Raw genomic sequence first — 113,794 nt, 5'->3', positions numbered from 1 at the left:
ATTATAAGACGCCACATCAAAAATATAATGAGTTAAAAAAAGCGGCTTAAAATCTCTCCAGAAATACTTGACCATTACAAATCAACATCAGCTTGTTCATTATCTGTATCTTCAATGTCCCTATCTTTAACAAATGTGCTTTCAATTGTTTGGCCAAACACATCTTGTGGGTGAACTCTGCCAGCCACTTAATTATGATTTTCTAAATTTGAAATTATATCTTTAAGAAATCTGAATTAGTTCTAATTAACTTATCGTACTAGTAAAATCACATATAAATACCTACGGCTGGTATGGCTGCTCGAACCAATGTATTTAATTTGTTTAGCATAAGAACTAATAAATCTTTAACAAATTTGTATGTAATATCAACGACTTTAACACTAGGTTTACCGACGAAATTTAAAATATGACCCAATAACCCTTTAGCATCAGCAGCATACTCGGTCGTCATTTTGGATATTTCAACAATACCTCTCGCAAGTGCATCATATAATGTTAATGTACCACCCACAGCAGCTTGCGCTAAAATACTCGATAACTTTCCACTTTCACGTAATAAAGTGAGTAAAGCATCGCCAATTTTATCCGACCAATGAGCATTAAAACAAGCTAAGTGCCGTTTTCGATAGTTTAACCTCACAACGGCTAAATTTTGGATTGAGCCTAATTGCATTTGTGAATAGTCAGAATACCTAGTTGCTGTATTTATATAGCCTGGAGCATCTCCATCCATCATATGAGATGCTCCAGTCAAAGAAACACAAGTGCTCAATCGATATTCTTTTCCTGCATGAACAAACGGCCATACAGGGACCATCGGAACAGGGTCACTTCGATGAACTGCGCGATAAATACCATGTAAACTAGTTTCTGTTTGCAGAGCATAAGCATTGAATCCAACTCTAGGAGAGCCAAAAGTATATAACTTAACTGGAATTTTATAATTCGAACGTATCCAAACAGCTGCAAGATTTGCTATTGCACCACCCAAACTATGGCCAACACAATGAACAGGCCTATTTCCTAATTGATCTAGAAGAATAGCAAGTTGAGATTTAATTGACTCAAAAGTCTTGTTGAAACCTGCATGAACCGTTTTATTGTTACTACTACAAGTCACACCACAATGTAAGTCAGTTATAGCATCAGCCATCGATGCCGTACCTCTAAAAATGATTACCGCTTCATTTTTAAAATTCCCCTCAGAACGGCCTATCCAAAAAAAACCAAAGCCAGAAGTATGATTAAGTAAATGTTCTGCAATAGTTCCCGATACCCCATGGAGAGTAGATTTCTGAGCATTAAACATGAACTGTTTTCTCAACATAGCTGGAACTTGAATCTTTGCTATATTGTCTTTACTTATATTTTTACTTTTATATGCAAAACTCGCTAAATTAACCGCTAATTGTGGTGTTAATGTGTTCATATCATTCCTTTGATTATTCTTGTACATGTCAATTTAAAAATTAAAAAAGTCTTCATCGTCATCGTTTAATTCATAGACATCAAAATCAGTTTGCCAACGACAAATACTAGTTCCATCAAACTCTAAATTACGATTACGTTTGTTCGGAAAAGTAAAATCAACCTCCTTAGAGGTTAAGTCAGCATTCAATGTTGCTAATTTTTCTTTTACTTCGGGGGACTCTTCGATACCTATAACACTAGAACGCCAAAGGAGGTACGATTGACCATCATGAAACAGTTCAATTTGCTGTTCAGTAAAATTATGAACAAACATGTCTCCCGGTTTTTTTGAACTTAAATTAACTTCGGGCATAGAGAATTCTCCATTTTCGTCTGTTCGAGTTTCATCATTTTCAACAAACTTATGGATATAATTTAGTTGCCGTGTAATTTTAGCGCCAACAACAGGTTTTCCGTTTAACAAAACCTGCCCTTTTACTTCTGAGCACATGTGTACGTCGTATGTTTTTAGTAGTCCAAACATGTTGAGCAAATCTCCCTATTAAAAATACTCTCGATAATTAAACATCTACCGAAGATACTTCATCTTAACCCGTTAAAATATTTACCTTCAATCAAAAAGCGTGGCAGAGAGTCACTTTCAACCAAGACTTGATTACCTCGGTCATGCCACATACAGGCCATACCGAGCAATTGGAGTGGCAAAAATGAATCAACAGGCACAGTGTTAGGATCACTTGCATTTATCCAGTACTTTTCTTGCAACTGAAGATTTTTAGCAAGCGTTTCGTTAAAGTCAAACCCGATATCTGTCGTGAGCGCTGCAAAGGTTTCTAGATACCCCATTGCGATATCAAGCGCCCAATCGTTACCTTGCGCTACCGCCATTTTCATACATTCGTTTAACAATGCAGGATAATTGCTTTGACGGTGATGGTAGGCTTGAAATACTTCAACCAAGTTATAAGATACAGGGCCAGCTTTGGTTGCACTTTGTTTCATTATCTCTACGGGAAAATTAGCTAAGCTGTCCATACTTTCTTTATCACGCGTAATTACCGCTAAAAAATAGGCATCGAGCCACTCTGCAGGGGCTGCATAGCCAGCTTCTAACATGCCTTTGCCGTTCCAAGTTACTTGAGGTAAATCATATATCTTAAACGTAAGCTCTTGCTCTGGTTGCGCAGCCAACTTCAAAAATGCTGAATACATTTTTGAGGCAAGCTTTAGGCCCATTGCTGACTCTTGTTCTATCTCTGGGGTTTGTTCTGCCCAGGTGAGCCAACGAGAAAAATTAATATATAGTTGAGAGAACCTTAGCAAGTTATCTCTTTTATTAATTATATTTACTGGAATTTTTTTTATTCTTTTCTTTGGGGATTCTAGCCACTCCTCCAAAGACGCTTTTTCAAATTGAGGCTTATGAGTTCTTTCAGTTTTCATTTGTTAACCTGCTAATTATAATAAATCAATATCAAACTCTGAAATTTTTACTTCACTAACCTTAGAGCCAGTATCCGTTTTCGTTATCGGAGTTTCGATATGCAAATATTTAATGATGTTTTCATCATCTATGGCTTCTTCGATTGCATTAGCCGCTTTCTTATCAGATGTATTTGGTAAACTTTTCCCCATATTATCTGTAATGGCCTGCGCATATTTGGGTGTTCCCTGCTGATAATCACTGTCACCAATCTGCTTTTTACCCAGTGGACTCTTGCCCCCTTTGGCTTCAACAATGATCACATCACCGTTAGCATTTTGATACACCATATCAAAGTTACCCGATACAGAAGAAGATTCATCCAAACTGTCTGGATGAATTCGCTCATAACCAGGGTAAGTGGCTTTCACTGCCATATCTGCGGCTTTTTCGCCTATTTTGGCTGATTGCTCATTCACTTTTGGGATTTGCTTATTATATCCATCAGTTTGACGAGCAAACTTATCACGCTCTATCATTGCCTCATCGCGCTCGTCACAATGTTGTTGCAATTCATCCTTTTCTTCAGGCGTCAATTTATACGTTTTTTCTGAGTTTTCTTTCTTTTTAGCTGTGATCAACGTTCTGGCTGTATTTTCTTTAATGCGCCCTTTACTGGCCCACTCATCATTCACAGCCTTACCGCCAAATTCATGCATACCAGCAAACTCTTCAATGGTAAGCTCCATTTCTTTTAGCTCACCACCAATGTTACGGCGAATAGTAATGGTGTTATCCACTTCATTCATCGATTCAAGTGTATAAGCATAATTTAGCTTATTTACTCCATCCGGCTTTTGTACTTTTAATTTACCTTCTGGATCGGTAATGGCAGCACTATCAATTGCACTTTGTAATATCTTATCTTTCGTTTTTTGATCTATTCCTTTGCCAACTAAATTATCTAACATCGCCGATAATTTAGCTTGCCCTTCTTTACACAACAACCCAAATGGATCCACCCAATTCACATGATTAGGCGCATATTGATAATGATTTATGCCACCCACTAATCCAATAGGGTCTTGATGGATGAATCGTGCTTGTTGAGGGCTGTAGTACCGAAAGCGGTTGTAGTGTAAACCTGATTCGTCATCAAAGTATTGCCCTTGAAAACGGATTGGGTTAGTTATCTTGTCTTGCTTGGCTGCATCTTTAAAATCTGTATATTCAATGTCTCTATGTTTAATAGATGTTCTTTCAATTGTCTGACCAAACACGTCTTGCTGACTGCGCCAGACAATTTTAGCATTTTCATCCGTTAAGCAAATAGGTGTGCCGAGTTGGTCTAAGTGATAATAATAAACCTGCCCTGCTTTAATCAGTGCTACAGGTGTAAAAGTATCAGGCTGATAAATATACCAAGTGTATTCACCTAAAGTGCATTCGCCAATAAGCTGATGATTGTCCCAAATGAAGTCGGTGCGACCTAGTTCGGTGATTTTTGCACTGCGACGGCCTAGGGCATCATATTCGTATTGGGTCAGCTTGCCATTAACGTTGATTTGCACCAACTGGTTTAAACCATTAAAGCTGCGCTGTTGTTTATCGCCAGTGCCCACTTGGCTGATTTGGTTGCCACTGGCGTCATAGCGGTAATCGATGCCCGCCATGCTCATTAAGCGGTCGTTGTTAACCACTACATCGTTAAGGTTTTTATTGGGCCTTACTGCATCGGATGATAATGCCGATGAAACTGAATGTTGAATTTTTTCAGCGCGCTCTGTATCAAATGTTGAACTGTTAACACTGGCATCAACACGGTTATCGTTATCACGTAGAGAATGAGTAGGATTACCAAATCCATCCCATTGGTATTGTTGCTGAACACTGGTTTTGTTGCCAGTAGGGTTATCCGATACACGAGTATGACTGTCACTGACGAGTTTGCTGATGTTGTTATAGCGAAATGACTTAACATCGGGTGTGCTTTTGGTTTCAGGCCCTTGAGAGGTTTGAACCTCACTAGTTGCGCCCTGCTCTGCTACTTCGCTATCACAGCGAAGTAATTGATGTTGCTTATCGTATTGATAATGTCTTGATGCGAACAGAGCTGACTCTGATGAGGCAAGCTCTTCTAATATAAACTCTGGTGCTGCGTTATTTGAGCTCGCATGTCGCCATGTCTGCTCAATTAATCTTGAATAGCTATCATAGGCATGACTGAGTTCAAGTTGATTACCTTGTGTCGCTTTATTCAATAAACCCGATGGCAGATAGTGATATTGAGCCAGCTGTACACACTGCTTTGATGGGCCATTGACTGTAAATCCATTGTCTGTAACGCTAATGCCACTTAATTTACTGTTTTTACTGTTTTTACTGGTGAAAAACGATCATCCGCAACCTTAAATTTTCATAAAATAAATCATAAGTATGAGCTAGAATATTGCCAGGGCAATCGCATGAACGTTTTTAATTTAAATCTGTGAAAATTAGAATAAGAGGAAGTTTAGTCGATAACAATTTCTATGGTTAGAATATGAAATATTGGATATACCTACCTCGACTTGTATGAAAAACACTCACTCGTGCGGTAGCCCTGCCTTACTTAACCTGAACTCGGGATAAGAATTGAACTAAACGCCCTCTTTACGATCAGATCTTTCGACCAAGAAGGATTTAATCATGCAGAGGGCGTATGAATAATTTAATGGATATATTTTGTGATGTCGATGATTTTTGTGCTGTATTCATTCCGCAATGGAAAACACAATGCCTGACTGACGGCACACGAAGACGTCAGCGCTCAAATTGAATGGACATGAGCGAAATAATGACCATTATCATACTCTTCCATACATCCCACCACCGTGACTTCAAGAACTTTTATACTGGTTATCTTGCTCGATTCTTTAAATCTGATTTTCCACATTTGCTCAGTTACAGCCGCTTTTTGGAACTAATGCCCACAACTGTCGTGCCATTGTACAGCTATTTTTGTACCATAAGAAGTCAGCCAACAGGGATTGGGTTTGTTGATTCAACGAGTATCAAGGTCTGTCACAACTTACGAATTCCAAGGCATAAAAGTTTATCGGGCCTCGCTAGCCGAGGAAAAGGCACGATGGGATGGTTCTACGGGTTTAAACTTCACCTAATTGTTAATCACAAAGGCGGCATTGTAGCCGCCAAAATAACGCCCGCGAATGTGCATGACACTCAGCCTGTATCGGGGATGGTGGTTAACTCAATGGATAAACTTTATGCCGACAAAGGCTACATTAGCAAAGCACTGGCGAGCGACTTACTCGAACAAGGTGTTACGATCGTCAATAATGTCCGTAAAAACATGAAAGCTAATGCATTATCCCTATGGGATAGAGCGATGCTTTCACGTCGATTTATCATTGAAACCATCAATGACCAGCTAAAAAATATTTCACAAATAGAGCATACAAGACATCGAAGCGTGCATGGTTTTATGTTGAATATGATAGGCGGATTGATTGCCTATCAACTGAAAGAAACTAAGCCACAACTCAATATTACGAATGCTGAGTTTGGCGCTATTGTTGTTATGGCTTAAACCGATCTCAGGTTACTTAGTCTTAATCGAATGAATAACATTATCAATAGTAGTAAACCAAACTGAATATCAATAGTCCCGCCGCTGTAATTATTGCTATGTTCCACCTTGGCAATTTTTTCCTCTTTAACTCTCACTTTAAATCGAGCTAACTCATCGTCTAAGTTTTTAGTCATATCAGTAACTGCCAGGTCAAAACCTTGCATCGATTTTTCTGCTAAGGTTTCATCAATACCTATGGCTGTGGTTCGTTTTTCAAGCTTGCTGATCCCCGGTGCTCTAAAAAGCATTTTTCTACTTTTAATGTCAAACACTGCGGTATCAACAAAGGTTTGTACGGTATTTTCATTGCCCGGAATCACATACATACCCACGATGGTCCAATACAATAACGCGGCATTATTCTCTACAGACTGAGTCACTTGATCGTAAGACACCAACGCCATTACATCGACATCATATAAACGCCCAACTTGTTCTAATGTGTTAAAACCATCACCACCAGCAAGATAAGTACTCGGAATGACTTCAATGCGGTCAATATAATCATATTGAACAAAAGCCGCTTTCACTTTTTCAAGTAATTCGTATTGATCTTTACTATGCACAGCCTCTTTTTGAAAGCCTGTTGACGGTACAAAGGCAATACCGACTTTTACCGGTAATGTGAGCAATGGAACTTCGGCGCTATGTACTGCACGGGCTTCTTTATTAGGATACAAAAAGTCCATCAGACTGCTCGAAACAGACTGTTTCCCCGACTGCTGGCTCACCAACATACTGCATGAGGACAATAAAAAAACTGATGCCATCATGCCCAACCATGTTGTTGTTTTCATTTACGCTTCCTTTTAAATTATTTTCCATTTATTGATATCAATGAATCTGTTTATTTCTACAACACGAAAATACATAAATAACCAATCACACCAAATGTTAATTGTTTTCACTACCTTAACATTGTTAATTTCGCTAACCCTTAACTAAAAATACTATAAACCGTTGTTATTTATATACTATAAAAAGTGGCACAGTTAGTGCTTTGATGTATTTAATTAACATTAGTTACAAATGATAACGTGACGTTAACTCGCTTAAGAATAACAATAAGTACATTAGCGTCATTTAATTCAAAAAATATAACACTAGCAGGTACCCCATGGATAGGTTCATCAGCATGAAGAAAATGGCAATTCCTTTACTTTGTATTGCAGTATTGAGTGGTTGCAGCGGCGAAGAAGAGCAAGCAAAAAAAGATGAAAAATTTGCTATTCCGGTTGAAACAGCACTGGTCACCACAGGCAATGTATCGTCTTTTTACAGCACCACCGCCACACTCGAAGCACCGGAAGAGTCTCATGTGATGAGCCGCATTGCTGGGATAATCGAAAAGATTAACGTTGAAGAAGGCGATCGGGTTACCAAAGGGCAAATACTTGCGGTAATTGATGCCAAGCGTCAACGTTATGACTTCAATCGTTCAGAAGCCGAAGTGCAGATTATTCAGCAAGAGTTAAATCGTTTAAATAAAATGAACAACAAAGAGTTTATTAGCCAGGACCAAATGGCCAAGCTCGAGTTCAACCTACAAGCTGCTAAAGCACAGCGCGATTTAGCAGAGCTACAGGTTAAAGAAAGCCAAATCACCTCACCCATTAATGGTGTCGTTGCTTCACGCTATGTTAAAACAGGCAATATGGCAAAAGAGTTCCAAGAGTTATTCTATGTTGTTAATCAAGACCAACTTCACGGCATATTACACTTACCAGAACAACAACTTGCTAGTTTACGGGTTGGTCAACAAGCCAGTATTATTCAACAACACCAAGGTACAGCGGCCAATATTATCGATGCAAAAGTGCTGCGCATTAGTCCGATAGTGGATGCTCAAAGCGGTACGTTTAAAGTGACGTTAGCCGTGCCAAATCAAGATGCAACATTAAAAGCGGGTATGTTTACTCGGGTTGAACTGAAATACGACACCCACCTTGATGTACTTACCGTGCCTTATAACGCATTAATCAACCAAGACAACACTCAAGCTTTGTATGTGATAAAAGACACCAAGGCACAACGACGTGAAGTCACCTTGGGATATCGTGAAAATAACACGGTTGAAATTTTATCGGGTGTTGAAGATGGCGAACAAATTGTCATCCGGGGCCAACAAAACCTCAAAGATCAATCATTAGTGGAAATTATTACCCCACTTAGCTTCGCAGCTATTCGATAACGGAGCGGGATAATGTCAATAATTAACACTTCGGTTAAACGCCCCGTCACTGTATGGATGTTCATGTTAGCTGTGATGCTTTTTGGCATGGTAGGGTTTTCTCGCCTCGCGGTAAAACTGTTACCCGATTTAAGCTATCCCAGCGTGACCATACGCACAGCCTATGACGGTGCTGCTCCGGTTGAAATTGAGCAGCTGGTATCAAAACCAATTGAAGAAGCTGTTGGGGTGGTAAAAGGACTGCGGAAAATAAGTTCAATTTCACGTTCTGGCATGTCTGATGTTGTGCTCGAGTTTGAATGGGGCACCAATATGGATATGGCTAGCCTTGAAGTGCGTGAAAAAATCGACACTATCGAGCTGCCCTTAGACATTAATAAGCCATTATTACTGCGTTTTAATCCCAATCTTGATCCCATCATGCGCTTAGCTTTTTCTGTACCCAATGCCGATGCGGAGCAGTTAAAGCAAATGCGAACTTTTGCTGATGAAGAGTTAAAACGACGTTTAGAAGCCTTATCCGGTGTTGCTGCTGTAAGGTTATCCGGTGGGTTGGAGCAAGAAGTTCATATTGAATTAAATCAACAAAAACTAAGTCAATTGAATCTTAATGCCGACCAGGTTAAACGTCGAATAAATGAAGAAAATATCAACCTTTCAGCAGGTAAAGTGATTCAGGGTGATAAAGAATACTTGGTCAGAACCTTAAATCAATTCAATTCTTTAGATGAATTAGGTCAAGTGATTATCTACCGTGATGGCCAAACGTTAGTCAGATTATCTGATATTGCGGTGATTAGTGATGCCTACAAAGAACGCAGTGATATTACTCGCATCGGCGAAGTAGAATCGATTGAATTAGCCATATACAAAGAAGGTGACGCCAATACCGTTGCTGTTGCGCAAAAGCTACGCTCTGAACTTGAAAAAATCAATCAAGCTAATGAGCACAATAAGTTAAAAGTTATTTACGACCAATCTGAGTTTATTGAAAGCGCAGTCAATGAAGTGACATCGGCAGCGTTATTTGGCAGCTTACTGGCGATGCTGGTAATTTACCTGTTTTTACGGGACATTATTGCCACATTAATTATTTCTATCTCGATTCCCTTTTCGGTTATTGCTACCTTTAACATGATGTACTTTGCCGATATCAGCTTAAACATTATGTCGTTAGGTGGTATTGCGTTAGCAATTGGTTTATTGGTCGACAATGCAATTGTGGTATTAGAAAACATAGACCGTTATAAATCTCAAGGCATGAGTAAAGTTGAAGCTGCCGTCACAGGATGTAAAGAAGTCTCAGGCGCCATTTTTGCATCAACACTCACCACTCTGGCGGTATTTGTCCCTTTAGTGTTTGTCGACGGCATTGCAGGAGCCTTATTTGCCGACCAAGCGCTCACGGTCACGTTCGCCCTACTCGCCTCATTATTTGTTGCCTTAACAGCCATTCCCATGTTGGCATCACGTCAAGGTTTTACCAGCCTGCCGCAACCTATTGAAGTCGCCCAAAAACCTAAACCCACTAGCCGAAAAGGCAAAGTGGCCTACTACTTACTGGCTGTGCTGAGCTTTCCATTTAAACTCTTGTTTAGCTATTTGCCTTCAGGATTATTAACCGCAATTATTGTGATTAGCCGTTTTGTAAGTAGTGTATTTGGGCTATTACTCAAACCCATCTGTGCTGGTTTTAACTACTTATATCGCATCGTCGAATCAATCTATTTCCGGGTGTTACATCACGCTCTACGCTATCAAGTATTAACCATTGTGTTAGCACTTTTGGTAACACTAGCGTCAAGCAGTTTACTGCCTAAGTTAGGTGTCGAGTTAATCCCGCCGATGAATCAAGGGGAATTTTATGTCGAAGTATTATTACCGCCAGGCACCGAAGTCAGTGAAACTGATGCTGTATTACAACAACTAGCGCTGTCGATTAAAGACCGTGAAGATGTGAAACACGCCTATAGTCAGGCCGGTAGCGGTGGGTTAATGACATCGGATACAGCAAGAGGTGGTGAAAACTGGGGCCGATTACAAGTGGTACTCGCAGACCCTTTAGCCTTTAATGCAGTTAGCCAGGTATTGCGTAACACAGCAAAAAACATTCCTGAACTAGAGGCTCAAATTGAACACCCTGAATTATTCAGTTTTAAAACCCCGCTTGAAATTGAGCTATCGGGTTATGATTTAGCTCAACTCAAACAAAGTGCAGACCAACTGGTTAATGCCTTGTCTGATTCTGACCGCTTTAGTGACATCAATACTACCTTGCGCGATGGCCAACCAGAGATCAGTATTCGCTTTGACCATGCCCGTTTAGCCTCGCTAGGAATGGACGCTCCGACAGTCGCTAACCGCATAGCCCAACGTGTCGGTGGCACTATTGCCAGCCAGTTTACGGTACGCGATCGTAAAGTGGATATTTTGGTGCGCAGTGAATTAAGCGAACGCGATCAAATCAGCGACATTGAATCGTTAATTATTAATCCCAATAGTGCCCAACCAATTCCATTAAGTGCTATCGCCACAATCGATTTGCAAATTGGCCCTTCAGCAATTAATCGTATCAGTCAACAACGAGTCGCTATTGTGTCGTCTAATTTGGCTTACGGTGACTTAAGCGAAGCGGTAATTGAAGCGCAGCAGATATTGGCTAAACAGCAGCTACCAAGTTCGATTCAGGCCAGATTTGGCGGCCAAAATGAAGAAATGGAGCACTCATTTGACTCATTGAAAATAGCCCTCGTTTTGGCTATCTTCCTAGTGTATTTAGTGATGGCCAGCCAATTTGAATCATTGTTGCATCCACTGCTAATCTTAATCGCTGTTCCAATGGCCGTTGCCGGCAGTATTGTGGGTTTATTCATTACCGGGACCCATTTGAGTGTACTGGTATTTATTGGCTTAATTATGCTAGCAGGTATTGTGGTCAACAATGCGATTGTATTGGTTGACCGTATTAATCAATTGCGCCAAGAAGGTATTGATAAACTGACCGCGATTAATGATGCCGCGCAATCTCGTTTACGTCCTATCATGATGACAACCCTAACCACTACCTTAGGTTTATTACCAATGGCAATAGGCATTGGCGATGGCAGTGAAGTTCGTGCGCCAATGGCTATTACAGTCATTTTCGGATTAAGCATGTCAACCTTGCTTACATTGTTAGTTATTCCCGCTTTATATGCGCTATTTGACCGTAAACAATATACCCAAAGCGACGTTGAGTTTAATACAGCGGAGACGCCAGCATGAACATCACTCAACTGGCGATAAAGCGCCCCGTCACCACCTGCATGTTTTTCTTGGCCATTATGTTGTTTGGCATGGCGGCCAGTAGAATGCTGCCATTAGAAATGTTTCCAGGAATTGATATTCCACAAATTGTGGTGCAAGTTCCGTACAAAGGCTCCAGCCCTGCAGAAGTTGAACGCGACATCACTAAAGTGCTGGAAGAGTCACTTGCTACCATGAGCGGCATAGAAGAGGTGCGATCAGATTCAACCCAAGACGGTGCGTTTATTCAGCTCAACATGAAATGGGGTGAAGATGTTGCCACCAAAAGCCTAGAAGCGCGCGAGAAAATTGACTCGGTAAGGCATTTATTACCAAAAGATGTTGAGCGCGTCATGATCCAACAGTTCTCAACCGCCGATATGCCGGTGTTAACCATTCGCATATCAAGCGAGCGCGAACTCTCTAATGCATTTGATTTGTTAGACAAACAGCTTCGTAAGCCACTTGAACGCGTTGATGGCGTATCAAAAGTCACCCTTTATGGTGTTGAACAAAAACAGATTGAAATCCGACTTGATGCCGATAAATTGGTCGCATCAAGCCTTAATAGCCTCGATTTACGATCGCGTTTACTGGCAGAAAACTTTGTCATCAGTGCTGGTACCCTAAGAGAAAATTCACGGGTGTATCAAGTCTCACCAAAAGGTGAATTTACCAGCCTTGATGATATCAATAATCTGGTGATTGTGCCGGGTATCCGCTTGCAAGATATTGCGATGGTGAGCTATGCCCTGCCCGAGAAAATTGAAGGCAGACATTTAGATCAAAAATATGCGGTGGGTATTGATGTATTTAAGGAATCTGGTGCCAATTTAGTAGAGGTGTCTGATCGTGTGCTAAGCGTTATCGAACAGGTTAAGCAAGATCAGCAATTTAATGGCATCAAACTGTTTATCATGGAAGACCAAGCCTATGGGGTTAAGTCCTCACTCAAAGACTTATTACTGTCTGGCTTAATGGGTGCGGTACTGTCATTTGGGGTGCTGTTTCTGTTTTTGCGTAACCTTAAAATGACCTTAGTGGTTATCTCATCGGTACCGATTTCATTATGTATGACATTGGCTGGTATGTATTTTTTAGGCTACAGCTTAAATATTTTATCGATGATGGGATTGTTATTAGCCGTCGGCATGTTGATTGATAATGCGGTGGTGGTCACCGAAAGCGTGCTACAAGAGAAACAAGCTGGGCACATTGACGACACTTGTCAGATAAAAGCCAACCAACAAGCCGTGTTAACTGGCGTTGAAAAAGTCTCTTTGGCGGTTTTAGCAGGTACATTAACCACCGCCATTGTATTTTTACCGAATATTTTTGGCATAAAAGTGCAACTGACCATCTTTTTAGAACATGTTGCTGTGGCCATTTGTATCTCGCTAGCGGCTTCATTATTGGTAGCGAAAACATTAATCCCACTGATGCTCAACCACTTTCACTTTGAAGTGCAAGCCGCTAATGACAACAATCGCTTAGGGCGTTTTTATCAACGCAGCCTCACGTGGATATTAACCCGACCAAAACGTTCTGGTGTCATCGCAGTGGCATTGTTGGTATCAACAGCATTGCCATTAAGCATGGTGCAACAAGATCAGGGAGATGGTGAAGGTAATGACCGTTTATACATTAATTACCAACTAGAAGGTCGCCATAATCTAGCGGTGACCGAAGCCATGATTAATAGTATGGAAACGTATTTATACAGCAATAAAGACACGTTTTATATTGATGCGGTTTACAGTTACTACGCCCCGCAAGATGCACAATCAACCATTTTATTACAAAAAGACATCCCAATAGACATTGGTGAGTTAAAGAAAATGATCCGCGAAGGATTTCCTAAATTTTCGATTGCTACGCCACAATTTGGTTGGGGCAATGAAAATAACGGCATTCGTGTAACCTTAACGGGACGCTCAACAACCGAACTAATCCGCATCAGTGAACAAGTGATGCCATTGCTCGACAATATAGAGGGCTTAGTCGATGTGCGCTCGGAAGTGAATGGCGCCCAACAAGAAGAGGTGGTGGTGATCAACCGAGAAATGGCTGCCCGTCTGGATTTAACCTTAAGCGATATAGCATCGAACATTGCCATTGCCTTAAGAGGGTCGCAGTTACGTTCGTTTCGCCATGATCCTAGCGGCGAACTACGTATCGAACTGGCCTATGACAAAAGCTGGCAGAACTCTTTAGAAAAACTTAAGCAACTGCCGATCATTCGCCAAGGTGACCGAGTTTATACCCTGGACAGTTTAGCTGAAGCAACCGTAGTTCCTCGATTTGATACTATTCGTCATTTTAATCGCCAAACGGCTTTATCCATTGGCGCAAATCTTGAAGATCTCACTACCGAAGAAGCGCAAACCAAAATTACTCAGGTGATGGACTCAGTGAACTTCCCCTACGGGTACGGCTACTCGTTACGCGGTGGTTTTGAACGCCAAGATGAAGACCAGTCCATCATGGCGGTAAATATGATCTTGGCCATCGCAATGATTTATATCGTCATGGCGGCGTTATTTGAATCACTGCTGCTACCGACAGCTATTATCACTTCGATTATGTTCTCAATTACTGGCGTGTTCTGGGCATTGTGGCTCACAGGTACACCAATGTCGGTAATGTCGATGATTGGCATACTTATTTTGATGGGCATTGTGGTTAATAACGGTATTGTACTGGTAGACCAAATTAATCAGATGACACCCGATTTGGATAAGCTAAGTGAGACCATCATTAACGTGTGTATTACTCGTTTACGTCCGGTATTAATGACGGTTGCAACCACAGTGCTGGGATTAGTGCCATTAGCAATGGGAGATACTCAGATAGGCGGTGGTGGACCGCCGTATTCGCCAATGGCCATTGCCATTATTGGTGGGTTAACCTTTTCAACCGTCACCAGTTTGTATTTGGTACCATTATGCTACCAAGCGCTATATCTAGTACGACATAAAGCCGCAATTAGACTAGGGCTAGCCAATGCATTTGCTCAAAAACTGCTGCCTTGGACCAAATAGTCCTACACTTCAGTTCTGCTGGTGCATCGTTACTGTTTACAGTAGTCAATGTTTGCTATGGTCAATGTTTGCTACGGTCAATGCTTAATAAGCTACATTGGAGAAGTGTGATTTTATTTAATCAGATGCTAATTCACTGGATGTTGTTGCACGATAAGTGATCAACTTGTTACGCTAGGCAGTATTAATAACAATAAAATAATTGCTATGACAGCAATGAGGGATCGTCATGAAACTAACATTTCAACGTCACATCATCGGACTCAGTGCAGTAGCGATGCTTGCATTAGCTCAAACGTCAGCCATTGCTGATGATAAGTTCAGTGATGTGGTCATTAAATCCAACAAACTAGACAATAATACTTACATGTTTATCGGGGCCGGAGGCAATATTGCGGTTTCTGCTGGAGATGACGGCATATTAATTGTTGATGATCAATTTGCACCTTTAGCCGATAAAATTACCGCCGCACTTAATGATATTCAACCTGGCTTGCCTAAATACATCGTTAATACTCATTACCATGGTGACCATACGGGTGGAAACGCCCACTTTGGTGAAACAGGCTCTATCTTAGCTCATCATAATGTTCTCGAACGTCTCAAAGCGGATAGCAGTACTCCTGCGTCAGCATTGCCCGTTATCACTTATGAAGACAATATCTCAATTCATTTTAATCAAGATACTTTAGAGGTTATTCACCTAGGTCCAGGCCATACCGATGGTGACAGTGTCGTCATGTGGCAAAAAGCCAATATTATTCACATGGGCGATTTATACTTTAAAGACCGCTTTCCGTACATTGATTTAGCGGCGGGAGGCTCTGTAACAGGCTATCGTGAAAACGTCAGTTTGATCCTCGATCGTTTAGACAATAAAACTAAGGTAATACCCGGTCATGGCGAGTTAGCCGATAAAAATGCACTGCTAAAATTCAAGCATATGCTTGATGACAGTATTAATTGGATGCGTGGTGAAATTGAAATGGGCCATGATTTAGCCACCATCAAAAAACAGGGCGTTCCAGCAAAATATGCTAATTGGGCTTGGGAATTTATCTCGGCAGATAAATGGATTGAAACTTTATATCAAGACCTAGCCGCAAAATCTTAACTAGATAATCCATTTCGGTATATCAATCAAGATCACTACCGGTCTACATACAAAAGCTTGCTGTCTAGGCAAGCTTTTTGTATAAAATACCAACGTAGTTAAAGGTATTACAGCCACTATGCCAGTGTTAAAGGCGCTTGCCTGAAATGCCACAACACCCAATACACTGGCTTCAAATCTTTTCCACCAATATCTCGAAAAGGTCTCGCGAAATAATATAACCATTGCCAGGAAGCTAAAAATTGCTTGGCTTTTTGCCATATTGCTTCACCACCCGCTAAACGATAACAAGCAATAGCTTGATTAATCACATTATTATTGGGTCCAATATAGCGATATAAGCTATGGATAAACACCAACACATCTCGAATTTGTTGTGAGACAACTGATTTATGCTGTTGATTCGCCTCAAAATCGATAAATTTAACCTCACCGGCTTGCCAGCTAATGTCACGTAAGGCTGGACGACCATGAGCAAGCTGCATAGAGTGTAGTTTCGCTAATGCTACGCTGACATCATTTAAAATGGGTTGCCATAAGGTTTGGCTTGTACGCTCGAGCAGATGATTAATGGTACTTCCAGCGTCTTCGACAACCATGTAACCGTCACCAAAATCGACAACCGCAGGCACTGGTGCACCTAAATGACTTAGCGTATTTAATACACCAATTTCTTTATGCAATGCAGCTGTGGAGTTTTGCTTTAATAAACGCATCGCCCCTGCAAGATGCTCTACTTGCTTCAACCAATATCGCTTACCTTGGTATTCGAAAGGCACTACACGTTCGCCACGGTGTTCACGATAAACCTTAGCCACATGTTGTTGAAAACCATCATTCTCAGTCATAAAACAACCTAGTCATCGACTCACTATTACTGATGACTAAATTATCTTACTAACGTTTATAGAACTCAATTAAATCAATGATTTTTAGTGATTTTTGATAGAATATTAGCTTTATATAAAAACTTCATACATAGCTTGTATACAAACTAAAAACACAAACGATACATTTGGTTACCATTGATATTAATCAGTATAAATATCCGATCAATTCATCATTAAATAGAACACACGATAAATGACCATGATTAATGACTAAGGTAAAAATGATTAGATAAACGGAGCTAAGAGCAAACTGTTGATAGCTGAATAAGAAAAATGTTGCAGCTCAATATAATGGCTTTCCTCAAACAAAAAAAGCGCCCTTTTGGGCGCTTAATCATTCAATCATTTTTCACATCATCGAACCGTTATTCAGTCACTAACGCTGTAGCACGATTTTCTAACAATACCGGAATACCTTCGGTAATAGGGTACGCTAATTTATCAAACTTGCAGATCAGTTGTTGCGACTCTTTGTCGTAATCTAGCTTGCCTTTACATACTGGGCAGGCCACAATTTCGAGTAATTTTTTATCAAATGCCATGAGACAATCCTTTTTTAGTTTGAGCCACTTGCTGTAATTGGCTCAACAATGCGTGATCAAATTCTAAGTTAAGCTTCGCATTTACAGGTAAATACCACCAGTTTGATTGTGCAAAATCGCGACATTTAACCGCATCTTTTTCAGTCATTAATAATGAATGCTGTACGGATAAGTCACTTAATTGCTTTTGGTCAAAAGCTTGGTGATCTGCGAACTCAACTGTTTGTACTACTTTATAGCCTAACTGGCTAATACTATTAAAAAAACGTTGCGGGTTACCAATACCCGCCATCGCAACGACACTGTGTTGCTGATTAAACTTATCGTCTAGGTTATTGTCAACCTGACAAAGCGGCGCGGGCTCTAGTGCCATCAGCACTTCACCGGTTTGAGCTGGCCCGCCATTATTTATCACAAAATCAACTGAATTTAACCGCCACAAACCTTCACGTAAAGGGCCTGCGGGTAACAAGCAGTGATTGCCATAACGACGCTCACCATCCACTAAAGCTATTTCGATATCGCGGCCTAAGGCATAATGCTGTAAGCCATCATCACTAATAATCACATCAACATCAAAGTCTGCTAATAATGTATGCGCTGCGCTCACTCTCTTGGCACCGACAACCATAGGTACTTGAGTACGAGCCACTATCATTGCAGGCTCATCCCCTACATCATTAGCTTTTGCATTAGGATTGACAGCAACAACACCATCGATATTAACTCCATAGCCTCGGCTTATCACACCTGGCTTGTAACCATGTTGGCGTAACAGTTCAATTAAATAAATTACTGTTGGAGTTTTACCACTGCCTCCCGCGGTGATATTACCCACCACTATTACGGGGACAGGTAATACTTGCGCTTGTTTTAGCCCACAACTAAACAGTAACCGCCTAATAGTGGATATTAACCAAAATACCCCAGATAACGGCAGTAATAACCATTTAGCTTGATGACCTTGATACCAAATGCGATGAATAAGCTGTTGCATCACAACCACCTAATCATTATTGACTGAACTGCATCTGGTAAAGATTAGCGTAAATACCTGCTTGGGCAATTAACTCACTGTGATTACCGCGTTCAACAATTTTCCCTTGATCGATAACCAAAATTTCATCAGCGCTTTCTATGGTTGATAAGCGATGGGCAATCACAATAGAGGTGCGATTATGACGAAGATTATCGAGGCCTTTTTGAATCGCTTTTTCCGACTCAGTATCCAATGCCGATGTTGCTTCATCTAAAATTAACACTGGCGCATCACGTAACATGGCGCGAGCAATGGCAATACGTTGGCGCTGGCCGCCTGAAAGCAACACACCATTTTCGCCGACTTGGGTATCAAGACCTTCAGGTAAAGTATCAATAAATTCCATGGCATAGGCTAATTCTGCTGCATGCACAATTTGTTCGCGAGTCACTTCACCTGGATAAGCATAAGCAATGTTATTGGCGATAGTGTCGTTAAACAAGGTAACTTGTTGCGACACTAAAGCGACTTGATTACGCAGTGATTTTAGTTGGTAATCATAAATACTGGTGTCATCAAGACGGATATCACCAGTTGATAAATTACCATAAAAGCGAGTAATCAAACTGGCAATGGTCGATTTACCAGAGCCTGAACGACCGACTAATGCAACCGTTTTACCCGGCTTAACTTCAAAATTAATCCCATTAAGTGCTGACTTTTCTTGGCCAGGATATGCAAATGTCACATTATCAAAGGTCAACTTACCTTCAACTCTATCGATACTAAATGCGCCATTATCAGGTTCTGGTGGGGTGTCTAATAATTCAAATACTGTGGTACAAGCGGCAATACCACGCTGAAATTCCGCATTGACACGGGTTAAGTTTTTAATCGGTTGTAGCATGGCTAACATGGCGCCTAAAATAGCAGCAAAAGTACCAGCGGTTAAATCCGTTCTCATGCTATCCCAAGTAGCGGCATACAACACAAACGCCAATGCGAATGAACCAATCACCATAATGAGCGGCTGGCTGATTGACTGCGCAACCGCAAGTTTCATGTTTTGGTAGCGGTTACGATCGTTAACTTGGAAAAAGCGTTCAACCTCAGTTTTTTGTCCACCAAACACTAATACGTTTTTATGGCCCTTAATCATCTGCTCTGTGGTTGCGGTTACGCCGCCCATTGCAGATTGAATTTGCTTAGAAACCTTGCGAAAGCGTTTGCTGACAACACTGATAACCACGCCCATGATGGGGCCTATCACCAAAATGCATAACGACAATTTCCACGAATAGTAGAACATAATGCCTAACATACCGATGGCCGTCATGCTGTCTCGGACGATTGAAATTAACGCACTGCCTGATGCTCGAGCAATTTGTTCGGTATCAAACGTAACGCGCGAAATCAAATTGCCGCTATTTTCACGGTCAATATAACTCACAGGTAAACGTAGGTAATGCTCAAACACTTGTTGACGCATATCCATAATGAGCTGAGCACTCATGTATGACACACAATAGGTCGACACAAAGTTAGCCACACCACGTAAACTAAACATTAAAATAACCGCTATTGGGGCCATTAACATAATGTCTTTATTAGCGTTAAAGCCACCGTGCGTTGGTAAGTCGACACCGGCGACTATCGCTGGAGTTTGACTAAAGCCTTCATCAATAAACGGCTTAATAAATGCGATAAACGCTGCATCGACAGCGCCATAAGTAATAAGACCTAGAACAGCCATAATAAACATGGCTTTCATCGGTACGACATAGGCCATCAAACGTTTGAAAACGACCCACATTTCATTTTTAGGTGATGCTGACATTGAATCCAATACTTAACTAGCAAACATGAATAACATTCTACTCTGCTTTAAGTGACTCACCAAATCTAAACAAACGGTTATACCAAAATGGGGCAATTTGCTGACGATAAGTGGTCACTTTGTATCCTTCATCAGTGAAGTTGATGCTTATTTGGCCGACATGGCCAGTTTGTAATATTTTACTGCCTTGTTGTTGATACCGCGCCACAATATCCGGTTTAGGAAAACCATATTGATTAGAGAAACCTGCGGTAAAAATAGCTAATTGGGGGTTAACACTATCAATAAAGGCTTGGGTAGATGAGGTTCGACTACCGTGGTGCGGAACGAATAAAATATCGGCTTGAATATCTGCATTTACCGCCAAAAGTGCTTGCTCTCGTGGAGCTTCAATGTCTCCGGTTAACAACACCGTTGACTGACCGTCAAACAATTTGACCACGCAGGAACGGTTATTATCATTACTATTGGCGCTTAAAATATTTGGGATAAAACTCAATTGTACACCGCGCCACAATAATTCACCGTCACAAGTTTGCACGCTATGTGATGATTCAGTTAACGCTGATGCTGAAAAATCAGCAATTAATGTCGCCTGCGGAAATTGTTCGACTAATACGTTTAATCCACCAGCATGATCATTATCGTCATGACTCACGACAATATAATCAATATAACGAATCCCCTTACTGGCCAAAAAAGGCAATATCGCACGTTGAGCATAACTGAATTCGCCATAAGCAGCGCCAGTGTCGTAAATAACCCCGTGCTGCCCTTGCTGTAAAACCACAGCCATTCCTTGAGCCACATCGATGGCATGAAGCTGCCATGGTGTTGAACCTAACGAAGACGCTGGCGATAACAATATCTCATGGGTCACTAACTTGTTCATGATGACTGGCAGCATAAGCACTGACACTATAACGCGATAACCCCACTTGCGCTGACTCGGCACATAACCGCGTAACATCAACAATATCAGCGCCAAAACAAAAAAGACTCCCGCAGCTAACTCTTGTTCGGTTAACACCAGTTGTTTTAACGGCAAGCGATCACTCAACTGCAATAACCACGCAAAGGGCTCCAAACTAAAATTAGCCCACTGAAATATCATTACGCTTAGGCTTTGCAATGAAACAATATCAATCGCTAACAACCATAGGATGCACAACGCTAGTAACCAAATGCAAAAGCTCAGCATGGTTAATGGAATAACCACCAAACTAAACCAAGGTACCAGCAGCATATTCAACCAGATACTATGAGGTGCAATGCCACCAAATAATATCCCTTGCAAAACACCGAGTAACAGCGCTAAACGCCATTGAATAGACCACAATATAATAAGTCCATGTAAAATTTTATCCTTAAGCTGTATAGCTTTTTGAATACATTTGTCCCTCAAAGTGAACTTAGAAACTTCAATGTCTGGGTTAACAAGAGCAGTGCCTAAGCTAGAACGTTGATCTACCGAATCAGGTTTCACCGACAATAAAATAATCACCAATGCACCAAAAGATAACCACAACCCAGCACCTAGTGACGCAAAAGGATCGACCAACAATACAAAAAATAATGCATATACAAGTCGATCCCAATGATGACTAAATTGTTTAATAAAGCTGAATATCATCAATAAAAATAGCATCAGCAATGCGCGTTGAGTGGCAATAGCAAACCCAGATAAGTAGCCATAACCTAAGGTAAATGCTGCCGCAAATACCATTGCCAGTTGGATTTTGGCCAAATGCTGCCAAGAGAAAACATAACGACTTACCCCAATCAAAATGCCATAGAATAAACCGAAAACCACCGCCAGATGTAAACCTGAAATCGCGACTAAATGCCCTGCCCCTGTCTGCCGCAACTGCTGCCAACGTTCAGAGGTTAACGCGCTTTTATCACCAAAAATCAACGCTTGTAAAATATCGCCCTGAGAAAAGTGTGCCAATAAAGGCGATAATGTTTCCATGATCTGTTGACGTATCGATCCACTGTGACTAAGCAACTCAGCTTGCTTAACACGACCTTTGGCGACAATATGTTTACTAATAAAGTACTTTTGCTGGTTAAAACCACCTTGATTTTGGATACTCGAAATCCCTTTAACCTTTGCACTAAATTGCCATATTTGGCCAACAACAATTTTATCTGGCTTTTGCCATGTTAATCGGTAATATCGCTGCACATTATTAAGCGACAACGTCTCTAAAAAAGCGTCTTGATAAGGTTTTGCCATGACGCGCACATCAAAACTAATCCAGTCGCTGTTTTGGCTAACTAGTGATACTATCTGCGCCTTAAACTCGATTTGTTGCGACTTTTCAGCATATTGATGCATATATAGACAATGAAACAACAGGCTCAGCCAAATGACGGCGAATAAACAGCCAGCCATAAGCGGCCCTTTGCGAAGGCAAAGAAGCATAGCCAAGAATAGAATGGGCAAACACCATATTGGTGCCAGCGAAGGCCATAACATCGCTGATAAAGAACAGGCGCAAAAGCCATAGATAAATCGATTCATAATGAATTAGTTAAGACATTAATCGACAAATATGCCAAAAAAATTAATACAAAGATTTATGCCAAAACCAGAAACACTTCGTGAACATAAGTATTTACGGATGTTTGGCACACTATTGCACAAACCTAATTTATGGGTATTAAATCGCAAATCAGCGCCAGGAGCCTTTGCTGTTGGGCTATTTGTGGCTTGGATCCCAATGCCATTTCAAATGGTCGTTGCTGCTGGATTTGCCATTATATTTAACGTCAACCTTCCGGTTGCTGTGGCGCTGGTATGGATAACAAATCCACTGACGATGCCTATAATGTTTTATGGTGCCTACTTGTTAGGCGCTAAAATCCTGGGTCATAAAGCACAAGCATTTCAGTTTGAAGCCAGCTGGGCATGGATTGAAGCATCTGTATCAACCATCGGCCCACCCTTTCTCGTTGGTTGCTTAGCTCTTGGCATTATCAGTGCGCTAGTTGGGTTTATTGTCATTAAAAGTATGTGGCGCTATTCAGTTTTGTTTAAATGGCAAAAGCGTAAAGGTTAGAAAGTCTTCGATTGATTGGCTACTTTACCCATGTACTCGTATTAAGGTCGCTATAGCGGCCTTTTCTATGGGCTAAAGATGTTGATTTAAACACTGCTCAGCCAGCACCCACTATTGAAAACCCATTGGTTAGTACTTAATGACGGTATCACTGCTGAACAACAGATAGCTTGGTTGTTAGATAAACTTGAACAGTTTGGTGATTTACCGTCAGACACACACGTTTTTGTCGGCTTAGAAGCTACCCAAGTGAGATTAGTAAAGCAATACTTGCTTGAGCAACAACAATTACCATTAAGTGCAATCAGTGCTACAGGGTACTGGAAGCGAAATACTGATGCTGACACCTTTGGTAAACAAAAACAGATGCAGCCGCTGTAGTGACTTTTGTTCAGTTAAGCAAAACACTGATTAAGTGATGGGAAATAACAATCAAAATTTGACGATTTTCATTCAAACTTGTTATTTTTGAGACTGTAAATAATTTGGTCGAACAAGGCGCAGTATCTGATGACTTGCTGCGTCAATAGTATATCCACGGCCAATAAATGCTACACAATTAGCCGGTAAAAGGACTGTTTTGACACGGTAGATTACAAGCGGAGGCTCTTTAGACTGCGATAAGTCCACACCACCAAATGCAGTGTAAGTAATCCACTGAAACTAAGAGCAAAGAAAAGTAATGCAATGGATTCTACAGTCTTAGGCGTGTCCGCATAGCAATACCACCAAAGTGGCCATGCAATTATGCTCAATAGGGCTAATTGCCACATGCAGCGTTTACAACGGCCAATTTTTTGTCTAAAAACAGAGTCGGAACATTGGTTACAGGACATAACAGCTTTCTTTATCATTTATGCTGAGGATATTGATTATCAAACTCGCTCGCCAACATGGCATACAGATACTCATCACCCCATGCGCCTTTAAAAAACACATTGTTAATAAAATGGCCTTCACGACGAAACTGCAACTTTTCTAAAAGTGCTGCACTGGCTAGATTGAGGCAGTCAGTTTGAGCAATAACTCGATGGCGAGATAATTCCACAAACAAATATTGCAATAAACGCGTTAACGCTTGTGCTGCTATTCCCTGCCCTTGAAATGCAGGAGCGATCGTAAAACCGACTTCAACTTGGTTGTCATCAATAAAATGTACTGCCAGATCGCCCATTAACAACTCATGCTTATCACTAATGGCTAATTGATACCATTGCCCTGCTTTAGCAAAATCTTGGTAATGGGTCGAATTGAATAAGTTTAGCGCATCTTGATAGTGATAATCGGTCCAACTCTGATATCGCGCAACACTAGGATCCGCTCTATAGGCGGTAAATGCCGTTAAATCATTAAGACTAAATGGCCTGATGATTAAACTACCCGAGGTTAACGTAGGACACTTTAGTGAATCCAAACTAGCATTACTGGCCATATCAACCTCGTTTTTTTATAGCGTTTATCTGCCCGCTAATGCAGTGGCTGGCGCAATTTTAGTCGCTTTCCACGCAGGGTAAATGGTTGCAATAAGGCTCATGAATAGGCCCATTAACAATACAACTAATACATCTTGATAATGTAATTCAGAAGGAAGGAAATCAATAAAATAAATATCCGATGCTAATAGTTGAATACCTAATATCTGCTCAAGACTGCTGGCAATAGCACTTAAATTATATGCTAGAGTGACCCCTAATATGCCACCAATAGTGCACCCCATCAGTCCATTTAAAGCACCTTGCAGAATAAATATCGCCATAATGGCACCACGATGAAGCCCCATTGTCATCAGAATCGCAATTTCAGAGGCTTTATCGCGCACTGCCATAACAAGTGTCGACACAATATTAAAACACGCCACAGCAATAACCAGCGCTAATACCAAATACATCACTAAACGAACGAGTTGAATATCTTGGTATAAATGCCCTTGTGTGCGAGTCCAATCATTAATGTATAAATACTGCTCTTGGGCAAATCCTAAATCACGAGTGATACTTGCTGCATTAAACACATTATTGACTTGAATTCGTACCCCAGAAACGGCAGAACCCAGCTCGAGCAAATCGGCTAAATAATCAAGCGACACATAAGCTTGAGTCGATTCAATTTCGCCACCCAACTCGAACACGCCAGACACCACAAAGCGATGGCTTTTGGCCGACGTTAACTGACTGTTATTAGCATCTGGGGTATACATCGCCAAGGTGTCACCCACCTTCAAGCCCAACTTAGTTAATAAACTGCGGCCAAGCACGATATGATTTTCATCACTGCTTAATGACTGCCATGCATCGACAGACATATAATCAGCAATGCTGGACACGTCAGATTCATGTTTAATATCAATACCGTTGACGATTAACCCTTGAAACCCGCCTGGCTTTTGCACTAACCCTTGCAAGCGCACAAAAGGAGCAACGCCAGTAATCTGCGGCATATTTGAAGCACTTTTGGCAATATCCTGCCAATCGGCAATGGGTTGGTTAACCCCAACGAGTTCGCCGTGAGACACCACGCCTAATAACCGGTCTTGTAATTCTTTTTCAAAACCATTCATGGCAGATAACACCACAATTAGCACACCCACACCTAAGGCAATACCCGCAGTTGATGCAAATGAGATAAAACCGATAAAGCCATTAGACTGTCTGGCACGGAAAAAACGCCAGCCAATTGTTAACGGTAACCACTTACTCATTCGGCTAGCCCTGTTGGAGATGTTGCAGCAACAACTTGCAAAATGCCATCTTTCATTGTCAATTGACGATCCATCTTGGCTGCTAATTTATGATCATGAGTAACCACCACGAACGCCGTACCAAATTGCTGCGCTAACTCGCGGATCATCGCATAAACATTATCACCACTGCTGGCATCCAAATTACCTGTAGGTTCATCAGCTAATACTAACTTCGGTTTGTTGATAAGTGCTCTGGCAATCGCCACACGTTGACGCTCACCACCCGACAATTGCGCCGGAATATGCTGCAAACGATGACCTAACCCCACACGTTCAAGTAAATTTTTTGCGTCTACCAAGGCTTGCGTTTTATCTCTGCCTTGAATAAATGCTGGCATCGCCACGTTTTCAATCGCGGTAAACTCTGGCAATAAATGATGAAATTGATAGATAAAGCCCAAATCCTGATTACGTATTTGTGCCTGACGCGCACTAGACAATTGGTATAAATCTTCGCCGTCTAATAACACGGTTCCAGACGTGGGCGTGTCTAAGGTTCCCATGATATGTAAAAGTGTACTTTTACCCGATCCAGAACTGCCTACAATGGCTAACTGCTCACCCTTATAAACGGTTAAATCAACACCCGATAATACCTGAGTGGTCACTTCACCGTCATGATAATGCTTACTGACGTGTTGAACTTGTAATAACGCTTGATGTGTCTGGCTCATTATTCGTATCTCAAAGCGGTAGCAGGTTGAACCCTTGCGGCGGACAACGCTGGATAAAGAGTGGCAATTAAAGTAATCAATAACGTGCCTAAGATGATGAAACTCAATTGCGCTAATGACAATTCCACCGGTAGCGTCTGACCGACACCTAATATAGAAATACCAAGAGTGGTTAATATTTCGTTCAAGTTAAGGGTTAACGCAATGCCCGCAATTGCGCCAAGCATTAACCCCAGCATCGCATTAAGCGAGCCTTGCACAATAAAAATATTCATCACCGAAGTGGTCGTTAACCCTTGGGTTTTTAGCACCGCAACATCAGTTGTTTTATCCACCACCATCATCACCAATGCTGACACAATATTAAATGCCGCTACGGCAACAATTAAACTGAGCATGAGTGACATCATATTTTTCTCCATTTTTACAGCGGCAAATAAATGACCAAAATCTTGGCGCCAATCACGGGTTTTAATGTCGATATTTTGCTTAGCAAATCCAGCAACCACTTTGGGTGCTAACGCTGGCGCGGAAAATGGATCGTTCAAATATACCCGTAATTCATTAATGGTATTACTGTCTTGGCGCATCAATTTACGCGCATCATTATAATGCACATAGGCAACACTGGAATCGACTTGCGAGCCCATTTCAAATACACCAGCAACGGTAAATTTACGCTGACTCGGCACCGGGCCCATGGGTGAATAGACCACCCCGTCACCGCTTAACACTCTAACCTTATCACCCGCTTTAACGTCTAATTTGCGAGCTAGATCAGTGCCGAGCACAATTGAATACTTGCCAGCTTGTAACGTTGAAAAAGCATCTGAATAAGTATGAGCCGCAATGCTCGACAATGATTGCTCAAGCTCTGGGTAAACCCCATACATTTGTATAGCTTGAATGTTACTGCTCGATTGGATCATGGCTTGAGTGGTCGCACTAGGCACAATGCCACGAATATTTTGTAGTAAATATTTGTCCGCCAACAGGCTTTGGCTACTTTGTTGCCAATCCCTAAATCCCATATCACTGATCAGGGTCATTTGTGGCACAGCCCCTAAAATGCGATTTTTTAGCTGGCCTTCGAGTCCATTCATCACTGAACTGACCACTATCAATGCTGCAACACCTAAAAAAATACCCGATACCGCAAAGAAGGTAATAAAAGAGGCAAAAGCATTCGCTTTTCGGGCTCGCCAGTAACGGTAGCCAATAAAAAAAGAAAATCCTAAATTCATAAAAAAATACTAATCCTGTGCGCCTATTGGGGCGTATAAGTCAGACAATCAGGCAAAATGTGAATATGAAAACAACAAGCCAGCGTGTATGACTTGCTAAATCATTAAGTTGGGCACGATAATAGGGCTATTAGTGTGATAAATAAAGAGGCAAACCTTGATACCTGACAGCAATTCTTATTTTAGTGTGCCTCACCACTTTAATGTGTACTTAACTTCGTGGGATGCAAACCAAGCTTTACCCACAGATGATGAACTCCGCGACATGCAATCTGTTGGGTTAAAACTATTGACCGAAGTGAAAAGTCTTGAAGCAAATTGTTTACTGCAACTGCGCAATTTAGACAATGATGCTAAAGCCGTAGTGGATTTTTTAAAGCTACAATCGCGCAAAGTCGATTTAGTATTGCAACACGTGTTGGAAAAAGAAGTTCAAGATGGTGAGTTATTTAAAGGTGATCAATTTGGTGGTAGTGGAATTAGTATCATTTCATCACGTCCATTAGTTGTAAATGAATACGTTAAGACCCACATCTATTTGCATACAGAATTAGTGGCATTGCTGTGTCTGTGCCAAATACAAAGCTGCACCCCAATATCAACAGATGACGCCATCGAAACCGCATATTGGCGCTGTGAACTTGAATTTAGCCAAATACTTGAAGATGATATTGAGCAATTAGTTAAAGCAAGCTTGAATGTACAACAAAAAATGCTCAAAAAACGTAAACAGAATATCGATAAACAGCGTAGCTGAAGCCTCGCCTCATTCAATACGACTTGATCGCAAACGGAACTGACAAAGATTTCAATGAACCTATTTAGTGTACTCACGCCGCCGAGTGTAAAAAAAGGCCAACAAACGCAAACTTTGGCAACATTGGGTGGCGTGTCGCAAGCCATCACCCTCGCCAACTTAATCAATAACCATCCTGGCACCAGTATTATTGTCACTCACGATACGCCTAGTGCGTTATCGCTTGAGGTCGAACTGAGTTATTTATTAAACCACATCAATGTGAATGTATGTTTGTTCCCCGATCGTGAAACCTTGCCTTACGATAGCTTTTCGCCGCACCAAGACTTAATATCGCAGCGACTTGAAACCTTAGCCAATATTGGTCAAAGCCAGCACAATGTGGTCATCGTACCGGTAAATACCTTAATGGTTCGCCTACCTCCTAAATCATTTATGACTGCCAATGTCATGGTGCTTAATAAAGGCGACACATACAGTTTACAGCAAGCCAGACAACACCTTACTGATACCGGTTATCATATTGTCGATCAAGTATATGAACATGGTGAGTTTGCTATTCGTGGCTCTATTATCGATATTTTTCCTACCGGCTCAAAACAACCATTACGCATAGAATTGTTTGATGATGAAGTTGAATCGATACGTTTTTTTGATGTTGATACTCAGCGTTCAGGCATGGCTCGCGATGCGATTCGCATGCTGCCAGCCAAAGAATTCCCCACCGACAGCAATGCTATTGAAGGTTTTAGACAACGTTATCGTCGTCGCTTTGAAGTAATTTCAAAAGAGGCCGAATCAGTTTATCAACTCGTCAGCCGTAATTTAATGCCCGCAGGCATTGAAAACTACTTACCGTTATTTTTCGATGACACGGCCACATTGTTTGATTATTTGCCGCAAAACAGTCAACTGCTCACCTTAGGCAATATTGAAAAAGCCAGCTTAGCGCACTTACATGAAGTCAATGTCCGTTACGAAGACCGACGAGTTGATCCACTAAGGCCGCTATTGGCGCCAAAAGAACTTTACTTGCTTAATGATGAATTATTCGCGGCATTTAAATCTTTTACTCGTACCCAATTATTACAGCAATATATTGCCACCGACACCAATAATGCCGGCGAGCCGCTAGCTGAAGTTGCACTTCCAACGCATACCCTCATCGCTAACGTTGAAACACTGCCTGACATCAATGCTAACCATAAACTCAAACAACCACTCATTGCGTTACAAGAGTATTGTCAGCAGCATCCAAAATTAGTGTTTAGTGCCGAATCGGAAGGCCGCCGAGAAGCCCTGTTAGACTTGTTTGCCAAAATTGACATTAAACCCAAGCAGTTTGCTCATCTTAACGACTACCTCGCAGCCAAAGACAATATAGGCTTAATCGTGTCGCCTTTAGCGCGAGGTTGTGTGCTAACCGACACCGCAAAAGGTGCAGTAAGCATCATTTGTGAAACCGAACTGTTTGGTCAGCGTATTTCGCAGCAACGTCGCCGCGAGAAACAAAAACAAGTTAGCACCGATGTTTTAGTCAAAAACCTGGCTGAACTTAAAGTCGGTCAACCTATTGTCCACCTAGAGCACGGTGTTGCGTTATACCAAGGATTAGAAACGCTTGATACTGGCGGTTTGGTTGCAGAATATTTAAAACTGGAATATTCAGGTGGCGACAAGTTGTATGTGCCAGTGTCGTCACTGCACCTTATCAGTCGCTATAATGCCAGCGGCGATGGTAATACTCACCTCAATAAGTTAGGTAACGAAACCTGGGCTAAGGCCAAGAAAAAAGCCATAGAACGTATTCGTGATGTGGCCGCTGAATTGTTGGATGTATATGCCCGTCGTCAAGCTCGTCCTGGCGATGCAATGAGTATTGATGAAGAAGAATACGCCCAATTCAGTCAAGGTTTCCCCTTTGAAGAGACCGTCGACCAAGAAAGTGCCATTCACGCAGTACTTGAAGACATGCAAGCACCACGCGCAATGGATCGCTTAGTCTGTGGTGACGTAGGTTTTGGCAAAACAGAAGTGGCCATGCGAGCAGCATTTGTCGCCGTGAATGCCGGTAAACAAGTGGTGGTGTTAGTGCCGACTACCCTGCTTGCCCAGCAACACTACGAAAACTTTAAAGACCGTTTCGCTGATTGGCCTATCGTTATTGAAGTGATGTCACGCTTTAGAACCGCTAAAGAACAAAGCAGTGTTGTTGAACAACTGTCTGAAGGTAAAGTCGATATCGTTATCGGCACTCATAAATTACTGTCATCAGAAGCTAACTTCGACAACCTCGGATTATTAGTCATCGACGAAGAACACCGCTTTGGTGTGCGTCAAAAAGAAAAAATTAAAGCATTACGTGCCAATGTCGACATTTTAACCCTCACCGCCACACCGATTCCGCGGACATTGAACATGGCCATGTCGGGTATGCGAGATTTATCGATTATCGCCACCCCACCAGCTAAACGTTTGGCAGTAAAAACCTTTGTGCGTGAATATGACAAAGCCACGGCACGAGAAGCCATCTTGCGTGAAATTTTGCGTGGTGGCCAAGTGTATTATCTGCATAACAATGTTGAGACCATTGAAAAAACGGCGCAAAACATTCGCGATTTACTTCCTGAAGCCCGCGTCATAACCGCCCATGGGCAAATGCGAGAACGCGATCTTGAAAAAGTCATGACCGACTTTTATCACCAACGTTTTAACGTGTTGGTATGTACCACCATTATTGAAACGGGTATTGACGTACCCAGTGCTAATACCATCATTATCGACCGAGCCGACATGTTTGGTTTAGCACAATTGCACCAGCTTCGCGGCCGTGTTGGGCGATCGCATCACCAAGCTTATGCTTATATGATGACGCCTCATCCTAAACGTATGACCCCAGATGCCCGCAAACGTCTTGCAGCCATTGAAGCCCTAGAAGATCTTGGCGCAGGATTTTTACTCGCCACTCAGGATTTAGAAATTCGCGGTGCGGGTGAATTGCTCGGCGATGAACAAAGCGGCCATATCTCAAAAATTGGTTTTAGCTTATACATGGAAATGCTGGAATCTGCCGTAAAAGCCCTCAAAGAAGGAAAAGAGCCTTCTTTAGCCTATATGATGAGTGCCAAAGCAGAAATCGATTTACGCATTCCGGCGTTATTACCAGAAGATTACGTCAGTGATGTTAATATGCGCTTATCATTGTATAAACGTATCGCTAACTGCGAAACCGACACCATGCTCGATGAACTTAAAGTCGAATTTATTGACCGATTTGGTATGTTACCTGTGCCAACCCGAAATTTAATGGCAATTACTCTGTATAAACATCAAGCAACCGCGTTAGGTATTGTCAAAATAGAAATGCACGCCAAAGGTGGCAGTGTCGAATTTGGTCAAGAAAATCACGTCGATCCGATGTTTATTATTGGTTTGTTGCAAAACCAACCACAAATCTATCGAATGGACGGGCCAAATAAGTTAAAGTTCAACATTCCTGCTGAGACAAGCAAAGAGCGTCTTGAGTTAATCAACACCCTGCTTGAACAGTTCGCTAAACATCAAATTTTGGAGACAAATAGTGCTTCGTAAACTTGCGATTTCTATCGCCGCTATCACAGCGCTATCCCACAGCTTTTCAGCCCATGCAGAATCATGGTTTGAAGTTGAAGTGTTTGTATTTGAACGCCAACAGCCGTCTGTTGAAAAATGGCTCAATGCCACACCACCAAAGCTCAGTAAAGACACTGTGGATATCATTACGCCAGTGATCAGTACCGACATAACCGGGGTTGCCGTTGGCTTAAATGGTTGTACTTCAACCGACTGGACCAATGGCGCCAGTAACTGTAATGACCCAAAAGTCAGTAACAGTATCGCGGCCCATCCAAGCGAAGTTCCGTTTAATATCGGAGCCAACAAGCCGCAAACCGCATATTTAGGTCAAGGCCCATTACTGCTGGCTCAAAGCCAAGGTAAGTTTAATGACTTAATTCGAACGATCAGTCGCGAACCTTATGTTAAAAGCCTAGTGCATTTAACCTGGCAACAAAATATGCAGTCGCGTAGACGCGCTAAACCAGTGCGTATATTTGGTGGTAAGGATTTTTCAAAGAATTTTGAATATCATGGCTTAGCGATCAAAAAAGCAACTCAAACAGAAGCCATGCCAAGCACAGAATTTGGTGCCTTAGGTAACGCTTATGAAGCGCCAAAAATAGGTCCTGTATGGGAATTAGATGGCTCGATAAACATTTATCTCAGTCATTATCTGTATATTGAAAATAATCTGGCTTTGCGTAAACCGACTCAAAAAATGCTTGAATCAAGTCCTTTAGAGTTTAATGAATATGCCGCTCTAGAAATAGAAGGTAAAAAGCAACTAGCACCTTATTTAGAAAGCATCCCGCTTATCCAGAATCGTCGTGTGCGCAGTGGCGAGATCCACTACTTTGATCACCCGCAATTGGGTGTTGTGATGCAAATTCGAAAAATGTCTCAACCGACTAATGTTAAACCCATTGATTTAACCGAGCGTGCTACCACTAGCCAACCAGCACCTTATACTGGTTAACAGCTCGATAGCTTAAGACTAAAAAACCGGATCAATTGATCCGGTTTTTTTGCTTAATGGCCTGCTCATTTACTCGACAACCTCTGCCCGGGAGAATAAATACGCCCCCTTAACTCGAGCTGTGGTTATTGAGACAATTTACAATGATTGTGCAATACGAGTAATGTCCATCGTCAATTGCTGCGCAGCTTGCCAACGCGATTGTTGCTCAAGCGCCTGCAAGGATTGTGCAGTATTACCCTTTAGCGATAATGCGGTATGTGTAGGTTCTGCAGCAGGCCAATCAAACTCGGTTAATAAAGCATTAACGCCAACAGGATCATTACAGACCAAAATCATATCACAGCCAGCATCTAATGCCGCTTTAGCACGGCCAAGGTAATTACCAGCAAAACTGGCGCCCTTCATGCCTAAGTCGTCAGAAAAAATCACCCCATCAAAACCTAATTGTTGACGTAAAATAGTTTGTAGCCAGTAAGATGAAAAGCCAGCGGGATTAGGATCAATATTTGAATAAACCACATGTGCTGGCATCACACCTTGTAGCTGCTGAGAACCTATCAAGAGCTTAAATGGCTGCATATCAAAAGCTTCCACTTGCTCTTTAGTCCTTGGATCAACTGGCATGGCAATATGTGAATCGGCAGCAACACTGCCATGACCAGGAAAATGTTTTCCTACCGCAGCCATACCGGCCTCATTCATGCCAATGATAAACTGCTGAGCTAATGCACTGACTTCATCAGGATTTGCACTAAAACTGCGCTTTCCAATCACTTCACTTATACCATTTACGTCTAAAACAGGCGCAAAACTTAAATCAATATCACACGCTAACAGCTCAACTGCCATTAAAAAGCCACACTCTTTCGCCCATTGTTTAGCTAATGTTAAATCGCCTTTAGCGGCAGGTAAAATATCACCCATGGCAGGAATTAAACTAAAACCTTCACGAAAACGTTGAACTCGGCCACCTTCATGATCGACCGCAATTAATAATTCAGGGCGAATACTGCGAACACTTTTAACCAATTCAATTAATTGACTTTTATTTTCACAGTTGCGACTAAACAATATAATACCACCCACTTGCGGATGCTGTAATTGCTCAGTTTCTGTTGCAGATACAGTTAAACCTGCAAGATCCATCATTAAATAGCTCAAATCTTTCCCTTATCTATATAGCTGACAATCATGCCAGGTTAATCCAGTCACATTATGCATCAAGTATAAGGCTGGCTAATGTGAGAATAATGCATCAAAAAATCTAATGAACTGTCATTGATTAATGTGTGGGATACTCTACCAAGAATAAGAGATAAACCGCCAACATTACTTTTGACGATTATACTCACTTATAACGAAAACAATAAACGACTCAGCAAGGGTTAAACAACATGATTAGCGTATTTGACATGTTCAAAATTGGTATCGGTCCTTCTAGCTCACATACAGTGGGTCCTATGAAGGCAGGTAAAATTTTTATACAGCATGTCGCTGATAATAATTTATTAGCGAATACCGATGAGTTACAAGCAGAATTATTTGGATCTTTAGGCCAAACAGGTAAAGGTCACGGCACAGGAAAAGCGGTCATTTTAGGCCTGATGGGTGAAGATCCAGAAACCGTAGATACCGATGGGATTGATGCCATTTTAGACATTGTGTCTACGACTCAAAAACTTACCTTAGCAGACGGACGTCAGGTGAAATTTACTCGCGAAGAAGGGGTAACCTACCACAGACGTAAAACCTTACCTGCACATGCTAATGCCATGACCTTATATGCATTGTCTAAAGGCGAATGCATATATCAGCGTACCTATTATTCAGTTGGCGGCGGGTTTATTCTTGATGAAGATGAAATCACTCAACGTAATGCGTCTCCAGCAACGCCAATAGAACAAGCACCTTACGACTTTAATAGTGCATTGCAATTGCTGCAATTGTGCTGCGACAACGGCTTAAGTATTTCATCATTAATGATGGCCAATGAACTTAGCATTGCAAGTGAAGATGATATCAAGCAAGGTTTGTGGAAAATTTGGCAAACCATGAAAAACTGCGTTGAACGTGGTTATCACAAAGAAGGCATATTGCCAGGCGGTTTAAAATTACGCCGACGTGCGCCAGCACTCTACCGTCGTCTAAAAGCGGAAGGGCGAAATAACACTGACCCATTGACCGCTATGGACTGGGTCGATTTATTTGCTTTATCGGTTAACGAGCAAAATGCCGCAGGCGACCGCGTTGTTACAGCGCCAACAAACGGCGCAGCAGGGATTATCCCATCAGTATTGTGTTACTACGATATGTTTGTGCAAGAAGTCGATATCGATGTGTGCAGCCGCTATCTGTTAACCGCTGCTGCCATTGGTATTTTGTACAAGAAAAATGCCTCGATTTCTGGCGCTGAAGTGGGTTGCCAAGGTGAAGTGGGCGTAGCCTGTTCAATGGCAGCCGGTGCGTTAACTGAAATCATGGGCGGAACCGTAGAACAGGTTGAGAACGCCGCTGAAATTGGCATGGAACATAACTTAGGTTTAACCTGCGATCCAGTTGGCGGCCTAGTCCAAGTACCTTGTATTGAACGTAATGCTATGGGTGCTGTAAAAGCGATTAATGCTTCACGCATGGCACTTCGCGGTGACGGTAATCACAAAGTGTCACTGGATAAAGTCATTAAAACGATGATGGAAACCGGTAAAGACATGCGGAGTAAATACAAAGAAACAGCAAAAGGCGGTCTTGCGGTGAATATCGTCGAGTGTTAATTCACGTATTCATTTAATCTGCTCAATTCGACATGCCTGTTAGCGAACCTAACAGGCATTTTTGTATGCCTTAAATGGCGAGTTAACCTGTTAATGATTCATCGTGAAATCAATTAACCGAACAACCTATTTTCCCTTGTACCAAAACCAGATAACAAGATGGTAGAAAATGCATACGAATATGCCCGAAGCAAGACAGACCTTTGCCCTTAGTGAGCTGGTGCGAGGTCAACATAAGCTTTGGTTCCCCAAAGTGGAACGGTCGAAAGGCTGTGTTTGAAGCTTCCCGATGTTTCTTTGGTAGAGTAAGAGACATACATTAACGTTTGATTTTCAGCATCGAATATTCTTCTGATTTTCATGGTTTTGAAAAATATACTTTTTGATTTTTTAAACACAACTTCACCAGATTTACTTTTATCTATTTGTGCAATCATATCGGTGGTGATTTCCCCTGTTTGTCTGCAAGAAATAGAACTATCACTTGGATCTGAAAAACTGAGATTTTCTTCTATTGAGGCGATGTGACAAGTGACACCTGTTACGATGTCATCCTTTAAAATGTTTAATTTTATGTCTTGTGTCGTAAACATCCCAAGTGATACATCACCGACTTCATTGTCAGAACAAGCCGTAAGAAGTGCCGTTAACCCTAGCACTATTAGCATTTTTTTCATCGGTAACACCTTTTAATATTATGAGTTTATATCATCAAAATAGGTTGTTATAAAAAATTGAGATGTTCTGTCATTAAAGGTAAACCATTATGGCTATGCCTTTAATGACAAATAAGTCCACACTGACGCGCGGCCGCCGCAAGCCATAATAATAACTAACATTGTCATCATTTTGGTGATCACTATAATCATATTAATTGACCATATTGATGGCAGACAAAGCATGCTGGTTGATCATTCTACTATTAGCACAATGACCAACCTTTAGCATAACCATCAGCCTTTAACATAACCATCAGCCTTCGCGAGCTAAGTGCAATGAATTTTAGTTAAATGCACTTTGAGCACAACGGGTTAAACCTGCTGTTACCGAACCGAAATGGTCACCCACCACCACTTTGGCATTGGGGTACACACTAGCAATTTTATTGTATATAGCTGGGCTTCGGGCCGTACCGCCTGTTACATATACAATATCAGGACTGGTTGGCATATCGCAATCTTGTTGCTCCGCTTTAGCGATAGCCGTTTGCATCGCTTGTTTCATTAATGCTTCAACTTTCGCTAAGGGATCATTAATGGCTTGCTCAAACTGTGCTGCTGTTAATGGGACTAACAGCCCCTTTTCAATAAAATCTAACGAACATAGAATGGTATCATTGTCTGACAAACTAATTTTCGCCGCTTCAGCTTGGCGTACCACTTGATAACTCATTTGATTCTTTTGTACTTTTTGTAAACGAACTAATAGTTCAGGCTGCTGCGCTTCTTTGATTAGCTGCTCAACTAACTTACGAGAAGGTAAACTAACAAAGTCACGTTGGGCACTAATATCATTGACGGCCACCGCGTTCCAAAAAGGTGTTCTTGGCATAGGTTTACCGTTAATCATTAACGTGTCTGCACCAAAGCTTGGCATCAATCCAGTCATCGCTAATGCGATATCTAAATCGTTACCACCAATCCGTTGACCTGAATGGCCAAAGCAGTCTGGGCTGCGGTCTTGTTGCTTAATGTAGGACGGCCCCATCTTTACCACTGAACAATCTGTCGTACCACCGCCAACATCGACCACTAACACGGTATTGTCATCGCTAAGGTTTGATTCAAAATCCATACCTGCAGCTAAAGGTTCAAATAAAAACCTCACATCAGTAAAGCCTGAACGAGTAGCCGCCAGGCGTAAAATGGTTTCAGCTTGTTGATTACTGTCTTGGCCACCTATGCCTTGAAAATTAACCGGTCGACCTATCACCGCATGGCTCGCTGCGCTAAGCGATTTTGCGTTTAACGCTTTATCGGCTAGTGTTTTAACATGTTGCATCATCAAGGTGACAATGTCTTCAAATAAGGCTATTTGTTCAACACGTAATCCGTTGGCACCTAAAAAAGACTTTGGAGAACGGACATAGAAACCTTCTTCAGGCATGTCTAAATAAGCATCTATCGCAGCTTGGCCAACAAATACGGCTTGTTCATTCGGCGACAGATCAAGCTCATGACGCATTTGTTTTGCACGCATTAACTGAGAACTGCGCAAATGAGAATACTCTGCTTTTAAGTGTTCTGGTAATCCTTGGTATACCGCCTCGGCAATAAGCTCGCGATCCATTGCGTACAACGTTGAAGGCATAAAATCCGAATGAGTTGATAATGGTAATAACGATACCGTATCATCAATCATTACCCCAATCGCACAGTTGGCACTGCCGTAATCAAATCCAACAAACATTGACTTACCTTCTGTCATCTAATCGAAAAAAGCGCTCAAAATAACACACTTATGACACTTGCTAAACCCTTTATCACTGTTTTATCTCCCGCTTGGGTAAAGCGAGTCCCTTATCTTAAAAGGCAACGCTGTATATGGCGTTTAAAATGATAAAAATCTAACTAACCTGAAATAGGGTAACTGTTAATACTGTGCCCATAACAAAAAAGCCCAATCTTATGTAGATTGGGCTTTCGTTTTAGCAAAGGTATTCATTAGCCTTTGTTATTCATTTTTTCTTGTGCTTTACGCTGAGCTTCTTTTTGTTGGCGACGAGCATCAATCACTTGCTTTACATCGCTACCAATATGCGCTTCACCGCGTTGCTTGGCTAATTGTACTTGACGCTCACGCTCAATAAACCGCTGACGTTGTTCTTCAGGCACCTTATCAATGCAATGTGGACAGCTGACTCCTTGAACATAGGCTTCAGTTTGTTTTTCTGCTTCAGTAATTGGCATACGACAAGCATTACACTGATCGTATTGACCTTTTTCTAAGCTGTGATTTACCGCTACGCGGTTATCAAACACAAAGCATTCACCTTCCCATAAGCTTTGCTCTTGCTCGACTTCTTCAAGATATTTTAATATGCCGCCTTCAAGATGATATACCTCATCAAAGCCCTGCTCTTTCAAATATGCAGTAGATTTTTCACAGCGAATACCACCGGTACAAAACATCGCCACTTTTTTGTGTTTAGCCGGATCTAAATTTTGCTTCACATATTCAGGAAACTCACGGAAAGTCTCGGTTACTGGATTAACAGCATTTTTAAAAGTACCAATCTTCACTTCGTAATCATTACGGGTATCAACCAACACCACATCTGGATCTGAAATAAGTGCATTCCAGTCTTTAGGTTTCACATAGGTCCCGACGACTTTACGAGGATCAATACCTTCAATACCCATAGTCACAATTTCTTTTTTCAGCTTCACTTTGGTGCGATAAAACGGCATTTCAGCGTCAAAAGATAGCTTAGTCACGATATTATCTAAACCAGGTTGAGTGCCCAACCAGGCCAATAAAATATCAATCGCTGATGAGGTTCCTGCAACAGTGCCATTAATGCCTTCTTGAGCAAGCAACAAAGTGCCTTTGATTTCGTTTTGTTCCATGACACTCAGCAATGGCTGACGAACTGCCTCAAAATGCGGTAATGCCACGAATTTATATAACGCGCACACAGCGACTTGGGCTTGAGATGCAGCTGTTATAGCTTTTTGAATAGGTTCTTGTTTAGGCTCTTGTTTAGACGCTTGTTTAGGTTGTTGCATAAAAATGAGGTCTCCGCTGGCTGGAACTTAATTTCCAGTGCATATTACTGTGCATATAAATAAGGTCTGCACACTGTGCACAGACTCAAAAAAACGGCCGAAAGTATACCTAAATCACAGTCAAAAAAATACTAAAACCAGCAGATGTACTTTTTTACAATGTTGGTAGCGGTTAATTTTGGGTTTTCAGCCAAGAAACGTTACTCTATTAGCAAGACATCATTTTATAGACACCTAATGAATTCTGCCATTTTGTACACCTTTCGTCGTTGCCCTTATGCTATGCGAGCACGTATTAGTCTTCATTTGAGCCAACTGAATCCGTTAGTGCGTGAAATAGAGCTTAAGAATAAACCCGCAGAGCTGATCGCCATTTCGGCCAAAGGCACAGTGCCGGTTTTAGAGTTTACTAACGGCCAAGTGATCAGTGAAAGTCTAGATATTATGCGCTTTGTATTAACTGAACACCCAGCGCCAGAAAACCATTACTTAACCACAGAAGAGTATCAAGTCCTGCAATACTGGTTAGATAAATCAATGACTGAATCGCTCATTAATGCCAATGATAATCAATTTAAACCATGGTTAGATAAATATAAGTATGCCGACAGGTTCCCTGAATACAGTCAACTTTGGTATCGACAACAGGCAGAGCAGTTTATTCAGTTGTTGGAAAGGCAGTTGCTGCAACACAACTATTTGTGTACCGACAGCCCAACACTAGCTGATTTTGCTATTTTTCCGTTTATTCGACAGTTTGCTAATGTTGAACCTTCGTGGTTTAACACCATGCCATACCCTAAAGTTAACGCTTGGTTAACCACATTAATCAATAGCCCGCTATTTAACGTGACCATGTGCAAATATCCATTGTGGTTACCACAAAAATCTATGATTGACCTCAAACATTCAGTACGTAATGATGGACAAGTAATACCTTTGTGCAAAAATTAAAAAATTATGAATATTTAATGGTTTACGGGCTATTAATCGGATAATTTTTAACGTAAATTAAAGGTGTTAGCAGTGAATAGCTGTTTAAGAACATGGATTTCTATTATTTTTACTGCAGATTTTAATTTTAAGCTTACACTTAGATAAGTCATTGCTGGAACGCAAAGGAACATGACATGAATAATATGGATATTACGTTAGTATTAATGCTCATTGCATTACTGATTTTACATATTCACTTTTGCTATCGAGCCTATACCTCGAAAGCACATATCAAACATGGTCAACGTGTAGTGTGGTCTATGCTGAGTTTGTTAATGGGACCATTAGGCTATTATGTCTATCAAAACATGATCCCACTCGAGTTCTACGAATAGATTTGTTTTAGAGCTTTGCTTTGAAGTTCAGTGAATAAAGTCTGATTGTTTCTTAATATATTATTGAACAAGAGCTTGTTAACCCCCTTCTCGTCGTCCTGGTAATGCTTTTGAGCCGAGATCTTGGTGTTTGTTTTGCTTTGTACTTATGGCCTGCGGCCACCAACGTCGTGGCCCATTGGTCATACCCCAACCTTGCAATGCTTACAAATATCGCGCAAATTGCTGGCCACTTTTAAGCGGTTTAGTGGGAGCGAGCACTGCTGGGGTGCCAACATATAAAAAGCCAACAATTTGATCGTCTGCTGCTAATCCTAATGCGTTATTCACATTAGCATCAAAAGCAAAATCGCCTGTACGCCATACCGCACCTAGCCCAATCGAAAATGCCGCCTGCTGCATTGCCATCGTGGCGCAACCCGCTGCTATATGCTGTTCTAAAACGGGTACTTTATCATGCGTTTGTGTTTTGGCGACGACCGTAATCACCATAGGCGCACGATAAGGCATGTTAGCGACTTTAGTCAGAAAAGTATCATCTGCACCACTTTTTTTAGCCGCATCAACAAAAATATCTGCCAACTTAGCTAAGCCATCATCTACCGCAATAATAAATTCCCAAGGCGTTAATGCACCGTGGTCTGGTACTCTTGCTGCTGCATCAAGCAAAAAAGTGAGTTGTTCGGCATTGGGTGCTGGGGCAACTAGGCGAGGCGTCGATTGGCGAGTCAATAACAGTTGTTTGGCGTCCAAGATACAATCCTTTTGAGTAAATTATGCTGCCGATATTAGCAAAAATCCCACGTATTAGGTGGGATTTTTTAGGGGTGTTCTATGTAACCTAAACTCGAAATAACAAACGCCTCTCAAACAGCCCTTTTTTATACTGAGATCAGGTGATGCAAACAAGGTTACTTTAACAACCGGCGTCCTATAAAGTAATCAACGCTGGTGTAACGGCCGCCACCAATCACAAATAATGCCAATAACATAATTAGATACGTCATCGCGAATTCAATACCATTATTTAAAATAACAAAATTACCTGAACTGGTTAGCCATTCATAATTACCGTGCTCTTGTAAAATAGCTTTCGCCGCAGAAAGCTTTTCCGCTGAAGCTAACACTTGCTCATTCGCCAACCACGAACTTGGGTCGGCAATAGCCAACCAACCATTGGGTAAATGCACCGCAAAAACAGCAACTAGCATTGTGACCATCATTGGCAATGCCACGATTCGAGTGGCTAAACCGATCAACAGTAAAAAACCACCGAACAATTCAGTGCCTGCAGCTAACGCAGTCATGACTTCTGGCATAGGTAAACCGAGTCCCCAGTCGGGATTGCCGAACCATGCTGCGGTGTCTTCAAAATGTGACAATTTGTTGTATCCTGCCTGCATTAGCACTGGCGCAAGATAAAGCCTTAGCAGTAAGGCGGCTAAGCCTTCTGTATGTTTAATCACATTTAAAAATTGTTGATAAAATCCACTTAGTGTCTGCATAAATAATCCTAGCTGAAATCGTTGTTGTAGTAATAGACCCGCTGAAGATTAAAAATATTTCAGCTTTGGAGACTAACGGATAAAAATAGATATTATTTGTCTAAGTGTAATTCAGTTAAATCTTCTACTAATTCAGCTAATTTTTTATCAAAGTGCTTACGTTGTTTTTGACTAAATGTTTGATTAAGCGTAATCAACATTGAGCCAAACTTACGGGTATTTTCGGTAACATTATCGCGATAAACCTCTGATTTCAGTTCATCTGGCGAGATCATTAATAATTTCATTTGTTGGGTAAAATAATCAGTTTGCTGACGGCGTTTCAGTGCTTGTTCAAATTGACTTAGCCATTCATGGCGATACTCAAGCCACATGTCTAACGTGGCTAAACGCTGCGTATTAGCTTGATGAATAATGTTTTTTTGTTCATCTGTAGCATCGCCAGTCCATTCAGATAATTGCTCGGCGATTCTTTTATCTGAGTCTTTTATCAATTCAGCTTGATCTTTGCCGGCGTATTCTTCGATTAATTCTTGTTGTTCTTTTTTTAGCTGCGCCAGTATCTGATCAACTTGTCCATCAGATAAGCTCGCCATAATAGGTAACAGATCAGGCATAACAAAATCGAAAATTCGGGACCAATGTGCCTTCGCCATTGACACTTGGTTAAGCCATAGCTCTGGGGTCATTGTTTGTTGATTAGTCAATGTCGATAATAAAGACAGTTGATCACGATAACGCGGTAATTCTTGTTGGCGATGCCAGACTAAAAACGATTCAATAATAATATCAAATTTATCTTGCTGTTCTGAGGTTAACTCTACGTACTCTTCAACTTCCCACTCTATCGCCCAATCCAGAAAGAAATAGCTTACTTTGGTTGAGCAGCCGACAAAAAATAAGCTACTTAACAGTAGGATAATCAATTTTTTAGACACAGATAATTCCTTTATCAAAATTTATATCAAATCCAGTAATGATGTGATCAATCAGAGTCACTCAGATTTTTCAGTTTGAGACGCATTGTTGAAAGAATGGTTGTTCCCTTATGAAACAATGCAACAAAAAATAGAAAGTCTGAATGACTCCCGCAGGACGGGTTTCAGAACCTTCTATGCTGCTTAATATGATTTTGACGTAGAAAAACTATGTCTATAATCTTATTACTTGTCTAGTAGGCGCTGAATGACCAGATATTTATTAGAACTGGTATTACTTCACTTATACTTTATCAGAAGCTTGTACTTTATCAGAGCATATTAGCAAGTGATTAATGTAAAATACTTTGTAAAGTATTGTAAGTATTGTGTAGATTTTTGCGGTTCTTTGGCTGCCATTAATAACGCCCACATTGCCGAAAATAACCAAAAACAATTTATTGCAGCGGGTAATGCCGCTTTGGCCGCAGACACATCGGTGAGGCTTGCAACCTGACAGTATTGCATAATCACGTTATCGATTAATTGGTTAGCTTGCTTCGTTGATAGTTGATGACTAGCCACGACGCTGGCTAAATCGAACAACGGATGGCTCGCCACAGCATATTCATAGTCTATACAAAGCAGTTGCTGAGGGGCTCTGCCGCTAAGCAGTAAATTGTGTGGAGTTAAATCTCTATGACAAAAAGTCGGCAGCAACACACAGGCTTCTAACTGCGATAACCAATGTCGAACAAGCCCATTTAAGCGTAACAATTGCTGCCTCGCATCATGCCATTTTGGATCTGTTTGCGACCCCGTTAATGAATCTAATTGGTATGCATATTGTTGCCATTGCTCACTAACGGTAATGCTTTTCTCCGGCACCGGCAACACACTGAGTTTACAAAATAATGCACTAAGCAAAGGAACGGCATCCACAGCCGCAATGGATTGATTTGTCGATTGCCCAAGTGATAAGTGACTGCGCATTGAGGCAAATATCGACCAGTCTGTCTCTGGTTGATCAATAAACTCACTCAGATACACTTGCTTATCATCACTGACCCAAATCAATGCAGGTGCAATGTTAGCCACAATTGCAGCTTGCCAACATTCAACTTCAAGCGCTCTATCGCACCAATTACTGTGAGGCTGATTTACTCGTAAGACCTTATCGCCATCTTCACAAGATAACTTAATATTAACATTACTGATCCCTGTGTTAAGAAAAGACACCGCAGTACATTGCGTAGCAAGCTGCTGAAATAATGTGGTTGGCATGGCTTTGTTGATTATATTAAGCACATCGATAGGTAGAGATAACAACGGCTGGGACATCAAATATTTACTCTAATAAAATGATATTATGGTTGGTTATGCACCAACCACCTCTTGACTCGTATTGTGTTGCGTTATTATATGATGACGATATTTCTTACGCCACATCATGTATCCGCCAACTGCCATTGCGACGTATAAAACAAACAAACCCGATGTCAGCATTAAGCCTTTTTGGAAGTAAAGGTAAATAGACACAAAATCAATGACGACCCAATAGAGCCAATTTTCCAGCACTTTTTTTGCTACTAGATAGGTTGTAACGATAGCAAAACAAGTGGTTGCCGCATCGATATAGGGAAATGCGGCCGACGTGTAATGAGCCATTAAATATCCCACCAGCATAGACACTAATGATGTCGCGCCGATAAGCCGAGCGTGAGTACTCCAAGACCAACTGGTAATATTAAGGTGATTGGTTTCTATGTTGTGCTGAGTACCATTATGCAGCTCAGAATTGTGCAAATTGCTTTGCTGAGAAGGTGGCACGTGCAACCACAACCAATAACCATATACCGCCATCCCCATATAATAAATATTAAGGACTGACTCCATTAATAACGATACATTCCAAAATAGTACAGTGTAAATGGCGGTACTAATAAATGCTGCCGACCAACACCAGATGTTAGTCCGCATAGCAAGAATTAAGTAAGCAAGCGCTAGCATAACGGCAACAGCCTCCCAAAACGTCATTAATGACGCTTCACTAAAGGCTTGTTGTAGCGTTATAAATAGATCATTCATTGTGGTTATTCGCTATGAGCTAGGTTGAGCTCACCACCGATAAATTTACACACAAAAACAGCTTTACCCCACTTTTGATGTGCGGCTTGCATTTCAACGGCTAGCATCGACATTACATCAGCATACTCGCCACAGACTTGGGTTGCCATCGCGTTAGTCACTCGTTGAATATTGTCATAACTATCCACTCTGCCGATAAACCATTGGATAGGATCGAGATAGTTTTCATTGAACGGATACATACTGATTTCTGCAGTTAACTTCATTTCTATTCCTTAATAAAAACCGCTGCAACAAAGGCTACAGCGATTTTATGTCATTACATAAATTGAACTTCTAATGTCACACCAATTTGGCGCGGATCACCGTAACGAATATATTGTTTATCGACCCAATCTTGATCTGGTTCGTTGCCAAAGTAAAAGCCTCGCACACCATATTGTTCATCAAACAAATTGCGGCCCCATAAATATGCCGACCATGTTGGCGTTTCATAGCCTAAACGGGCGTTATAAATGGTATAGGCTTCTGACTGAGATTCATTGCTGTCAGAATAATAAAACTGGCTTTTACCACTGGCATTCACGTTTGCAAACCAACCAGAATCAGCAACATAAGTCATACCAGCACTGTAAGTAAATTTAGGCGAATGCGCTAAGTCACGCCCAGATAAATCGACGGTAGAACCGTATTTGTCACTGTATTGATATTGGCCATATTCAGTTTCTAACCAACCGAAACTACCATAGAATTCAATATTTTCTGTTAAATACCATTTTGCATCGAGTTCCGCGCCATAGTTACTTGAACTGCCGGCATTTTCGGTAAATAGAATAAAACGCTGCGGGCTATCTGGGTCTTGTAAAGAGGCGGCAACTTGTTGGTCTTGGCGGTCCATATAAAATAGCGCCAAGGTAGAATCCACTTCGCCATCAAACCAGCTCGATTTTAAGCCAACTTCATAGTTATATAAAATCTCAGTGTCGAACTGTTTCTTGTCAGACAATTCAGCAGGCAGTGTCATATTAAAACCACCTGCCTTATAACCGCGGGCGACACGAGCATAAGCATTGTGATTAGGATTAATGGCTTTTGACAACGCAATATGGCCGCCCCACATATCTTCTGATGGGGCAAAGTCATCTTTATTGCTGTCACTATAATCACTATCGCGGCGCTCGAAACGTAACCCAGTCGACAATAAGTAATCATCACCTAAATGGCTGTCTAGTTGGCCAAATATGGCATAGTTTGTCGCCTCATAATTTGACTGCAACACTTCATCTGGCCAGGTGTTGTATTCCGAGTATAAGTCGTTATCTTCTTTTAAATTCATCGCGTATACACCCAATAACCAGTCGGTACTACCGGCGAAGATGCGTCCTGCATCTTTGGATGATAAACGGAGCTCTTGGGTTAAGGTTTTACGATCGCCCTTTTTGTCCCAGGTGTAATCATAAACACAAGGTTCAGTACCTGAGGCCGCTCCTGCGTCGTCATACACAGTACATGCTTTACTCGCCCAATAATCCGAATTGGCCCAATCACCATCATATCCATTATGATGATCAGTTTGCGCAAATGATGTTAATGATGTGAAGTCAAATGCTTGCATACCCGTGTATATGAACTTAACCCCTGCTCCAGTCGTTTTCTGTGTATCAACACCGGGTTGGTCAGTTAAGGTATTACTGCGATTATTATCTAATGTCCACACATCGTAACCATTATCAAAATTGGCATGCAATAAGGTTAAATCAACTTGAAGATCGTCAGTAGCGTACCAACGGAACTTAGCCCTAGCCGTTAACTCATCACGCTCATTGGTATCATCACGGTTAAGATAAAGGTTGTCACGGTAACCATTTTGATTGTGCTGTTCTAGTGATACACGGTAGAGCAATTTACCTGAGTCATTGAGTGGACCAGAGCTAAAACCAGAAAGAGTACGAAGATTGTCGTCACCTAAACTGACTTTTGCGCCATGTTCAAATGATTCGGTAGGGTCATTACTTTTTAAGTAAATTAATCCAGCTAGTGCATTAGCACCATATTGAGTACCTTGTGGACCGCGCAAGACTTCAACTTGCTGCATGTCGTACATACTCGACACCATGCCAAGGCCAGATAGATCGATGTCGTCGACCACAAAGCCAACCGATGAGTTAGGTGCACCTTGATATTGTTCTTGTTCACCGACACCACGAATTTGGAAATATTTTGGACGAGAACTGCCACCAGACCAGTTAAAGTTGGCAATAGAATTGAGCACATCTTCAAAATGTTGCGCCCCTTCGTCTTCTAATTGCTGGGCATCAATAACCGTCACGCTTGACGGCATTTTATCAAGGCTGATATTACTAAAATCAGCATTAACAACAATCACTTCCATTTTTTCATATTCGGGAGTGACATTTTCAACATCGGCCGTTTTAGCCATAACCACAGGCGAGCTTAATGCCACCATTACCGCTAAGGCAATTGGTGTTTGGTGTAACCTAGTAGAGTTTTTCGTGAACATAGGACCTCAAATAGTGATTTTGAGATCCGGCAAGAGTAGCGAATAAGAGGTGCACATAAATAGTGTGGCCCATTCCTACGCCGGTATAAGCCGGATCAGGTTCTAAGGGTTCGTCATACAGACATCTCAGTTCAGGTTTTACTGAACACCCCTTGGCGATCACGATTATAAACTAACTTCACCATGAATACACGAGCAGCTATACAATTTGATAACGCAAAAATATAATTGATTAACTTTATATTAAATCTCAGTAATCATGTCTCTTCAAGTTCTCTGTAGCGTGGCTTAATTTGAGAAAGCTTCGCGCACATAGATCTCAAATCGAATAGCTTGTGTATTGGGCGCTACCGCACCCACTTGCAACTGCTGTTTACCATGTAATTTAACCGACTTCCAACTGCTTGCTTCATCCTCAACTGTAAATCCGCTAGCATCGTACCAAGTGAACTTATATTGTAGACGTAGGTCAGTGCTCGATTTGCTTTGAATTAGCGCAGATGCTTTGATTAAGTCAGCAACCATGACAGATGAAATATCCACAACATTGACATCACTGGCAAAAGAGCTGCTATCGACTCTAACCTGTCCGCTTGAGTCTACCGAAATACCTGCCGTGTTATGCGCACAGGCGCTAAGCAACAATGCTAATGCGAACACAAATATTGACGTTATTTTCATGCTATCTCCTTATTTGCTGTTAATGTAAAGCGTTGACTTAATCTATCAAAAAATGTGCTCTGGCAGTGGCTATCAATTGTTTACGGTTGGTTTGCCAACAGTTCATACTGACGTTAGCCACACGGCGGCCTTGGCGAGTAATTTTACATTCTGCAAAGGTATCTTGATGTAAACCTGCGCGTAAATAGTCAATTGAGAAATCAACAATTTTAGGCACTTTCTTGGCTTGCATAAATACCATTAATTGTACAATTGCCGACATTTCCATAAACCCAGCAATCACTCCGCCATGTATTGCAGGTAAAATCGGATTACCAATGTTGTCATCTTTAGCCGGCAGTCTAAATACCATTTCATCACCAAAACGGGCCACTGACATGCCAATAAATTGTGAGTAAGGTACTTTCTCAAGTAGGTAACTATAATCATTCAGTTCAATGGCACGTTTAACCACATCTTGAACATCTAAACCCTTTTGTGTCTCTATTTGGGTTGGCTCACTCATGATTTCGCCCCCGGTAAATTCCCCATTAACACTTGACGAAACTCTTCGCCGACCATTTCTGGACTAATTCGCATAAAAGAACCCACCGCGTGAGCGATAGGTTCATCAATACTGTCTTGATATGCTATCGCACGGGTAAAAGCAACGCTTGACGATAAACGATAGCATTCAGCAAAGGCATAAACCGACTTATGAGGCTCTGCGGGTTTCATGTAGTCGACACGTAAATCCAATGTTGGAGACAACTCTAACGATTGGTACTTCTTCAAAATGGCGCATACCACGGCTGTGCCACAAGCGGTATCTATCAAGGTTGTGATCACCCCACCATGAATGACTCCGGTGTCGGGGTAACCAATAATATCTTGACTGTAAGGTAACTCAATTAACACATGATGCTCACTGGCTTCTTGCACTGAAAGCCCTAAACGACGGCACTGAGCTAACTGGTTGACAAAACGGGTGGCGACTTCAGTTAATGGAAAAAAATCACTGTTAATTTTCATTATCCACGACTCAACATTGGGCCTAATGGTTTACCCCCTAAAAGATGCATATGAATATGGTAGACCTCTTGACCACCATGCTTATTACAATTCATGATTAAGCGATATCCATCTTCAGCAATACCGGCTTCATCGGCAAGTTTGGCCGCTACTGTTATCATCCGCCCTAATGCTAATTCATCAGACGCTTTAACAGCATTTGCTGTCGCGATTAAATGATTGGGAATAATCAGAATATGCGTAGGAGCTTGCGGAGCAATATCCCGAAATGCGGTGACTAATTCATCTTGGTATAAAATATCCGCTGGAATTTCACGGCGGATAATTTTGCTAAATATGGTTTCTTCGGCCATTTGGATGCCCTCATTAGATAACTGCATTGATGCTATTGATAATACTATCAACTATTTGAACTATCACTCCAGTAAAAACGCTTTTTATGGGTAATATTTTGCCTAAAATGGGATTCGTTTGCTTAAGTGAGTCAATTTTGGCAGCATTGGTTATTATAGCTCAATCGTTTTGATTGCAACTTGCCACTCATTCGGAATTCTTTATGCATTATCATATTCATGCGGTCGACCCAAAAGCTCATTTATTTGAAGTGACCTTTACGCTAAAAAACGCCAATCCATCTCAGATTTTTTCATTACCAGCATGGTTACCTGGCAGCTACATGATCCGAGATTTTGCCAAAAATATCATTGAAATTGATGCCAAAGAGAATCTACAATCGCTTGCAGTCACTCAATTAGATAAACAAACATGGCAATTGAATAACCAAGGCAGTGATATCACTCTGTGTTATCACATTTATGCATGGGATTTGTCTGTTCGCACTGCACACCTTGATACTAATCATGGCTTTTTTAATGGCAGTAGCGTGTTTCTAGCGGCTAATGGTCTTGAGTCTCAACCACATACCGTCACCATGGCTAAACCTGCACTTGCAGAATTAGCTCATTGGACGCTAGCCACCAGCATGACTAGAGCATCAGGTGAACAATTTAGCTTTGGTGATTTTAGCGCTGAAAACTACGATGACTTAATTGACCATCCCGTTGAAATGGGTGAACTGACCATTGAAACCTTTTTCGCTGCTGGTGTGCCACACGATATCGTACTCAGTGGCAAACAAAGAGCAAATATGGCTCGATTAGCCAAAGATTTACAAGCGATTTGCGAATATCAAATTAATTTATTTGGCACTCCAGCACCCTTTAAGCGTTATGTGTTCATGACAACCGTTTTGGACAATGGTTTTGGCGGTTTAGAACATAAAGCATCAACAGCGTTAATGTGCTCTCGCAACGACTTACCTTTGTCACTCGATGCGCCAGTAGATAAAGGTTATCGCACTTATTTATCACTGTGCAGCCATGAATATTTCCACTCATGGAACGTTAAACGGATTAAACCTGCTGAGTTTACGCCATTTGATTTATCACAAGAGTCTTATACTTCTCAATTGTGGGCGTACGAAGGTATCACGTCATATTACGATGATTTAATTACCTTTAAATCTCAGTGTATTGATGAGAAAGGTTACCTTACTTTACTCAGTCAAATTATGACTCGAGTATACCGAGGCGAAGGTCGCTTTAAACAAACCTTAAAGCAATCAAGTTTTAATGCTTGGACTAAGTTTTATAAGCAAGATGAAAATGCCGCTAATGCAATTGTCAGCTATTACACTAAAGGCGCACTATTTGCCTTGTATGTAGACTTAACTATCCGTATTGAAACCCAAGGTAAATACAGCCTTGATGATGTTATGCGTACACTTTGGCAACAATATGGTTTAACAGGTGTAGGTACTGAATCGTCAAGCCATCAACAGATTGTTGAAGCGCTATTAAATCGCCCTTGTGACGATATCTTTACTTATCTCGACAACACAGACGATTTGCCACTAAAAGAATTACTGGCTCAAGTGGGCGTGAATATGAGTTTACGGACCTGTGAAGGTGTAACTGATTTGGGTGGTGCTGGAGCTACAGGTTATAACATTGGTTTTGGCGCAAAAACAAAAGCGGAATCATTAGGGTTAAAAATTCTAACGGTTAGCCAACACAATCCAGCACATCAAGCGGGATTAAGTGCGGGTGATTTATTGATTGCAGCAGACCACTTGCAAGTAACCAGTCAATTTGAACAGCAACTGCAAAGTCGAACCCTTGGCGAACAAATCACTTTGCATTGGTTTAGACGTGATGAATTGATGCAAGGAACATTAACGATCAGTGAAGCGGCTTTAGACACGATTTCGCTTAGCATCATTGATGCGACTAAAACACAATTGTGGCTTGGTTAAGACTAAGAAACGATTATCAAGTTTGAAAATTGATTTACTGAGTACCATCAATATTAATCGAAAATTTGAATTAAAAAAGGATATCAATTTGATATCCTTTTTTATAAATCTTCTCTATTACTATACAAATGTACCAATATGACTAGCTCTGCTTAATCCGTTCTAATACTTGATTTTCAGTATGTGCTTCTAACCAGTATTTTTGTAATGTTGGGTTTTTTACTCCTGATACAGGATCAAGTAAATTCCAAGCTCGTTTCCAAATACCGTCGGCAATCATATGTACGACCGCACTTTCTATTGCCGCGGCAATACACAAACTCACAGGTTCATTTGAGGTATAACCCGCCTCTGACTCTAATAACTCTTGCGCATCAATAAATTTAAATACACCAGCAGTAATTTCTTTTGAAATAACGGCCTTAGTGGTTGTTACACTGCTTAATAATCGACCGGTACGGATATCAACCGCGCGTAAATTAACCGTTATACTATCGACACGGTATTGACCCGATACGCCGATCCCCAAATAACGAGCACCTGCGCCACCGGTTTTAATATTGGTATCGTAAGCCACTATGCCACCTTCCATAAGAATTTGGGCACTGTTTAATTGTGGCAACTTACTGGCATCACCATTGAGTCCTGCACGAACAATTTTTCGTTCTGTCAGTAAATTTTGTAACCCTTCACGCTCAACAGGCACAAACCAAGCAGAATCATTGAGCGCCTGAGCTAAGAAAGCCGTTCCAGACTGAGGTACTGCAGTTGAAAAGTTACTCGAAGGTATCGGCTTGTATTGGCCCGTTTGATCACGGAAATCATACACTGCAGCCACCATACTTCCTTGGGGGGATGGTAAACTGACTAAATCGTAATAAGTCTCGCCCTTTGGCATTAAACTCGTGGTAGCTTCAATACCGTCGAATTCACTTTCTATCGAAGAACACGCGCTCAAAGATAGAATAAATAAGCTAAGCAGTAGTCTTTTCATGATTAGCCCCCTGTTGATGCGCCGACAATACCACCAACTTCGATGATGGTCGTCTCGCCGGTTAATAAATCAGTAATGTGAACCAGTAACGATCCATCTTCATTGACCACATTTATCTCAAAGTCATCGGTTTTTAAATAACCTTCACCACCATTTGCCGCATCATTAAACAGTTGGCTCATTAAGCGTGACTGTAATGAACTAGCAAGCCTGTCCAGCGCAGTAGGGGCAACATAGGAGGAACCACCTTGATGTTCATTTTGCGCTGACGCATTTGCCAATAAATAACTACCATTAAGGTAACTGCCCCCAAACGCAGGGTTAACTGGGGTATATACCAGTTGCGTCGCGGCTAAGGGAAAACTAAATGATGTTATTGATAAAATTAGTAATAATTTTTTCATATACATTCCCTACTAAAACTCATCAGGAGCAAGATCGGGGTCTGAAAATGCCGCCCATCTTACCTGTTGTTGATATTGCAACAGGGAAGCATTGACCCGCTTTGCTGCCATGTTCGCTTGTGCATCAATATTTCGCGATGCTGGGGATAAAAACGTCACAAAAACCGGCTTGCGATTATGCAACACTAAAATTTTACTACCACTTCTTGCAGTGGCTTGTTCTACAACAGTGAGCCCCGAGTGGTTGCTCATGCCATTGATATCACGATAAGCGCTAACAAATTCTCGATAAAAACGGTGGCCAAATCTTGTCATGGCTCTATTTAAGATTAATCCGTCAATTAAATCAGCTTCACGCTTGGGCTTTGCATCACTGACACTCGCTACAGGTTCAATTGACTGCAATAAATTCTCTTGAGCTTTTGAGGCGGTGGATTCTGGAATAACTTCATCTGTGGTGGGGGCAATGTTAGCTTTTGTAAATTCTGGAACATTAACGTCAACATCTTTACGATCATCAGCGATAGCATCACTTAATAAAACGGCTTGACTAGCAATCAAGCAAATGAGTATCACTGATGGATATTTCACACTCTCACCTCATGCATGTGAGTTTGTGCCCAAGCAATGGCTTGACCACGACTAGACACACCAATTTTTCGAAACGCACGATAGAGATGCGTTTTAATGGTAGATTCACTGACAAATAGTTGATTAGCGATATCGAGATTAGTACTACCAGACAATAACGTTTGTAATACCTCACGTTCACGAATGGTCAGTTGCTCACTGTCATCGTCATGGTTAATACTCATTAACGATTGATAGAGATCTTGAGGGATGACACTACGGCCTTTGAGTATTTCATTTAAGCCGCTACTAACATCAGCTAAATTAGCATTGGTATAGAAGACACCCGTTGTGGTCGATGGATGAATTAAAAATGTTGCATCAACTTGTTTGGGGAAATTTAGAAAAACGGTACGAACACCACAATATTCACGTTCAATAACACGCTGTAATTGATATGCTTGCTGAAGATCAATCGTTGCTAAATCGAAAACCACTATTGAGTTGGTTTGTGTGGAAAGTAACTTCGACATATTACTCGGCTGAGCCTTGGTTAATCTAACCAAAAATTCTTGTGGCCAGCGTGATTCGAGTAAGTCAATGAGCAGCTGCGAACGCGAAACGATCATCCAATTTTCAACTTTAAACATTCCTAACACTCCATGTGGTATGAATAAACTGTGGTATAAAGAAACTATCATATTGATATTAAGTCCATATCAACATCTATAAGTTTAGCAAGTGGATTACTGCATAACAATTAGTCAAAAGGGTGCTTACACACCCTTCATTATACTTTAGTACTACATACCTTGAGTAATCGTCACTGTATTACCAAACCCTATGCTGCTTACAACTGCTGAGTTATTCATATCGGTTTGGGTAACATAAACCACATTGCTGCCATCACCAGAGACATATACATCAGCTAAATGATTGCCACCAGTTTGATCGATAACAATTTCGTTAGCTTCGCCCCATTCAGATTCAGCATATGCTTCGTTATGATGTCCAGACTGGTCTATATCAATAACTGATGACAAATCAGCAGCATCAGCATAGGCCTTGTTATGATGGCCATCTTGATCAACCATAACGACATTATCGGCCCCCCACGTTCCAGCACCGATCCCTTCACCATAAAAGTTGCTGCCATTGGGTTTGCTATTAACTTCATTATGATGCCCAGTTTGATTTACTGTAACGGTACTTAATCCGCCATCGTCAGTTGATGCACCTGCATAGTTATGATGACCCGACTGGGTGATTGTAATTGTGTTATCAAAACTGTACTCCCCTTGAAACACTACGGCTTCGTTTGCGAAACCCGCTTGCGCAACCGTAGCGGTATCATCCATACCCTCTTGGTCTACAGTCGCACTATTACCAGAACCTGAATTACCGTTACCGTTGCCATTCCCAAGAGTTAAAGAACTTTGAGTCACTGTCGCAGTGTTGCCTACATTGGACTGATTGACGGTTGCAACATGCTCAAAGTCCATTTGCATTACCGTTGCGACTTGATTTAAACCATATTGGTTAACTTGAGCTTCATGATTACCGCCATTTTGTGTCACATGTGCATCATGAGATTCACCATTTTGATATACATCAGCCATGTTAGACAAACCTGCTTGCTCAACTAAACCTATGTTACCATTACCTATCTGCTCTAATGTTGCGACCGTATCATCGCTACCTGAGCCGCCATAATTCTGGTTACTTTGTAATATATCACCATCGTTGTTTGAACCAATTTGGGTTAACGACGCACTTGCAGCATCTGACGCTTCCTGTTGAATATAAGCATTATTGTTAGAGTTGCCGGATTGATTAATGGTTGCATCTGCATAATCTGACCAATGATTATAAACTTCAGCAGTATCCTCACTTCCAGTTTGATTAACCGTAGACTGTGCACCATCACCATCATTTTGAGTGATGGTTGCTAAGTTACCGTTGCCCATTTGATTAACAGTTGCTTGCGCATTTTCACCATTAAAAAATTCTTGTGTTATATCTGCTTCGTTACCGTCACCAACTGATTTTACAAAGGCACTAGCTGTACTTGTTGCATTATGTTGGTCAATCAAAGATGTATTATCATTTCCCTCCTGATTTGATGAAGCTTGGGAGTTTGCCGTTTCTGCCTGTAAAATAGTTGAAAGATTATTATTACCGAGCTGCTCAATAGTTGCATTATTAGCAACACTATTGCTTTGTTGAACAACCACCGCGGTATTTAGCTCTCCCTCTTGACTAACATCGGCTTCGTTACTGCCTGCATACGCACCAGCAGAGGTCAATAAAGCTGCTGAGATTAATAAAGCTAATTTAGAATATTTCATCTTTGTATTTCCCTTCATTTGGTTGAAATAAATAACTCAAATTAATTACTCTGAGTCACGCTAACGTTTTGCATTGTTCCCCATTGAATAACGCCAACAGCACTTCCATAACCATTCTGCTGGATCATAATGGTATTATCACTTCCGGTCTGACGAATAACTGCTAAGTTGTGTGTTCCAATTTGACTCACATCCATTAGCAAATTGCTTCCTGCCTGACTGGCAATAACTCGATTACTAAACCCTGATTGGTAGATACTGGCTTCAATATCCGTCCCGGACTGGAATACAGTAACGCCATTGAATATGCCTTGTTGATGAGTAAAAATTTGATTGTTGTAGCCAAATTGACTTGAATCAAACTGATTATTGAAACCGCTTTGATTTAAATTAATGGATAGTGCATCACCAAACTGAGTTACATTGGCTGTATTATTAATGCCTATGGCAAGTTCATTAATATCACTCAAGTCTTGTTGGCCAAGGCTAGAAAAAGACATCACACACAGAAAAATAGCTAGAACCTCAGTTGTTGCATTAAGGTAATATTGATGTTTACGCTTGTTCAAGGTCATATTCATGTCCCCGGGTTATTAAACATCAAGAACATCTTATTCATGTCGCTTAATAACTTTTACATTCATTGTTTCGATATTGTGGCTCTGTCATACCACATTCGAATCAACCTTGAGTATTAAACCAACATAGACCTATAGGTTATATTAATTCCACCCCCAGACTTAATTGCAATAGCTCATATAATAAATTGATCTAAATCAAATTTATGTTAGTTTTTTGAAAATAAAAAACAACACGTATGACCAAAAAATTATTTTTAAGTAATGGAGTTTTTTTAAAATAATTAATGCTATTTACATTTTTTTGATGTAGGCGGATAGTTGATATGAATAGCGCTATTTATATAGATAGCGCAATTCATATAGATAGGGTTATAAATAATTATTTCGATGTGAAAAGTTATCACATAAAATATAATTGTTTATTAATAAGTTAATTTATTTATACGCATTAATTTACTACTCACTTGTAAGCTTTATGTTTAAAACGCACTCTCATAATCAATTATTCAGCAAAGAAGCCACTAAATATATAAACAACACGATTGAAATCACTTGCCAAAAACGTACTGGGTTGCGAGTTATAATGGGCACATAATCATTTATTGTGTGATTCGCTTTGGCAGTGGTTAATTGATGAATTAATTCACAGGTATCCGCTTGGCGTAAATTAGGTTCAACATTGAGTGCTTTTTTTAATGCTACGTCAATCCACTCTGGCACCATTGGGTTTAATTTATGTACACTAATATATTCTAAACGTTGGTAATCCTGCCGCGTTCGGCATTTCTCGAGTTTGCCTTTAAAAGGCAATTGCCCAGCCAACATCTCAAAAGCAATCACTGCAAGCGAAAATAAATCGGCACGACCATCGGCCTTATAACCCAGTATAACTTCAGGGGCAGTGTAATCAGCCGTACCCAAAATACGATCTCGAGTTAACGGACTACTAATTTCTGCCACGCCTTTGATATAACAAGAACCAAAATCAATAATTTTAACCACGCCATCTCGGGTGATAAAAATATTATCCGGTTTTAAATCTTGATGCAGCGTTTCGCGACGGTGAAATGCTCTTATCCCTAATTCGATTTGTTTTAGCAACAGTAACACCTCTTCTACTGGGGCCTTTTTATGTTGAGTTAACCATTCACCTAAGCTTATCCCCGATAAAAACTCGGTGACATAATACAAAGCGGACTTTATGTTATGTTGCTCTACAACCTTAACGACATGAGCACTGCTAATGCGCTGCCCTACCCAGCTCTCTAACATAAAGCGCTCTATGTAAGCGGCATCATCTATGTAATTGACGGAAGGTGTTTTCATGCAAAAGACTTGGTTTTGCCCATTGACGACTCTATACACTTGGCTGCGTTGTGATTGATGAAGTATATGAGTTACCTGATATCCATCAAGCTTCATTCCAACGCTAAGTGGGGGGGGGAATGGTTGACGCGACAAGCTTTGATACACATCATCGATAGCTTGTTTAGGTAATTGTCTGACACTTAATAACTGCGCACTGAGATTATCTTTACTGCCTAAATCGAACGCCTTTTTATTCAACGCTAAGCAGAATTGTTCACACAAATCATCGCTAAGCGTTGGATGTTGCTGACAAAGAGCCGTCAATTTTCGGTGTATTTCAAATTCAGTGAGTACGTCATGAACTCCATCCGTTGTCAGTAAATAGAGGTCGTCAACTTCAACTGACAAGCTTTTATAGTCCACATCTAATTTAACATCCATCCCCAAAGCACGAGTAAGATATTGGTTTGATGAGTTAATATTAGTACTGTGATCATGAGTTAATTGCAGTAATTCGCCTCGGCGAAAACGATAAATACGTGAATCGCCCACATGCAACATGTGCACTGAACAAGACTTAAATACCAATGCACTAAAGGTACATACAAAGCCACGTCTGGCATCGCGATAGTCTTGCCCCAATCCATACAGCCAACGGTTTAATGCTGTTAATACTTTGGTACTCGATGTTTGCACACTCCAAGTTTCTGGGGTCGAATAATAATCTGCAAGAAAATTACTAACACTAATGGCAGACGCATGAGCCCCACCTTCAGCGGTACTGACACCATCACTGATAACACTAACAACACCTTTCGACGTAAGTGGTATCCCTGAAGGAATACGAATACCTATGGCATCTTCATTTTGCAGTTTACGTCCTTTTTCAGAAGCTTGGCCTACAACAAGCTGCAAAGTTGCAGCAAAAGGAAGCATGGCATCTACACTATCCATCGTTTGTTCTAATGACTCTGAAGCCATAAAACCTCTCACTCTAAGATTAAGCTGTTTTATCAATATAAAAACTCAAATTGCTTAAACATAAACAATTTGAGTTTTATGGCACTATGTTGCTCTGGCTACTTTACTCGAGCACTAACTTACGCTGATTAAAGTGACTTCGCCTTGATCGTTTACTTCAGCAATATGACCTTTGGGTTCTTTCATAAAAAATAATGTCACAAAACCAAATACGGCACTTATCGCAATCACATAAAAGAAAGTTTGAGTGGATACGATAGAATATACGGTTAAGAAAAACACTGCACCGACGTTACCATAAGCCCCTGTCATACCCGCTATTTGCCCTGTTAAGCGACGCTTAATCAGCGGCACAGCAGCAAACACAGCCCCTTCGCCACCTTGAACAAAGAATGAACATGCCATAACGACTGCGACAGCCAAAGGTAATGACCATGACGAGTCGATTTGTGCTACCGACAAATAACCAATCGCTAACCCTGCAGTTAATATTAACAAGGTGGTTTTACGACCAAACTTATCACTTAACCAGCCACCGCCAGGACGAGACATTAAATTCATAAAGGCATAGCTTGATGCCAACATACCCGCTTGTGCCATGCCAAGCTCGAACGTTTCTGCAAAAAATAATGGCAACATAGATACCACGGCAAGCTCAGAGCCAAATGTAGTGAAATACAGCACATTCAATACAGCAACTTGCTTAAATTGATAGCGTTCAAACTCAGGTACTTCCATTGAAAACAAATGTTTATTCACTTGGTATGTTTGGTAAAAATCGAACAAGAACACCACCACCAACCCAAGATAAATAAGGTAGGTTGCATCTTGAGTAAACATACTCACACCTGCTGGAGACAGTTTCCAACCTAACAGCGCTAGCGTGGCATACATTGGCACCTTCATAATGATCAGTAACACATAGTCACTTTTACTGGTCACTTCTAAGCCGCCGCCCTTTTTGGGCTTAAAGTAAGTCGAACCTTTTGGAGTATCGGTCACATTGAAGTAATAAACAAATGCAAACAACAAACTCATTAAGCCGGTAATGCCAATGGCATAGCGCCATCCGTCTGGGCCACCAAAAGCAAGTGCAACGGCAGGTAACGTAAAGGCTGCTGCAGCTGAACCAAAGTTACCCCATCCGCCATAAATGCCTTCTGCTGTACCTAACTCTTTTGCCGGAAACCATTCACTCACCATACGGATACCAACCACAAAACCAGCACCAATAAAGCCAATCAGAAATCGGGCTAAGGCTAACTGCTCAAAAGTGTCGGCTACCGCAAACATAAAACAAGGGATTGAACAGATACCCAATAAGGCAGAATAGGTGATCCTTGGACCATATTTGTCGGTTACCATACCAATGATAATCCGCGCCGGGATTGTTAATGCCACATTGAGGATCAACAAGGTCTTAATTTGTGATTTAGTCAGCCCTAAACTGTCGGCGATCACGCTAACAAGTGGCGCTGCGTTAAACCACACAACAAAGGTGATAAAAAACGCCATCCAACTTAAATGCATGATTTTCATCTTGCCGTGGAAACAGAAAATATTAAATTTTTCAGCACTCATATTGCACCCCTTTATGACTGAGCCAAGACAAAAACATTGCCTTGTTCAGTTTTAATTTCGAATGGTTTAACCACTAAATCAACATTTTCAATACAACGTCCGCTATCCAAGCGGTAATGTTGTTTATAAAGCGGCGAAGCAACACAAAGCTCACCATCGATTTCACAAATAAGTCCTCGGGACAATAAACTCACACCACTGGCAGGATCTACATTATCAAGGGCAAATAAACCGTCATCCCCTAAATTGAAAATGGCAACCGCACGTCCTGCTACCCAAGCCGCTATTCCGGTGCCTTTTGGCATGCTTGCTTCGCTACACACATTGACCCAAATCATGCTAATTCCTCCACAGCGAGTTGTGCTGCATCGTCTGTAATATCGTTAATAGCTATCGTTCCTGCCCCTGCGTCTTTAATACTCGGGAAACGTTGCTCACGAATTCGTTGGTAAGCACTGGTATCTGCTTCTGGCGCATCATTTGGATTAACAAACTCATTAAAGCGCGCCAAAAAGGCCGGTTGTTCAAGGCTGGTTTTCCACTCACATTGGTATGTCGCGGCAATATGGTCCATCTGCTGCTCTAAGGTCGAGTTAATTCCCAATGCATCGTCAATAACGACTGATTTTAAATACGCTAGACCACCTTCTAATGAATCCATCCAAGTCGAGGTTCGTTGTAATTTGTCTGCAGTTTTGACATAGAACATCAAAATGCGATCGATATATTTATAGAGATCTTCAGTGGATAAATCAGTGGCAAACAAATCACCATGACGGGGGCGCATACCGCCATTGCCAGCAACATACAAGTTCCAACCTTTGTCGGTTGCGATAATGCCAATATCTTTGCTTTGTGCTTCAGCACATTCACGAGTACATCCAGACACAGCAAATTTTAATTTATGTGGACTGCGTAAGCCCTTGTAACGGTTTTCTAAATCAATCGCGAAACCAACGGCGTCTTGCACCCCGTAACGACACCAAGTGCTGCCAACACAGGATTTTACCGTGCGCAATGATTTACCGTAGGCATGGCCTGTTTCAAAACCAGCATCAATGAGTTTTTTCCAAATTTCGGGTAGCTGCGATAACGTTGCGCCAAACATATCAATACGTTGGCCACCGGTTATTTTGGTATAGAGGTCATATTCTTGGGCAATTTGGCCCATGGCTATCAGCTTAGTTGGGGTAATTTCACCACCAGCGACTCGCGGCACAATAGAGTAAGTGCCGTTTTTTTGGATGTTGCCTAAGTAAGCATCATTGGTGTCTTGCAGTTGCACATGACTGCTATCTTGATTCAACACATATTGGTTTTGTAAGCTAGCAAATATTGATGCGGCGGCAGGTTTACAAATATCACAGCCATATGTATGACCACTAGCTGAAGGTTTTCCATGCTGAGTGATTAAGGTATTAAAATCATTAATGCCTTCGACTTGACATAAGTGATACAAGGCTTGTCGGTCATGATCAAAATGGGCGCAAATTCCGGCATTAAAATCGAGCCCTGCAGCTTGCAAGGTTTGATCAATAATTTTTTGAACTAACGGCGCACAACCACCACAACCCGATGCAGCACGAGTACATACTTTAATCTCAGCTATTTTATGGTTGCCGGCGGTCACGGCCTCAACAATGTCGCCCTTGGTTACTTGATGACAAGAACACACTATAGAAGTGTCTTTTAAATCGGCTTCGTTTTCTGCACCGGCTAGCAATAACTCAACTGCGGAACCTTCAATCTCGTCTTGAGACAAATAGCTATCGAGCAAGCGGCTGTAATCGCTGTTATCACCAATCAGCACTGCACCTTTTAAAAATTTACCGGTTTCGTCTAACCATAATTTTTTATAAATACCCGCTTGGTTATCAGATAACTCAACAAACTGTGCGTTATCAAAACCACGGCTAGCACCAATAGCGGCCACATCAACACCCAATAATTTAAGTTTGGTACTCATGTCTGCGCCGGTAAATGACTGCGACACGCTATTAGATGTTAATGAAGCAATATGCGAAGCGACCACTCGGGCCATTTGGTAACCAGGTGCAACTAAACCAAATATTTTTTGTTGCCATAACGCACACTCACCGATGGCATAAACATCGGGCGCTGAGGTTAAACAGTAATCGTCAATTTCAATGCCGCCACGTTCACCGATACAGATATTTGAAACTCGAGCTAATGAATCTTGTGGACGAATACCGGCAGAAAACACAATCATGTCAGTTTCAAGATAAGACTCATCATTAAAGGTCATTCGGTGCATTGCCGTTTCACCGTCAATAATCGCAGTGGTGGCTTTTGAAGTATGTACACTCACGCCGAGCTGTTCAATTTTACTGCACAGTAATTCACCCGCTTTATCATTTAGCTGAACGGGCATCAATTGTGGTGCAAACTCAACAACGTGGGTTTTTACCCCGAGCTGCATCATGGCATTTGCGGCTTCTAAACCTAATAGTCCACCACCAACAACCACCCCAACTTGACTGTTTTGAGCTGCGGCCTGAATCGATTCAAGATCTTCAATGGTGCGATACACTAAGCATTGAGCACGATCGTTACCTTGTATCGGTGGCACAAATGGAAATGATCCCGTTGCAAGCACTAAGCGGGTATAAGAATAATGATCACCTTGCGCGCTAGTCACCGTTTTGGCGGCAATATCAATTGCCGTAATAGGTGTGTTTAAGTGAAGCGTAATGCCCCAATCTTGATAATCTTGCGCGCTGGTTAACATCAGTGGATCGGCGCTACCGGTCTCGAAATATTTTGACAGCTGCACTCGGTCATAAGCTGGACGCGGCTCTTCACCAAACACGTGCACATCAAACGTTTTATTGAGACCTAAACTGCACACTTGCTCAATAAAATGATGACCAACCATGCCATTACCAACGACCACTAACTTGGGTTTTGAGACTGCCATATCCAACTCCTTCATGCCTTGGACCGTAAAAAGCAAAATGGCGCCAACTCCGCTTAAGGAGTTGGCGCCATTGCCTGTTGAGATCCAAATTTTTAAAATAAATTGTTGAGGTAAACGACCCAGTTAATTGCTGCCATTCACACTATCGTCAATCTGATACTTTATTCATTATATGTATTGTTTGCAGGCTCTATGCCAACTACAAAAAAGACTTAAACTATTGATTTATTAGCCTTAAAAAATCAACAGCCTTTACTAAACGCTCTACTGTTGTCCATCTTGGTCACAACCGCACCAAAGTGAGGCGCACCATCGTTGTTCACTGCGGTGTTTAGTGATTTTGACTTACCATGATGCTGAGTCACAATAGCAATAATTTGCGCTGACATTTGAGCTAATGACAAACCTTTTTGCATCGCTTGTTGTTGAATAATCTGGTGCGCTTTGGTTTCATCGAACCCTTGCTGCATAACGATAAGCTTGGCCTGACTAAGTAGTTTTATACTGCGGATTTCATCATCCAGTTTCTTAAATTCGGCGAGTGTTTTACTCGCAGCATTAAAACGTGCTTGGGCCAAACTAATGACACTGGTTAAACGATTAACACTTAACATCTCAGGAATAAAAGTGATGCGACCGCAATCAAGTAACTCGGTTAATGCTGTCTGCTGCCATGTTTTGGCATTGACAACTATCACCATTGGCTTACTGGTTAATGTACGCTGAATAAGTCCTTGGATTTGAGCGTGCAATGTATCGGTTAATATCAACAAGGTATCAAATGTTTGTTGATGTAATCGTTGCTCAATTTGGCTCACAGAAGTTAACACCGTGACATGTCCAAACGCTGCCAAACAAGCTTGGTACTTTACAACTTCACAATCGACCACTGGCACAGCTGAAAAACTCAGGTCACAAAAAATTAAACTGCGCATAACCACTCCTCGTTCAGCCATTTGGCTAATGGATTGTCTGTTGAACTGAAGCGGTTTGCCCAACATTGTTGACTCAAGTAAACGGCTTGCTCCGCTGCCATAATCTTCTGTGAATTTGATTTTTGTGAAATGGATTCTGGTGAAATTGATTCCTGTGGAATAATCGCTGTATTTAATTTGTGGTTAAGTAATAACAATACTGCAGCCAACGTTGCCGTCATACTGCTAAGCGCCTGCTCAATCATGGTGCGCGACATTAATGATGTCAGCGCATCAGCAGAAAAAGGCTCTTTTTCGCGCCATAACAGCGCAAGAATATCGCTAGATAATTCAGCTTGACCCACTTTTGCACCAGAAAAGCCTTCTAATAACGTAGGGATAGATAAGCTCGATACCGCTATATTATCTGTCTGTCCGTTGACGACAGTTATCGTGGTAGCCACTCTTGGATTACACTCGGTTTCACCTTGTAAGCCTTTAAAAATAGCCACACTGCCGGCGTGATATTCGCTTTTCTCAAATAAAATTTCGCATATTCCTTGGTGTACCGTATCTAACCCAGGGTGAAAATAACTGCGAAGGCTTATTGGTGCATTAGTTGGGTTCATGCAACGCGCTGCGGTTTGAATCAAACTGCGTAGACCTAATTCTTGATGTAATTGACGACACTCATCTAACACTGGTGCTAAGTCACCCGCTCGAACATAAACAATATTATCTGACTGCAATGCCACTTTGGCCATTTGTGATGATGTACAACACGCAATATTAAGCGACGCTAAACATGATTCAACATGGCGGCGATGGGGTAACGCTTGGCTGTCACCGTGTAACATCACCCGAACACCTTGTTTCGCCAATAACTTAGCAACGAGTAGAAGCCAAGGTAACTGCTCGCGCTTGCCCGCATATACTGGCCAATCGATATCTACTGCCAGCGAATACCAACCTTTATCGACAGTGCGACGTAAGCCCGCCACCATTCCTGCTATTTCTTCAGTCGTTTCACCGCGCACGCGCATAAGCATCATGGCACTGGCCATTTGCACACGCGATACTTTTCCTTTGGCAAAGCCTTCAAGCAGCAAGCAAGCCTCATCAAACGTTAATGCACGTGAGCCTTTTTCGCCCTTACCTAATGCTTTTATCAGCAAACGAAAGTCAAACTCATCAACGGATGTCAGCGTTAACTCACCAATTTTAGGCATATAAAGCCTCACGCCCATATTCAAATGAGGTTTGTGTTACAGCTACATCAATATCGGCAAGCAAAGCATTCAGCTGTTGACCAACAGACACCACTTCACCAATGATGATTAACGTCGGCCCAGAGTCTTTAATGGTTAACGCGGCATCGGCCATAGAAGCGACTGTGGCATAAGTAACAATTTGATTCGGTCTTCCACCATTGGTAACAAATGCTACCGGCAGATTAGCGGCACTTTGAGCATCGAGTAACCCAATTGAAATGCTTGCCGCTTGTTCTTTACCCATATAAAACACCAAGGTTGATTGCGCTGCTAATAATGCTTGCCACTGCGTAGGTGCATTTGCATTATCGGCATCGGTCATTTTGGTGCCGGTGATCAGCGTAACACTGCGGGCCATACCACGATACGTTAATGGAATTCCGGTACTTGATGCACAACCTAACGCCGCGGTAACACCAGCAATAAATTGCGAACGGATACCATTTTGTGCAAGGTAAAGTGCTTCTTCTGCACCTCTACCAAAAATATGCGGATCGCCGCCCTTTAAGCGCACCACTTTTAATCCTTGCTGCGCCAATGTCAGTAATAATTCATTAATATCGTCTTGCTTTTTACTCGGTTGACCACAGCGTTTACCCACAAAGTGACGCTGACAACTAGGGGTTACTAACGTCAAAATGTCACTACTGACCAGACTGTCAAACACCAACGCCTCAGCTTGTGCAACAATTCTAGCGGCCTTGAGCGTCATTAACTCTAATTGACCACAACCCGCACCGACAATAGCCACATCACCCGCGTGTAATTCATTCGCCGCATGACCTAAAGTACTTATAGGTTGACGACCTTTTATCATTGCTTCTACGGTATTCATTAGGCTACGTCCTCTGCTACTGATGGTTGATGGTCAATGTCGGAATAAGATTCGCAATAAGATAAGGCATCTATCCAACTTTGCTTGGCACACTGCTTAACTTCACTATGACAACTGCCACATTGACGGCCGCAGCCGAGTAATAACTGGGTGCTATCTAACGCCTGCTCAAAACTGATATTCGCTAAACCGTCACTCATCACTTGGTCGTTAAATTGTTGATTGATTTCGTCGTTAATGTTCGCTTCGGTTACCCCTGTACAAGCGCAGATTAACGGACTATTTCCGGCTTTTATTTGCTGATGTAGCTGCTTAATTAACTGTTTATCGACAGGCTTACCAATAAAATCATTCATCTGATATAGGGCCACATTGACTTGAGTATGAGACAAGACTTTTAATGCTTTAAGTAATCCTTTATCCATATTGCATTGGATATATAAAGGCTGGCCATCTACCGTTAAAGTCCACTTAAGTGAATGCACAGTCGCTTGATACGCAAAGCCGTCGTCGGTATCCGTAAAACCAATGTGATGACACACTCCGTTCTCTAGTGTTTGTGCAACTTGCCAACATAGCCCGTGAGCAGAAGAGTCGTGTTGACCAAAAACCACCCCTTGCAGCGCCAGTTCAACAGAGCTTAATGTCACAGGTTGACACTTAAACCCTGGTTGTTTTGATATTGGGTCGACGCGAGCATCTAATGCCTGATTCACGCCTTTGGTCAGCGAAAACTGCGCAGACCAATGCATTGACATCAAAGCCATATTTGTCGGTATGTCATCATCGACAACAGCGCGAGCCATCGTGAATGAGGCATGGGGAAAAAGGTCGGGGTTAGCGGTCTCTGTGGAGTATTGTTCAATTTGATTTTGAATAGCTTCAATGCGGACCAAGCCACCTTCGGTTAAAGAGAATGCATTGAGTTGTGATGAATGCAGGTGAACGACAGGCTCAGGAATACTGGCTCGTAAGCTAGCAATATGTCCGGTGCGAGTCATGGTATGCCACTGATCTCGGCTGCGGCCAGTGTTTAATAACAAGGTGTTACTCGGTAATGATTGTTGCGGAACACTAACAACCGCAGGCGCAACAAACTGAGCTTTACCCGTCGCGGTAGCAAACTCTCCCTGGCTAAAAACTCGCACGTTTTGTTGACCAATTTGTGTCGCCAAAGCAATGGGCCATTGTGTCGGTGCTAGTGCATCATATTGCGCTTTGGATAAATCTGTTAGCCCAGTGAGATCAAACACCTTAGTCGGAAAAGCTTGTTTAACTCTAGCGGATAAAGCTGCAAACTCGCTAAATACACTGGCATTGTCATCAAAATTAAAACCATCAAAGCCCATTTTGTTCGCGACTTGGCTAACCGCCCACCAATCAGGTTTAGCTTGGCCTTTGGCTGTGATAAAGCCACGTTGACGCGTAATAGTGCGCTCACTATTAGTGACGGTACCGCACTTTTCTGACCAGCCTTGAGCTGGGAGTAATACATCAGCAAGTTTGGCAGTATCAGAATCAGGACTGATTTCAGACACCACCACAAAAGGACAATCGGCTAATGCTTGTGCTATTTTTTCACTGTTGGGCAAAGACACCACAGGATTGGTGCCCATAATCCAAATCGCTTTGATTTTACCTTCGGCAAGGGCATCAAACATCTCAACTGCTGCTAAACCTTTTTGATCTGCAACACTGTCAACTTGCCAAAAATCAGCTAATAACTGCTGCTCCGATTGTGAAAACCCCATATGACACGCTAACTGAGTGGCTAACCCACCGACCTCACGGCCGCCCATGGCATTGGGCTGCCCTGTTAACGAAAAGAATCCACAGCCAGCTTGACCGATGTGTCCTAACGCAAGGTGACAATTAATCATCGCATTGGTTGCATCGGTGCCAATGGTTGACTGATTAACCCCCTGACAAGATGCCGTAAGTACTTTTTTATTGTTGGCTACAAGTTGATAGAATTGCGTCAGCTGAGTGACAGAAACACCGACTTGTGTGGCAAGATCGGCTAAATTGACACTTAATTGTTGCGCCTGCAAAACCACGGTATCAAAGCCTTCTGTGTGTGCGGCAATATACGCGTGGTCGACACGATTTTGATCTGCTAGGTAACCGAGTAAGCCATGAAACAAGGTTAAATCAGCGCCCGGTTTAATGGCTAAATGTAAATCTGCTTGTTTTGCTGTGGCTGTTGATAACGGGTCGATTACCACTAAACGAGCATTATTGATTTTTTTTGCGGCTAAAATCCGTTGAAAAAGAACGGGATGAGTCCAAGCAGTATTGGCCCCTACAAGCACAATCACATCAGCTTGCTCTAGGTCGTCGTAACAACCAGGTACAACATCTTCACCAAAGGCGCGTTGCATCGCACTCACCGCTGACGACATGCATAACCGTGAATTAGTATCGACGTTGGCTGTCTTTAAAAAGCCTTTGGCAAACTTGTTGGCTACATAATAATCTTCAGTGAGTAATTGCCCTGATAGATAAAGCGCAACAGAGTCTGGGCCGTGCTCAGCAATGGTTTGTGCAAATGTATCGGCAATCAAGGTGCTAGCACGGTCCCAATCAAGTGGCATACCAGATCGTAGTTTAGGGTAACGCAGTACATTCGGTTGGGCTAAACTGTCGAGTAAGCGTTCGCCTTTGGCACATAAATGACCGTAGTTAGCCGGATGCATGTTATCGCCGACTAATTCTAAATCTACAGCATCGATATCGGTCCAATCCGCTTTATTTGAAGACACGCTAATGCCGCATCCGACACCACAATAAGCACAACTAGATTGGATTGCTGACATACATCTACCCTTTCACATTAACGATTACATAATTGAAATACTGCGAAAGATGTGCCAAAAAAATAACTTACTGATTTACAATAGAAATAGAAAATACCTAGGTATTTTAAAACAACATTTGTGCAACAAAAGTGCGCAGCCTGCGCCCTTATGTTGCGCATCTACTTGAAAATAAAAGAATTTAAATACCTAAAAAGAGGTATGCCACTGCAAGTGAAAACGTTTTATATATGTGTTTCACTCAGCCTCATGATTTTCTAACTTGACGAATTAACGTTAAGTGATGAATTTCTTCAAAGCATGTTAAAGGTTGAGGAGAGACAATTAATACACGAGGGTGAGATATTTTATTAGACTGACTAAAATTCGCTGCATCATCTAATAAGAGCAAGTTTGTATACAAATTGATTCAATTGACTAGTGCACTTTATGCGGAAGATCGTAAAGAATGATGGGGATATTAAAACAAAATACCGACATTACGTCGGTATTTTTCAGCTACTAAAATACTTTATTTAGCAACACGGCCATCATCGTGGCATGTATCACATGTTGGCATTTCGCCTACTTTAGCTTCATGTGGTGCATGACAATCTGCGCACATTAAAATACCATCATGCGGCTTATGGTTATCATCCATTTCGGCAAGTGTACCATGGCAACTTTGACATTGTTCAAATTCATAAGCGCCATCTTTTGATGGTTCGCCATCAGCGTGACAGTTTTCACAGCCACCCATTTCAACGTGAAACTCTGCGAGGGTCTCATCAGCAGCAAATGATGCAGAAGACATCATCATTACCGCGAAACCAGCCGCAAACAATGCACTCAGTAGTTTATTGCTCACTATTCATTCCTCCAATTTTAGTGTGTGTCCGCATTCTTTTATCTGACACGGATCATCACACTGCAGCACGACACTTTGCTTAAGGGTTATTTAACAACTTTGTTTATAGACCGTTTATCAAAAAATTTATAAACAATCTCAAATTGACTGACAATATAAACGTAGTTAATCAATCCACTTTAAGCAAAATTAATTTAGATTAAACAATAATAGCAGCGATAATTAGATGAAGATGTGCGCTATATCATGTAACTCGATGGTTTTTAGTCAATAAATCAACTTAAGATCAAAAAGCAGCTAATAAAGCAAAGGCTAATGTTTGTGGATTTGTAGCCAATAAAAAAGCCCCAATCTATATTGGGGCTACATTCTCGCAATAATATGTTACAACCAATATGTGATGATATTAACTGCGCGACTTTTCTAAGCGGGCAAGTAAGCTAGAGGTATCCCAGCGATTACCTTTCATTGCTTGAACTTCTGAATAAAACTGATCAACTAATGCGGCCACCGGTAAATGGCTACCATTACGACGAGCTTCGTCTAATGCAATACCCAAATCTTTGCGCATCCAATCGATAGCAAACCCGAAATCATATTGACCTTGCCACATAGTTTGATAGCGATTTTCCATCTGCCAGCTTTGTGCCGCACCTTTGCTGATCACTTCAATCACTTTTAAGCCATCTAAGCCCGCACTCTTAGCAAAATGAAGTCCCTCAGCTAGACCTTGCACTACACCAGCAATACAAATTTGATTAACCATTTTAGTCAACTGCCCAGAACCAACTGGCCCTAACAGTTCAGCGCAGCGGCTGTATGCCGCAATAACAGGTTTAACGGTATCAAAATGAGTCTGTTCGCCACCCATCATCACGGTTAACGCACCATTTTCTGCTCCAGCTTGACCACCAGATACAGGCGCATCTAAAAAGGCAATCTGAAGTGGCTCTATGTGCGCAGCAATTTCACGCGCGACATCAGCAGAAGCCGTAGTATGGTCAACCAAAATAGCACCTGCATGCATACCATGAACAACACCTTGCTCACCTAGTACGACCTGACGTAAGTCATCATCATTACCCACACAGGTAAAAACAATGTCTTGGCCTTTGGCGGCATCTTTTGGTGTATCGGCCTTCTTACCACCATATTGTTCAACCCACTGAGCCGCTTTAGCCCCTGTACGGTTATACACAGTAACGTCATGACCCTGTTTAACCAAATGTCCCGCCATCGGGAACCCCATAACGCCTAAACCAATAAATGCTACCTTGGCCATGATTTCCCCTTATTTATTCAACTGAAGGTTTAACGTGAGCTTCCATTTCGGCACCGATACGCTTACGCATATCCATTAGTCTCAATGCACTATCACGTAAGCGAACATCATCGGCAGTAGCTGGTATCCACTCAGGAACCGATGTGGGATGACCTTCATCATCAACGGCTACCATGATAACGATACAGTGTGTCGTCAGATGACGTTCAGACTCTTTAGGATCGCCCGCCTTTACATCAATCGCAATATGCATAGACGTTGTACCGGTATAAATAACTTTACCAGTCACTTCAACAATATTACCCACATGGATAGGCTTAACAAATCGAATGCCGCCAGCATACACAGTAATACAATATTTACCGCTCCAGCCTGCTGCTGCTGCATAAGCGGCTAAATCGATCCATTTCATTACTGCACCGCCGTGAACCTTACCGCCAAAATTGACGTCTGCAGGTTCGGCCAAAAAACGTAATGTAAGTTGTCTATCTTTACCGGCCATAATAGATCCTATTAGATATATGTCATTACTTGTCAGTCTACGCTAAATCATCATTTAGCGGGAATTGATAAATACTAATGTGACAAAAAAACAAACCAAATAAATAAAAAAGGGAAGATTTTCATCTTCCCTTATTGGCATTAACTCGATTAAATTCTCTTAAACAGTAACGAACCGTTCGTGCCACCAAAACCAAATGAATTACATAAGGCATAGTCAAACTGATGACGACGTGAAGTGTGGGCAACAAAATCTAAATCGCAACCTTCGTCTGGGTTATCTAAGTTGATTGTTGGCGGTACGTGCTGATCACGCAGTGCAAGCAAAGTAATAATGGCTTCAACAGCGCCAGCTGCGCCCAACAAATGTCCAGTCATTGATTTAGTTGAACTTACAAGTACCTCGTAGGCATGTGGTCCAAACACCGATTTAACTGCTGCAGCTTCTGCTTTATCACCCGCATGAGTTGAGGTGCCATGTGCATTGATGTAACCCACAAGCTCTTTGTCAATTTGGGCATCATTAATGGCGTTAACCATTGCCGCTGCGGCACCAGCACCATCACTTGGAGGTGATGTCATGTGAAATGCATCGCCGCTCATACCAAAACCAACTAACTCACCGTAAATTTTAGCACCACGAGCTTTAGCTCGTTCATACTCTTCCATCACAATAACACCGGCGCCATCGCCAATAACAAAGCCATCACGGTCTTTGTCCCAAGGGCGACTTGCTGCTGTTGGATTGTCATTACGAGTCGATAATGCTTTAGCAGCACTAAAACCTGCAACGCCTAATGGGCTAGTAACATCTTCTGCGCCACCAGCCACCATCACATCAGCATCACCGTAAGCAATGGTACGTGCTGCAAAACCAATATTGTGTACACCCGTTGTACAGGCTGTAGTCACAGCAAAATTAGGACCTGTCATGCCATACATAATCGACAAGTTTCCGGCTATCATATTGATAATGGTGCTTGGCACAAAAAATGGCGACACTTTACGTGGTCCACCATTTAATAATGCAGAATGGCCTTGTTCAATTAACCACATACCACCCATACCAGAACCAATAGCAGTACCTATACGAGCTGGATTTTCTTGGCTCATATCTAAGCCTGAATCTTTTACTGCTTGAATACCCGCAGCCATGCCGTATTGGATAAATAAATCCATTTTACGAGCATCTTTTTTGGTTAGGTATTGTTCGACGTCAAAATCTTTCACAGAGCCACTGAAACGAGTACCAAATTCACTAGAATCAAACTTTGTGATTGGAGCTATACCACTCTTACCAGCCAATAAGGCATTCCAAGTAGACTCGACATCATTACCCACAGGAGTCACAAGACCAAGACCTGTGATGACGACACGACGTTTAGACATGATATTCACCTTTAAATAAAATCTGCCACGATGCCATTATTGCGATTTAGCTAAAGAAGTATAAGGAGGGATGTTCTAATGCAATTAAATGGAACGAGCGTTTACAAATGCTTTAAACAAAAACAGGCGGCATAAATGCCGCCTGTTTTTGTGAATTCTTGATTACTGATTCTTAGAAACGTAATCGATCGCTGCTTGAACAGTAGTGATCTTTTCAGCTTCTTCGTCAGGGATCTCGGTATCAAACTCTTCTTCTAGAGCCATAACCAATTCAACAGTGTCTAGAGAATCAGCGCCTAAATCGTCTACAAAAGAAGCAGCTGATTTAACGTCTTCTTCTTTAACGCCAAGTTGTTCGATGATGATTTTCTTTACACGTTCTTCGATGTTGCTCATTAGTTTTCTTTCCTATTCAAATTACGCACTTGCGTAAGATTGCGAGTAGTTTATTCGAATTAGATAACAATGCAAGCTTAGATTTTGTGGTCTAACCACAAAAATTAACATTGAATTGTCACTAACACTGACTCAAATGAAGGTAGTTACCTACCTATCGCCCTTAAACCATGTACATACCGCCATTCACATGCAATGTTTCGCCTGTGATGTAAGCGGCTGAATCCGAGGCCAAAAACAATACTGCATTGGCAATTTCTTGTGCTTGCCCTAATCGTTCCATCGGAACTTGCGACATAATAGCTTGTTGCTGCTCAACTGTCAGCTCATCTGTCATGTCTGTCTGAATAAATCCAGGTGCAATAGCATTCACTGTTATTTGACGAGATGCAACCTCTCTTGCAAGAGATTTTGTAAATCCGATCAAACCAGCTTTAGCTGCCGAGTAATTTACTTGGCCAGCGTTGCCCATTGTACCTACTACAGAACCGATACTGATAATACGTCCGAAACGTTTTTTCATCATAGATCGCATTACTGGTTTAGACAATTTAAATAATGAAGTCAAATTAGTGTCAATAATATCTTGCCACTCATCATCTTTCATCCGCATTAATAAATTATCACGGGTAATACCCGCATTGTTGATAAGAATATCAACTTCACCTGCTTTTTCTTTGATCTGGCTATATAAATCAGCAACAGATTGAGAGTCAGTGACATTTAACACCATCCCAAAGCCTTTGTCACCTAGGTATGCTTGAATCGCCGCTGCACCTTTTTCACTGGTTGCCGTACCGATAACCATCGCGCCAGCTTGTACCAATGATTCAGCAATTGCACGCCCAATACCGCGACTAGCGCCTGTCACTAAAGCAACTTTACCGTCTAAATTAATGCTAAAGCTCATATCAACTCCTTTATTCGACTAATGCTGCAAATGAAGCAACATCATTGACCGCTTGAGCGGATATCGATTTATTAATTCTTTTTGTTAAACCGGTTAATACTTTACCCGGTCCACACTCTATTAATTTTGTAACACCTTGTGTCGCCATAAATTCAACAGACTCGCTCCAACGCACTGGGCAATATAACTGACGCACTAATGCATCTTTAATTGCCTGTGAATCTGTCGGCATGGCCACATCAACATTGTTGACGACATTAATGGTAGGCTCTGAGAATGTCACTTCAATTAACGCTTTAGCGAGTTCATCAGCGGCTGGCTTCATTAGTGCACAATGTGACGGTACACTCACAGGTAATGCTACTGTCATTTTTGCCCCTGCAGCTTTACATGCAGCTGCAGCGCGTTCAACAGCCGCTTTCTCACCGGCTATCACAACTTGACCTGGGCTATTGTAGTTAACAGGGCTTACCACGCTACCTTCAGCAGACTCTGCGCATGCTTTAGCAATAGCAGCATCATCAAGACCAATAATGGCAAACATGGCACCAGAACCTGCTGGCACAGCTTGTTGCATTAACTTTCCGCGTAGTTCAACTAATTTAACTGCATCAATAAATTCAATCACACCTGCGCAAACTAAAGCAGAATACTCTCCAAGGCTGTGACCTGCTAATAAAGAAGGCATGGGCTTGTTAGATGCTTGATATGCACGCCAAATAGCTACGCTTGCCGTAAGCAATGCAGGCTGAGTTTTATCTGTTTCATTCAAGGTCTCAGCTGGACCATTGGCAACAAGATCCCATAAATCATAACCTAACGCTTCACTCGCTTCAGCAAAGGTTTTTTCGATAACATCGTTAGATTGAGCTAATTCAGCTAACATTCCTACAGCCTGTGAACCTTGGCCAGGAAATACAAAAGCAACATTTTCCATAAACGCTTACCTGTATAAAATTAATTTGAAAATTAAAAACGAACTAAAGCACTGCCCCAAGCAAAACCACCGCCAAATGCTTCGAGTAGTAATAAATGTCCACGCTGAATTCGACCATCACGCACCGCTTCATCTAATGCGATAGGCACCGATGCGGCAGAAGTATTACCGTGTCTCGCTAAAGTCAGCACGACTTTATCTAGACTCATGTGCAACTTTTTAGCCGTGGCATTAATAATGCGGAAATTAGCTTGATGTGGCACTAGCCAGTCAATTTCTGATTTATCGACATTATTAAGACGTAAGGTTTCGGTGACCACATTAGACAACTGCGTAACCGCAACTTTAAACACATCGTTGCCTTTCATCGTCATAAAACCAACGGCTTCAGAACTTTCATTAGCACGAGGAGGGAAAGAGCATTTTAATAAATCCCCTTGGCTGCCATCAGCATAGATATGCGTCGCAATGATACCGGGAGTATCACTAACACCAATAATCGCGGCGCCGGCACCATCGCCAAATAAAATGACGGTAGAGCGATCAGCAGGATCGCACATCCGTGACAATACGTCAGAACCTATAACCAGTACTTTTTTAGCAGAACCCGTTTTTACGAATTGATCCGCAACCGATAGTGCATAAATAAATCCAGAACACGCGGCAGCAATATCAAAGGCAGGGATATTTTTGACGCCTAATAAGGCTTGAATTTCGCATGCAGCTGCAGGAAATGCGTTTGATGCACTGGTGGTTCCACAAACAATCATATCAAGATCGCTTGCTTCGATCCCTGCCATTTCAAGCGCTTTTAGTGCCGCTTGATAACCCATTGTTGAAACCGATTCATCTGATGCAGCAATGCGCCGTTCAGAAATACCGGTTCGGTCAACAATCCATTGGTCACTGGTTTCAACCATTTTTTCGAGATCTTGATTGCTACGAACTTGCACAGGTAGATAGCTACCTGTTCCGAGAATTTTTGTGTGCATATATGAGATCAGCTATTGATGTCTAAAAGAATCGACTCCAAACGATCTTTAATCATTTCAGGAAGACGACGTTTTGCTTCTGTTGCTGCTAAATTTAATGCTTGTAAAAATGCAGCTTCATCCGCGTTACCATGACTCTTTACTACTATTCCGCGCAATCCTATCAGACTTGCACCGTTATAGTGGTCGGGGTTCATCTTACTGAGTACTGCTTGTATGCGTGGAGCGATGAGTTTGGAGAGTAAACGAACAAAAAAACCGTCATTTAAGCCGCGTTTTAATTGATGTACTAACAGTTTTGCGATGCCTTCAGATGTCTTTAAGGTGATATTACCGACAAAGCCATCACAAACAATGACATCCACATTACCAGTGTAAATTTCATCGCCTTCAACAAAGCCGATATAATTAACTTGTTCGGTGTGTTGTAAAATTTGTCCGGCCTGTTGAACCTGGTCGTTCCCCTTAATGGCTTCAATACCGACATTAAGCAAAGCGACTTTGGGACGGGATTTCTTATGGACAGCTTCACATAAGACAGACCCCATAATAGCAAACTGGAATAAGGTCTCGGAATCACAAGATACATTAGCCCCTAAATCCAGCAGATAAACGGGCTTGCCAGTCATTGCAGGTAAACAAGAAACCAGTGCGGGTCTATCAATACCCGGTAATGTTTTTAATAGCACCTTAGCCATCGCCATCAACGCACCAGTATTACCAGCGCTAACGCAGGCCTCGGCTTTTCCGTCACGTACCAGTTCAAGCGCTATTCTCATAGAACTGTTTTTACGTGAACGCAAAGCATGAATGGGCCTATCGCACATTGTCACGACTTCAGTAGTGTGGATTATTTCAATTCTGGATAAATCAGCTGAGTGAGCTTGGGGAAGGTATTTTTCTATTTCGGTTTTATTACCAACCAAAATAATATTTAAAGAGGTATGAAATTTCAGTGCCTGCATCGCTGCAGGCACTGTCACGTGGGGGCCGTGATCGCCCCCCATCGCATCTAACGCAAGCGTCAGATTTGTCATCAGATAATCAACAAATTACTTGTTGATAACCTTTTTACCGCGGTAAAAACCATCAGCAGTCACGTTGTGACGTAGATGTAATTCACCGCTAGTTGCGTCTACTGATAATTGAGCAGTGCTCAATGAATCATGTGAACGACGCATGCCGCGCTTTGAACGTGATTTTTTATTCTGTTGTACAGCCATTGGACCTGTCTCCTACGATTACTTGCTCTTCAGTTTTTCTAACACTGCAAACGGATTTGGACGCTCCTCATGAGCGGGTTCGATCTCGCCTACAACTATATCTTTCGATCCAGACTTACAACTATTATCATCGTGCATCGGGATGATAGGCATAGCGACTATCAATTCATCTTCAATCAATTGATGCAGACGTACTTCACCAATCTCATTACACTCAATTGGATCATACGCATCCGGGAGCTCATCGATTTCTGCCTCAGTCTTACAAGGACTAAAACAAAAGTCGACCGTAACCTCAGTAGTAAATTGTGTCATGCAACGTTGACATAGCAGAGTGAGCTCCGTCACAGCCTTCCCGCGAAGGTAGACTATCCCCTGTAAATCGACGCCACATTCCAACGACACAACTACGTCGGAACAGTCGCCGGCACATAACTCGCTTAATCGCTTAAGTTGCTTACCTAAAATGGTACCTTCATATCGAAGGCCGCTAGAGGCAGCGCGTATAGGATCAATTGAAACCGGTATCTTTACTGTTTGCATAAGGCGCGCATATTATAGTTTGAAAACGCTGGAGTCAAAGAAAATTTCCGTAAAAATACGGTAACCTCACCTAACAAGGAACTTTAGGTACTCTTTAAATCCGGCATTGAATTTGAAAGTTGGTAAATTTTACCGAACCCAACCCCATCACACAAGCATTACTCGAGAAAAATGATCCATTTGCATAGATGAATACAGTAAACTGACTAATATTCTGTTATTAGCCAATAAATAATGAAACAAAACCAATGAAATTCAATCTTGTACTTGCGTCAACCTCACCTTTTCGTCAACAACTATTGCAAAAATTAATGCTGCCTTTTAGTTGTGTTAACCCAGATATTGATGAAACCCCATTAAAAGATGAGACAGCATTAGCATTGGTTAAGCGCTTAGCCGAGCAAAAAGCATTAGCAGGCGCGAACTTAATTGATCAAACATCTGTGCCGCAATTAATTATTGGTTCCGATCAAGTCGCGCTGATTAACGGTCAAATTATCGGTAAGCCTTATACTGTAGACAATGCGATAGCTCAATTAAGCTCAGCATCTGGTCAAGCAATTACTTTTTATACAGGTCTTGCTGTATTCAATAGTGCCAATCAACAAATGATATCTTGTGTTGAACCGTTTACGGTTCATTTTAAACACTTATCTGCTGCGCAAATTCGCTATTACGTCGATGCAGAGCAGCCACTATATTGCGCGGGGAGTTTTAAATGCGAAGGGTTAGGCATTGCCTTATTTAGCCGTTTAGAAGGTGACGACCCAAATAGCTTAATTGGACTACCATTAATTAAGCTGATTGATTTACTCTCACAACACGGTGTAGATGTTCTTAGTACAGCAGCAGAATGCTCAATCAACGAATACTAATATCGAATACTAATATCGAATATAAGGTCGATACCGAATCTAAAAAGGTGCATTGATGAAGGTAATGGTGTTTGCGCTTGATGTGGGAACGATAACAGGTGTAACACCGAGATAAGCTAAGCAACATATAAAGCGTATGCTATGCAGCATCGAACACTTATATTCGACGCTGCATTACACATCTGGCAATACATCACCCACAATAATTAAACATAGTCATGTATCGCCGATGGTTGGTCGACAATCGCGCGTGGATTTAACGTTTTCAATCTAGCTTCATTATGTGCGCCGTAACTCACACCGATACTCGCCATGCCAGCATTATTGGCCATGGTTAAATCATGAATCGAATCACCAATCATGACGGCTCTATCGGCAGCAACATCAAAATGTCTCAATAATGAATGCAGCATCTCAGGATCTGGCTTGCTCTTAGCGTCATCAGCGCAACGCGTCGCATGAAAATACTGTCCTAAGCCTGTTAATGCTAATACCTTGTCTAGACCATCTCGTCCTTTACCCGTCGCCACAGCTAATTGATAACCAGCAGCATGTAGATTAATAATGAGCGACTCTACCCCCTCAAACAGAGGTGTAGGCTGCTCATTGGCAAAATGATGACGTCGATAACAATCAATAATCTGTTGATGGTTTTGGTGACCAGCAAATAAAATCGGCATGATTTTAGGTAAAGATAAGCCTATGACATCTCTAATTTGTTGCTCAGAGGGTATAGGTAAAATTAATTCTTGTGCTACATCTTGCATACAAGACACTATTTTACCTACGGTATCCATTAGCGTGCCATCCCAATCGAAAATGACTAGTTCATAAGCTTTATCTTTAATGTTCAATATCATGCCCTACTTCATTTGCACATATCTGTGGGTGTTATACTCTCTTCAATTTATCAAGAGTGCTCAATAACACTGGATCTAAAGGCGCTTTAACTTGCATGATTTCATCATTTTCTGGATGAGTGAATTTAAGTTCAGCCGCGTGTAAAAACAGACGGTCTAACCCTAAAGCACGCATGCTGTCGTCAAATTGTTGCTCGCTGTATTTATCATCACAAGCAATTGCATGGCCTGCATACTGACAATGTACTCGTATTTGATGGGTTCGCCCTGTAACAGGACTCGCCTTAACTAAAGTACACCCTTGGTAACGCTGCATGATCTTATAACGGGTTTCTGACTCTTTACCCTCTTTGTTAACCCGAACGATTCTCTCGCCCGACTTTAAGGTAATTTTTAATAGCGGTGCTTTAACCACTTTATCACTTGCTTGCCATTCACCACGCACCAACGCTAAATAATCTTTTTGCATGGTTTTACTGCGCAATTGCTCATGTAAATGCTTTAGTGCACTTCGCTTCTTGGCCACAAGCAACACACCCGAGGTATCTTTATCTAATCGATGCACTAGCTCTAAAAACTTTTGCTGTGGTCGCAGTGAGCGTAATCCTTCAATCACACCATAATCGACACCGCTGCCACCATGCACAGCAATACCAGCAGGCTTGTTTAACACGATAAGATGATTATCTTCATGGATAATACGATCTTCAAGCTGTGACACTCTGGATAAATTAGGAGATGGTGCCTTGCGATTGTCTTTTTCGGCAACACGAACAGGCGGTACTCTTACGATGTCACCAATTTGTAATTTGTATTCAGGCTTGATGCGTTTTTTATTTACCCGCACTTCCCCTTTGCGCACAATCCGATAGATCATGCTTTTAGGAACACCTTTTAATTTAGTTAGCAGAAAATTATCGATTCGTTGTTCAAAATGATCTTCGTCGATAGTCACGTATTCAACTTGGGGGGTAGTTTGAGTATTCATGATGCGCCATATAGTGGTAACCCCAATAGTGTACCTTATCTTGCAAATGATTGGCTATTGCCGCATCAGACTTGAAATAAATACATGAAAGAATATAGGCTTTTGATTGCTGAAAATAACGTTTGTTGGTATATTTGCCCACAGGTTGAGAGTAAACAGTGGATAAAGTGTTCACAACTTTGACCAAATGCGAAACACTAGCAGTTAAAAAAATGAACCTAATCGGTAGCAACTCATTGATTTGCAAATTGTATTAATTAAAAAACGACAAAAACCGTTTGTGCAATTAAACCGTAAGTTTTGAATAAAGATTTCAATTTAACTGTAGTAAATCGCCCCAAATTCGAACAACATTTTAGCTTGTTATCAAACAAACCGATTCGACTTGGGCATTAACGGATTAAAATACCATAATTTATGGGGTTGGTTGTTAGTCAACCAATTCCTTGTTTTTGTAAACATTAGAAAATAAGCCATAAATAGGATGCGACACGCAGTGACTGCGTTTTACAGTAATGAGCACCTAATTGCCTGGATCTAGCCGTGAGGTTATACCGATTAATTCAGGCCCGTAATGCAGAAAAATCGTGTTGTTTGATGACCTCATTTAGAAGAATCACGTCATCATGAAACGTATGTTAATTAATGCAACTCAATCAGAAGAGTTGCGCGTAGCCCTAGTTGATGGGCAAGAACTGTATGATTTAGACATTGAAAGTCCAGGTCACGAACAGAAAAAATCAAATATCTATAAAGGTAAAATCACTCGAGTAGAACCGTCACTTGAAGCCGCATTCGTTGATTACGGTGCAGATCGTCATGGTTTTTTACCCCTCAAAGAAATTGGTCGCGAATACTTCCCTAAAGGTTATTCATTCCAAGGCCGCCCAAACATTAAAGAAGTGGTACAAGAAGGCCAAGAAGTCATCGTTCAAATCGATAAAGAAGAACGTGGCAACAAAGGCGCTGCACTAACTACCTTTATTAGTCTTGCAGGCTCTTATTTAGTATTAATGCCAAATAACCCTCGTGCTGGCGGTATTTCTCGTCGCATCGAAGGTGATGAACGTACCGAACTCAAAGAAGCAATGGCTGAGCTAGAAGTACCTAATGGTATGGGCTTGATTGTGCGAACTGCTGGTGTAGGCAAAGAATCAACAGAGCTAAAGTGGGACTTAAAAGTACTACAACATCATTGGGACGCTATTCAAGAAGCTGCTCAAAGTAAAGCCGCACCATTCTTAATTCATCAAGAAAGCAACGTGATTGTTCGCGCTATTCGTGACTACTTACGTCGCGATGTGGGTGAGATCCTTATCGATCACCCACGTATTTTCGAAGAAGCTAAATTGCACATTGGTTTAGTTCGCCCCGATTTTGTAGAACGTGTAAAACTATATGATTCTGAAGTACCGTTGTTTACTCACTTTCAAATTGAGTCTCAAATCGAGTCAGCGTTCCAACGTGAAGTGCGTTTGCCTTCAGGCGGATCAATTGTTATTGACCCGACAGAAGCATTAACGTCGATCGATATCAACTCAGCCCGTGCAACTAAAGGCGGCGATATTGAAGAAACAGCACTCAACACTAACCTTGAAGCTGCGGATGAAATTGCTCGTCAATTACGTCTACGTGACTTAGGCGGTTTAGTGGTTATCGACTTTATCGATATGACACCTGTTCGTCATCAACGTGAAGTAGAAAACCGTTTACGTGATGCAGTACACCATGACCGTGCTCGTGTGCAATTAGGTCGTATTTCTCGCTTTGGTTTAATGGAAATGTCGCGTCAGCGTCTGCGTCCATCGTTAGAAGAATCAGCAGCTCACTTGTGTCCACGTTGTCATGGCCAAGGCACTATTCGCAGTACTGAATCATTAGCGCTATCGATTTTACGTTTAATGGAAGAAGAAGCCATTAAAGAGAACACTACACAAATCGAAGCGATTGTACCGGTTGATGTTGCTGCGTTCTTATTAAACGAGAAACGTAAAGCAATTCGTATTACCGAAGAACGTCACGAAGTTGAAGTTTACATCATCCCAGATGCACACATGCAAACACCTGATTACCGCGTTGTACGTCGTAAGAGTGATGATGAAGTCAGTGAATCTAGCTATAAACGAGTAGAACAACCCGTCGCCAAATTGTATGAGCGCCTCGTAAGCTTGAGCGTGCAGCGTCTCCTGAACCTGCATTAAAAGGCTTTACTGCTCCACAAAAAGCAGCTGAAGATACAGTAAAAGCAATACCTGCAAATGTCGCTCCGGTGGCAACGTCTAATCAGCCAGGATTCTTCACTCGAATGATCTCAGCAATTAGCGCCTTATTTTCAGGTAATGAAGCTGAGGCTAAAGATACCAAAGCAGCTGAACCAACAAAAGAAACGGCTCAAACTAACACCCGTCGTAATACCCGTCGTAATGACACTCGTAACGACAGCACTAACCGTAATGACAAACGCAATGATAGTCGTCGTCAGCGAAATGACAGCGATAAATCAAAAGACAGCACAGAAGCTCGTCCTCAGAATAAGCGTAATGAACGTAATAGCAGAAATACGGTTCAAGATGACAACGCCAAAAACAAACCGAGAACTGAGAAAGTTGACAAGCCATTGCCTGTCAATGAAACCAAAGCAACAGAGGTTAAAGTAACAGAGCCTAAAGTTGCTACGGAAAAATCTCCAAAACAAGAAGCTGCTCGTGAGCGTCGCCAGCGTCGTAATTTACGTCGTAAAGTGCGTATTGAAAGCGAACAGAGTGAAACATTACCAACAACCGATGTTAATGATAATAAATCAACTGAGCAATCAGTTGAGGTAATGACATCAGAACCTAAAGCGGTAGAGTCAAAAGTAGCTGAAGAAAAAACATCAGAAACTAGAGCGCCACGCAGTCGTCGTCAACCTCGTAAAGAGAAGACTGAACAAACGGTTGAAGCACCAACAGAAAATGGTACAGACCAAGTAACTGATCCAGTAGCTGAAGTAACAAATGTTACCATTACTGCACCCGTTGAAGCTGACACCACTAATATCGTTGAAGTAAAAACAGACGCAACTCAAGCAGATGTTAATACTGTCACTGAAACGGTAGTTGCTAACGCTGACGTTGTAACTGAAACGGATGAGTCAAGCTCGAGCGCTGACGATGCTACATCAGACAGCGAAGCTGAAGGCCGTGAAGGTCAACGTCGTAGCCGTCGTAGCCCTCGCCACTTACGTGCAGCAGGTCAACGCCGTCGTCGTGATGATGAAACGGGCTCTACTCAACCAGCCGTTTTCACACCTAATGATGAGCTAGAAAAGCAATTAGACGCTGAACAAGCTAGAGCTCAAGCGAAGACTCCAGATATTGAAGGTGAAGCAATTGCTGAAGTCGTTAATACACCTGTTGAACCCGTTACTAAGCCAGTTGAAGCCGTAGAGACAGAAGCTAACAAAGCTGATGCTGTAGCGGTTAATGTTGAAACAACTGAAACGCCAGTAGAAATAAAGGTGGCACCTCAAGCAGTAAAAGCACCTGAGGCTCCTGAACTTAAAGCTGAAGTAGAAGTTGCTAAAACAACGGTTGATGTTGAAGCTAAACAAGCACCGGTAGCGACAGTGACTGAAACAACATCTATTGAAACTGAAAAAACCGCAGCGTTAACTAGCAAGCAAGATAAATCGGTTGCGGCCAATTCCTCTGCGCCAATGGCTAAGCCTGCTGCAATTGTGCGCCAAGCTAAACCTGAAGTGGTAAAAGACGTCACGGCGGCAATAGCAGAGACGGTTTCTACTGAAGCAGCGCCATCAACCAAAGCCCCTGTAAAGGTAAGTCGCTTTGGTTCTATGGTGTCATCTGACATGACTAAACCTACAGTCGATGTCCGTGAGCAGAAAGCAGTACCTCAAGGACGTACTTACGAAGCTCAAGCGACTGACAGCAAGGCTCCGAAAGTAGCGAAGAATAACAGTGCATCTGCTGATATGACTCGCCCTGGAGAGTAACCTTAATAAAGGGCTAACTTCGCCCCATTAATAAAAAAGCCATGCTAAGCATGGCTTTTTTATTGGAAATATTAATATAAAACTTAACATTTAGTGTCATTGAATCGATGTCATTATCATTCAACGGTTAATTTTTTGTGTTAAAGCAAACATCCTTTTTATTAACTTACATACAAAACCAGAGGTTAAATGTTCGATCTCATTCGCCATTAAACAAGTAGTAAAATCGATATTTTATCTGGATTAACCGTGATACTCGCCCTTATCCCTGAAGCTGTTGCCTTTGCGTTCGTCGCCCATGTTGAACCCATGGTAGGACTATACGCTGCCTTCATTATGGGTTTAATCACCGCATTAATTGGCGGGCGACCAGGTATGATTTCCGGCGCTACAGGTGCTATGACAGTAGTCATGGTGTCATTAGTGATTGAACACGGTGTAGCGGCATTTACCGATCTGGCTTTTGCTGTGTTTGTTGGTGTTATCGTATCTGCTTTGGTGTTTGCATGGCAACATGCAAAACACATCGACGTAGAGATAAGTGAAGACACAAATGGCTGGAAAATATATCGCTTAAATGGGCCATTATTCTTTGGCTCAATGGCTAATTTCCTTGAATTATTTGATGCTGAAAATAATAACTAAGATGTGATTATTGATTTTCAAAATTCACGAGTGGCAGATCATTCAGCGTTAGAGGCTATCGATACCTTAGCTGAACGTTATGTGGTTGCGGGGAAACGTCTGCCTTTACGTCACTTAAGCCAAGATTTTAAAGCGTTACTGCATAAAGCATGGGACTTGATTGAAGTTAATCTTATCGAAGTTCCCCACTACAAAGTGGCCGACGATAAATTAGACTAAACGGACATAATACCAATTCCAATAATTATCTAGTCATTCAGCGGGAGTTCTGCTCCTTCTAGACAAGTAATAGGATTGTAGACATAGTTGTTCTCGGCAACAGCTCCTGCGTTGATCTATCTCCTGCGTCCTTGCAGTCGTACGTCAATAAGCTGCATAGAAGGTGCAGAAACCCGCCCTGCGGGAGCTACTCAGGCTTTCCAGTTCTTTGTTGCATTGTTTTACAAGGGAACAACCATTCTTTCGACAATGCGCCTCAAACTGGAAAACCTGAGAGGCTCTGATTGAGCACATAATTAATGGAATTGATATAAAAAAAGGGGTGATTGAATATTCAATCACCCCTTTTTTTATTATGCTTGGCACTAATACAAGAGCAAAAATTTTAGTTTACACTTTACGCTTATCTGCAAATTGACTCATGACTTTATCAAATTTAGGCTTAACCACTAATTGGCAATAAGGTTGTTCACCATGCTTTGCAAAGTAGTCATCATGATAATTTTCAGCAGGATAAAATGTGTCAAACGCACTGATTTCGGTCACTATCGGCCTAGGCCAAAGTTGTTGTTCAGTTAACGCATGAATAAATCGGTTTGCAGCATCTACTTGTTCACTATTATGGGCAAAAATAGCTGAACGATACTGTGGCCCTTTATCATTACCCTGTTGATTAAGTGTGGTCGGATCGTGGCTTTCAAATAGTACGCTAAGTAAGGTGTCAAATTGAATAACCGCAGGGTCAAATTCAATATGAACCACTTCTGCATGAGCTGTTTTACCAGAACATACTGCGTCATAATTTGCATCTTTTGCTTCACCGCCACAATAACCTGATTTAACACTGTGCACGCCATTAAGTTGAGCAAAAATAGCCTCAACACACCAAAAGCACCCAGCGCCAAAAGTGGCCTTTTGGTAAGAAGCTACCGCCGAACTTGATTGCGCTAACTCATCACGGGATTTAAAAATCATCGATACTGAATTAACACAATGACGAACATTATTATCCGTTAAATGCTCGCCTTCAAACACATGACCTAAATGACCGCCACATTGTGCACAGGTGATTTCGGTTCGATGACCATCAGCATCAGGAGTATGTTCTACTGCGCCCTCGATTTCATCATCAAATGCAGGCCAGCCACAATGTGCATTAAATTTATGTTCACTGTTATAAAGAGGTGCATGGCACTTTTTACATAAATAAACGCCTTGCGCATCATGATCAACATATTCACCGCTGAAAGGCCGTTCTGTACCTTTTTGTTCAATTACATATTTTTCAAATTCGGTTAAATTATTCATTGTCGGCTCTCATTGAGTTGTTTGTCGCAAATATTAACAAAGGATACGTGAGATCCGCAGCATCAGTTCAACCAATACAACATGAAGACACGCAAAGAATTGCGACAAAGTGTGACTAAGGTTACCATTAGCAGTGGGTCAACACACTAATAAGAAAATATAATGAAACTAAATACAATTGATTACTTAGCACCAGATAGCGCTGAGCGCTTTGTTGAATCGCTTCAACAAACAGGTTTTGGGGTACTATCGAATCACCCTATTCAAAAGCAACTTGTCGAAGACATTTATAAAGAGTGGTACAACTTTTTCCAATCTGAACAAAAACATGACTTTTTGTTCAAGTCAGAAACACACGATGGATTTTTTCCTGCATCGATTTCTGAAACAGCCAAAGGTAACAATGTAAAAGATATCAAAGAATATTATCATGTGTATCCTTGGGGCCGTATTCCTGATTCACTTAGATCCAATATTCTTGCATATTATGAACATGCCAACACCCTAGCTGCGGAATTACTCAGTTGGATTGAAAAATATACACCTGCAGATGTTGCGGCAAAATATACGATTCCACTACCAGACATGATTGCACAAAGCCAACAAACCTTGTTGCGGATTTTACATTATCCACCAATGAAAGGTGATGAAGAAATGGGCGCTATCCGCGCTGCAGCGCATGAGGACATTAACCTCATCACTATATTACCTGCAGCAAATGAACCTGGATTACAAGTGAAAACCAAAACCGGTGAATGGATTGACGTACCTAGCGATTTTGGCAGCATCATTATTAACATCGGTGACATGTTGCAAGAAGCATCGGGTGGCTATTTCCCTTCGACATCACATAGGGTAATCAACCCTGAAGGGGCAGACAAAACCAAATCACGGATTTCATTACCGCTGTTTTTGCATCCGAATCCAGAAGTCGTGTTATCAGAGCGTTATACCGCTGACAGCTATTTACAGGAAAGATTACGTGAATTAGGCGTTATTTAAGCATTAATGCTTCATTTAGCAATGATACTAAGCGCCTTCGGGCGCTTTTTTTATGCATTTAATCTGCTAACGAGGTAGAATATCACTTTTGTATTTATTGTATTTACTCTCCGGTTTATAAGGCAACATCATGGCAATTCAGTGGTATCCAGGACACATGCACAAAGCACGTAAAGAGATCGAGGAGGCAATGCCTCAAGTGGATCTCGTTATTGAAGTGCTCGATGCACGTATCCCATACAGCAGTGAAAATCCGATGGTGTCACAACTACGTGGTGATAAACCCTGCATTAAATTACTGAATAAATCTGATTTAGCCGATCCTAAGGTTACCGCCCAATGGATTGAATACCTAGAACGTGAACAAGGCGTTCAGGCATCAGCAATCACAAGTTTACAACCCAGTATGGTAAAAAGTATTCCTGATCTTTGCCGTAAACTGGTGCCACACCGTGACATTATGGAAAAAGACATCCGCACCATGATCATGGGTATTCCTAATGTTGGTAAATCTACAATTATTAATACCTTAGCGGGTCGCACTATAGCCAAAACAGGTAATGAACCTGCAGTCACAAGACGTCAGCAACGTATTAACTTACGTAACGGAATCGTACTATCGGATACTCCGGGTATTTTATGGCCAAAGGTGGACAATGAAGCCAGTAGCTATCGCCTTGCTGTCACTGGTGCAATTAAAGATACCGCTATGGAATACGAAGATGTGGCAATGTTTGCTGCTGGCTATTTCCTTAAAGCCTATCCCGACGAAATTTGCGAACGTTATAAGCTTCAATCGCTACCCGCCAGCGATATCGAATTACTCGAAGCTATCAGTCGTTCCCGCGGAGCACTTCGCCCTGGCGCACGAGTTGATTACCATAAAGTATCTGAACTCTTACTACATGAATACCGCTCAGGGAAAATCGGACTATTAAGCCTTGAAACTCCAGCGATGGCTGAAATAGAAAAAGAGGAAGTTGCACGTAAATTAGCTGAGAAAGAACTCATTAAACAGCAGAAAATAGAGCAAGAGAAACTTAAACGCTCCGGTAAACGTTATAACGATTAAGCCGAACAAAGTCTAGGTCGTCAACATCAATGCCGGCCTAGCACTTATTATTCAGAGTGAACTGCCATGCTTAAGTAGTCTGAATGAAGTAACCATGCTTAAGTAGCCTGAATTAAGTAACCATAATTAATTAACCTAGATAAGTAGCCTTAGTTAAATATCCTTAGTTAATTGATTATATTTCAACGTTTAGCTAACTTAATCGCCAATGCCATTAAACTGGCCTCAAGCAAATCGATAACCATCTCAAATCCTCGCTCACCACCATAATATGGGTCAGGCACTTCTTCGACTAACGAATCACCATAGCTTAATATCAACTGTAATTTATATCGTAAATGGACAGGACACCTTTGTTTCAAATCAGCTAAATTGGCAAAGTCTGCCGCTAAAATCAAATCAAATCGTTCAAAATCAGCGTCGATAACCTGCCGAGCTTTCATTCCTGAAAAATCAAGTCCGTGCTTGTTGCCAGCAATAATACTGCGACTATCTGGAACATGCCCTTGATGATAAGCAATAGTCCCTGCAGAATCGATATCAAGTTGAAGCGAGTGACGTTTCATTTGTTGCCTAAACACTGCCTCTGCAGTCGGCGAACGGCAAATATTGCCCATACAGACAAACAACACCGAGCGAACATTTAAAAGATATTTATCATCGATCATTGATAACCGCCATTATCTCCAGTTTTATACCATCACTTAATTATGTTGCCTATGCCTTAACCGAAGTTAGGATCATTACCCATTGTAGTTCTACATTTAGTTCTACATTTAGTTTTACCATTATTATTTAATAATACACCACGCAACATGTCAGCAAGTTTGAGCGTTATTGTGATGGCCTTTGGCGTAGAAAAGTAGCAAATCTTGGTGTCCCTTTTTGAGTTAAGCCTAAATATTGATAAGTAATTATCGAACCAACTAAAGGTGGATTTTCTCGTTGTTTATCGCTTAAACCACTGCCTATATTAAACACGATCCCTGCAGGTGTTTTTACGATTAACGCACCTAGCTTACCTCTATATTTACCTTTACCTTCTGTATGACCGATCACTACAGCTTCAGCGTCATATTTGGGTTTGAGCTTAACAATATACTCACTGCGGCCGACAGCATAATGCGCTTGCTGATAATGTAACATCAATCCTTCACCGCCAGCATTAACGACGGAATCAAGCAGTGTAAACAAAGCTTCCGTTGAAACCACTGGCCCCTGCTTAATGACCTGTAAATGTATGGAGGCCGTTTGTTCTGCCAACATTTTCATCGCTAAGTAGCGTTCAATAAAAGAGCCTGAATGCCGCGGTAAATCAAACATCATAAACTTAACTTCCTGCCACTCTTTATCAGGTACTTGCTGACGTCGAACCAATGCTGAAATATCTTCGAAACGGTTATGACCTAACCAAAGTTCACCATCAATGGCAGTATCAGGAAAACCAAGGGTAAACGACGCAGGTAATGCCACTTTTCGGCCACTGCGAGTCAGCATGTTACTGCCATCCCAGTAGCCTCGAACACCATCAAGCTTCTCGCTGACTAAGTATTCAGTGACGTCGATATCTTGTTGATATTTTGTTGCCAACTGAATAGGAGGTATTGATAACACTTCACTCTTTATCGTAAAACAATGCAGTGAACTAATGACCAAAATAAAAAGATACGGTAGCTTACGCATATGCAATCCTTGCTAAAAGTTAAATCCATTTAGTGTTTTTTCATTTTCGTTCAAAAGTTTATTTCAATGCCTCAAGTGTTTACTGTATTGGGCATCAAGTCACTTCCGAGCAATACCGTTCAAAACACTGTTATAACACCTGCCATTCGTGACGAAAGACTTACGCCTGTTTAAAATGATTATCTGTAATGTTAAGTGAGCGTAGTACAAACAGAAGAATTATCCATTCATTGGTCGGGCTTATCTTGATATAAATCGATGCATGATGAGGGCCGATATCAGCACAAAAATAAATATTTTCTCTGCTCTACAGCACATCATAAGACCGAAATAACTGCTGGATGCATATGAACAGAATGTTACAATCTACGGAATTAACATCAAAAAGATAATGAGCAAAATGAAACCAGAGAACAATCATGGTCTAAAACGCGTATTTCGAGCGACAGGATTTTCAATGCTAGGGCTAAAGTCAGCGTGGAAAAATGAAGCGGCATTCAGACAAGAAACCGTGCTTGCTTGCCTAATGCTACCTATTGCACTACTACTCAATATCAGTAGTACTGATCGTATTTTGCTTATCATGACGGTGTTAATTGTATTGATTGTAGAATTGTTGAACTCCGCTATTGAAGCGGTAGTTGATAGGATTGGTGATGAGATCCATCCACTCAGTGGTCAGGCAAAAGACATTGCTTCTGCAGCAGTCTTTATCAGTTTAGTATTATGTGCCATCACTTGGGGCATCGTTATTTGGCCATTACTGTTTTAATAACAGCCAGACGAATATCATTCAGTGTGCTTAGCGGTAGTCAAAATTGAAATGGCTTGTTCAATATAAGCAAGTCTTTCATTTTCAGCCCAATAAGCAGCATACACATGCCGATGGATACATTTTGCATCATCGACAACATACAGAGTCCCGTTATCTAAATAAGGCTGTATGAGTGCTTCAGGCAAAAATGCACATCCACCGTTATTAAGTATAAAGTCCAACGCCATACGAGCAGAACTTGTATGTAATACCGGCAAAGGTAACATGGTAAAATCCTGAGCATGAGTGATATTAAAGGCAGTGCCCCAATCTACTTTTATATAAGGTAAAGTAGGTGTTTGAGTAAGCTTAACGCCTGCTTGTTTGCAGACTAAATACAATTTTACTTCAGCAAGCTTTACTAATATAACGCCATCAAGCTTTGGAGGATCAAACGTAATCGCAATATCTAAGGTTCGTTCAATAAGTTGACGAGTCATTACTGCTGCAGGTAACACATCCGTTCTTAAAGCCACTCCTTCCAAGCCTAAATGTAATGGCTGTAAAAAACCTTGTAAAAAAGCATCCCAAATATTATCGCCAGCCGACAACGCTAACTGAGCACTGTGCTGTTGATTTAAAATAATATCTTGTTTTGCTCTTTCCCAGGCGTTAAGCACGGCCTCAGCATGGCCGAGCATTCTTTCACCTGCCGGAGTTGGTTGAATGTTGTTACGTAAGCGTTCAAATAACTCTATACCCAGAATATTTTCTAATTGCTTTATCCTAAAACTGACAGCACTTCGAGTGAGGTATAGATTTTCAGCCGCTTTACCAAAGTGTCGAGTACGGGACACTTCTAAGAATGTTTTTAATAAATCTGTATCCATAAAAATTCTTTACCATTAAGGACAAAATATTTTGATTTAAAAAATGATAATACTAGCCAATACTCCAGTTGCAAATCTTTATATCTCATAATCTAGAAGGTATTAGCCATGTCTCAGCAATCATTTATCAATGCAAAACAAGGTATTGATGCTAACACCAATGGTCATAGTAACTGTTTTCAATCTACTAAACGCTTCTATGATGACGTGAATTTCCCAAAAGGATTTAAACGTTGTGGTGATTTTACCAATAAGGAAGCTGAGTTGCTTGAACAACACGGTCAAGCAATGAAAAATTTAGCCGATGGCTCGCAGTTACCTTGTCATGTTGACGAAGACCAATTTGTTAACGTTTTACAGGGTAAAAAACCTGCAACAACACCAATGGAGCTATTGTGGTCTAAATATTGTCGTCTAGCAAAAGGCAAACCATTTTATGCTGTTGTTGGGACAATTCACGCGCCAGCAAGCTCTAAAGTTGAAATTGAATTTGACGATGTAGAAGAAGATGCTTCTGACACCGATGAGTCAGAATAAACTATCTTTCAACGGCTAAAGTCGCCACATTAAACATATAACATATTTGTTACATTAGTCGTAAAAGTAGAGTCAACATCCTGCTCTACTTTTCTTGTTCTGTCACATTTTTGTCACCCACCGCCGCTACGCCAATGCTCTGGCGCCTTTATCCGTGTTGACTTTTCGCTAGAACGGTTGTTTTTACACCGTTGAGTTCAAGCTATTAACGAAAACTTGATTTAGCGCAATAATTCTATACAAATACTTCACATTTAGTAGCAAGGTGCTAGTATATGCACTGAACAGTTTGTCGTTTTTATTTTAACTTAATGTTTATGGCTGCGCATTTTGATAATCCTTATTTGGGATATCAGCGCTGAATAGGTTAGGTATTAAATTCGACAAAAGCATCATATGAAGACGCATATCCTGTGATATAGAAAAAATAATAAATGCGGAGTTTCAATGATAAGATCTTTTATTTGTATAGTGTTGTTGATATTAGGTACTCGAACTGCTGCGGCAGAAACGGAACTATCAACTAACAACTCAACAGTTACCGATAAATATACCCTTGATATCGGTATGTTTTATGCTAATTCAGATTCAAACTTCATCGCTACAAACCCTAAAACAGGCGGAACATTCCCGGTAGACTTTGAAGATGAACTGCTACTTGCTGAAGAGCAATACTTACCCTACTTTGAATTCACATTCTCTTTTAACCAACGCCATAGTATTTATATTGATTGGAAGTCGTTGGATCGCAAAGCAGACACTGAAACGGTATCAGAAGATTTTATTCTTGAAGATATTGATGGAAAAGACTACCTGATTGAAACTGGCGCCAAACTGAATACCGAACTCAATATTGATATTCTGCGAATTGGCTATGGTTATGACATATGGCAAGGAACTCACTACGCTGTTGGAGTATCCGTTGGTATACATACCATGTTTATCGAAACCGCTTTTAAAGGCACTATCGGTATTTGCGTGCCAGACTCAACCTTAACCAGTTTATGCAACGATGCAGTAGCAACACCTGAAGTGATAGACGATACTCTAACGGCGCCTCTACCAGACATTGGCCTTTACGGCTCTTACGAATTTTATCCTGGTTGGACATTTGATGCTCACGCCCAATATTTTGCTATCAAATATGATGATGTAGATGGATCACTTATCGATATCCGTTTAGGTGTTGAAGCTAAGGTTTGCGATAATTGGTCATTAAAACTGGCTTACAACTATTATGATGTTGATGTCACAATCGAAAAAACACGTAATGTCGGTAATATTGAACAGCGTACTTTTGATTACAATATAAACTACAGCTTTACTGGCCCAATGTTTGCTGTCTCTTACGTTTTTTAATATGATTCAAGTCACTAAAAAAGCATCTTCGGATGCTTTTTTGTTATTTGTATCACTATAATATCATGGTACAAACTCTGCCATTATTGTTATATTTACTTCAATTGTAGATTTTTTAAAGTCTTTCCTTAGCCCGGATCATGAGGCACTTAATGTCGAACACTCTACTGCAAACCGCTGCAGCCAATTTGAAAAAAGCTGTTCCGTTAATGTTAAAATATAGAATACCCACAACACCAACAAACTACGCGCTTTGGTATGCTTACGTGGGTGAACAAAACCCGTTACTTAATCAAGAGTTAGATACTGCAGTAAAACAAAATCAAACCTGTTCACCAGTGACCAGCGAATTGTTATATCGTAAACATGTGGCTGATCCAGTTGAGCTAGATGTGCGCGACATGCGTAAGAACCTTGATGCTATGGTATGTGAGTTATCTCAGTCACTCAAAGATACTAATTTGGACACTGAGACATTTCAAAATCAAATTGATAAAGATTTTAAAAAATTAAGCGATCTTGAAAACAAAGGTTTCTCTCTCGAGCAAGTGATTGGTATTATTAGAAATATCGTTAAAGAATCTTCCAGCATCCGTTCTAGTACCGTGAGTTTTACCGAACAACTCCAAAAAGCTCAATCAGAGATTGATACTCTCAAAACTCGTTTAGCTGAATCTGAAAAAGACATGCTATTTGACGCCCTAACCAATGTGTTAAATCGCCGTGCATTTAACACTGACATTGAAGCGCAAATAAGCTCAGCCCCTGCGGGTACCTGCATGATTTTAATTGATATTGATCACTTTAAAACCTTCAACGATAATTTTGGTCATCAACTTGGTGATTTAGTCCTAAAAACCGTTGCGAAACGGATCCAAGAAGCCTGCCGTGACGGAATTAAATTGTACCGTTTTGGTGGTGAAGAGTTCGCCATTATTGTGCCAAGTAGTCAGTTTAGAGTTGCTAGACAATTAGCTGAAGGCATTCGCAGAGCGCTCGAAAAACTCAGTGTCAAAGACAGACGCAGTGACAAGGTTATTGATTCGATAACCGCATCTTTTGGTGTTGCTGAATGGAAACCTAAGCAAAATGTATCGCAATTAATTGAAGCAACCGATAAGTTACTGTACGAAGCAAAACGCTTAGGTCGTAATAGAGTGATGCCAATCGCAAACTAATCATTCTGGTAATATCAATTGATTGATCGCCCGCTTTTGCCTGCTCATACTGAAAAGCTAACTGCGGGCAAAGTTGGGCTTAATATTTTCGACTACGAATTATTTCGGTAATTGCAGATAACTCGCGGCATGTTCAGCTGTTGCATTGGCTAAATGAGGCACATAACCTAAAAATGGTCCCTGCATCATCTGCTGTAAACTGTTGAGGTTATCATCAATAAAAGCCATATCAGGGTCCACTTGATTAGCAACCCACCCCGCTATCGACAATCCGTCGGCCAACACAGCCTCTTGAGTTAATAACGCATGGTTTAAACAGCCTAGTTTCATGCCTACAACTAAAATAACCTCAACCTGAGATGTTGCCTGTTGACCTTGAACCAGCTGAATTTGTTGTAGCTTGGCGTGCAATAATTTAACAGTCTCAGATAAATATTCACCATTACCTAGTGGTAAACGCCAGCCACCAGCACCTTCTATCAAGGCAAAATCTGCATCTAACATCGCGGGATGGTACATAGTATCAAGTACACGTTGAGCCGTTAATGTTTGATTAGTTTGTTTGGCGGCAATGTGCGGCGCTATAGCGGGTTCAAAACAAATAGGATTCACCACTTGATACGGTAAATCCATATTCGACTGAGCTATTAGCATTAAGGCATCACTGTTGCGTAAGCCCGCGTCGGTGGATATACATCCTGATGCTATCGGTTTAAAGCCACATTTATGGCCTTGAGCCTTGGATAATAATGCAGCCGAAACTAAGGTTTTACCGCTGTCGGTATCGGTTCCTGTCACAAAGTACAACATCGTTTCAACCTCGCTTGGCGCGGATATACGCAATTTGATAAGTTAATGGCAAGCCTTTATCGGTACGCATTGTTTCTGCAAGTACGATGCGTTGCTGCCATTGTTGCTTTGTGAGTGGCTGATGTTGTGTTGCATTGTTTTCGTCTTGTTGAGCAAACGACGCACCCACCCCCTTTATTGAGTACAGCAAGCTGCGCAAATCATCAAAATACACGCTAATACTCTCAACATGGATATCAATGCTGTGCCAATCATCCACAGTCGTATGAGATGCACTCAATGCGGCATTAAGTGCCGATACGGAATAAAATGGGTTAACTCTAAAGCCTAATGTTTGTAATTCAGCCAAACTGCCATCAACAACTACACTAAGATGACACTCACCATTTTGTCGCAATACTCGATGAAACTCAGCAAATGCTTGTGGTAACGTTTGGCACCATTGCAAGGCTAAATTGGAATAGATACTGTCAATGGAAGCACTCTGTAATCCAAGCGCCTGTGCGTCGCTGCATATCGGTAAATAATCAGGGTGTTGTTTGGTTAATTGCTTAAGCATGCCATGAGCGATATCAACCGCAAAGACCTGCTTAACATCAAAGGCATGAAAACTCGTACCAGGACCGGCACCCACATCAAGTAAGGTGCCAAATAGATGCGCATTGTCTAATAATTGCTTAGCGGTAATACGTTGTAATACATCATGTTGCTTGTAATGAGATGCGGCGATTGAAAATTTGCTTGCCACTGGATTATCTAACGTCATGAGAGTCTCATTGATACGATTTATTTAGCCACTGTTTGTGGCGCTAATGCACCTAGCTTTGCGTCAGTATCACTATATTGGTGAATAAGCTGAGTTAAAGTGCTCACAAGTGATTGAATATCAGAAGCTTTATGCTGTGCATTTAAAGTAATCCGCAAACGCGCCTGACCTTTTGGCACGGTTGGTGAACGAATAGCACCAACTAAAAAACCTTGTTGTTTTAACTGCTGCGCAATAGCGATAACCTGATGATTATCACCGATCATAATCGGTTGAATTGCGGTAGTAGAAGACGTAATACTCAATTTATTTACTAATGCGAGTTGCCTAAACAATGCAATATTAGCCGTTAATTGTTCCAATAATTCTGGGTGAGTTTGTTGCCAATTAATTGCCGCTAATGCTAATTGAGCATTGGCTGGCGATAAAGCGGTTGAGTAAATATACTCACGACACGTCGCAACCAAGTAATCAATCACTTCTGTGGAAGCTAAAATAGCGGCGCCTTGGCAGCCTAGCGCCTTACCAAAGGTGACGACTTGAATATCGACATTATCGGCATTAACAAACGAGCTTGGTAATACCCCAAAACCATGGGCATCATCGACAATGAGCCAGCAGCCATGTTGCTTACATAAATCCGATAGCTCAACAATGGGGGCTATGTCGCCGTCCATACTGAATACGCTCTCGGTAACCACTGCGGTATTGGGATTTCGTTCAATAATGCGTGCAGCGCTATTGATTTCGTTATGCAAAAATCGGCTAATTTTGCTGCCGCTGTCTTTTAAACCGTCAATGACAGAGGCATGCACCAATTTATCAGCAATGACCGTATCATCGGGGTTAAACAAGGTTTTCATTAACGCGCTATTGGCACTAAAGCCTGAACTAAACAGCATACAAGCTTGGTGACCGGTAATCTCACATAAACCTTGTTCCAGCGCCACATGGGCTTGGCTATAACCACTTACAAGCGGTGATGCCCCACTGCCCACACCATATACTGTTGCACCGTCGTAAAGTGCTTGTGCTAACGCTGGTTCATGGGCTAAACCCAAATAATCATTATGACTAAAATCAATCAATACTGACTGTTGCGACGTTGCTGCCACATGTCGCTGGCGTAAAAGACCTGCTGCGTTTAGTTCAGCAAGCTTTTCACTTATCCTTAAAGCTATTGGGTGTTTCCCAATCGCAGGCAGGCCTAATGACGTCATGCTAAATTACAGCGCTGCTGCGTCAAAAAACTGCTTGGTCGACTTATCTTGTATGGCGTTAGCTTTGGCTAATAATGCGTTATCTGTTTCAATGTGGGCTTGTGGGCCTTGTTCCGGGTGCAAACCTAAACGACGGAACAAATTCATATCATCGTTTTCTTCTGGGTTTGCTGTAGTTAATAGCTTACAACCGTAGAAAATAGAGTTAGCACCGGCAAAGAAACACATAGATTGCAGTTCATCACTCATGCTTTCACGTCCTGCAGATAAACGTACTCGAGATTTAGGCATTAAAATACGGGCAACAGCAATGGTGCGCACAAATTCAAGCGGATCAAGATCATCGATATTCTCAAACGGCGTACCGGCCACTTTAACTAACATGTTGATTGGCACCGAATCTGGATGTTGTTCTAAATTGGCCAATTGTTGCAATAAACCGGCGCGATCTGTTGCTTGTTCACCCATACCCACAATGCCGCCTGAGCACACTTTCATGCCCGATGCGCGTACGTTTGTTAGCGTATCCAAGCGACTTTGATAAGTACGAGTGGTAATAACGTCGCCGTAATATTCTGGTGAGGTATCAAGGTTATGGTTGTAGTAATCCAAACCAGCATCGGCTAATTTCCCGGCCTGCTCAGATGACAACATGCCTAATGTCATACAGGTTTCCATGCCTAAAGCACGGACATCTTTTACCATTTGCGTCAAATATGGCATATCTTTGTCACGCGGGTTACGCCAAGCGGCGCCCATACAAAAACGCGATGCTCCTGCCGCTTTAGCACTTTTAGCTTCGGTTAGTACTTTATCAATTTCAAGTAAACGTTCTTTTTCAAGACCTGTATCGTAGCGTGCACTTTGAGGACAATATTTACAGTCCTCTGGGCATGCGCCGGTTTTAATCGACAATAGGCGGCTGATCTGCACTTCGTTAGGGTCAAACGTTTCACGATGAATACTGTGAGCTTTAAACAATAAATCATTCATAGGCAGCGCAAACAATGCTTCAATTTGTGCTTTTTGCCAATCGTGACGAACTTCAGCTAACGACATGGATCATTCCTTTATTTTGATTTTATGTTGGCTAGGATACCCTGAGCCCGTAAACTGTCAACGCAGCAACCACTTTACGCTTTACTAGCGGTCAAAAAAAGAGCACTTATAATTATGCCACTTTCCGATACAAATACCACAATCGATTATGCTTTCGATACACAACATATCTGGCACCCATACACCTCTATGACCCAGTCTCTGCCTGTATATGGAGTCGTTTCAGCACAAGGTTGTGAGTTGACTTTAGATGATGGAAAAGTACTTATAGATGGCACCAGTTCATGGTGGTCTTGTGTGCATGGTTATAGTCATCCGACCATTTTGGCCGCTATGCAAAAGCAGCTATCACAGCTCAGTCATGTGATGTTTGGCGGCATAACCCATCAGCCAGCCATTGAGACCTCAAAACGCTTAGTGCAGATGACCAGCGATAACTTAACTAAGGTTTTCTTAGCTGATTCAGGCTCAATTGCTGTGGAAGTTGCGCTAAAGATGGCGCTGCAATATTGGCAGGGGCGGAACCAGCCGCAAAAGCAACGGATTATGACCGTAAAAAGTGGTTATCATGGTGATACTTTTGCCGCGATGAGCGTATGTGATCCTGATGGTGGAATGCACACCATGTTTGGTAATAATGTCACTGAACAAGTCTTTATCCCTGCGCCAACCTCAAAGTTTGACGAACCGTTGAATCAAACCGATACACTCGCATTAAATGCCGCATTTGCGCAACATAATCAAGATATTGCTGCGGTGATTATTGAACCCATCATGCAAGGCGCTGGCGGAATGCGTTTTTACTCACCAGCTTATTTAGTTAAACTGCGCCAACTTTGCGACCAATACGATGTGCTATTGATATTAGACGAAATCGCTACCGGATTTGGCCGTACTGGCACCCTCTTCGCTTATGAGCATGCTAATATTGAGGCCGATATTTTATGTGTAGGTAAAGCCTTAACCGGTGGATATATTAGCCTCGCAGCCACCTTATGCAGTGACGAAGTGGCCAATGGTATTAGTGATTCTCCCGCCGGTGTGTTTATGCATGGCCCTACTTTTATGGGGAATCCATTAGCATGTGCTGCAGCAACCGCCAGCTTAGATTTATTGCTCCAAGGTGAGTGGCAACAACAAGTTAGCGCAATTGAATCTCAGCTTAAGCAAGAACTTGCTAGTGCGATAGATTTACCGCAAGTGAGAGATGTCCGTGTGTTAGGGGCTGTTGGGGTAATTGAAATGGTCAATACAGTCAATACAGCAGCCTTACAAAAAGCCTTTGTTGACTTAGGTGTGTGGGTAAGGCCTTTTAGCCGCTATATCTACATCATGCCGCCTTACACTATTAGCGCTGCACAATTAACCCAACTAACCTCGGCCATGTTGTTAATTGCCGATACCCTTATTCCTACCGAAGAGAATCAAACGTTGATTAGCCATGGATAATTAAAACTTAACTCTTCTCTTGCTTGGCCAGATTTTAAATTGGGTCATGCTCAGTTTAATTAGGTCAAAGTTTAGCTTAATCTAATACCGATTGAGCGTGGGCAATAATGGCATCTGAAACGTCTTTATAGACACCTTTAAGTAAAATCCAATGGTGCCAGTAAAGCGTTTCAGTGATGATATGGTCTTTACATATGTGCACTAACTCACCAGTGGCTAGTTCTGATTTAATTTGCGTTTTTGGTACTAAACAATGGGCAGCGCCATGTTTAGCAATGGTAACAAAGGCATCTGATGAACGAACAGCATGTAATGGGTATTCACCTTGCATCAGACTAAAATGCTGTTGAATATAGCGTGTGTGCATATTGTCTTTGTGATCAAACGCAATACCCCGAGCTTTTCTAAGACTGTCTGCACTAATTCCATTAGGGAAGTAATGACGACTAAACTCAGGTGAAGCGACTAGCAGATAGTCGACACAGCCTAATCGAGTTAGTTGACAACCTTTAATCGGTGTAGATAGCACCGAAATGACGCCAAAAGCTTGGCCATCCTTTAACCTATTAATCGTAGGATCTTTACCTTCAACATCGTTCAAAAATGTATTGCGAAATCAGTACCAAATTGCAACACATATTACAGCAGCTAATAGTCGTAAAAAAATTATCGGCACCACATTTTCGGTCACCTTGCTTAACCCTCATGTGTATTTAGATACTGTGATGATATTAGGTAGCGTGGGCGGCACTTTTGATGGTAACGAAAAATGGGCATTTGCTATAGATACCATACTGGCGTCGGTTTTGCGGTTTTATACTATTGCACTTGGCGCCGCTAAACTTGCCCCTTGGTTAGGTGCGCCGAAAGTTCAACGCGTGATTGATGTCTTAGTCGGCACAATTATGCTTTTTATCGCCTATTCAGTATTTAATACTTTATTAATAATACCAACAAATTCATAGCGACAGACAACACATGAAAATCAAAAGATATTCATAAAAATAGTAAAGAATTAACTCTCCATCGGCACAAACCCAGCTTGCTGTTTTATGCGTATTAACCATTGATTAATCTTTGGGTAATGGGCTAACTCAAAGCCACCTTGATGAGCTACATGGGTGTACGCAAACAAAGCAATGTCCGCTAAGGTAAGCTGCGAACCACACAGAAAGGATTGCTTAGCAAGTTCAGCCTCCATAACCGCCAGCGCTTTATGGCCTTTAACGTGCAGTGAGTGATATTCAACTAAACGATCATCAGGCAACCCTAAATACAACTGAATAAAGCGTGCAACGGCAATATATGGCTCATGACTATATTGTTCAAAAAACATCCACTGGTACATTTTCGCTTTACTAAAGACATCAGTTGGGATCAACTCAGAGCCTTCTGCAAGATAACCCATAATGGCATTAGATTCAGACAACACTCTGCCATCATTGAGTTCAATTGATGGTATTTTTCCTGCTGGATTTTTAGCTAAAAACTCTGGTGTCTGCGTTTCACCTTTCGTGATACTTATTTCTTGCCATAGATGCTCAACACCTAGCATATTCAGCACCAGCTGCACTTTATAACAATTACCTGACATGCTATCGCCATAGGCTGTGATCATTAGTTGTCCTCAACGCTGAATAACTCACTTACTTTTTGACCAGACTAGAAATTAACGCGCGTAATGCGGCAGGTTTAACCATCTTAGCCATATAGTGATAGCCGCGTCTTTCGACATCATCAACCAACTCTTTATTGGTATTGGCAGTAATTAATATTCCAGGTAAATGTTCACCATAACGACTGCGAATACCATTCATCGCATCAATACCATTTTGATCATCATCTAAATGATAATCAGCTAACATGATGTCAGGGGCAACCCCTTTAAGCCCTAACTTAATTCGAGCGTCAGCAAGATCTTTGGCACAAATAACCTCGCATTGCCAACGACTTAATAACGACTCTAGCCCCGCGAGAATGGCATCTTCATTATCAATACACAATACTTTAATGCCAGCTAAAGGCTGTAATAATGTTGGTAAAGGCTTAATGCTTATTTGGCTGACCGTTTCACCTAATGGCACGAATATAGAGAATAGAGAACCATGGCCTAAGGTCGAACTTACATGAATTTGATGATCAAGTACTTTGCTAATCCTATCGGCAATCGCTAGCCCCAGCCCCAAACCACTGACATTACGACTACTGGGATGATTAAGACGTTTAAACTCTTTAAAAATTTCTTGTATATCAAACTCATTAATCCCACAACCCGTATCGAGTACTTGAATCTCGATAAAGTCACCTCGATGCCGGCAACCAAATAACACTTTACCACCTCGGGCATATCGATATGCATTGGTTAAAAAGTTTTGTAAAATACGCCGCAACAATGAAGGGTCGGAGTTTACCGTCGCGGTAGAGGGTACCATCGAAAAAGAAATTTGGCTGTCACTTGCCATTGCATCAAATTCAACCGATAAACCATTAATCACTTCAGCAATAGCAAAATCACGGCGGTTAACGTCCACCATGCCAGAGTCGAGCTTAGAAATATCGAGCAAATCGGTCAATAACTCTCCCGCTATTTTCAACGAACTATTCACATGAGTTAAGGTGGTGCGGGCTTCAAGATCCAGATTAGGATACTGTGATAACGATGCTGTAAATAATCTCGCGGCATTTAATGGCTGCATTAAGTCGTGGCCCACTGCGGCTAAAAAGCGAGTTTTAGACGCGTGTGCCATTTCTTCCTGTGCTTTAGCTTCAAGTAATTCACTGTTTAACATTGCCAATTCATAGGTTCGTTCTTGCACCCGACTTTCTAATGTTTCATTGGCTTCCAGTAACGCCTTCTCTTGTAAGCGATATTGGGTAATGTCAGTAAATGTCATTACAAAACCGCCATCAGGCATTGGGTTTCCTTGAATTTTAATGACTTTACCATCTTGGCGTTCACGCTCAGATGTGTGCGGAGTGCCATTACGCATATGTTGAACTCGCACAGCAACCTGGTTTTCAATGTCTCCAGTACCACAAAAGCCGCGCAACGCATTAAATCGCACCACATCAGCAATAGGCATTCCTTGGACTAAAAAGCTTTCAGGGTATTGGTATAGCTCGACATAGCGATAATTCCAGGCAACTAAATTAAGATCTTTATCGACCACACTCATGCCTTCATAAGCATGTTCAATTGCGCCACGTAACATATCTTGGCTTAAAATAATTTTAGAGGATGCTTCATCAACGAGACTGAATACTTCATCCAGCGCCAAATCGCGGCCTTGCAGGACTGAGTCCATCACTAATGATGCACTTGATGCACCTAAAACCCCCGACAACATATGTTCGGTGTGGGCAATTAATTCTTCTGGGGCAGCTTTGTACCAACTGTCACTTTTTACTGCATCGGCTGAAAAACGACTAAAACTCTCATAAGCACGAGTAGGACTCACAAATCGGCTAGCCAAAATTAACAAATCTTGTTGCGAAATTGGCCCTTGACGTTTTTTTGAATCTTTTTTTGATGACCAAGGTTTAACAAAATTACTCGCTTGAATACGCTCAGCAACGCCAGCTCTAAACCAAATAGACCCTAGTACATAGCAAAATATATTCGCTAACAAAGCAATCAAAGTATCACTAACATTTGGGGTTATCGAATTGAGTAAGCCTGACTCACTACCAATCAAACGAGCTTCACCGGCACCTTGAAGTAAAATAAAACACCACAGGCTAAAACCGACAGCAAGGCCTAGATAGACACCAGCTCGATTGCCGTGCTTCCAATATAATCCGCCGACTAGTGCGGGGGCTAGTTGAGAAAATGCACCAAAGGACATCATCCCCAAATGTGAAAGTGAATCACTGTCGGTAAACAGTAAGTAGCTCAAATAGCCGAAGCCTAAAATAACCACAATCGATAAACGGCGTACATTTAACAATAATTGAGAAAATTGGCTGAAGTTCTTTTCCCTTATTTGCCCCGTTCGCAGCAAAAATGGCACCAGCCACTCATTACTGACCATCACACTGATAGTCACCACAGCAACAATCACCATCCCCGTTGCTGCAGATAAACTACCTAACAAGGCAACAACCGCTAATATTGGTTGGTCTAGTGCCAAAGGCAAATTAATCACATAGGTATCAGCAGATACCGAATCACCCAAAATAATTTTACCGGCTAATGCTAATGGCGCGACAAACAAGCCAAACAAGGCTAAATAAATCGGAAATATCCAACGTGATTTTTTTAAAATATGCTCGCCGCCACACTCGACCACCATCACATGGAACTGCCTTGGCATACATAAAAAAGCGGCCATTCCAACAAATAGTTCAGGGAGAAACGACTCTAAACGAATGTGACTATTTTCGATTAATGCTTTATCTGATGCCTGCTGCCAAATATCGCCAAAGCCATCAAAAACACCAAAACTAATTACCACGCCGACTGAGATAAATGCCGCAAGTTTAACCAATGACTCAAACGCAATCGCGACCATCATTCCAGGATTATGTTCAGTCGCATCTAATTTACGCGTACCAAATAAAATGGCAAAAATGGCCAGTAACATGGTGATCAATAATGGCACCGCCACTGGGCTTAAGGGGGTATCATCAGGTTGGAATAAGTTAAGGCTAAACACCATTGCTTTAAGCTGTAGTGCGATATAAGGCATGATGCCAAACAATGCAATAAGCGTGACTAAAGCCGCTAATAACTGTGACTTGCCATAACGAGCAGCAATAAAGTCGGCAACTGAAGTAATGTTTTGTGCTTTAGACACTACAACCATTTTTCGTAGCATGCCAAACCCAAGGGTAAACACTAATATTGGGCCGACAAAAATAGGTAGAAATGACCATAAATCATTGGCAGACTGACCTACTGTGCCTAAAAAACTCCATGATGAGCAATACACCGCTAAGCTGAGCCCATAAATCCATACTTGAGCTTTTTGGTTTATTTTACTAAACCATCGCTCGGCACCCCATGCCAAAATAAACAGCAATGACACATAACACACCGCAATCACGGCCACGATTAAGGTTAAGTTCATGAAACGTCCGCTATCACTTTATTATTATTAAAAATCTGTTTTATTTTCATCTAAAACATCATGTATTGAGCAGAAAACAGCCTGCATAAGAGAATCAATATAAATAATCGACCAAATCTGCAGCAATCATTACCATATTAACACGTGCAACAGACTAAATATTAAGGATATTTTAAAACTAGACCAAGGTCTAATAGTGCAAACAGCCCGTTGCAGATGATACTTTAACCACGCCATTTTTAGAAAGGGAAGCCCCATGACCCCGCAGTCTCTTTACAAAGTTCCTAGTGACATTGCAGAAAACGCACTGGTTAATAACGATCAATATAAGAAAATGTACCAGGAGTCCATTATTAATCCAGAAGGTTTCTGGAGAGAACACGGCAAACGTATTGATTGGATTAAACCTTATACCAAAATTAAGAAAACGTCTTTTGATGATCATAATCTTTCGATTAATTGGTTTTATGATGGCACGCTCAATGCCTCGGCCAATTGTTTAGATCGTCACCTTGAAGAACACGGCGATAAGCTTGCTATTATTTGGGAAGGCGATGACGCCAACGAACAACGCAAATTAACTTACGCAGAACTGCATACGCAAGTATGTAAGTTTGCCAATGCGCTACGTAGCCAAGGGGTTAATAAGGGCGATATCGTCACTATCTACATGCCTATGGTGCCTGAAGCTGCAGTCGCGATGCTCGCTTGTGCTCGCATTGGTGCTGTTCATTCAGTGGTATTTGGTGGCTTCTCACCAGACTCGATAGCGGCAAGGGTAATTGATGGAAAATCAAAAGTCTTAATTACCGCCGACGAAGGTGTTCGTGGTGGCCGTAAAATTCCTCTAAAACGCAGTATCGATGAAGCAATATCAAATCCTGATGTTACGTGCGTCGAAAAAGTCATTGTATTTAAGCGCACTGGTGGAGATGTAGATTGGGTTGAAGGCCGAGATGTTTGGTGGCATTCACTCATGGAAGTTGCCTCAGAATTTTGCCAACCAGCAGAGATGAACGCCGAAGATCCATTATTCTTGCTTTATACCTCAGGTTCTACAGGTAACCCTAAAGGTGTGCTGCATACTACCGGCGGTTATATGGTATATGCCTCGATGACACACGAATACGTGTTTGACTATAAAGCAGACGAAGTATATTGGTGTACAGCCGACGTAGGCTGGATTACGGGCCATTCGTATATGGTATATGGACCTTTTGCTAATGCCGCCACGGTATTAATTCATGAAGGCGTACCTAATCACCCTACTCCAGCTCGATTAGGTGAAATGATTGATCGACATAAGGTCAATATCCTGTATACCGCGCCAACCTTAATTCGCGCATTAATGGCTGAAGGTAAAGAACCTTTTAGTAGCTATAAAGGCGATTCATTGCGCATTATGGGTTCTGTGGGTGAACCGATAAACCCAGAAGCTTGGCGTTGGTACCATGAAGTGATTGGTCATGAGAACTGCCCTATCGTCGATACTTGGTGGCAAACTGAAACTGGTGGCATTCTGATTAGTCCATTACCTGGCGCAACTGATACCAAACCTGGCTCAGCGACTCGACCATTTTTTGGGGTACAGCCAGCACTGGTTGATAACATGGGTGATATTGTTGAAGGCACTGGTGAAGGTAACCTAGTTATCCTTGACTCGTGGCCAGGCCAAATGCGAACAGTTTACGGTGACCACGATAGATTTGCGCTGACGTATTTTAAAACATTCCGCGGTATGTATTTTACCGGTGATGGCGCGCGTCGTGATGAAGATGGCTATTATTGGATTACAGGCCGTGTCGATGATGTCATCAACGTTTCGGGACATCGCTTAGGTACTGCTGAAGTGGAAAGCGCTTTAGTGTCGCATGAGCTTGTTGCTGAAGCGGCCGTTGTGGGTTACCCCCATGACATTAAAGGCCAAGGCATTTATGCATACGTCACCCTAACTCGTGGCATTGAGCCAACAGAAGAGTTACGTCAAGAACTTCGTCAATGGGTTCGTAAAGAAATTGGTGCACTTGCAACCCCGGATCTTATCCAATGGGCAAGTGGTTTACCTAAAACGCGTTCAGGCAAAATTATGCGTCGATTCTTACGTAAAATTGCGGCTAATGAAGTCACTAACTTAGGTGATTCTTCTACTCTGGCAGATCCTGCAGTGATTGATACCTTGATTGAGTCTCGCTTAAACAAAACAGAGTAATAAAATCAACTTATGATGTTCTATCCACCCTGAGAAATCCTGACCAATTTCTCTTTTCGCCCCTCGATTGAGGGGCTTTTTTTATCTAATAATCAAGATTCATTGACGTTTTTATTTATCTGAAACCTTAGGCTGTGGGCCATAAGCAGTATCAATGGTGACATTATATGAATGGTCATTTAGAGTCATTTTATAGCTCGTTGATTGGCCCACTTTAATCGTTATGGCTTTGTCACCTAATAGATCCGCACCATCATTAGATTCATCACGTAAACTTATCAACAAATTAACCTTATTATCACTATTTGCTGTCGACACGATGGTCACGCCATAGTCTCCTTCGACACTAAGTGACACAGATTCATTTAATCCCATCACAATTTTTGAAGCCGATGCAGTAGCATCATCTGAATGCTTAACCGTTTCTTCAATAGATAAACCAATGACAAGACCTTCTTCGGCAACGGCGAGGTGGCTAACCATTAACAGAGCGGCTAACGATAAAAATTTCATAATGTGTTCTTCCTGATGGTGATAAATTTCATTTTTATTAGTATCAATATCATCTTATTTCAATAGATGAATCTACACCAACTGATATAAAAAAACAGCGCTTAACACGCAAAAAGTACCATCCCAGTGTATTTATCATCTTTAACCATGACCAATTGATTTATTTAACGCATTTAAAACATCATGGTCTATCAATCATTGGCTATGTTAAGCTTTGTATAAACCAAAATAACACTACTCGATAACGTGAAACATTCATCTACTCAACCCGGAAATATCACCTTACGCGACTATCAACAGCAATCAGTTGATGCGGCTATCGCTCATTTCAAGCACAGCCAACAATCAGCGGTGTTAGTGTTACCTACCGGTGCGGGAAAAAGTATTGTCATTGCCGAACTGGCCCGTATTGCTAATGGTAATGTACTGGTGCTAACTCATGTAAAGGAATTAGTCGCTCAAAATGCTGAAAAAGTGGGTTTACTCACCCAAGAGGCCAATATCTATTCAGCAGGATTAAATCAAAAAAAGGCTAATGGCAAAACCGTGGTAGCCAGTGTTCAATCGGCCGCTCGCGCCCTAGAAAAATTCACTCAAGCATTTTCATTAGTGATCATTGATGAATGTCATCGAGTCAGTAATGAGTCTACCAGTCAATATCAACAACTGCTCACGCACCTTAAAGCGCGTAATCCTGACATTAAACTGCTTGGGCTAACCGCCACGCCTTATCGTTTAGGTTTAGGCTGGATTTATCGGCACCATTATCATGGGAAAGTAGGTAATACTGATAAACCTGTATTCGAAAAATGCATTTTTGAACTCCCAATGCGACCATTAATCAAGAAAGGTTACCTAACCAAACCGACCATTTTTGACGGGTTGAGTGCGCAATATGATTTTAGTGAACTGGTGGCGCATGACAGTGGTGAATACCCACAAATGGAAATCGATTCTTTATTGCATCATCAGGGACGAGCAACCACTGCAATTATCAAGCAAGTAAAACAACTTGCCGAATGCCGAAAAGGTATTTTAATTTTTGCAGCTACGGTCAGACATGCCAATGAAATCATGACTCTGTTAGACAACGATGCCGCCTTAATTACCGCTCAAACGCCACATAACGAACGTGATGACATCATCCATCGCTTTAAAGCCCAGAGCCTCAAATACATTGTTAACGTTGCCGTATTAACCACAGGCTTCGATGCACCTCATGTCGACCTTATCGCAATTTTGCGCCCCACTGCATCGGTGAGCCTATTCCAACAAATGATTGGCCGAGGGTTACGTTTAGCTCCCAATAAAACAGATTGTTTAGTCATTGATTATGCCGCTAATGGTTACGACTTATTTTACCCAGAAGTCGGTCAAGCCAAACCCAATAGCAAATCAGTGCCAGTACAAGTGCATTGTCCTGTGTGTCAATTTGCTAATACTTTTTGGGGTCTAGTGGATGGCGATGGTGATATTGTTGAACATTATGGCAGACGCTGCCAAGGATTAATCAATGAGCAACAACAGTGTGATTTTAGATTTCGATCAAAATCATGCCCAGACTGTGGAGCGGAGAATGATATCGCGGCTCGCATTTGTCATAGCTGCCAATCGACCTTAATTGATCCCGATAAACGCCTAAAACAAGTACTTAATGCTCAGCATCATCATTTATTTAAATGTGAGCAAATGTTGTTGCACGATCAAGACAATAAGTTGCTTATTCAATACATTGACATTGAAGGTAATGATTTTAAGCAAACGTTTAACTTCGCGACACCAGCACAACGAAAAGCTTTTTATGCGGTATATGTTCTCAGTCATACCCGCACGCCAGGCATTCCCCATCCTCAATATAAAAAAGTCACTGATGTATTGGCGGATCAAACTCGATTCAGAAAACCCGATTTATTATTACTGAAAAAAAACAAACATCGTTGGGATTTAGTTGATTCATTTTTTGACTATCAAGGCAAATATAAAATCGATATGAGTTAAAACAAAATTAATTGCGTTGAATTATGATTTGAAAAGTACTTATGGTATAAATTGGCCATATCATTAAACAGGAGTCACCATGTTTGTAGTTATTTTTGGCCGCCCAGGTTGCCCATATTGTGTTCGAGCTGTTGAATTATCAGAAAAGTTAGCGGCGCAAAGTGAAGATTTTAAATTCAAATATATTGATATTCATGCCGAAGGCATCACTAAAGCGGATTTATCAAAAAGTGTGGGTAAAACGGTAGAAACTGTTCCACAAATCTTTGTTGATGAACAACCTATTGGTGGTTGCACCGAATTTGAAGCTTATGTTCGTCAAAACAACTTACTCAATTAAGTAAGCTTCTTAAATTTAAACTAAAAAGGCAACCGATCTGGTTGCCTTTTTGTTATCTGCTCAAATATTAAAGAGCATATTTCGCCGAAAACATAATCCGATTTAAGTCGCCATCAGAACCGTCTTCACGTTCATTTAAGGCATGCATAAACTCAACCCCAAATGTTAGTGGCTTTGAAGGTGAAAACAATAAGTTAACGTAACCAGAGTAAGCCTCTTTATTAACTGCACCACCGGTAAGCGCCACATCATTATCTGCGCTAAAACCTGAGAACGTCACACTAGAACGCCATTGCTCCGACCACCAGTGACGATATGACACAAAACCACCAAATGATTTAATCGCTTGAATTTCCCCATTGGTATCAAGCACGCCAGCGTTGGCATAATTTAGCGCCATATAACGACCTAACCCTTCCCCGTAAGTTGCAGTAAATTTGAAGTCATCTTTACCGACAGGAATAACACCCGCGAAACTGACACCATAACCTAGTTCTGATGTGTCATACGTTGTGGTACCAACAACTTGCTCTAGATCTAATTGCCTTACAATCGCCGCCACTGAAAATGCAGAACCACTGGCAGCACTAAAGTTATAGCGACCAACAAAATCAGGAACAACGCCACTGCCACTAGTAATTCGACCACCGCCGCTCAATGGCGTCACAGTTGTTTCAGGATTCTCAATTGAGAACTGCCAATTGCCACTGGTATAACGTAGTTGTGATTGTCTCACAAACGGTGTTCCATCAGCCGCACCGACAAAGTCTAGGTTTTCCGGTAAAGCACCAGGGTTTTGGAAAGTAGTCCACGTTTGCCCTACAGTCCAATTGTCATAACTTACAAATGCATGGCGAATACGTGGAGAGTAACTATTAGAAACTCGTTCATTACCATCTGTATGCGTCATAAAATCCAGTTCAATAAAACCAGTCAGTGTATGCCCTTCAACATCAGTAACAGTCTTAAAATTAAAACGTGATTCACGAGCTTGAAAGTCGACTACTTGCTTACCATTACCCGTCGTACCATAAATAGTGCCTGGCACATAAAACTGACGAGATAACGAACCTGAATCTGGCGCCCCATTGCCATAATCACTAAACATCACATCGGCTTTAATGTAACCACCAAAAGTCATATCTGTAGCAGCCTGAGCTCCCCCACTCATCGCCAATAACGCGCCTGCAACATAAAGACTGAGTTTTTGCTTTTTCATTATTATCTCCCTATTGATATTGTTCTAATCTTGAGCAATATGAGCCAATTAACAGTCATGTAACATTAGCAATAGGTCTATGAGACAAAAGTAGACAAGCAAAAACTAATAAATAGACTACTTCGAAAACAAGATGTTGTTTAATACAATGTAGATCTTGATGAGTTTGGACACTAAAGATTTATAAGAAATTAAACGCTAAATAAGCTGATAACAAAATACATCGACCAATTACGACCTGGATTGGTTTCGTATAGCATCTTAGGCTCGCTGGAATATAATCATCGAACGCTACTCAAATCTTGTAACGTAATAATAAGATATAACGTTGATAAAAGGGATTATTAGAGGACATAACTAAAGGAGTAAAATAGTGGGTGATGAAAGGTTCAAACATTGTAAACATGACTCAAAAGTCAACGGCAGCAGTTGATTTCACACAGAGTAACTGAGCTGACGATCCATCTTGATTTTGCAAAACCTAGTTATTATTGAAGTTAAAACAAACTATCGAGATTTAAACATCTGAAAATATACTGAGCTATTTTAGCCAATGATAAGTCTGGTATTCTGTGATGATTTAGAAATAATAGTGAGGGAATAACAGAGAAAGTGGTGGGTCGTGAAGGATTCGAACCTTCGACCAATTGGTTAAAAGCCAACTGCTGCTATTGATTTAACAAAGAGTCACTGAGCTAACGACCCATCTTGGTTTTGCAATAACCGCTATTCTTACTGGAACAAATCCAACGGTCGGCATTTAAAAGCCTTTAGAACTAATGGCTAGTTTTAGTCTATGAGAGATGTGGAATGGTTGGATTATCTGGAAGTCTGAATTGAGGGAATATAAAAAAAGTGGTGGGTCGTGAAGGATTCGAACCTTCGACCAATTGGTTAAAAGCCAACTGCTCTACCAACTGAGCTAAC

The 113,794-nt window shown here is 41.5% G+C and carries 95 protein-coding genes, 1 tRNA gene, 3 pseudogenes and 1 riboswitch; of the genes and pseudogenes, 28 read left to right on the top strand and 71 right to left on the bottom strand.

The window, feature by feature from the left end; all coding sequences use genetic code 11:
• Nucleotides 1-268: 268 nt before the first annotated feature.
• Genes AAEY98_RS15695 through AAEY98_RS15680 form a run of 4 tightly spaced genes read right to left on the bottom strand, consistent with a single transcriptional unit; the run spans nt 269 to nt 5,118 of the window.
• On the bottom strand, nt 269-1,432 hold the full coding sequence (locus AAEY98_RS15695) for a lipase family protein (protein ID WP_351018065.1): 1,164 nt from the start codon (nt 1,430-1,432) through the stop codon (nt 269-271).
• A 33-nt stretch (nt 1,433-1,465) separates the two neighbouring features.
• On the bottom strand, nt 1,466-1,957 hold the full coding sequence (locus AAEY98_RS15690; protein WP_182744363.1) for a DUF6795 domain-containing protein: 492 nt from the start codon (nt 1,955-1,957) through the stop codon (nt 1,466-1,468).
• Between the two features lie 59 nt (nt 1,958-2,016).
• Nucleotides 2,017-2,877, bottom strand: a complete 861-nt coding sequence (locus AAEY98_RS15685; RefSeq protein ID WP_351018062.1) for an immunity 49 family protein — start codon at nt 2,875-2,877, stop codon at nt 2,017-2,019.
• Nucleotides 2,878-2,892: 15 nt separating this feature from the next.
• Nucleotides 2,893-5,118 (bottom strand): RHS repeat-associated core domain-containing protein, encoded by a 2,226-nt coding sequence (locus tag AAEY98_RS15680; RefSeq protein ID WP_351018059.1) that lies wholly within the window; start codon nt 5,116-5,118, stop codon nt 2,893-2,895.
• A gap of 440 nt (nt 5,119-5,558) precedes the next feature.
• On the opposite strand from AAEY98_RS15680, the pseudogene AAEY98_RS15675 reads away from it, so the two are divergent.
• Nucleotides 5,559-6,446, top strand: a pseudogene (locus AAEY98_RS15675) (IS982 family transposase).
• Here the strand turns inward: AAEY98_RS15675 and rhlP are convergent.
• Nucleotides 6,443-7,285 (bottom strand): rhombotarget lipoprotein, encoded by an 843-nt coding sequence (gene rhlP / locus AAEY98_RS15670; RefSeq protein WP_351018056.1) that lies wholly within the window; start codon nt 7,283-7,285, stop codon nt 6,443-6,445. The pseudogene AAEY98_RS15675 and the gene rhlP overlap by 4 nt on opposite strands.
• 320 nt (nt 7,286-7,605) lie before the next feature.
• On the opposite strand from rhlP, the gene AAEY98_RS15665 reads away from it, so the two are divergent.
• From AAEY98_RS15665 to AAEY98_RS15650, 4 genes are all read left to right on the top strand, one after another.
• Entirely contained in the window at nt 7,606-8,679 is a 1,074-nt protein-coding gene (locus tag AAEY98_RS15665) for an efflux RND transporter periplasmic adaptor subunit (RefSeq protein ID WP_350978119.1), read from the top strand.
• Between the two features lie 12 nt (nt 8,680-8,691).
• On the top strand, nt 8,692-11,943 hold the full coding sequence (locus AAEY98_RS15660; RefSeq protein ID WP_351018053.1) for an efflux RND transporter permease subunit: 3,252 nt from the start codon (nt 8,692-8,694) through the stop codon (nt 11,941-11,943).
• Nucleotides 11,940-15,005, top strand: coding sequence for an efflux RND transporter permease subunit (locus AAEY98_RS15655; protein ID WP_351018051.1), 3,066 nt, complete (start codon nt 11,940-11,942; stop codon nt 15,003-15,005). Before AAEY98_RS15660 ends, AAEY98_RS15655 begins: the two co-directional genes overlap by 4 nt.
• Before the next feature lie 229 nt (nt 15,006-15,234).
• Nucleotides 15,235-16,119, top strand: a complete 885-nt coding sequence (locus tag AAEY98_RS15650) for an MBL fold metallo-hydrolase (RefSeq protein ID WP_101086860.1) — start codon at nt 15,235-15,237, stop codon at nt 16,117-16,119.
• 116 nt (nt 16,120-16,235) lie between these two features.
• On the opposite strand, the gene AAEY98_RS15645 is transcribed toward AAEY98_RS15650, so the two are convergent.
• From AAEY98_RS15645 to AAEY98_RS15625, 5 genes are all read right to left on the bottom strand, one after another.
• Complete coding sequence (locus AAEY98_RS15645) at nt 16,236-16,967, bottom strand: BUD32 family EKC/KEOPS complex subunit (RefSeq protein WP_123884430.1); 732 nt, start codon at nt 16,965-16,967, stop codon at nt 16,236-16,238.
• Nucleotides 16,968-17,374: 407 nt separating this feature from the next.
• Nucleotides 17,375-17,551: a Trm112 family protein gene (locus AAEY98_RS15640; protein ID WP_101086858.1), complete on the bottom strand. Its 177-nt coding sequence runs from the start codon at nt 17,549-17,551 to the stop codon at nt 17,375-17,377.
• Nucleotides 17,541-18,548, bottom strand: a complete 1,008-nt coding sequence (lpxK, locus tag AAEY98_RS15635; protein ID WP_351018049.1) for a tetraacyldisaccharide 4'-kinase — start codon at nt 18,546-18,548, stop codon at nt 17,541-17,543. The genes AAEY98_RS15640 and lpxK overlap by 11 nt, the downstream gene beginning before the upstream one ends.
• Nucleotides 18,549-18,564: 16 nt before the next feature.
• A complete protein-coding gene (gene msbA / locus AAEY98_RS15630; protein WP_101086856.1) occupies nt 18,565-20,367 on the bottom strand; it encodes a lipid A export permease/ATP-binding protein MsbA in 1,803 nt (600 codons plus the stop codon).
• 37 nt (nt 20,368-20,404) lie between these two features.
• Nucleotides 20,405-22,849, bottom strand: a complete 2,445-nt coding sequence (locus AAEY98_RS15625) for a DNA internalization-related competence protein ComEC/Rec2 (protein ID WP_351018076.1) — start codon at nt 22,847-22,849, stop codon at nt 20,405-20,407.
• Nucleotides 22,850-22,925: 76 nt separating this feature from the next.
• On the opposite strand from AAEY98_RS15625, the gene AAEY98_RS15620 reads away from it, so the two are divergent.
• Nucleotides 22,926-23,432 carry a DUF2062 domain-containing protein gene (locus tag AAEY98_RS15620; protein ID WP_101086854.1) on the top strand — a complete coding sequence of 169 codons (507 nt, stop codon included), beginning with the start codon at nt 22,926-22,928 and terminating at the stop codon, nt 23,430-23,432.
• Nucleotides 23,433-23,525: 93 nt separating this feature from the next.
• Nucleotides 23,526-23,813, top strand: coding sequence for an SIP domain-containing protein (locus AAEY98_RS15615; RefSeq protein WP_351018074.1), 288 nt, complete (start codon nt 23,526-23,528; stop codon nt 23,811-23,813).
• Nucleotides 23,814-24,025: 212 nt separating this feature from the next.
• On the opposite strand, the gene AAEY98_RS15610 is transcribed toward AAEY98_RS15615, so the two are convergent.
• Genes AAEY98_RS15610 through AAEY98_RS15590 form a run of 5 tightly spaced genes read right to left on the bottom strand, consistent with a single transcriptional unit; the run spans nt 24,026 to nt 28,090 of the window.
• Complete coding sequence (locus AAEY98_RS15610; RefSeq protein ID WP_123884434.1) at nt 24,026-24,268, bottom strand: DUF3624 domain-containing protein; 243 nt, start codon at nt 24,266-24,268, stop codon at nt 24,026-24,028.
• Nucleotides 24,269-24,282: 14 nt separating this feature from the next.
• Complete coding sequence (locus AAEY98_RS15605) at nt 24,283-24,864, bottom strand: GNAT family N-acetyltransferase (protein WP_351018045.1); 582 nt, start codon at nt 24,862-24,864, stop codon at nt 24,283-24,285.
• Between the two features lie 24 nt (nt 24,865-24,888).
• On the bottom strand, nt 24,889-26,130 hold the full coding sequence (lolE, locus tag AAEY98_RS15600; protein ID WP_011637849.1) for a lipoprotein-releasing ABC transporter permease subunit LolE: 1,242 nt from the start codon (nt 26,128-26,130) through the stop codon (nt 24,889-24,891).
• The gene (gene lolD / locus AAEY98_RS15595) at nt 26,127-26,846 is read right to left on the bottom strand and encodes a lipoprotein-releasing ABC transporter ATP-binding protein LolD (RefSeq protein WP_351018041.1); all 720 of its coding nucleotides are present in this window, start codon (nt 26,844-26,846) and stop codon (nt 26,127-26,129) included. The genes lolE and lolD overlap by 4 nt, the downstream gene beginning before the upstream one ends.
• Complete coding sequence (locus AAEY98_RS15590) at nt 26,846-28,090, bottom strand: lipoprotein-releasing ABC transporter permease subunit (protein ID WP_350978132.1); 1,245 nt, start codon at nt 28,088-28,090, stop codon at nt 26,846-26,848. The genes lolD and AAEY98_RS15590 overlap by 1 nt, the downstream gene beginning before the upstream one ends.
• Nucleotides 28,091-28,247: 157 nt before the next feature.
• On the opposite strand from AAEY98_RS15590, the gene AAEY98_RS15585 reads away from it, so the two are divergent.
• Genes AAEY98_RS15585 through AAEY98_RS15575 form a run of 3 tightly spaced genes read left to right on the top strand, consistent with a single transcriptional unit; the run spans nt 28,248 to nt 33,420 of the window.
• A complete protein-coding gene (locus AAEY98_RS15585; protein ID WP_101086847.1) occupies nt 28,248-28,847 on the top strand; it encodes a hypothetical protein in 600 nt (199 codons plus the stop codon).
• Between the two features lie 54 nt (nt 28,848-28,901).
• Nucleotides 28,902-32,438, top strand: coding sequence for a transcription-repair coupling factor (gene mfd / locus AAEY98_RS15580; RefSeq protein WP_351010536.1), 3,537 nt, complete (start codon nt 28,902-28,904; stop codon nt 32,436-32,438).
• Nucleotides 32,428-33,420 carry a peptidoglycan binding protein CsiV gene (locus AAEY98_RS15575; protein ID WP_351018038.1) on the top strand — a complete coding sequence of 331 codons (993 nt, stop codon included), beginning with the start codon at nt 32,428-32,430 and terminating at the stop codon, nt 33,418-33,420. Before mfd ends, AAEY98_RS15575 begins: the two co-directional genes overlap by 11 nt.
• Before the next feature lie 138 nt (nt 33,421-33,558).
• Here the strand turns inward: AAEY98_RS15575 and nagZ are convergent, their stop codons facing one another.
• A complete protein-coding gene (gene nagZ, locus AAEY98_RS15570; protein WP_162023361.1) occupies nt 33,559-34,584 on the bottom strand; it encodes a beta-N-acetylhexosaminidase in 1,026 nt (341 codons plus the stop codon).
• 233 nt (nt 34,585-34,817) lie between these two features.
• On the opposite strand from nagZ, the gene AAEY98_RS15565 reads away from it, so the two are divergent.
• Entirely contained in the window at nt 34,818-36,194 is a 1,377-nt protein-coding gene (locus tag AAEY98_RS15565) for an L-serine ammonia-lyase (protein WP_101086843.1), read from the top strand.
• A 209-nt stretch (nt 36,195-36,403) separates the two neighbouring features.
• Here AAEY98_RS15565 and AAEY98_RS15560 read toward each other — a convergent pair whose 3' ends face one another.
• The 3 genes from AAEY98_RS15560 to trhO form a co-directional block, all read right to left on the bottom strand.
• On the bottom strand, nt 36,404-36,871 hold the full coding sequence (locus AAEY98_RS15560; RefSeq protein WP_101086842.1) for a CreA family protein: 468 nt from the start codon (nt 36,869-36,871) through the stop codon (nt 36,404-36,406).
• 325 nt (nt 36,872-37,196) lie between these two features.
• Nucleotides 37,197-38,603 carry a molecular chaperone gene (gene yegD, locus AAEY98_RS15555; RefSeq protein WP_350978138.1) on the bottom strand — a complete coding sequence of 469 codons (1,407 nt, stop codon included), beginning with the start codon at nt 38,601-38,603 and terminating at the stop codon, nt 37,197-37,199.
• 254 nt (nt 38,604-38,857) lie between these two features.
• Entirely contained in the window at nt 38,858-39,922 is a 1,065-nt protein-coding gene (gene trhO / locus AAEY98_RS15550) for an oxygen-dependent tRNA uridine(34) hydroxylase TrhO (protein ID WP_335691580.1), read from the bottom strand.
• 237 nt (nt 39,923-40,159) lie between these two features.
• Between trhO and AAEY98_RS15545 the strand changes: the two genes are divergently transcribed.
• Nucleotides 40,160-40,876: a glutathione S-transferase gene (locus AAEY98_RS15545; RefSeq protein WP_351018035.1), complete on the top strand. Its 717-nt coding sequence runs from the start codon at nt 40,160-40,162 to the stop codon at nt 40,874-40,876.
• Nucleotides 40,877-41,052: 176 nt separating this feature from the next.
• Nucleotides 41,053-41,253, top strand: a complete 201-nt coding sequence (locus AAEY98_RS15540; protein WP_101086839.1) for a hypothetical protein — start codon at nt 41,053-41,055, stop codon at nt 41,251-41,253.
• A gap of 204 nt (nt 41,254-41,457) precedes the next feature.
• On the opposite strand, the gene AAEY98_RS15535 is transcribed toward AAEY98_RS15540, so the two are convergent.
• The 11 genes from AAEY98_RS15535 to hinT all read right to left on the bottom strand — a co-directional run bounded on the left by AAEY98_RS15535 (nt 41,458) and on the right by hinT (nt 50,329).
• Nucleotides 41,458-42,006 (bottom strand): NAD(P)H nitroreductase, encoded by a 549-nt coding sequence (locus AAEY98_RS15535; protein WP_351018032.1) that lies wholly within the window; start codon nt 42,004-42,006, stop codon nt 41,458-41,460.
• Nucleotides 42,007-42,164: 158 nt separating this feature from the next.
• Complete coding sequence (locus AAEY98_RS15530) at nt 42,165-42,758, bottom strand: HvfX family Cu-binding RiPP maturation protein (RefSeq protein ID WP_162023365.1); 594 nt, start codon at nt 42,756-42,758, stop codon at nt 42,165-42,167.
• A 92-nt stretch (nt 42,759-42,850) separates the two neighbouring features.
• The gene (locus AAEY98_RS15525) at nt 42,851-43,696 is read right to left on the bottom strand and encodes a DUF6279 family lipoprotein (protein ID WP_162023366.1); all 846 of its coding nucleotides are present in this window, start codon (nt 43,694-43,696) and stop codon (nt 42,851-42,853) included.
• A gap of 321 nt (nt 43,697-44,017) precedes the next feature.
• Nucleotides 44,018-45,016, bottom strand: a complete 999-nt coding sequence (locus tag AAEY98_RS15520) for a phosphotransferase (protein ID WP_351018029.1) — start codon at nt 45,014-45,016, stop codon at nt 44,018-44,020.
• Between the two features lie 36 nt (nt 45,017-45,052).
• On the bottom strand, nt 45,053-45,763 hold the full coding sequence (gene pnuC / locus AAEY98_RS15515; RefSeq protein ID WP_101086834.1) for a nicotinamide riboside transporter PnuC: 711 nt from the start codon (nt 45,761-45,763) through the stop codon (nt 45,053-45,055).
• 5 nt (nt 45,764-45,768) lie between these two features.
• Entirely contained in the window at nt 45,769-46,029 is a 261-nt protein-coding gene (locus AAEY98_RS15510; RefSeq protein WP_101086833.1) for a hypothetical protein, read from the bottom strand.
• 53 nt (nt 46,030-46,082) lie between these two features.
• A complete protein-coding gene (locus AAEY98_RS15505) occupies nt 46,083-48,284 on the bottom strand; it encodes a TonB-dependent receptor (RefSeq protein ID WP_351018026.1) in 2,202 nt (733 codons plus the stop codon).
• 55 nt (nt 48,285-48,339) lie between these two features.
• Nucleotides 48,340-48,447, bottom strand: a riboswitch (TPP riboswitch).
• A 125-nt stretch (nt 48,448-48,572) separates the two neighbouring features.
• Entirely contained in the window at nt 48,573-48,965 is a 393-nt protein-coding gene (locus AAEY98_RS15500) for a YcfL family putative periplasmic lipoprotein (protein WP_101086831.1), read from the bottom strand.
• A 37-nt stretch (nt 48,966-49,002) separates the two neighbouring features.
• The gene (locus AAEY98_RS15495) at nt 49,003-49,470 is read right to left on the bottom strand and encodes a PaaI family thioesterase (protein WP_101086830.1); all 468 of its coding nucleotides are present in this window, start codon (nt 49,468-49,470) and stop codon (nt 49,003-49,005) included.
• A complete protein-coding gene (locus tag AAEY98_RS15490; RefSeq protein WP_101086829.1) occupies nt 49,467-49,976 on the bottom strand; it encodes a PaaI family thioesterase in 510 nt (169 codons plus the stop codon). Before AAEY98_RS15490 ends, AAEY98_RS15495 begins: the two co-directional genes overlap by 4 nt.
• Complete coding sequence (gene hinT / locus AAEY98_RS15485; protein WP_351018023.1) at nt 49,976-50,329, bottom strand: purine nucleoside phosphoramidase; 354 nt, start codon at nt 50,327-50,329, stop codon at nt 49,976-49,978. The genes AAEY98_RS15490 and hinT overlap by 1 nt, the downstream gene beginning before the upstream one ends.
• Before the next feature lie 203 nt (nt 50,330-50,532).
• On the opposite strand from hinT, the gene AAEY98_RS15480 reads away from it, so the two are divergent.
• The gene (locus tag AAEY98_RS15480; protein WP_351018020.1) at nt 50,533-52,290 is read left to right on the top strand and encodes a M61 family metallopeptidase; all 1,758 of its coding nucleotides are present in this window, start codon (nt 50,533-50,535) and stop codon (nt 52,288-52,290) included.
• Nucleotides 52,291-52,432: 142 nt separating this feature from the next.
• Here the strand turns inward: AAEY98_RS15480 and AAEY98_RS15475 are convergent, their stop codons facing one another.
• The 25 genes from AAEY98_RS15475 to yceD form a co-directional block, all read right to left on the bottom strand.
• Nucleotides 52,433-53,284 carry a CsgG/HfaB family protein gene (locus AAEY98_RS15475; protein ID WP_351018017.1) on the bottom strand — a complete coding sequence of 284 codons (852 nt, stop codon included), beginning with the start codon at nt 53,282-53,284 and terminating at the stop codon, nt 52,433-52,435.
• A gap of 2 nt (nt 53,285-53,286) precedes the next feature.
• Nucleotides 53,287-53,688: a curli assembly protein CsgF gene (locus AAEY98_RS15470; RefSeq protein ID WP_123776865.1), complete on the bottom strand. Its 402-nt coding sequence runs from the start codon at nt 53,686-53,688 to the stop codon at nt 53,287-53,289.
• Nucleotides 53,689-53,700: 12 nt separating this feature from the next.
• Entirely contained in the window at nt 53,701-54,279 is a 579-nt protein-coding gene (locus AAEY98_RS15465; protein ID WP_242445135.1) for a curli production assembly/transport protein CsgE, read from the bottom strand.
• The gene (locus AAEY98_RS15460) at nt 54,276-54,908 is read right to left on the bottom strand and encodes a LuxR C-terminal-related transcriptional regulator (protein WP_351018014.1); all 633 of its coding nucleotides are present in this window, start codon (nt 54,906-54,908) and stop codon (nt 54,276-54,278) included. The genes AAEY98_RS15465 and AAEY98_RS15460 overlap by 4 nt, the downstream gene beginning before the upstream one ends.
• Before the next feature lie 153 nt (nt 54,909-55,061).
• Nucleotides 55,062-56,606 carry a curlin gene (locus AAEY98_RS15455; protein ID WP_351018011.1) on the bottom strand — a complete coding sequence of 515 codons (1,545 nt, stop codon included), beginning with the start codon at nt 56,604-56,606 and terminating at the stop codon, nt 55,062-55,064.
• A 41-nt stretch (nt 56,607-56,647) separates the two neighbouring features.
• Nucleotides 56,648-57,181, bottom strand: a complete 534-nt coding sequence (locus AAEY98_RS15450) for a curlin (RefSeq protein WP_192115126.1) — start codon at nt 57,179-57,181, stop codon at nt 56,648-56,650.
• 504 nt (nt 57,182-57,685) lie between these two features.
• Nucleotides 57,686-59,476: a bifunctional protein-serine/threonine kinase/phosphatase gene (locus tag AAEY98_RS15445; protein WP_351018008.1), complete on the bottom strand. Its 1,791-nt coding sequence runs from the start codon at nt 59,474-59,476 to the stop codon at nt 57,686-57,688.
• A 114-nt stretch (nt 59,477-59,590) separates the two neighbouring features.
• On the bottom strand, nt 59,591-61,057 hold the full coding sequence (locus AAEY98_RS15440) for a NarK family nitrate/nitrite MFS transporter (RefSeq protein ID WP_192115127.1): 1,467 nt from the start codon (nt 61,055-61,057) through the stop codon (nt 59,591-59,593).
• An 11-nt stretch (nt 61,058-61,068) separates the two neighbouring features.
• Nucleotides 61,069-61,395: a nitrite reductase small subunit NirD gene (gene nirD, locus AAEY98_RS15435; protein WP_101086822.1), complete on the bottom strand. Its 327-nt coding sequence runs from the start codon at nt 61,393-61,395 to the stop codon at nt 61,069-61,071.
• Nucleotides 61,392-63,995 (bottom strand): nitrite reductase large subunit NirB, encoded by a 2,604-nt coding sequence (gene nirB, locus AAEY98_RS15430; protein ID WP_351018003.1) that lies wholly within the window; start codon nt 63,993-63,995, stop codon nt 61,392-61,394. Before nirB ends, nirD begins: the two co-directional genes overlap by 4 nt.
• 242 nt (nt 63,996-64,237) lie before the next feature.
• Entirely contained in the window at nt 64,238-64,930 is a 693-nt protein-coding gene (locus AAEY98_RS15425; RefSeq protein WP_162023376.1) for an ANTAR domain-containing response regulator, read from the bottom strand.
• Nucleotides 64,918-66,138: a glycosyl transferase gene (locus tag AAEY98_RS15420; RefSeq protein WP_351018000.1), complete on the bottom strand. Its 1,221-nt coding sequence runs from the start codon at nt 66,136-66,138 to the stop codon at nt 64,918-64,920. Before AAEY98_RS15420 ends, AAEY98_RS15425 begins: the two co-directional genes overlap by 13 nt.
• A complete protein-coding gene (gene cobA / locus AAEY98_RS15415; RefSeq protein ID WP_351017997.1) occupies nt 66,131-67,015 on the bottom strand; it encodes a uroporphyrinogen-III C-methyltransferase in 885 nt (294 codons plus the stop codon). The genes AAEY98_RS15420 and cobA overlap by 8 nt, the downstream gene beginning before the upstream one ends.
• Entirely contained in the window at nt 67,015-69,831 is a 2,817-nt protein-coding gene (locus AAEY98_RS15410; RefSeq protein WP_351017994.1) for a nitrate reductase, read from the bottom strand. The genes cobA and AAEY98_RS15410 overlap by 1 nt, the downstream gene beginning before the upstream one ends.
• Nucleotides 69,832-70,342: 511 nt before the next feature.
• Nucleotides 70,343-70,678 carry a tetraheme c-type cytochrome CctA gene (gene cctA, locus AAEY98_RS15405; RefSeq protein ID WP_101086816.1) on the bottom strand — a complete coding sequence of 112 codons (336 nt, stop codon included), beginning with the start codon at nt 70,676-70,678 and terminating at the stop codon, nt 70,343-70,345.
• 406 nt (nt 70,679-71,084) lie between these two features.
• Nucleotides 71,085-71,960 (bottom strand): NAD(P)-dependent oxidoreductase, encoded by an 876-nt coding sequence (locus tag AAEY98_RS15400; RefSeq protein ID WP_101086815.1) that lies wholly within the window; start codon nt 71,958-71,960, stop codon nt 71,085-71,087.
• 13 nt (nt 71,961-71,973) lie between these two features.
• Nucleotides 71,974-72,462 (bottom strand): acyl-CoA thioesterase, encoded by a 489-nt coding sequence (locus tag AAEY98_RS15395; protein WP_011636973.1) that lies wholly within the window; start codon nt 72,460-72,462, stop codon nt 71,974-71,976.
• Nucleotides 72,463-72,611: 149 nt separating this feature from the next.
• Complete coding sequence (gene fabF / locus AAEY98_RS15390) at nt 72,612-73,850, bottom strand: beta-ketoacyl-ACP synthase II (RefSeq protein WP_162023380.1); 1,239 nt, start codon at nt 73,848-73,850, stop codon at nt 72,612-72,614.
• Nucleotides 73,851-74,012: 162 nt separating this feature from the next.
• Nucleotides 74,013-74,246: an acyl carrier protein gene (gene acpP, locus AAEY98_RS15385; RefSeq protein ID WP_011496723.1), complete on the bottom strand. Its 234-nt coding sequence runs from the start codon at nt 74,244-74,246 to the stop codon at nt 74,013-74,015.
• A gap of 163 nt (nt 74,247-74,409) precedes the next feature.
• On the bottom strand, nt 74,410-75,156 hold the full coding sequence (gene fabG / locus AAEY98_RS15380) for a 3-oxoacyl-ACP reductase FabG (RefSeq protein WP_011636971.1): 747 nt from the start codon (nt 75,154-75,156) through the stop codon (nt 74,410-74,412).
• Nucleotides 75,157-75,166: 10 nt separating this feature from the next.
• Nucleotides 75,167-76,093, bottom strand: coding sequence for an ACP S-malonyltransferase (gene fabD / locus AAEY98_RS15375; RefSeq protein ID WP_162023381.1), 927 nt, complete (start codon nt 76,091-76,093; stop codon nt 75,167-75,169).
• Nucleotides 76,094-76,125: 32 nt separating this feature from the next.
• Nucleotides 76,126-77,085 carry a beta-ketoacyl-ACP synthase III gene (locus AAEY98_RS15370; protein ID WP_011636969.1) on the bottom strand — a complete coding sequence of 320 codons (960 nt, stop codon included), beginning with the start codon at nt 77,083-77,085 and terminating at the stop codon, nt 76,126-76,128.
• 8 nt (nt 77,086-77,093) lie between these two features.
• Nucleotides 77,094-78,122 carry a phosphate acyltransferase PlsX gene (plsX, locus tag AAEY98_RS15365; RefSeq protein ID WP_101086811.1) on the bottom strand — a complete coding sequence of 343 codons (1,029 nt, stop codon included), beginning with the start codon at nt 78,120-78,122 and terminating at the stop codon, nt 77,094-77,096.
• A 15-nt stretch (nt 78,123-78,137) separates the two neighbouring features.
• Complete coding sequence (gene rpmF / locus AAEY98_RS15360) at nt 78,138-78,308, bottom strand: 50S ribosomal protein L32 (protein WP_011636967.1); 171 nt, start codon at nt 78,306-78,308, stop codon at nt 78,138-78,140.
• Nucleotides 78,309-78,326: 18 nt separating this feature from the next.
• Nucleotides 78,327-78,851 (bottom strand): 23S rRNA accumulation protein YceD, encoded by a 525-nt coding sequence (gene yceD, locus AAEY98_RS15355; RefSeq protein WP_101086810.1) that lies wholly within the window; start codon nt 78,849-78,851, stop codon nt 78,327-78,329.
• A gap of 248 nt (nt 78,852-79,099) precedes the next feature.
• Between yceD and AAEY98_RS15350 the strand changes: the two genes are divergently transcribed.
• Nucleotides 79,100-79,726 (top strand): Maf family protein, encoded by a 627-nt coding sequence (locus AAEY98_RS15350; protein WP_162023382.1) that lies wholly within the window; start codon nt 79,100-79,102, stop codon nt 79,724-79,726.
• A 206-nt stretch (nt 79,727-79,932) separates the two neighbouring features.
• On the opposite strand, the gene AAEY98_RS15345 is transcribed toward AAEY98_RS15350, so the two are convergent.
• Together AAEY98_RS15345 and rluC are read right to left on the bottom strand one after the other, a co-directional pair.
• Nucleotides 79,933-80,586 carry an HAD-IIIA family hydrolase gene (locus AAEY98_RS15345; protein WP_351017989.1) on the bottom strand — a complete coding sequence of 218 codons (654 nt, stop codon included), beginning with the start codon at nt 80,584-80,586 and terminating at the stop codon, nt 79,933-79,935.
• A gap of 31 nt (nt 80,587-80,617) precedes the next feature.
• Nucleotides 80,618-81,574 carry a 23S rRNA pseudouridine(955/2504/2580) synthase RluC gene (gene rluC, locus AAEY98_RS15340; RefSeq protein WP_351010563.1) on the bottom strand — a complete coding sequence of 319 codons (957 nt, stop codon included), beginning with the start codon at nt 81,572-81,574 and terminating at the stop codon, nt 80,618-80,620.
• A gap of 626 nt (nt 81,575-82,200) precedes the next feature.
• Here rluC and rne point away from each other — a divergent pair.
• Nucleotides 82,201-85,568, top strand: a pseudogene (gene rne, locus AAEY98_RS15335) (ribonuclease E).
• 225 nt (nt 85,569-85,793) lie between these two features.
• Nucleotides 85,794-86,432, top strand: a pseudogene (locus AAEY98_RS15330) (SulP family inorganic anion transporter).
• A 390-nt stretch (nt 86,433-86,822) separates the two neighbouring features.
• On the opposite strand, the gene AAEY98_RS15325 reads toward AAEY98_RS15330, so the two are convergent.
• Nucleotides 86,823-87,740, bottom strand: coding sequence for a bifunctional methionine sulfoxide reductase B/A protein (locus AAEY98_RS15325; RefSeq protein WP_351017986.1), 918 nt, complete (start codon nt 87,738-87,740; stop codon nt 86,823-86,825).
• A 162-nt stretch (nt 87,741-87,902) separates the two neighbouring features.
• Here AAEY98_RS15325 and AAEY98_RS15320 point away from each other — a divergent pair, with 162 nt between their 5' ends.
• Both AAEY98_RS15320 and ylqF read left to right on the top strand, forming a co-directional pair.
• The gene (locus AAEY98_RS15320) at nt 87,903-88,742 is read left to right on the top strand and encodes an isopenicillin N synthase family dioxygenase (RefSeq protein ID WP_162023386.1); all 840 of its coding nucleotides are present in this window, start codon (nt 87,903-87,905) and stop codon (nt 88,740-88,742) included.
• Between the two features lie 130 nt (nt 88,743-88,872).
• Complete coding sequence (gene ylqF / locus AAEY98_RS15315) at nt 88,873-89,814, top strand: ribosome biogenesis GTPase YlqF (protein WP_101086803.1); 942 nt, start codon at nt 88,873-88,875, stop codon at nt 89,812-89,814.
• A gap of 182 nt (nt 89,815-89,996) precedes the next feature.
• On the opposite strand, the gene AAEY98_RS15310 is transcribed toward ylqF, so the two are convergent.
• Both AAEY98_RS15310 and AAEY98_RS15305 read right to left on the bottom strand, forming a co-directional pair.
• The gene (locus tag AAEY98_RS15310) at nt 89,997-90,482 is read right to left on the bottom strand and encodes a low molecular weight protein-tyrosine-phosphatase (RefSeq protein WP_351017983.1); all 486 of its coding nucleotides are present in this window, start codon (nt 90,480-90,482) and stop codon (nt 89,997-89,999) included.
• A gap of 166 nt (nt 90,483-90,648) precedes the next feature.
• A complete protein-coding gene (locus AAEY98_RS15305; protein WP_351017980.1) occupies nt 90,649-91,497 on the bottom strand; it encodes a DNA ligase in 849 nt (282 codons plus the stop codon).
• A 400-nt stretch (nt 91,498-91,897) separates the two neighbouring features.
• On the opposite strand from AAEY98_RS15305, the gene AAEY98_RS15300 reads away from it, so the two are divergent.
• Nucleotides 91,898-92,269 (top strand): diacylglycerol kinase, encoded by a 372-nt coding sequence (locus tag AAEY98_RS15300; protein ID WP_101086801.1) that lies wholly within the window; start codon nt 91,898-91,900, stop codon nt 92,267-92,269.
• 17 nt (nt 92,270-92,286) lie between these two features.
• Here the strand turns inward: AAEY98_RS15300 and hdfR are convergent, their stop codons facing one another.
• Nucleotides 92,287-93,141 carry an HTH-type transcriptional regulator HdfR gene (hdfR, locus tag AAEY98_RS15295; RefSeq protein WP_350997075.1) on the bottom strand — a complete coding sequence of 285 codons (855 nt, stop codon included), beginning with the start codon at nt 93,139-93,141 and terminating at the stop codon, nt 92,287-92,289.
• Nucleotides 93,142-93,249: 108 nt separating this feature from the next.
• Here hdfR and AAEY98_RS15290 point away from each other — a divergent pair, with 108 nt between their 5' ends.
• The 3 genes from AAEY98_RS15290 to AAEY98_RS15280 all read left to right on the top strand — a co-directional run bounded on the left by AAEY98_RS15290 (nt 93,250) and on the right by AAEY98_RS15280 (nt 96,215).
• Nucleotides 93,250-93,678, top strand: coding sequence for a MaoP family protein (locus AAEY98_RS15290; RefSeq protein WP_351017977.1), 429 nt, complete (start codon nt 93,250-93,252; stop codon nt 93,676-93,678).
• Between the two features lie 447 nt (nt 93,679-94,125).
• Complete coding sequence (locus tag AAEY98_RS15285) at nt 94,126-95,037, top strand: porin family protein (protein ID WP_101086798.1); 912 nt, start codon at nt 94,126-94,128, stop codon at nt 95,035-95,037.
• A 152-nt stretch (nt 95,038-95,189) separates the two neighbouring features.
• On the top strand, nt 95,190-96,215 hold the full coding sequence (locus AAEY98_RS15280; protein ID WP_162023391.1) for a GGDEF domain-containing protein: 1,026 nt from the start codon (nt 95,190-95,192) through the stop codon (nt 96,213-96,215).
• 99 nt (nt 96,216-96,314) lie between these two features.
• On the opposite strand, the gene bioD is transcribed toward AAEY98_RS15280, so the two are convergent.
• Genes bioD through bioB form a run of 4 tightly spaced genes read right to left on the bottom strand, consistent with a single transcriptional unit; the run spans nt 96,315 to nt 100,070 of the window.
• Entirely contained in the window at nt 96,315-97,022 is a 708-nt protein-coding gene (gene bioD / locus AAEY98_RS15275) for a dethiobiotin synthase (protein ID WP_351018071.1), read from the bottom strand.
• 7 nt (nt 97,023-97,029) lie between these two features.
• On the bottom strand, nt 97,030-97,791 hold the full coding sequence (locus tag AAEY98_RS15270; protein ID WP_351017973.1) for a methyltransferase domain-containing protein: 762 nt from the start codon (nt 97,789-97,791) through the stop codon (nt 97,030-97,032).
• A gap of 20 nt (nt 97,792-97,811) precedes the next feature.
• The gene (locus tag AAEY98_RS15265) at nt 97,812-99,011 is read right to left on the bottom strand and encodes an aminotransferase class I/II-fold pyridoxal phosphate-dependent enzyme (protein ID WP_351017970.1); all 1,200 of its coding nucleotides are present in this window, start codon (nt 99,009-99,011) and stop codon (nt 97,812-97,814) included.
• A gap of 6 nt (nt 99,012-99,017) precedes the next feature.
• Nucleotides 99,018-100,070: a biotin synthase BioB gene (bioB, locus tag AAEY98_RS15260; protein ID WP_351017967.1), complete on the bottom strand. Its 1,053-nt coding sequence runs from the start codon at nt 100,068-100,070 to the stop codon at nt 99,018-99,020.
• 114 nt (nt 100,071-100,184) lie between these two features.
• Here bioB and bioA point away from each other — a divergent pair, with 114 nt between their 5' ends.
• Nucleotides 100,185-101,519: an adenosylmethionine--8-amino-7-oxononanoate transaminase gene (bioA, locus tag AAEY98_RS15255; RefSeq protein WP_351017964.1), complete on the top strand. Its 1,335-nt coding sequence runs from the start codon at nt 100,185-100,187 to the stop codon at nt 101,517-101,519.
• Between the two features lie 76 nt (nt 101,520-101,595).
• Here bioA and AAEY98_RS15250 read toward each other — a convergent pair whose 3' ends face one another.
• A complete protein-coding gene (locus tag AAEY98_RS15250; RefSeq protein WP_350997085.1) occupies nt 101,596-102,120 on the bottom strand; it encodes a type 2 periplasmic-binding domain-containing protein in 525 nt (174 codons plus the stop codon).
• 7 nt (nt 102,121-102,127) lie between these two features.
• Here AAEY98_RS15250 and AAEY98_RS15245 point away from each other — a divergent pair, with 7 nt between their 5' ends.
• On the top strand, nt 102,128-102,484 hold the full coding sequence (locus tag AAEY98_RS15245) for a LysE/ArgO family amino acid transporter (protein ID WP_351017961.1): 357 nt from the start codon (nt 102,128-102,130) through the stop codon (nt 102,482-102,484).
• A 50-nt stretch (nt 102,485-102,534) separates the two neighbouring features.
• Here AAEY98_RS15245 and AAEY98_RS15240 read toward each other — a convergent pair whose 3' ends face one another.
• A complete protein-coding gene (locus tag AAEY98_RS15240; protein WP_351018068.1) occupies nt 102,535-103,134 on the bottom strand; it encodes a glutathione S-transferase family protein in 600 nt (199 codons plus the stop codon).
• A gap of 31 nt (nt 103,135-103,165) precedes the next feature.
• Nucleotides 103,166-106,588: a hybrid sensor histidine kinase/response regulator gene (locus AAEY98_RS15235; protein WP_351017958.1), complete on the bottom strand. Its 3,423-nt coding sequence runs from the start codon at nt 106,586-106,588 to the stop codon at nt 103,166-103,168.
• Nucleotides 106,589-106,844: 256 nt separating this feature from the next.
• Here AAEY98_RS15235 and acs point away from each other — a divergent pair, with 256 nt between their 5' ends.
• On the top strand, nt 106,845-108,797 hold the full coding sequence (gene acs / locus AAEY98_RS15230) for an acetate--CoA ligase (RefSeq protein ID WP_162023397.1): 1,953 nt from the start codon (nt 106,845-106,847) through the stop codon (nt 108,795-108,797).
• 111 nt (nt 108,798-108,908) lie between these two features.
• On the opposite strand, the gene AAEY98_RS15225 is transcribed toward acs, so the two are convergent.
• On the bottom strand, nt 108,909-109,310 hold the full coding sequence (locus tag AAEY98_RS15225; protein ID WP_101086789.1) for a hypothetical protein: 402 nt from the start codon (nt 109,308-109,310) through the stop codon (nt 108,909-108,911).
• Between the two features lie 246 nt (nt 109,311-109,556).
• Between AAEY98_RS15225 and radD the strand changes: the two genes are divergently transcribed.
• Both radD and AAEY98_RS15215 read left to right on the top strand, forming a co-directional pair.
• Nucleotides 109,557-111,308, top strand: a complete 1,752-nt coding sequence (gene radD / locus AAEY98_RS15220) for a DNA repair helicase RadD (protein WP_182744028.1) — start codon at nt 109,557-109,559, stop codon at nt 111,306-111,308.
• Between the two features lie 79 nt (nt 111,309-111,387).
• Nucleotides 111,388-111,648: a GrxA family glutaredoxin gene (locus AAEY98_RS15215; RefSeq protein WP_011636939.1), complete on the top strand. Its 261-nt coding sequence runs from the start codon at nt 111,388-111,390 to the stop codon at nt 111,646-111,648.
• 67 nt (nt 111,649-111,715) lie between these two features.
• Here the strand turns inward: AAEY98_RS15215 and AAEY98_RS15210 are convergent, their stop codons facing one another.
• Both AAEY98_RS15210 and AAEY98_RS15205 read right to left on the bottom strand, forming a co-directional pair.
• A complete protein-coding gene (locus tag AAEY98_RS15210; protein ID WP_101086787.1) occupies nt 111,716-112,867 on the bottom strand; it encodes a DcaP family trimeric outer membrane transporter in 1,152 nt (383 codons plus the stop codon).
• A 613-nt stretch (nt 112,868-113,480) separates the two neighbouring features.
• Nucleotides 113,481-113,572: transfer RNA gene (locus AAEY98_RS15205), tRNA-Lys, on the bottom strand.
• Nucleotides 113,573-113,794 lie beyond the last annotated feature (222 nt).

This window comes from Shewanella sp. AC91-MNA-CIBAN-0169 (assembly GCF_040310165.1).
GTDB lineage: Bacteria > Pseudomonadota > Gammaproteobacteria > Enterobacterales > Shewanellaceae > Shewanella.
Note: the sequence above shows the minus strand (reverse complement) of the source record. Positions and strands in the feature narration are given on the sequence as shown.

Coding starts and splice junctions, on each gene's coding strand:
- AAEY98_RS15695 (WP_351018065.1), bottom strand. CDS start 1,432: ATGAACACATTAACACCACAATTAGCGGTTAATTTAGCGAGTTTTGCA.
- AAEY98_RS15690 (WP_182744363.1), bottom strand. CDS start 1,957: ATGTTTGGACTACTAAAAACATACGACGTACACATGTGCTCAGAAGTA.
- AAEY98_RS15685 (WP_351018062.1), bottom strand. CDS start 2,877: ATGAAAACTGAAAGAACTCATAAGCCTCAATTTGAAAAAGCGTCTTTG.
- rhlP (WP_351018056.1), bottom strand. CDS start 7,285: ATGAAAACAACAACATGGTTGGGCATGATGGCATCAGTTTTTTTATTG.
- AAEY98_RS15665 (WP_350978119.1), top strand. CDS start 7,606: ATGGATAGGTTCATCAGCATGAAGAAAATGGCAATTCCTTTACTTTGT.
- AAEY98_RS15660 (WP_351018053.1), top strand. CDS start 8,692: ATGTCAATAATTAACACTTCGGTTAAACGCCCCGTCACTGTATGGATG.
- AAEY98_RS15655 (WP_351018051.1), top strand. CDS start 11,940: ATGAACATCACTCAACTGGCGATAAAGCGCCCCGTCACCACCTGCATG.
- AAEY98_RS15650 (WP_101086860.1), top strand. CDS start 15,235: ATGAAACTAACATTTCAACGTCACATCATCGGACTCAGTGCAGTAGCG.
- AAEY98_RS15645 (WP_123884430.1), bottom strand. CDS start 16,967: ATGACTGAGAATGATGGTTTTCAACAACATGTGGCTAAGGTTTATCGT.
- AAEY98_RS15640 (WP_101086858.1), bottom strand. CDS start 17,551: ATGGCATTTGATAAAAAATTACTCGAAATTGTGGCCTGCCCAGTATGT.
- lpxK (WP_351018049.1), bottom strand. CDS start 18,548: ATGCAACAGCTTATTCATCGCATTTGGTATCAAGGTCATCAAGCTAAA.
- msbA (WP_101086856.1), bottom strand. CDS start 20,367: ATGTCAGCATCACCTAAAAATGAAATGTGGGTCGTTTTCAAACGTTTG.
- AAEY98_RS15625 (WP_351018076.1), bottom strand. CDS start 22,849: ATGTTATGGCCTTCGCTGGCACCAATATGGTGTTTGCCCATTCTATTC.
- AAEY98_RS15620 (WP_101086854.1), top strand. CDS start 22,926: ATGCCAAAAAAATTAATACAAAGATTTATGCCAAAACCAGAAACACTT.
- AAEY98_RS15610 (WP_123884434.1), bottom strand. CDS start 24,268: ATGTCCTGTAACCAATGTTCCGACTCTGTTTTTAGACAAAAAATTGGC.
- AAEY98_RS15605 (WP_351018045.1), bottom strand. CDS start 24,864: ATGGCCAGTAATGCTAGTTTGGATTCACTAAAGTGTCCTACGTTAACC.
- lolE (WP_011637849.1), bottom strand. CDS start 26,130: ATGAGTAAGTGGTTACCGTTAACAATTGGCTGGCGTTTTTTCCGTGCC.
- lolD (WP_351018041.1), bottom strand. CDS start 26,846: ATGAGCCAGACACATCAAGCGTTATTACAAGTTCAACACGTCAGTAAG.
- AAEY98_RS15590 (WP_350978132.1), bottom strand. CDS start 28,090: ATGAATTTAGGATTTTCTTTTTTTATTGGCTACCGTTACTGGCGAGCC.
- mfd (WP_351010536.1), top strand. CDS start 28,902: ATGAACCTATTTAGTGTACTCACGCCGCCGAGTGTAAAAAAAGGCCAA.
- AAEY98_RS15565 (WP_101086843.1), top strand. CDS start 34,818: ATGATTAGCGTATTTGACATGTTCAAAATTGGTATCGGTCCTTCTAGC.
- AAEY98_RS15560 (WP_101086842.1), bottom strand. CDS start 36,871: ATGAAAAAAATGCTAATAGTGCTAGGGTTAACGGCACTTCTTACGGCT.
- yegD (WP_350978138.1), bottom strand. CDS start 38,603: ATGTTTGTTGGATTTGATTACGGCAGTGCCAACTGTGCGATTGGGGTA.
- trhO (WP_335691580.1), bottom strand. CDS start 39,922: ATGCAACAACCTAAACAAGCGTCTAAACAAGAGCCTAAACAAGAACCT.
- AAEY98_RS15545 (WP_351018035.1), top strand. CDS start 40,160: ATGAATTCTGCCATTTTGTACACCTTTCGTCGTTGCCCTTATGCTATG.
- AAEY98_RS15540 (WP_101086839.1), top strand. CDS start 41,053: ATGAATAATATGGATATTACGTTAGTATTAATGCTCATTGCATTACTG.
- AAEY98_RS15530 (WP_162023365.1), bottom strand. CDS start 42,758: ATGCAGACACTAAGTGGATTTTATCAACAATTTTTAAATGTGATTAAA.
- AAEY98_RS15520 (WP_351018029.1), bottom strand. CDS start 45,016: ATGTCCCAGCCGTTGTTATCTCTACCTATCGATGTGCTTAATATAATC.
- pnuC (WP_101086834.1), bottom strand. CDS start 45,763: ATGAATGATCTATTTATAACGCTACAACAAGCCTTTAGTGAAGCGTCA.
- AAEY98_RS15510 (WP_101086833.1), bottom strand. CDS start 46,029: ATGAAGTTAACTGCAGAAATCAGTATGTATCCGTTCAATGAAAACTAT.
- AAEY98_RS15505 (WP_351018026.1), bottom strand. CDS start 48,284: ATGTTCACGAAAAACTCTACTAGGTTACACCAAACACCAATTGCCTTA.
- AAEY98_RS15500 (WP_101086831.1), bottom strand. CDS start 48,965: ATGAAAATAACGTCAATATTTGTGTTCGCATTAGCATTGTTGCTTAGC.
- AAEY98_RS15495 (WP_101086830.1), bottom strand. CDS start 49,470: ATGAGTGAGCCAACCCAAATAGAGACACAAAAGGGTTTAGATGTTCAA.
- AAEY98_RS15490 (WP_101086829.1), bottom strand. CDS start 49,976: ATGAAAATTAACAGTGATTTTTTTCCATTAACTGAAGTCGCCACCCGT.
- hinT (WP_351018023.1), bottom strand. CDS start 50,329: ATGGCCGAAGAAACCATATTTAGCAAAATTATCCGCCGTGAAATTCCA.
- AAEY98_RS15480 (WP_351018020.1), top strand. CDS start 50,533: ATGCATTATCATATTCATGCGGTCGACCCAAAAGCTCATTTATTTGAA.
- AAEY98_RS15475 (WP_351018017.1), bottom strand. CDS start 53,284: ATGAAAAGACTACTGCTTAGCTTATTTATTCTATCTTTGAGCGCGTGT.
- AAEY98_RS15470 (WP_123776865.1), bottom strand. CDS start 53,688: ATGAAAAAATTATTACTAATTTTATCAATAACATCATTTAGTTTTCCC.
- AAEY98_RS15460 (WP_351018014.1), bottom strand. CDS start 54,908: ATGTTTAAAGTTGAAAATTGGATGATCGTTTCGCGTTCGCAGCTGCTC.
- AAEY98_RS15455 (WP_351018011.1), bottom strand. CDS start 56,606: ATGAAATATTCTAAATTAGCTTTATTAATCTCAGCAGCTTTATTGACC.
- AAEY98_RS15450 (WP_192115126.1), bottom strand. CDS start 57,181: ATGACCTTGAACAAGCGTAAACATCAATATTACCTTAATGCAACAACT.
- AAEY98_RS15445 (WP_351018008.1), bottom strand. CDS start 59,476: ATGGCTTCAGAGTCATTAGAACAAACGATGGATAGTGTAGATGCCATG.
- AAEY98_RS15440 (WP_192115127.1), bottom strand. CDS start 61,057: ATGAGTGCTGAAAAATTTAATATTTTCTGTTTCCACGGCAAGATGAAA.
- nirD (WP_101086822.1), bottom strand. CDS start 61,395: ATGATTTGGGTCAATGTGTGTAGCGAAGCAAGCATGCCAAAAGGCACC.
- nirB (WP_351018003.1), bottom strand. CDS start 63,995: ATGGCAGTCTCAAAACCCAAGTTAGTGGTCGTTGGTAATGGCATGGTT.
- AAEY98_RS15425 (WP_162023376.1), bottom strand. CDS start 64,930: ATGCGCAGTTTAATTTTTTGTGACCTGAGTTTTTCAGCTGTGCCAGTG.
- AAEY98_RS15420 (WP_351018000.1), bottom strand. CDS start 66,138: ATGCCTAAAATTGGTGAGTTAACGCTGACATCCGTTGATGAGTTTGAC.
- cobA (WP_351017997.1), bottom strand. CDS start 67,015: ATGAATACCGTAGAAGCAATGATAAAAGGTCGTCAACCTATAAGTACT.
- AAEY98_RS15410 (WP_351017994.1), bottom strand. CDS start 69,831: ATGTCAGCAATCCAATCTAGTTGTGCTTATTGTGGTGTCGGATGCGGC.
- AAEY98_RS15400 (WP_101086815.1), bottom strand. CDS start 71,960: ATGGCCAAGGTAGCATTTATTGGTTTAGGCGTTATGGGGTTCCCGATG.
- AAEY98_RS15395 (WP_011636973.1), bottom strand. CDS start 72,462: ATGGCCGGTAAAGATAGACAACTTACATTACGTTTTTTGGCCGAACCT.
- fabF (WP_162023380.1), bottom strand. CDS start 73,850: ATGTCTAAACGTCGTGTCGTCATCACAGGTCTTGGTCTTGTGACTCCT.
- acpP (WP_011496723.1), bottom strand. CDS start 74,246: ATGAGCAACATCGAAGAACGTGTAAAGAAAATCATCATCGAACAACTT.
- fabG (WP_011636971.1), bottom strand. CDS start 75,156: ATGAGCTTTAGCATTAATTTAGACGGTAAAGTTGCTTTAGTGACAGGC.
- fabD (WP_162023381.1), bottom strand. CDS start 76,093: ATGGAAAATGTTGCTTTTGTATTTCCTGGCCAAGGTTCACAGGCTGTA.
- AAEY98_RS15370 (WP_011636969.1), bottom strand. CDS start 77,085: ATGCACACAAAAATTCTCGGAACAGGTAGCTATCTACCTGTGCAAGTT.
- plsX (WP_101086811.1), bottom strand. CDS start 78,122: ATGACAAATCTGACGCTTGCGTTAGATGCGATGGGGGGCGATCACGGC.
- rpmF (WP_011636967.1), bottom strand. CDS start 78,308: ATGGCTGTACAACAGAATAAAAAATCACGTTCAAAGCGCGGCATGCGT.
- yceD (WP_101086810.1), bottom strand. CDS start 78,851: ATGCAAACAGTAAAGATACCGGTTTCAATTGATCCTATACGCGCTGCC.
- AAEY98_RS15350 (WP_162023382.1), top strand. CDS start 79,100: ATGAAATTCAATCTTGTACTTGCGTCAACCTCACCTTTTCGTCAACAA.
- AAEY98_RS15345 (WP_351017989.1), bottom strand. CDS start 80,586: ATGATATTGAACATTAAAGATAAAGCTTATGAACTAGTCATTTTCGAT.
- rluC (WP_351010563.1), bottom strand. CDS start 81,574: ATGAATACTCAAACTACCCCCCAAGTTGAATACGTGACTATCGACGAA.
- AAEY98_RS15325 (WP_351017986.1), bottom strand. CDS start 87,740: ATGAATAATTTAACCGAATTTGAAAAATATGTAATTGAACAAAAAGGT.
- AAEY98_RS15320 (WP_162023386.1), top strand. CDS start 87,903: ATGAAACTAAATACAATTGATTACTTAGCACCAGATAGCGCTGAGCGC.
- ylqF (WP_101086803.1), top strand. CDS start 88,873: ATGGCAATTCAGTGGTATCCAGGACACATGCACAAAGCACGTAAAGAG.
- AAEY98_RS15310 (WP_351017983.1), bottom strand. CDS start 90,482: ATGATCGATGATAAATATCTTTTAAATGTTCGCTCGGTGTTGTTTGTC.
- AAEY98_RS15305 (WP_351017980.1), bottom strand. CDS start 91,497: ATGCGTAAGCTACCGTATCTTTTTATTTTGGTCATTAGTTCACTGCAT.
- AAEY98_RS15300 (WP_101086801.1), top strand. CDS start 91,898: ATGAAACCAGAGAACAATCATGGTCTAAAACGCGTATTTCGAGCGACA.
- hdfR (WP_350997075.1), bottom strand. CDS start 93,141: ATGGATACAGATTTATTAAAAACATTCTTAGAAGTGTCCCGTACTCGA.
- AAEY98_RS15290 (WP_351017977.1), top strand. CDS start 93,250: ATGTCTCAGCAATCATTTATCAATGCAAAACAAGGTATTGATGCTAAC.
- AAEY98_RS15285 (WP_101086798.1), top strand. CDS start 94,126: ATGATAAGATCTTTTATTTGTATAGTGTTGTTGATATTAGGTACTCGA.
- AAEY98_RS15280 (WP_162023391.1), top strand. CDS start 95,190: ATGTCGAACACTCTACTGCAAACCGCTGCAGCCAATTTGAAAAAAGCT.
- AAEY98_RS15270 (WP_351017973.1), bottom strand. CDS start 97,791: ATGACGTTAGATAATCCAGTGGCAAGCAAATTTTCAATCGCCGCATCT.
- AAEY98_RS15265 (WP_351017970.1), bottom strand. CDS start 99,011: ATGACGTCATTAGGCCTGCCTGCGATTGGGAAACACCCAATAGCTTTA.
- bioB (WP_351017967.1), bottom strand. CDS start 100,070: ATGTCGTTAGCTGAAGTTCGTCACGATTGGCAAAAAGCACAAATTGAA.
- bioA (WP_351017964.1), top strand. CDS start 100,185: ATGCCACTTTCCGATACAAATACCACAATCGATTATGCTTTCGATACA.
- AAEY98_RS15235 (WP_351017958.1), bottom strand. CDS start 106,588: ATGAACTTAACCTTAATCGTGGCCGTGATTGCGGTGTGTTATGTGTCA.
- acs (WP_162023397.1), top strand. CDS start 106,845: ATGACCCCGCAGTCTCTTTACAAAGTTCCTAGTGACATTGCAGAAAAC.
- AAEY98_RS15225 (WP_101086789.1), bottom strand. CDS start 109,310: ATGAAATTTTTATCGTTAGCCGCTCTGTTAATGGTTAGCCACCTCGCC.
- AAEY98_RS15215 (WP_011636939.1), top strand. CDS start 111,388: ATGTTTGTAGTTATTTTTGGCCGCCCAGGTTGCCCATATTGTGTTCGA.
- AAEY98_RS15210 (WP_101086787.1), bottom strand. CDS start 112,867: ATGAAAAAGCAAAAACTCAGTCTTTATGTTGCAGGCGCGTTATTGGCG.